Origin of the sequence: Rhodomicrobium sp. R_RK_3 (genome assembly GCF_002198715.1) — a bacterium.
Taxonomy (GTDB): domain Bacteria; phylum Pseudomonadota; class Alphaproteobacteria; order Rhizobiales; family Rhodomicrobiaceae; genus R-RK-3.
Map to the genome: position 1 here is coordinate 1 of NZ_MWLK01000029.1, position 111,395 is coordinate 111,395.

Annotated in this window: 102 protein-coding genes, 2 tRNA genes and 1 pseudogene; 49 read left to right on the forward strand and 56 right to left on the reverse strand. The window is 65.3% G+C overall.

Going from position 1 to position 111,395, the window contains the following annotated elements:
- Both BLEFHOIH_RS26710 and BLEFHOIH_RS15865 read left to right on the forward strand, forming a co-directional pair.
- On the forward strand, positions 1–295 hold a 295-nt coding region (locus BLEFHOIH_RS26710; RefSeq protein ID WP_245297037.1), incomplete at its 5' end, for a hypothetical protein.
- A complete protein-coding gene (locus BLEFHOIH_RS15865; protein ID WP_088347003.1) occupies positions 292–891 on the forward strand; it encodes a nucleotide exchange factor GrpE in 600 nt (199 codons plus the stop codon). The genes BLEFHOIH_RS26710 and BLEFHOIH_RS15865, both read left to right, overlap by 4 nt.
- 87 nt (positions 892–978) lie before the next feature.
- Here BLEFHOIH_RS15865 and BLEFHOIH_RS27545 read toward each other — a convergent pair whose 3' ends face one another.
- The 4 genes and pseudogenes from BLEFHOIH_RS27545 to BLEFHOIH_RS15875 form a co-directional block, all read right to left on the reverse strand.
- Positions 979–2,343, reverse strand: a complete 1,365-nt coding sequence (locus tag BLEFHOIH_RS27545) for a cation:proton antiporter (protein ID WP_348626055.1) — start codon at positions 2,341–2,343, stop codon at positions 979–981.
- A pseudogene (locus BLEFHOIH_RS27550) lies at positions 2,226–2,678 on the reverse strand (cation:proton antiporter); the annotation flags it as partial. The pseudogene BLEFHOIH_RS27550 and the gene BLEFHOIH_RS27545, both read right to left, overlap by 118 nt.
- Positions 2,678–2,869, reverse strand: a complete 192-nt coding sequence (locus BLEFHOIH_RS26725; RefSeq protein WP_088360732.1) for a hypothetical protein — start codon at positions 2,867–2,869, stop codon at positions 2,678–2,680. The gene BLEFHOIH_RS26725 and the pseudogene BLEFHOIH_RS27550, both read right to left, overlap by 1 nt.
- 35 nt (positions 2,870–2,904) lie before the next feature.
- Positions 2,905–3,852 carry a DnaJ C-terminal domain-containing protein gene (locus tag BLEFHOIH_RS15875; protein ID WP_088347005.1) on the reverse strand — a complete coding sequence of 316 codons (948 nt, stop codon included), beginning with the start codon at positions 3,850–3,852 and terminating at the stop codon, positions 2,905–2,907.
- Positions 3,853–4,010: 158 nt separating this feature from the next.
- On the opposite strand from BLEFHOIH_RS15875, the gene BLEFHOIH_RS15880 reads away from it, so the two are divergent.
- The 6 genes from BLEFHOIH_RS15880 to BLEFHOIH_RS15905 all read left to right on the forward strand — a co-directional run bounded on the left by BLEFHOIH_RS15880 (position 4,011) and on the right by BLEFHOIH_RS15905 (position 7,315).
- Positions 4,011–4,457 (forward strand): Hsp20/alpha crystallin family protein, encoded by a 447-nt coding sequence (locus tag BLEFHOIH_RS15880; RefSeq protein ID WP_088347006.1) that lies wholly within the window; start codon positions 4,011–4,013, stop codon positions 4,455–4,457.
- Positions 4,458–4,468: 11 nt separating this feature from the next.
- Positions 4,469–4,903 carry an Hsp20/alpha crystallin family protein gene (locus BLEFHOIH_RS15885; RefSeq protein WP_245297038.1) on the forward strand — a complete coding sequence of 145 codons (435 nt, stop codon included), beginning with the start codon at positions 4,469–4,471 and terminating at the stop codon, positions 4,901–4,903.
- A 10-nt stretch (positions 4,904–4,913) separates the two neighbouring features.
- Complete coding sequence (locus BLEFHOIH_RS15890) at positions 4,914–5,483, forward strand: Hsp20/alpha crystallin family protein (protein ID WP_170937192.1); 570 nt, start codon at positions 4,914–4,916, stop codon at positions 5,481–5,483.
- A gap of 67 nt (positions 5,484–5,550) precedes the next feature.
- Positions 5,551–6,204, forward strand: a complete 654-nt coding sequence (locus BLEFHOIH_RS15895; RefSeq protein ID WP_088347009.1) for a BON domain-containing protein — start codon at positions 5,551–5,553, stop codon at positions 6,202–6,204.
- 56 nt (positions 6,205–6,260) lie between these two features.
- Positions 6,261–6,767, forward strand: a complete 507-nt coding sequence (locus BLEFHOIH_RS15900; protein ID WP_088347010.1) for a redoxin domain-containing protein — start codon at positions 6,261–6,263, stop codon at positions 6,765–6,767.
- The gene (locus BLEFHOIH_RS15905; protein WP_088347011.1) at positions 6,764–7,315 is read left to right on the forward strand and encodes a DsbA family protein; all 552 of its coding nucleotides are present in this window, start codon (positions 6,764–6,766) and stop codon (positions 7,313–7,315) included. The genes BLEFHOIH_RS15900 and BLEFHOIH_RS15905 overlap by 4 nt, the downstream gene beginning before the upstream one ends.
- Here BLEFHOIH_RS15905 and BLEFHOIH_RS15910 read toward each other — a convergent pair.
- The 6 genes from BLEFHOIH_RS15910 to clpB all read right to left on the reverse strand — a co-directional run bounded on the left by BLEFHOIH_RS15910 (position 7,290) and on the right by clpB (position 14,080).
- Positions 7,290–7,781, reverse strand: a complete 492-nt coding sequence (locus BLEFHOIH_RS15910; protein ID WP_088347012.1) for a phosphate-starvation-inducible PsiE family protein — start codon at positions 7,779–7,781, stop codon at positions 7,290–7,292. The genes BLEFHOIH_RS15905 and BLEFHOIH_RS15910 overlap by 26 nt on opposite strands.
- 219 nt (positions 7,782–8,000) lie before the next feature.
- Positions 8,001–8,462, reverse strand: a complete 462-nt coding sequence (locus BLEFHOIH_RS15915; protein ID WP_245297039.1) for a PRC-barrel domain-containing protein — start codon at positions 8,460–8,462, stop codon at positions 8,001–8,003.
- A gap of 55 nt (positions 8,463–8,517) precedes the next feature.
- Positions 8,518–9,171, reverse strand: coding sequence for an HdeD family acid-resistance protein (locus BLEFHOIH_RS15920; RefSeq protein WP_088347087.1), 654 nt, complete (start codon positions 9,169–9,171; stop codon positions 8,518–8,520).
- 321 nt (positions 9,172–9,492) lie between these two features.
- On the reverse strand, positions 9,493–10,614 hold the full coding sequence (locus BLEFHOIH_RS15925; RefSeq protein ID WP_088347014.1) for an alkene reductase: 1,122 nt from the start codon (positions 10,612–10,614) through the stop codon (positions 9,493–9,495).
- 78 nt (positions 10,615–10,692) lie between these two features.
- Positions 10,693–11,406 carry a hypothetical protein gene (locus tag BLEFHOIH_RS15930; RefSeq protein WP_088347015.1) on the reverse strand — a complete coding sequence of 238 codons (714 nt, stop codon included), beginning with the start codon at positions 11,404–11,406 and terminating at the stop codon, positions 10,693–10,695.
- A gap of 88 nt (positions 11,407–11,494) precedes the next feature.
- Positions 11,495–14,080 (reverse strand): ATP-dependent chaperone ClpB, encoded by a 2,586-nt coding sequence (gene clpB, locus BLEFHOIH_RS15935; RefSeq protein ID WP_088347016.1) that lies wholly within the window; start codon positions 14,078–14,080, stop codon positions 11,495–11,497.
- 189 nt (positions 14,081–14,269) lie between these two features.
- Here clpB and BLEFHOIH_RS15940 point away from each other — a divergent pair, with 189 nt between their 5' ends.
- Positions 14,270–15,946 carry an FAD-dependent oxidoreductase gene (locus tag BLEFHOIH_RS15940; protein ID WP_125461745.1) on the forward strand — a complete coding sequence of 559 codons (1,677 nt, stop codon included), beginning with the start codon at positions 14,270–14,272 and terminating at the stop codon, positions 15,944–15,946.
- A 260-nt stretch (positions 15,947–16,206) separates the two neighbouring features.
- Here the strand turns inward: BLEFHOIH_RS15940 and BLEFHOIH_RS15945 are convergent, their stop codons facing one another.
- From BLEFHOIH_RS15945 to BLEFHOIH_RS15980, 8 genes are all read right to left on the reverse strand, one after another.
- A complete protein-coding gene (locus BLEFHOIH_RS15945; protein ID WP_088347017.1) occupies positions 16,207–17,382 on the reverse strand; it encodes a TAXI family TRAP transporter solute-binding subunit in 1,176 nt (391 codons plus the stop codon).
- Positions 17,383–17,723: 341 nt separating this feature from the next.
- Complete coding sequence (locus BLEFHOIH_RS15950) at positions 17,724–19,346, reverse strand: hypothetical protein (RefSeq protein ID WP_088347018.1); 1,623 nt, start codon at positions 19,344–19,346, stop codon at positions 17,724–17,726.
- A 69-nt stretch (positions 19,347–19,415) separates the two neighbouring features.
- Positions 19,416–20,834, reverse strand: coding sequence for an MBOAT family O-acyltransferase (locus BLEFHOIH_RS15955; RefSeq protein WP_088347019.1), 1,419 nt, complete (start codon positions 20,832–20,834; stop codon positions 19,416–19,418).
- Positions 20,835–21,075: 241 nt separating this feature from the next.
- Complete coding sequence (locus tag BLEFHOIH_RS15960) at positions 21,076–23,988, reverse strand: winged helix-turn-helix domain-containing protein (RefSeq protein WP_088347020.1); 2,913 nt, start codon at positions 23,986–23,988, stop codon at positions 21,076–21,078.
- A gap of 334 nt (positions 23,989–24,322) precedes the next feature.
- Entirely contained in the window at positions 24,323–24,832 is a 510-nt protein-coding gene (locus BLEFHOIH_RS15965; RefSeq protein ID WP_088347021.1) for a cytochrome P460 family protein, read from the reverse strand.
- 64 nt (positions 24,833–24,896) lie between these two features.
- Positions 24,897–25,949: an alpha/beta hydrolase gene (locus BLEFHOIH_RS15970; protein ID WP_088347022.1), complete on the reverse strand. Its 1,053-nt coding sequence runs from the start codon at positions 25,947–25,949 to the stop codon at positions 24,897–24,899.
- Positions 25,950–26,114: 165 nt separating this feature from the next.
- A complete protein-coding gene (locus BLEFHOIH_RS15975; RefSeq protein ID WP_088347023.1) occupies positions 26,115–26,894 on the reverse strand; it encodes an alpha/beta hydrolase in 780 nt (259 codons plus the stop codon).
- Between the two features lie 41 nt (positions 26,895–26,935).
- Positions 26,936–27,355 (reverse strand): organic hydroperoxide resistance protein, encoded by a 420-nt coding sequence (locus BLEFHOIH_RS15980; RefSeq protein WP_088347024.1) that lies wholly within the window; start codon positions 27,353–27,355, stop codon positions 26,936–26,938.
- A 358-nt stretch (positions 27,356–27,713) separates the two neighbouring features.
- Between BLEFHOIH_RS15980 and BLEFHOIH_RS15985 the strand changes: the two genes are divergently transcribed.
- Positions 27,714–28,187, forward strand: a complete 474-nt coding sequence (locus tag BLEFHOIH_RS15985; RefSeq protein WP_088347025.1) for a MarR family transcriptional regulator — start codon at positions 27,714–27,716, stop codon at positions 28,185–28,187.
- Between the two features lie 12 nt (positions 28,188–28,199).
- Here BLEFHOIH_RS15985 and BLEFHOIH_RS15990 read toward each other — a convergent pair whose 3' ends face one another.
- The gene (locus BLEFHOIH_RS15990) at positions 28,200–28,805 is read right to left on the reverse strand and encodes a hypothetical protein (RefSeq protein WP_125461746.1); all 606 of its coding nucleotides are present in this window, start codon (positions 28,803–28,805) and stop codon (positions 28,200–28,202) included.
- A 285-nt stretch (positions 28,806–29,090) separates the two neighbouring features.
- On the opposite strand from BLEFHOIH_RS15990, the gene BLEFHOIH_RS15995 reads away from it, so the two are divergent.
- The 5 genes from BLEFHOIH_RS15995 to BLEFHOIH_RS16015 all read left to right on the forward strand — a co-directional run bounded on the left by BLEFHOIH_RS15995 (position 29,091) and on the right by BLEFHOIH_RS16015 (position 35,268).
- Positions 29,091–30,284: a CaiB/BaiF CoA-transferase family protein gene (locus BLEFHOIH_RS15995; protein ID WP_088347027.1), complete on the forward strand. Its 1,194-nt coding sequence runs from the start codon at positions 29,091–29,093 to the stop codon at positions 30,282–30,284.
- A gap of 23 nt (positions 30,285–30,307) precedes the next feature.
- Complete coding sequence (locus BLEFHOIH_RS16000; protein WP_245297044.1) at positions 30,308–31,093, forward strand: enoyl-CoA hydratase; 786 nt, start codon at positions 30,308–30,310, stop codon at positions 31,091–31,093.
- Between the two features lie 7 nt (positions 31,094–31,100).
- The gene (locus BLEFHOIH_RS16005; protein WP_088347029.1) at positions 31,101–32,180 is read left to right on the forward strand and encodes an ABC transporter ATP-binding protein; all 1,080 of its coding nucleotides are present in this window, start codon (positions 31,101–31,103) and stop codon (positions 32,178–32,180) included.
- Between the two features lie 258 nt (positions 32,181–32,438).
- Complete coding sequence (locus tag BLEFHOIH_RS16010) at positions 32,439–33,482, forward strand: extracellular solute-binding protein (protein WP_088347089.1); 1,044 nt, start codon at positions 32,439–32,441, stop codon at positions 33,480–33,482.
- A gap of 58 nt (positions 33,483–33,540) precedes the next feature.
- Positions 33,541–35,268, forward strand: coding sequence for an iron ABC transporter permease (locus tag BLEFHOIH_RS16015; protein WP_245297040.1), 1,728 nt, complete (start codon positions 33,541–33,543; stop codon positions 35,266–35,268).
- 45 nt (positions 35,269–35,313) lie between these two features.
- Here the strand turns inward: BLEFHOIH_RS16015 and BLEFHOIH_RS16020 are convergent, their stop codons facing one another.
- From BLEFHOIH_RS16020 to BLEFHOIH_RS16030, 3 genes are all read right to left on the reverse strand, one after another.
- Positions 35,314–35,967, reverse strand: coding sequence for a class I SAM-dependent methyltransferase (locus BLEFHOIH_RS16020; RefSeq protein ID WP_088347030.1), 654 nt, complete (start codon positions 35,965–35,967; stop codon positions 35,314–35,316).
- Between the two features lie 4 nt (positions 35,968–35,971).
- Entirely contained in the window at positions 35,972–37,177 is a 1,206-nt protein-coding gene (locus tag BLEFHOIH_RS16025; RefSeq protein ID WP_088347031.1) for a DUF3419 family protein, read from the reverse strand.
- A gap of 75 nt (positions 37,178–37,252) precedes the next feature.
- Positions 37,253–38,179, reverse strand: a complete 927-nt coding sequence (locus tag BLEFHOIH_RS16030) for a UDP-2,3-diacylglucosamine diphosphatase (RefSeq protein WP_088347032.1) — start codon at positions 38,177–38,179, stop codon at positions 37,253–37,255.
- 298 nt (positions 38,180–38,477) lie between these two features.
- On the opposite strand from BLEFHOIH_RS16030, the gene BLEFHOIH_RS16035 reads away from it, so the two are divergent.
- The gene (locus BLEFHOIH_RS16035) at positions 38,478–39,242 is read left to right on the forward strand and encodes a hypothetical protein (RefSeq protein WP_125461747.1); all 765 of its coding nucleotides are present in this window, start codon (positions 38,478–38,480) and stop codon (positions 39,240–39,242) included.
- A 217-nt stretch (positions 39,243–39,459) separates the two neighbouring features.
- Here BLEFHOIH_RS16035 and BLEFHOIH_RS16040 read toward each other — a convergent pair whose 3' ends face one another.
- The 4 genes from BLEFHOIH_RS16040 to BLEFHOIH_RS16055 form a co-directional block, all read right to left on the reverse strand.
- Positions 39,460–40,095, reverse strand: a complete 636-nt coding sequence (locus BLEFHOIH_RS16040; protein ID WP_088347034.1) for an outer membrane beta-barrel protein — start codon at positions 40,093–40,095, stop codon at positions 39,460–39,462.
- Between the two features lie 334 nt (positions 40,096–40,429).
- Positions 40,430–41,095, reverse strand: coding sequence for an outer membrane beta-barrel protein (locus tag BLEFHOIH_RS16045; protein ID WP_176427221.1), 666 nt, complete (start codon positions 41,093–41,095; stop codon positions 40,430–40,432).
- A gap of 269 nt (positions 41,096–41,364) precedes the next feature.
- On the reverse strand, positions 41,365–42,036 hold the full coding sequence (locus BLEFHOIH_RS16050) for an outer membrane beta-barrel protein (RefSeq protein WP_170937194.1): 672 nt from the start codon (positions 42,034–42,036) through the stop codon (positions 41,365–41,367).
- Between the two features lie 285 nt (positions 42,037–42,321).
- A complete protein-coding gene (locus BLEFHOIH_RS16055; protein WP_088347037.1) occupies positions 42,322–42,930 on the reverse strand; it encodes an outer membrane beta-barrel protein in 609 nt (202 codons plus the stop codon).
- Positions 42,931–43,310: 380 nt separating this feature from the next.
- Here BLEFHOIH_RS16055 and BLEFHOIH_RS16060 point away from each other — a divergent pair, with 380 nt between their 5' ends.
- Together BLEFHOIH_RS16060 and BLEFHOIH_RS16065 are read left to right on the forward strand one after the other, a co-directional pair.
- The gene (locus BLEFHOIH_RS16060; RefSeq protein WP_088347038.1) at positions 43,311–44,222 is read left to right on the forward strand and encodes a PhzF family phenazine biosynthesis protein; all 912 of its coding nucleotides are present in this window, start codon (positions 43,311–43,313) and stop codon (positions 44,220–44,222) included.
- 91 nt (positions 44,223–44,313) lie between these two features.
- Positions 44,314–45,147 (forward strand): hypothetical protein, encoded by an 834-nt coding sequence (locus tag BLEFHOIH_RS16065; RefSeq protein ID WP_125461748.1) that lies wholly within the window; start codon positions 44,314–44,316, stop codon positions 45,145–45,147.
- Between the two features lie 287 nt (positions 45,148–45,434).
- Here BLEFHOIH_RS16065 and BLEFHOIH_RS16070 read toward each other — a convergent pair whose 3' ends face one another.
- Positions 45,435–46,775 (reverse strand): Nramp family divalent metal transporter, encoded by a 1,341-nt coding sequence (locus tag BLEFHOIH_RS16070; RefSeq protein ID WP_088347040.1) that lies wholly within the window; start codon positions 46,773–46,775, stop codon positions 45,435–45,437.
- 243 nt (positions 46,776–47,018) lie between these two features.
- Here BLEFHOIH_RS16070 and BLEFHOIH_RS16075 point away from each other — a divergent pair, with 243 nt between their 5' ends.
- The 3 genes from BLEFHOIH_RS16075 to BLEFHOIH_RS16085 are packed head-to-tail and all read left to right on the forward strand — an operon-like array spanning position 47,019 to position 52,021.
- The gene (locus BLEFHOIH_RS16075) at positions 47,019–47,657 is read left to right on the forward strand and encodes a TetR/AcrR family transcriptional regulator (protein ID WP_088347091.1); all 639 of its coding nucleotides are present in this window, start codon (positions 47,019–47,021) and stop codon (positions 47,655–47,657) included.
- Complete coding sequence (locus BLEFHOIH_RS16080) at positions 47,654–48,868, forward strand: efflux RND transporter periplasmic adaptor subunit (RefSeq protein WP_088347041.1); 1,215 nt, start codon at positions 47,654–47,656, stop codon at positions 48,866–48,868. Before BLEFHOIH_RS16075 ends, BLEFHOIH_RS16080 begins: the two co-directional genes overlap by 4 nt.
- Positions 48,869–52,021, forward strand: a complete 3,153-nt coding sequence (locus BLEFHOIH_RS16085; RefSeq protein WP_088347042.1) for an efflux RND transporter permease subunit — start codon at positions 48,869–48,871, stop codon at positions 52,019–52,021.
- Positions 52,022–52,034: 13 nt separating this feature from the next.
- Here the strand turns inward: BLEFHOIH_RS16085 and BLEFHOIH_RS16090 are convergent, their stop codons facing one another.
- Complete coding sequence (locus tag BLEFHOIH_RS16090; protein ID WP_088347043.1) at positions 52,035–52,937, reverse strand: LysR substrate-binding domain-containing protein; 903 nt, start codon at positions 52,935–52,937, stop codon at positions 52,035–52,037.
- Between the two features lie 102 nt (positions 52,938–53,039).
- Between BLEFHOIH_RS16090 and BLEFHOIH_RS16095 the strand changes: the two genes are divergently transcribed.
- Positions 53,040–53,438 (forward strand): tautomerase family protein, encoded by a 399-nt coding sequence (locus tag BLEFHOIH_RS16095; protein WP_088347044.1) that lies wholly within the window; start codon positions 53,040–53,042, stop codon positions 53,436–53,438.
- Here the strand turns inward: BLEFHOIH_RS16095 and BLEFHOIH_RS16100 are convergent.
- Positions 53,416–54,048: a hypothetical protein gene (locus tag BLEFHOIH_RS16100; protein WP_088347092.1), complete on the reverse strand. Its 633-nt coding sequence runs from the start codon at positions 54,046–54,048 to the stop codon at positions 53,416–53,418. The genes BLEFHOIH_RS16095 and BLEFHOIH_RS16100 overlap by 23 nt on opposite strands.
- A 176-nt stretch (positions 54,049–54,224) precedes the next feature.
- Between BLEFHOIH_RS16100 and BLEFHOIH_RS16105 the strand changes: the two genes are divergently transcribed.
- Positions 54,225–55,883 (forward strand): FAD-binding dehydrogenase, encoded by a 1,659-nt coding sequence (locus BLEFHOIH_RS16105; RefSeq protein ID WP_088347045.1) that lies wholly within the window; start codon positions 54,225–54,227, stop codon positions 55,881–55,883.
- A complete protein-coding gene (locus BLEFHOIH_RS16110) occupies positions 55,883–56,890 on the forward strand; it encodes a 2-dehydropantoate 2-reductase (protein WP_088347046.1) in 1,008 nt (335 codons plus the stop codon). Before BLEFHOIH_RS16105 ends, BLEFHOIH_RS16110 begins: the two co-directional genes overlap by 1 nt.
- A 61-nt stretch (positions 56,891–56,951) precedes the next feature.
- Here the strand turns inward: BLEFHOIH_RS16110 and BLEFHOIH_RS16115 are convergent, their stop codons facing one another.
- Positions 56,952–57,599, reverse strand: a complete 648-nt coding sequence (locus BLEFHOIH_RS16115) for a glutathione S-transferase (RefSeq protein ID WP_088347047.1) — start codon at positions 57,597–57,599, stop codon at positions 56,952–56,954.
- 180 nt (positions 57,600–57,779) lie between these two features.
- Here BLEFHOIH_RS16115 and BLEFHOIH_RS16120 point away from each other — a divergent pair, with 180 nt between their 5' ends.
- The 3 genes from BLEFHOIH_RS16120 (at position 57,780) to BLEFHOIH_RS16130 (ending at position 59,082) form a co-directional block, all read left to right on the forward strand.
- On the forward strand, positions 57,780–58,376 hold the full coding sequence (locus tag BLEFHOIH_RS16120) for a GNAT family N-acetyltransferase (RefSeq protein ID WP_088347048.1): 597 nt from the start codon (positions 57,780–57,782) through the stop codon (positions 58,374–58,376).
- A gap of 41 nt (positions 58,377–58,417) precedes the next feature.
- Positions 58,418–58,864: a PaaI family thioesterase gene (locus BLEFHOIH_RS16125; RefSeq protein WP_088347049.1), complete on the forward strand. Its 447-nt coding sequence runs from the start codon at positions 58,418–58,420 to the stop codon at positions 58,862–58,864.
- Between the two features lie 141 nt (positions 58,865–59,005).
- Positions 59,006–59,082: transfer RNA gene (locus BLEFHOIH_RS16130), tRNA-Pro, on the forward strand.
- 1,221 nt (positions 59,083–60,303) lie between these two features.
- Here BLEFHOIH_RS16130 and BLEFHOIH_RS16140 read toward each other — a convergent pair.
- The 3 genes from BLEFHOIH_RS16140 to BLEFHOIH_RS16150 all read right to left on the reverse strand — a co-directional run bounded on the left by BLEFHOIH_RS16140 (position 60,304) and on the right by BLEFHOIH_RS16150 (position 64,837).
- Positions 60,304–60,927, reverse strand: coding sequence for an NUDIX domain-containing protein (locus BLEFHOIH_RS16140; RefSeq protein WP_088347050.1), 624 nt, complete (start codon positions 60,925–60,927; stop codon positions 60,304–60,306).
- A gap of 284 nt (positions 60,928–61,211) precedes the next feature.
- Positions 61,212–63,440, reverse strand: coding sequence for a heavy metal translocating P-type ATPase (locus BLEFHOIH_RS16145; RefSeq protein WP_088347051.1), 2,229 nt, complete (start codon positions 63,438–63,440; stop codon positions 61,212–61,214).
- Positions 63,437–64,837 carry a sulfite exporter TauE/SafE family protein gene (locus BLEFHOIH_RS16150; protein ID WP_088347052.1) on the reverse strand — a complete coding sequence of 467 codons (1,401 nt, stop codon included), beginning with the start codon at positions 64,835–64,837 and terminating at the stop codon, positions 63,437–63,439. The genes BLEFHOIH_RS16145 and BLEFHOIH_RS16150 overlap by 4 nt, the downstream gene beginning before the upstream one ends.
- 113 nt (positions 64,838–64,950) lie before the next feature.
- Between BLEFHOIH_RS16150 and cueR the strand changes: the two genes are divergently transcribed.
- Positions 64,951–65,352, forward strand: a complete 402-nt coding sequence (cueR, locus tag BLEFHOIH_RS16155) for a Cu(I)-responsive transcriptional regulator (protein WP_088347053.1) — start codon at positions 64,951–64,953, stop codon at positions 65,350–65,352.
- Between the two features lie 67 nt (positions 65,353–65,419).
- Here cueR and BLEFHOIH_RS16160 read toward each other — a convergent pair whose 3' ends face one another.
- From BLEFHOIH_RS16160 to BLEFHOIH_RS16180, 5 genes are all read right to left on the reverse strand, one after another.
- Entirely contained in the window at positions 65,420–65,800 is a 381-nt protein-coding gene (locus BLEFHOIH_RS16160) for a DUF305 domain-containing protein (protein ID WP_088347054.1), read from the reverse strand.
- A gap of 27 nt (positions 65,801–65,827) precedes the next feature.
- Positions 65,828–66,205, reverse strand: a complete 378-nt coding sequence (locus BLEFHOIH_RS16165) for a hypothetical protein (protein WP_088347055.1) — start codon at positions 66,203–66,205, stop codon at positions 65,828–65,830.
- A 22-nt stretch (positions 66,206–66,227) separates the two neighbouring features.
- A complete protein-coding gene (locus BLEFHOIH_RS16170; protein WP_088347056.1) occupies positions 66,228–69,341 on the reverse strand; it encodes an efflux RND transporter permease subunit in 3,114 nt (1,037 codons plus the stop codon).
- A 9-nt stretch (positions 69,342–69,350) separates the two neighbouring features.
- Positions 69,351–71,042, reverse strand: a complete 1,692-nt coding sequence (locus tag BLEFHOIH_RS16175; protein ID WP_088347057.1) for an HlyD family efflux transporter periplasmic adaptor subunit — start codon at positions 71,040–71,042, stop codon at positions 69,351–69,353.
- A gap of 71 nt (positions 71,043–71,113) precedes the next feature.
- On the reverse strand, positions 71,114–71,521 hold the full coding sequence (locus BLEFHOIH_RS16180) for a hypothetical protein (protein ID WP_125461749.1): 408 nt from the start codon (positions 71,519–71,521) through the stop codon (positions 71,114–71,116).
- A 260-nt stretch (positions 71,522–71,781) separates the two neighbouring features.
- On the opposite strand from BLEFHOIH_RS16180, the gene BLEFHOIH_RS16185 reads away from it, so the two are divergent.
- Positions 71,782–72,315, forward strand: a complete 534-nt coding sequence (locus tag BLEFHOIH_RS16185; protein WP_170937195.1) for a Spy/CpxP family protein refolding chaperone — start codon at positions 71,782–71,784, stop codon at positions 72,313–72,315.
- Between the two features lie 13 nt (positions 72,316–72,328).
- Here BLEFHOIH_RS16185 and BLEFHOIH_RS16190 read toward each other — a convergent pair whose 3' ends face one another.
- The gene (locus tag BLEFHOIH_RS16190) at positions 72,329–72,943 is read right to left on the reverse strand and encodes a periplasmic heavy metal sensor (RefSeq protein ID WP_088347060.1); all 615 of its coding nucleotides are present in this window, start codon (positions 72,941–72,943) and stop codon (positions 72,329–72,331) included.
- On the opposite strand from BLEFHOIH_RS16190, the gene BLEFHOIH_RS16195 reads away from it, so the two are divergent.
- The 4 genes from BLEFHOIH_RS16195 (at position 72,930) to BLEFHOIH_RS16210 (ending at position 76,841) form a co-directional block, all read left to right on the forward strand.
- Positions 72,930–73,475, forward strand: a complete 546-nt coding sequence (locus tag BLEFHOIH_RS16195) for a Crp/Fnr family transcriptional regulator (RefSeq protein WP_170937196.1) — start codon at positions 72,930–72,932, stop codon at positions 73,473–73,475. The genes BLEFHOIH_RS16190 and BLEFHOIH_RS16195 overlap by 14 nt on opposite strands.
- A 574-nt stretch (positions 73,476–74,049) precedes the next feature.
- Positions 74,050–74,793 (forward strand): HupE/UreJ family protein, encoded by a 744-nt coding sequence (locus tag BLEFHOIH_RS16200; protein WP_088347061.1) that lies wholly within the window; start codon positions 74,050–74,052, stop codon positions 74,791–74,793.
- Between the two features lie 17 nt (positions 74,794–74,810).
- Entirely contained in the window at positions 74,811–75,458 is a 648-nt protein-coding gene (locus tag BLEFHOIH_RS16205) for a transmembrane anchor protein (RefSeq protein WP_088347062.1), read from the forward strand.
- A 57-nt stretch (positions 75,459–75,515) separates the two neighbouring features.
- Positions 75,516–76,841, forward strand: coding sequence for an MFS transporter (locus BLEFHOIH_RS16210; protein ID WP_088347063.1), 1,326 nt, complete (start codon positions 75,516–75,518; stop codon positions 76,839–76,841).
- Between the two features lie 2 nt (positions 76,842–76,843).
- On the opposite strand, the gene BLEFHOIH_RS16215 is transcribed toward BLEFHOIH_RS16210, so the two are convergent.
- From BLEFHOIH_RS16215 to BLEFHOIH_RS16230, 4 genes are all read right to left on the reverse strand, one after another.
- Positions 76,844–77,557, reverse strand: a complete 714-nt coding sequence (locus BLEFHOIH_RS16215) for an ABC transporter permease (RefSeq protein ID WP_088347064.1) — start codon at positions 77,555–77,557, stop codon at positions 76,844–76,846.
- 69 nt (positions 77,558–77,626) lie between these two features.
- Positions 77,627–79,033, reverse strand: coding sequence for a chromate efflux transporter (gene chrA / locus BLEFHOIH_RS16220; protein WP_088347094.1), 1,407 nt, complete (start codon positions 79,031–79,033; stop codon positions 77,627–77,629).
- 10 nt (positions 79,034–79,043) lie between these two features.
- The gene (locus BLEFHOIH_RS16225; protein WP_088347065.1) at positions 79,044–79,862 is read right to left on the reverse strand and encodes a sulfurtransferase/chromate resistance protein; all 819 of its coding nucleotides are present in this window, start codon (positions 79,860–79,862) and stop codon (positions 79,044–79,046) included.
- Between the two features lie 500 nt (positions 79,863–80,362).
- On the reverse strand, positions 80,363–81,409 hold the full coding sequence (locus BLEFHOIH_RS16230) for an LPD7 domain-containing protein (RefSeq protein ID WP_088347066.1): 1,047 nt from the start codon (positions 81,407–81,409) through the stop codon (positions 80,363–80,365).
- 59 nt (positions 81,410–81,468) lie between these two features.
- On the opposite strand from BLEFHOIH_RS16230, the gene BLEFHOIH_RS26735 reads away from it, so the two are divergent.
- From BLEFHOIH_RS26735 to BLEFHOIH_RS26740, 3 genes are all read left to right on the forward strand, one after another.
- Positions 81,469–81,630, forward strand: coding sequence for a hypothetical protein (locus tag BLEFHOIH_RS26735; protein ID WP_170937197.1), 162 nt, complete (start codon positions 81,469–81,471; stop codon positions 81,628–81,630).
- Between the two features lie 277 nt (positions 81,631–81,907).
- Complete coding sequence (locus tag BLEFHOIH_RS16235; protein WP_088347067.1) at positions 81,908–83,041, forward strand: site-specific integrase; 1,134 nt, start codon at positions 81,908–81,910, stop codon at positions 83,039–83,041.
- Positions 83,000–83,116: transfer RNA gene (locus tag BLEFHOIH_RS26740), tRNA-OTHER, on the forward strand. Before BLEFHOIH_RS16235 ends, BLEFHOIH_RS26740 begins: the two co-directional genes overlap by 42 nt.
- A gap of 29 nt (positions 83,117–83,145) precedes the next feature.
- On the opposite strand, the gene BLEFHOIH_RS16240 is transcribed toward BLEFHOIH_RS26740, so the two are convergent.
- On the reverse strand, positions 83,146–83,994 hold the full coding sequence (locus tag BLEFHOIH_RS16240) for a galactosyltransferase Lgt5 (RefSeq protein WP_088347068.1): 849 nt from the start codon (positions 83,992–83,994) through the stop codon (positions 83,146–83,148).
- A gap of 292 nt (positions 83,995–84,286) precedes the next feature.
- Between BLEFHOIH_RS16240 and BLEFHOIH_RS16245 the strand changes: the two genes are divergently transcribed.
- Positions 84,287–84,622: a hypothetical protein gene (locus BLEFHOIH_RS16245; protein WP_088347069.1), complete on the forward strand. Its 336-nt coding sequence runs from the start codon at positions 84,287–84,289 to the stop codon at positions 84,620–84,622.
- 76 nt (positions 84,623–84,698) lie between these two features.
- On the opposite strand, the gene BLEFHOIH_RS16250 is transcribed toward BLEFHOIH_RS16245, so the two are convergent.
- Complete coding sequence (locus BLEFHOIH_RS16250; protein ID WP_088347070.1) at positions 84,699–85,337, reverse strand: LysE family transporter; 639 nt, start codon at positions 85,335–85,337, stop codon at positions 84,699–84,701.
- A 112-nt stretch (positions 85,338–85,449) separates the two neighbouring features.
- Positions 85,450–86,088: a TetR/AcrR family transcriptional regulator gene (locus BLEFHOIH_RS16255; protein WP_245297042.1), complete on the reverse strand. Its 639-nt coding sequence runs from the start codon at positions 86,086–86,088 to the stop codon at positions 85,450–85,452.
- A gap of 104 nt (positions 86,089–86,192) precedes the next feature.
- Between BLEFHOIH_RS16255 and BLEFHOIH_RS16260 the strand changes: the two genes are divergently transcribed.
- On the forward strand, positions 86,193–86,465 hold the full coding sequence (locus BLEFHOIH_RS16260) for a hypothetical protein (RefSeq protein ID WP_088347071.1): 273 nt from the start codon (positions 86,193–86,195) through the stop codon (positions 86,463–86,465).
- Positions 86,466–86,473: 8 nt separating this feature from the next.
- A complete protein-coding gene (locus tag BLEFHOIH_RS16265) occupies positions 86,474–87,499 on the forward strand; it encodes an NAD-dependent epimerase/dehydratase family protein (protein ID WP_088347072.1) in 1,026 nt (341 codons plus the stop codon).
- A 50-nt stretch (positions 87,500–87,549) separates the two neighbouring features.
- Here BLEFHOIH_RS16265 and BLEFHOIH_RS16270 read toward each other — a convergent pair whose 3' ends face one another.
- Positions 87,550–87,948, reverse strand: coding sequence for a gamma-glutamylcyclotransferase family protein (locus BLEFHOIH_RS16270; protein WP_088347096.1), 399 nt, complete (start codon positions 87,946–87,948; stop codon positions 87,550–87,552).
- A 158-nt stretch (positions 87,949–88,106) separates the two neighbouring features.
- The gene (locus tag BLEFHOIH_RS16275) at positions 88,107–89,054 is read right to left on the reverse strand and encodes a LysR family transcriptional regulator (protein ID WP_088347097.1); all 948 of its coding nucleotides are present in this window, start codon (positions 89,052–89,054) and stop codon (positions 88,107–88,109) included.
- Positions 89,055–89,219: 165 nt separating this feature from the next.
- Between BLEFHOIH_RS16275 and BLEFHOIH_RS16280 the strand changes: the two genes are divergently transcribed.
- The 3 genes from BLEFHOIH_RS16280 to BLEFHOIH_RS16290 are packed head-to-tail and all read left to right on the forward strand — an operon-like array spanning position 89,220 to position 94,602.
- A complete protein-coding gene (locus BLEFHOIH_RS16280; protein WP_088347073.1) occupies positions 89,220–90,083 on the forward strand; it encodes an alpha/beta hydrolase in 864 nt (287 codons plus the stop codon).
- A gap of 20 nt (positions 90,084–90,103) precedes the next feature.
- Positions 90,104–91,330: an efflux RND transporter periplasmic adaptor subunit gene (locus tag BLEFHOIH_RS16285; protein ID WP_088347074.1), complete on the forward strand. Its 1,227-nt coding sequence runs from the start codon at positions 90,104–90,106 to the stop codon at positions 91,328–91,330.
- A 29-nt stretch (positions 91,331–91,359) separates the two neighbouring features.
- Positions 91,360–94,602 (forward strand): efflux RND transporter permease subunit, encoded by a 3,243-nt coding sequence (locus tag BLEFHOIH_RS16290; protein WP_088347075.1) that lies wholly within the window; start codon positions 91,360–91,362, stop codon positions 94,600–94,602.
- Positions 94,603–94,694: 92 nt separating this feature from the next.
- Here BLEFHOIH_RS16290 and BLEFHOIH_RS16295 read toward each other — a convergent pair whose 3' ends face one another.
- The 8 genes from BLEFHOIH_RS16295 to BLEFHOIH_RS16330 form a co-directional block, all read right to left on the reverse strand.
- Positions 94,695–95,252, reverse strand: coding sequence for a DUF2493 domain-containing protein (locus BLEFHOIH_RS16295; protein WP_088347076.1), 558 nt, complete (start codon positions 95,250–95,252; stop codon positions 94,695–94,697).
- A gap of 90 nt (positions 95,253–95,342) precedes the next feature.
- Positions 95,343–95,630: a UBP-type zinc finger domain-containing protein gene (locus BLEFHOIH_RS16300; RefSeq protein ID WP_170937199.1), complete on the reverse strand. Its 288-nt coding sequence runs from the start codon at positions 95,628–95,630 to the stop codon at positions 95,343–95,345.
- Positions 95,631–95,674: 44 nt separating this feature from the next.
- A complete protein-coding gene (gene trxC, locus BLEFHOIH_RS16305) occupies positions 95,675–96,109 on the reverse strand; it encodes a thioredoxin TrxC (protein ID WP_125461750.1) in 435 nt (144 codons plus the stop codon).
- Between the two features lie 273 nt (positions 96,110–96,382).
- Positions 96,383–98,602 carry a xanthine dehydrogenase family protein molybdopterin-binding subunit gene (locus BLEFHOIH_RS16310; protein ID WP_088347077.1) on the reverse strand — a complete coding sequence of 740 codons (2,220 nt, stop codon included), beginning with the start codon at positions 98,600–98,602 and terminating at the stop codon, positions 96,383–96,385.
- A complete protein-coding gene (locus tag BLEFHOIH_RS16315; protein ID WP_088347078.1) occupies positions 98,599–99,588 on the reverse strand; it encodes a xanthine dehydrogenase family protein subunit M in 990 nt (329 codons plus the stop codon). Before BLEFHOIH_RS16315 ends, BLEFHOIH_RS16310 begins: the two co-directional genes overlap by 4 nt.
- Entirely contained in the window at positions 99,585–100,094 is a 510-nt protein-coding gene (locus BLEFHOIH_RS16320; protein WP_245297045.1) for a 2Fe-2S iron-sulfur cluster-binding protein, read from the reverse strand. The genes BLEFHOIH_RS16315 and BLEFHOIH_RS16320 overlap by 4 nt, the downstream gene beginning before the upstream one ends.
- A gap of 171 nt (positions 100,095–100,265) precedes the next feature.
- Positions 100,266–101,483: a patatin-like phospholipase family protein gene (locus BLEFHOIH_RS16325; RefSeq protein ID WP_088347100.1), complete on the reverse strand. Its 1,218-nt coding sequence runs from the start codon at positions 101,481–101,483 to the stop codon at positions 100,266–100,268.
- Positions 101,484–101,884: 401 nt separating this feature from the next.
- Positions 101,885–103,183 (reverse strand): serine hydrolase domain-containing protein, encoded by a 1,299-nt coding sequence (locus BLEFHOIH_RS16330; RefSeq protein WP_088347080.1) that lies wholly within the window; start codon positions 103,181–103,183, stop codon positions 101,885–101,887.
- 145 nt (positions 103,184–103,328) lie between these two features.
- Between BLEFHOIH_RS16330 and BLEFHOIH_RS16335 the strand changes: the two genes are divergently transcribed.
- From BLEFHOIH_RS16335 to BLEFHOIH_RS16365, 7 genes are all read left to right on the forward strand, one after another.
- Entirely contained in the window at positions 103,329–104,030 is a 702-nt protein-coding gene (locus tag BLEFHOIH_RS16335) for a VIT family protein (RefSeq protein WP_088347081.1), read from the forward strand.
- Positions 104,031–104,141: 111 nt separating this feature from the next.
- Positions 104,142–105,239, forward strand: a complete 1,098-nt coding sequence (locus BLEFHOIH_RS16340; RefSeq protein WP_088347082.1) for a 3-oxoacyl-[acyl-carrier-protein] synthase III C-terminal domain-containing protein — start codon at positions 104,142–104,144, stop codon at positions 105,237–105,239.
- Between the two features lie 11 nt (positions 105,240–105,250).
- The gene (locus BLEFHOIH_RS16345; protein WP_088347083.1) at positions 105,251–105,757 is read left to right on the forward strand and encodes an isoprenylcysteine carboxylmethyltransferase family protein; all 507 of its coding nucleotides are present in this window, start codon (positions 105,251–105,253) and stop codon (positions 105,755–105,757) included.
- Between the two features lie 24 nt (positions 105,758–105,781).
- Positions 105,782–107,398, forward strand: a complete 1,617-nt coding sequence (locus BLEFHOIH_RS16350; protein WP_088347084.1) for a DHA2 family efflux MFS transporter permease subunit — start codon at positions 105,782–105,784, stop codon at positions 107,396–107,398.
- A 152-nt stretch (positions 107,399–107,550) separates the two neighbouring features.
- Positions 107,551–108,756 carry a glycerophosphodiester phosphodiesterase family protein gene (locus BLEFHOIH_RS16355; protein WP_245297046.1) on the forward strand — a complete coding sequence of 402 codons (1,206 nt, stop codon included), beginning with the start codon at positions 107,551–107,553 and terminating at the stop codon, positions 108,754–108,756.
- A 152-nt stretch (positions 108,757–108,908) separates the two neighbouring features.
- Positions 108,909–109,904, forward strand: a complete 996-nt coding sequence (locus tag BLEFHOIH_RS16360) for an MBL fold metallo-hydrolase (RefSeq protein WP_088347085.1) — start codon at positions 108,909–108,911, stop codon at positions 109,902–109,904.
- A 47-nt stretch (positions 109,905–109,951) separates the two neighbouring features.
- Positions 109,952–111,073 (forward strand): J domain-containing protein, encoded by a 1,122-nt coding sequence (locus BLEFHOIH_RS16365; RefSeq protein WP_088347086.1) that lies wholly within the window; start codon positions 109,952–109,954, stop codon positions 111,071–111,073.
- Positions 111,074–111,395: the final 322 nt, after the last annotated feature.

Consider the following 111,395-nt stretch of genomic DNA (forward strand, 5'->3'; position numbering starts at 1 on the left):
GGTCTACGAGGCCGAGAAACAGGCGCAGATGCCGGGCGCAGGGCAGGCCGAAAGGGCCACGGTGGAAGAAGCCGTAAGGCGCGTGCGGGACGCGATGCAAAGCGAGGATTCCGCCCGCATCCTGCAGGCTGTCGAAGCCTTAAGCGCGGCGGTCGCCGCGCTCAGCGCCGCCTCCATGCAGAATGCAGCTTCTGGCCAGTCCGCCAATGGCGCCTCCGGCGACCAGCAGAGTCGCGAGCAGGAGGAGAACGTGGTCGATGCGGAATTCAGCGACGTGGATGAGGGCCGGCCATGAAAAACCGCCTCAAAACCGAGATGAATGGCCTGCGGACGGGCGAGGAGCCGCAATCCACGGCAGACGGGCCCGATGACCGCTCCATCCCGCCCGAGGCGGCCGATGCGGGCGAGGCGAGCCCACCCGACGCCGCGCCGGAGGCCGAAGAGCAGCCCGATGTCGGGGATCTTGAGGATCGCCTCATGCGCGCCCTCGCGGAGCAGGAAAACATTCGCGCGCGCGGCCGGCGAGAGATGGAACGCGCCGTCCAGTTCGCCGGCTCGCAACTGAGCGCGGATCTGCTGGACACCGCCGACAATCTCCAGCGCGCCATCGGCAGCATCCCTGAATCGGCATTGGCCGATACCACGATCCGACAGCTTTTCGAAGGACTTCTGGCCACCGAACGGGCCCTCCTTGCGGCATTCGCAAGGCATGGCATCGTGTCAATAGACGCTTTAGGGAAGCCTTACGATCCGGCGCTCCATGAGGCGGTGCAAATCGTTCCCGACGAAGGCCAGGGGCCCGGGGTGGTTTCCGCCGTCTTGAAACCGGGATACATGCATCATGACAGGCTGCTCCGGCCGGCCGCCGTCCATGTGACGACGGGCGTTTGACGGCGCGGGAAGCCCCTGTGACCGCCGCAATTGCCTGAGCCCTTCTCCGCCCGGGTACCCTTCCTTTTTCAGCGCCTCCGAAGCGTCCTATATGCCGACAACGGCTTCCAGCTTCGGGTTGAGCTCGGCGCGCAACCTGCGAATGACGTCCGCAGCCTCGTCCTGGGTGAACCCGGCCAGCAGCAGCGTCTGATCCGCGAGCGCCAGACCTGCGGCAAGATCCTCCTGGAACACAGCCGTCGCGCCGGCCTTTGCCAGCTCCTCCGTGCCACGCGCGTCATCCGCGCTGACAAGGATCGCGGCTGCGGGGTTTTGCTGCCGGATAGAGGCGAGGAGCCCGCCGACATGCGGGCGGCGGTCGAAGGTCACGACGGCCAACCTCGCTCGCTCGATGCTCGCGGCACGAAGGATTTCCGGGCGGCTGGCATCCCCGAACAAGACGCAATATCCGGCGTCCTTGGCCTCGGCAAAGCGCCGCCCATTATTTTCGATACAGAGATAGGGGAGGTTGGCGGCATCGGCGGCCAGCACCACGAGACGGCCGACCCGCCCGTAACCACAGATCACCACATGATCTTTCAGCGTCGGCGGAGGTTCGGCGCGGGTGGCTTCGCCGGGTCGCAGCACCCAGCTTGGCAGCATCTGCAACAGGTGCGTCTTGTTTCGGATCAGGACCGGCGCCAGAGCCATGCTGATGATGAGGGCCAACAGCGCAGGCTGCCCGATCTGCCGGTCGATCAGCCCCGACAATGTTGCCGTGCTGAGCAGCAGGAGCCCGAACTCGCCGCCATGCGCGAGCACGATCGCGACCCGCAGGCTGATCTCCCGCGACCATCCCATCATGCGCCCGACGAGCATCGTGATGGCCGCTTTGCCGAGCGTGAACACCAGGAGCCAGGCGAACACCGCGAGGGGGTGCTCGATCAGCACGGAGGGGTTCACCTGCATACCGATGGTGATGAAGAACAGTCCCAGCAGCACATCGCGCAGCGAGCGCAGCTCGGCCTCGACCTGATGGCGGAAGTCGCTTTCGCCGATCGCCATTCCGGCGAGGAACGCTCCGATGGGAGCGGACAGGCCGGCGAGGCTTGCGGCGGCGGCGGTGCCGAGGGCGATGAGGAGGACACAGAGCAGGAACAGCTCCTCCGAGCCCACGCGCGAGATGCGTGCGAGGATGATGCGGAAGGCTGGCCGGCCGATGAAGGAGATGCCGGCGAGGACATGGCCGCTATGATGACCCCGCGCAGGATCTCCGCGCCGGGGTCGCCGGCGGACTGACTGGTGCCGAGGAGCACCAGGAAGGCGATTGCGGCCAGGTCCTGGAACAACAGGACGCTGATCGCCCGCCGCCCATGCGGCGAGGCGAGGTCGCCCTGGTCGGCGAGCTGCTTGGCGCTCAATGCCGTCGAAGACATCGCGACCGCGCCGGCGAGGATCAGCGCGCCCTGCCAGCTCATGCCGAACGCCATGCCGAAGGCGCCGACGACAACGGTCGTGATGCCGACCTGAAGTCCGCCGCCGCCGAGAACATCGCGGAGCGCGTCCTTCACCGCCGAGAATGAAATATCGAGGCCCGTCATCAGCATGAGCAGGACGATCCCCAGTTCGGCCAGGAACAGGATCTCCCCGTCGGCCGAGAGCAGCCCCAGGCCGTAAGGCCCGATGAGAATGCCCGCGACGATGTAGCCGATCGCCCCCGGCAAGCGCAGTGCGCTGACGAGCCCGACGAGGCCGGTCGCGGCAGCGAGCACGAGGACGCTTTGCGTGAGATGCTCGCCGACCATCATCAGCCTCCCTGCTTTCGCAGCCGCCAGCGTGTCTCTTCGTTCTTATGCACGCCGTCGGCCACCACCTCGCCAGGAGGCGGCGCCACCGGAGGCCGAGCCAGGATTCCCGTCCAGCCCGGCGGATCGCTGGCGGGAAACGACTCGTTGCTCGCGCGTTCGACGCAATCGTCCTTGTCTTCATCTTCGGGCATGGTCGCTCCCTGTTCCTGTGCCGGCGCTATCCGGATCACCCGGTCATTGTTCGCCAGGGATGATGGGACTTCCCCGCGGGCCAGGCGGCGACGAAGGCCTCGAGATCGGGATCAGGTCTTTCCGGGAGCATGATCCGCAGCTTCACATATTCGTCGCCGCGGCTGCCGTCAGCGCGGCGTACGCCCTTGCCTTTGAGACGCAGGGTCGATCCGGTATTCGACCATTTCGGCACCCGCACAGTCGCCGAGCCGGTCGGCGTCGGCACCTTGATGCGCCCGCCGAGCACGGCCTCGGACAGCGAGATTGCCACCTCGACATGAATATTCTCGCCGCGCCGGGTGAGAGAGGGATGCGGCCGGACTTCGATCTCGATCAGCATATCGCCACGGCGCCCGTCCGGACCTGGGTCGCCCCTGCCGCGCAGGCGCAGGATCTGGCCGTCGCGCGTGCCGGGCGGGATGTTGACCTCGATCGTATCGCCACCCGGCAGAGACAGGCGCTGCGCCGCCCCGTTCACGGCGTCGAGAAAATCGACATCGAGGCGGTAGCGGACATCCCGGCCGCGGGACGGGAAAGGCGCGCTGCCGGTGCGTCCGAAGAAATCCGAGAAAAAGTCTTCGGCGTCGAAATTGGCAAATCCGGAGCCTGATCCGTCGTCGGCAAAACCTCGATTGTGGCCAGCAAAGCCGTTGGCATTTCGCCTCGCCCCGGCCCCGGCACGCTGATGGCGCTGGCGCGGCCGCTCGGCGCCGGATGCGTCGATCTCGCCCCTGTCGAAGCGGGCCCGCCGCTCTTCGTCGCTCAGGAGCTGGTAGGCCGACGAGACATCCTTGAAGCGCTGCTCGGCCGCCGCATCGCCTGGGTTGACGTCCGGGTGCACCTCCTTGGCGAGGCGGCGATACGCCTTGCGCAGGTCCTCGGCCGAGGCACCGCGCTGCACGCCTAGCGTCCTATAGGGGTCCGCGCCGCTCACCTCGGTCATCGCTCCTTGAAACTGCTGCCCGTTGACTGTCCCACACAGCATGACGGCGCGCATCCTCAGTGGCGCTGACGCGCGTCAGTGGCCCTCGCCAGGTGTCCTGGCATGCTGCTGCAATCGGTGGCTTCCCAGTGAGGCCACCCCGCAACAAGGAGTGCAACATGCTGTCCGAATATGCAGCCCCCGCCGCCCGGTGGCCGGACCTGTTCCGCGATCTCAGGCGCAGACAGGACGACTTTGGCAGGCCTTTCGGGGGCTTGAGGCTCACCCAGGCGGTGGACTTCCCACCGGTCAACATCTGGACCTCTCCCGATGGAGCGCTGGTCACTGCGCAACTGCCGGGGGTGAGCATGGATCAGATCGACGTCACTGTTCACAAGAACACTTGTTCGATCCGCGGCAGACGCCCGCTGGAAGTCGTCGAGGAGGGCACGGTGGTTCATCGCCAGGAGCGGCCGCATGGCGAGTTCGGGCGCGTGATCGTGCTGCCGTTCCGTGTTGATGCCGACAAGGTCTCGGCAAGGTTCGACCGTGGCGTGCTTCGGCTGGAGCTGCCGCGGCCCGACGAGGATCGGCCGCGCAAAGTCCGCATCGCCCACGACTCATAGGAGGTCATCCGATGACTGTTCAACAGCAGACAGCCTCCAGAAACGGCGCGGCGGCCGATCAAGGCAGTGACGCGGCGAGTGGAAACGGGCGCAGCGTCGAGCAGACCGTCCCGATGCCCAGCTTCGCGCCTCCCTCGGACATTTACGAGACGAAGGAGGACGTACAGCTCTATCTCGACATGCCCGGCGCCGATCCCTCCTCGCTCGATGTCACCCTCGACCGGCGCATCCTGGCGGTATCGGCGCGGTGCCAGCCCTGGCGGCCGCAGGGATATACGCTCATCGCCGCCGAATATCAGGACGGGAACTATGAACGGTCCTTCGTTCTGTCCGATCAGCTCGATGGCGAGAAGATCGAGGCAAACTTCAAGGATGGCGTGCTGTGCATCCGCGTGCCGAAAGCCCCGCCCTCGCAAGCCAAGAAGATCCCCGTCAATGCAGCTTAAGGAGAGAGACATGGCACAGACACAATCGCAGACGCCAGCCACCCAACAATCGCGCAACGGCGGCAGCAACGCGCCGGCGACGACCGCCGGACAGAGCGGCAGTGGCGGCCGCGGCATGCAGACCAGGAGCGGCGGCCGCGACCCGGTCACGATGCTCAGGTCCGACATCGACCGTGTATTGGACAGCTTCTGGCGCGGCTTCGACCTGCCCATGATGGGCCTGGTCAACTCCGCGCTGTTGAGCGGCGACACGATGCCCATCAACATGCGCGAGACCGACAAAGAGGTCGAAATCACCGCCGAGCTGCCCGGCTTCGAGCCGGACGAAATCGACGTCATGGTAACGGATGGGGCCGTAACCATCCGCGCCGAAGGTGAAACCTCTCAGGATGTGAGCGACAACGGCTACATTATCCATGAGCGGCGAGTGGCGCGCTTCGAGCGCACGCTACCCCTTCCCGACAATGTCGACCCCGAAGCCATACAGGCAAGCTATCGCAACGGGGTGCTGACTCTCAGCATTCCCAAGACGAGCGATAGCGACAACGGATCGCGGCGCATTGCCGTGCAGTCGAGCTGATTCACGCGGGCGAAAGGGCGCCTGGGAACCGCAGTCACTCCCAGGCGCCGAATTTTTGAGGTCGACCATGCGATCCGACGAGGAAATCAGGCGCGATGTCGAGGATGAGTTGAAGTGGACCCCGACCGTCGGCGACGCCGATATCGCCGTCTCGGTGAAGAACGGCATTGTGATGCTGACCGGCTTCGTGCCGGACTTTACCAGCCGCTTCGAGGCCGAGGCCGCCGCAAAGCGGGTCGCCGGGGTGATCGGCATCGCCAACGACATCGAGGTCCGACTGCCTGCCATCGACGAGCGCCCTGATCCGGCCATAGCCCGCGACGCGGTCGCGGCGCTGGCGTTGCAACTGCCTTCCTCCTGGGAACAGATCAAAGTGGTCGTGAAGAGCGGGGTGGTCACGCTCGACGGCGAGGTGGAGTGGGATTTCCAGCGCAAGATCGCTGAAGAGACGGTCGGACGCATTCGCGGGGTGCGCGAAATCCGCAATCTGATCCGGGTCAATCCACGCGTCAGCCCCGAAGCGATCAAGCAGAAAATCAAGCAAGCCTTCCTGCGCAGCGCCGAACTCGACGCCGAAAATATCAGGGTCGAAGTGGAAGGCCATCGCGTCGTTCTCGAAGGCACGGTGCGGTCCTGGGCAGAGCGCGAGGCGGCCGAGCGAACCGCATGGGCCGGTCCCGGCATCGCCCTTGTCGAGAACCACATCGCCGTCAAGGTCTGACGTCAGGCCGCGGACACCCGCTCTGCCAAGGGCGCAAAATCGCCAACGAGTCAAAGATGAAACATAACACATCGTCTGCGCCGAACTCGCCTCTGCCGGAGGGACAGCCGGCGCCTGACTTTACCCTGCATACGACGCCCGACCAGACGGTCGCGTTGCGGGACTTCCGCGGCCAGCCGGTCATTCTCGCATTCTATCCGGCCGATTGGAGCCCGGTCTGCGGCGACCAGATGGTGCTCTATAACGAGATCTTGCCGGAGTTTCGCAGACACAATGCGGCGCTGATCGGCATCTCGGTCGATGGCGTCTGGTGCCACCTGGCCTTCGCCCGCGACCGCAAGCTGCAATTCCCACTGGTGTCCGATTTCGAGCCCAAGGGCCGGATCGCCAAGACCTACGGCGTCTACCGCCATGGCGATGGCGTTTGCGAGCGCGCCCTGTTCGTCCTCAATTCCGAGGGGGTCATTCACTGGCGGCACGTCTCCCCGATCGGGGTCAATCCCGGTGCGGACGGCATCCTCACCGCGCTCGAAAGTCTTGAGATGGAAGGAGCTACCTCATGAAGAATGCACCTACGGTACTGACGCTGCCCGTCGGGCCGCGTGATCATATTATCGGGAACCCGGATCCGCTGGTCACCCTGGTCGAGTATGGGGACTATCAATGCCCCTTCTGCGGCCAGGCCCACGTCGTGGTCTCCGAGCTGATCCGGCAGTTCGGCCCCGAACTGCGCTATGTCTTTCGGCATTTCCCGATCACGACCATCCATCCCCATGCCGGGCTTGCTGCCGAGGCCGCCGAAGCCGCCGGCGCGCAAGGCAAGTTCTGGGAGATGCACAATATGCTCTACACCCATCAAGAAGCGCTCGACCCGCCAAGCCTCACGCGCTATGCGGGCCTGCTCGGGCTGGATCTGCCCCGGTTCACGAGTGAGCTGGCTCAGCACGTGCATGCTCCGCGCGTGCGAGAGGATTTTATCAGCGGTGTTCGCAGCGGCGTGAACGGCACGCCGTGTTTCTTCATCAACGGTGTTCGCCACGACGGGGCCTGGGATTTCGAGACTCTGGCTGTTGCGATCGCGGCGGCTAGCGCGCCGGTTCCCGCCGCCTGACGGCGGCGACCCGGCGATCCTGGTCACGCACCAGCCAGTAGACGACGCCAAGCGACAGCATGGCCGCGCTCAGGGCAAAGATCTTGCCCGCCTCCGCGCTGCTCAAGTCCAGAATGATCAGTTTCCTGAGGATCGCCAGCATGGCGAGCAGCACCACCGTACGCACCTGCACAATGCTGTCCCGGCGTTCGGCGATCACCAGGAGCGAACGCTTGAACTCCAGGCCGATGATCACGGTGAAGATCATCCCGAACAGCGCCTGGAACACGCTGTTGTCGCCGGGATCGCGCGGCCCACTGAAGATCAGGACAAAGAGGATATTCAGCGCCAAATTCCAGACGGCGGCCACCACGATGATCGCGATGAGGGCGGTCAAGATCAGGACGACCGCCTGCTCGAACTTCTCGTAGAAGGTCAGCGCCTGCCACTGCTCCTTGGCGGCCCTGATTTCGCTTCGAACCGTCATGTGCCCCTCCAGACCTGCGCCTGTCGGCAGGCCGTTGATCGCTAAAGCTTGGGGGACATGCGAGCCGGACCGCCCCCAATGCACGTCATCATCCTGTTTGCCCCGGCCGAGATCGTGCGGGCCGGGGGGCGTTACCACTGCCGCGCTATCGTGTGCGCGCGGGCAACGAGAAGGCGCGAGGATAGGATCCTCGCCCCGCGGCCGCGTTCAGCCCAATAATCAACTGGTCTGGTATCTGAACTCGTCGAGTTTCTCGAGCTGCTCCTTAGAGGCTCCGGGCAGGGTGATCTTGTTACCCAGATCGTCGATCTGAAGCTGGTCGTAGCCGACGGCGACGAGCCGGCCGCCGACGCCGAGGAAGCCGCCGACCTGGATAATGGCGAAGAGCACCTGCTTTTTATCGATGATAATCTCGTCGAGCGAGCCGATCTTCTCATTCTTATCGTTCCTGACCTCCTTGCCGATCAGGCTGCTGGCGCGATAGCCCTTGGCTATGACCTTCACGTCCAACTGCAGGAGTTGCACGCCCTGGGCACTCGCCGGGTGGGGCTGTGTGGTCAGCACGCCGCTGCACATCGCCGCGACGATCAGCGCCGCACCGACACGAAGCCTTGCGCCGGCGAATGGGCGGAAGCTACCGAGAGCGGTGGCGGCAGCCTGCGAATTGCTAAGTCTGGTCACAATAATCTCCTTCTGTGAGTGAGGTTGAGGGGTTACGGTCGTCACGCATCGTGCTTCATGCGCTCTGTGCGGCGGCCGCCACGTCTTGCGGGGTCTCATGGCGCCGCGAGCGCAGGCGGAAGGCCAGGATGAGCATGGCGACGTTAAAGGCCGCGACATAGATGCCCAGCCACCAGGTGAGCACGATGGCTCCGACGGGCGGTGCCGCCATGAGAAGAATGCCGAACACGACGGAAAGGAAGCCGCTAAGCCCCATCCATCCCCGGCCATAGCGCCGGTTCAGCCGCAATGCCGTCGCAATCATCAGCGCGCCCGAAACGATCGACCAGACAGCGATGATCAGTACGAAGGCGAGGATCGTGATGCCGGGCCACAAGAGAGCGAGAGCGGCGACGCCGATCCGCAACAACCCTTCGACGACGAGCAGCGCCCAGCGCTGTCCTTGTCTGGCCTCCCGCACCGCCGAGATGATAGCCAGCACACCATCGACCAGCATGTACGCGGCAAACAGCATCACGAGCGCGAGCAGCGTGATCTGCGGCATGACGATAGCGATGACGCCGAAGAGGATGCCAAGCACACCGCGTAGGGCGATGAGCCACCAATTCTGCGCCAGCACCGTGCTTTTGACATCGTTTAGCCAGTCGTCCGAGACGCTGGCTTGGCGTTTGCGGCGAACATTCACTTCCGCCGTTCCGGTGTCACTCATGATCAAACTCCTTGAGGGCATCGCAGGGCCAGCATGACGGAGCGATCCCTCAAATGCATAAGAACCTGGAGCGGTGCGGAGCACGATGACGGCTGTCAGCTTGGCCGCTCCGCGCATCAACCGAGGCGGGGTTTCGGTCTCCCAGGTGAAGCGGCAGGGCGGGGTTCGAGCTTGATGGGGGCCGGCCCCTGCTCGGCGGCATGGTGGGTCGGCGCGGCCATTTGTGCGAGGAGCGCACAAGCGCCGCCGGGCTCAGCGGAACGTCACGAGGGGCGCCGCTTGCATCCGGGATGAGGAAGGCGGGTTCGCGATGAGCGGACTTCAGCCCCAGGACGCATCTTCATGATCGTGGCCGGCGCGCTGCCGAAGCGTGTAAAGGATCGGATAGTCGGTATAGCCCTCTTCGGCGCCGCCATACATGGTCGACGGATCGACTTCGAGGAGCGGCGCGTCAAGCAGGAACCGTACGACCAAATCCGGATTGGCAATGAAGGGTTTGCCAAACGCCACCATATCGACGCGTCCCTCCGCGATCGCCGCGTTGGCCCGCTCCTTGTCGAAATGGTAGTTTGCGATGTACAGGCCGCCAAATGCTCGTCTGAGCGTTGCATAATCAAACTCCGCCACCGGCTTGCCCGTGGTGTCTCCCTCGATGACATGCATATAGACGAGGCCGCGCCGGCCCAGCTCGCCGGCCACGTAATTGAACAAAGCTTGCGGATTGCTGTCGCGGATGTCGTTGGCGGTCACCTGGGGAGAGATGCGCACGCCCGTGCGCTCCGGCTGCGCGACGCGCGCCACGGCGTCCACGATCTCCAGGAGGAAGCGGGCGCGGTTCTCGATACTTCCGCCATAGTCGTCGGTGCGCTCGTTGGTGCCATCGCGCAGGAACTGGTCGATCAGATAGCCGTTGGCGCCGTGGATCTCGACGCCGTCGAAGTCCGCTGCAAGTGCATTCCGTGCCGCCGTCGCGTATGCCTCAACGATGCTTGGGATTTCATCCCGGCTGAGCGCCCGAGGCGTGGGATGCGGCTGAAATCCGTCCTTCGTAAAGGCCTGCCCTTCGGCGCGGATCGCGGAGGGCGCAACAGGGGCCACCCCGCCGGGTTGAAAGCTCGAATGGGAGATCCGGCCCACGTGCCAGAGCTGCAGGAAAATGCGGCCGCCCGCAACGTGCACGGCCCGCGTCACCATCCGCCATGCCTCGATCTGCTCGGCCGAGTGGATGCCCGGCGTCGAAATATAGCCTTGCCCCTCTGGCACGATCTGCGTCGCTTCGGCAATAATCAAACCCGCGCTTGCCCGCTGGGCATAGTAAAGCGCGTTCAGCTTGCTGGGGACATTGCTTTCTTGCGCCCGGCTGCGCGTGAGCGGCGCCATGACAGCGCGGTTCTGACGTTCGTAGGGACCGATGACGATCGGCGTGAAGAGGTCGACGCTCATAACTATCCCGCCTTGTTGCTGGGTGAAGATCGCTGCCGAAAGACAATCAGAGACGGCGGCGCACCGCCGTGACGGGCGTCAATTTTTGCTTAAGCTGGCCGCCTTCAAATGCCGCTCGGCGATCTCGCGAAGGGCGGCTTCGGTCAGCGCCCGGAGCTCGGTGTCGACGAACGCGGTGATCCGGCCCAGCAATGAGGGCTGATGCCGCTCGATGAAGGCGCGCAGCACACTCATGGCACTGCTACTGCCTTTGGCGTCACCGACGACAAGCACCTCGGGCTCATCCTGCAGCGCCTTGATGATGGATTTATAATAGCCGGGGTCTTCCGGCGCGCGCTGGCCCCGATAGTCGTCGGAGTGCTTCAGGCGCAGATTGTCCCGGTGATGTTGCGGATCATGCGGATGGAAGCGTTTCACGCGGGCAAGCGGCCCGCCGGGGTGCTCCTGTCTCCAAAGCGCTGCCTCGTGGTGGTCGATGGTCAGGACAACGCCGGGCAGCGGCTCGGGGGGCGGTGCCGGAGCTGGCTCGGGGTGGTCGGGGGTTATGCCGGCGGCCCGGAAGAATTTGCGGACCTTGACCACCTCGTCCTTGTCCAGCGTCTGCTCGCGCGGCAGCAGGAATTTGAGCTGCCGATCCCCGATCGAGAACACGATGTGGCCGTTCTTCAGCTCCTCGACCTCGCCATAATGGCGCACAAGCGCGAACACCTCCCGCCATTCCAGATTGGCCGGCTCCGGATGGCCGAAAAGCTCGTCCAAGGTCTTGCGCAATTTCCCGCTGAGATGCGGCATCTGACGGCTCCTGCTTTAGAGGATCGCTCACGGCGACATGGAATGACGAGCGTTGGACTAAGTGCCGCCGTGGCACTGACGGCGTCGCCTACGCTGCTTGGGAGAGTTGCTGCCCGTTGATGGCGAGGCGGCCGTTCACGACCGACACCCTAATCGTGTCGCCGTCTTTGGCCGTGCCGGAGAGCAGCATCATCGCCAGCGGGTTCTGCAACTCGCGCTGAATCACGCGCTTGAGCGGCCGGGCTCCATAGACCGGATCATAGCCCGCAGCCGCGAGCCATGCCTTGGCCGCCTCGTCGATTTCGAGAGTCAGCTTGCGCTCGAGCAGCAGCTTCTGCAGGTTCCTCAGTTGGATGTCGACAATGCGCGTCATCTCCTTCCGCCCGAGCCGGTTGAAGAGGATGATCTCGTCCAGCCGGTTGAGGAACTCCGGACGGAAGGCGCGCTGCACCACTTCCATGACCTGCCCGCGGGCGGCCTCGGCGGGCTGATCTTCGAGCAGCGCCGCGAGATATTCGGCGCCCAGGTTCGACGTCAGCACGATGATGGTGTTGCGGAAATCGACGGTGCGGCCCTGTCCGTCGGTCAGCCTGCCATCGTCGAGGACCTGGAGGAGGATGTTGAAGACGTCGCTATGCGCCTTCTCCACCTCGTCGAACAGGATGACCTGGTAGGGACGCCGGCGCACGGCTTCGGTCAGCGATCCGCCTTCCTCATAGCCGACATAGCCCGGCGGCGCGCCGATCAGCCGGGCAACGGAGTGCTTCTCCATATACTCGGACATGTCGATGCGCTGCATGGCGCGCTCGTCGTCGAACAGGAACTCGGCGAGCGCCTTGCACAGTTCGGTCTTGCCGACACCGGTCGGCCCCAGGAAGAGGAAGGAGCCGATCGGCCGGTTCGGGTCGTGCAAACCGGCGCGGGCACGGCGGACGGCGTCGGAGACGGCGCGGATGGCGGCCTCCTGCCCGACGACCCGCTCGGTCAGCTTTTCCTCCATGTGGATGAGCTTCTCGCGCTCCCCTTCGAGCATCCGGTCGACGGGGATGCCGGTCCAGCGCGACACGACCTCCGCGATCTCGACGTCGGTCACCTCCGGCTTGAGGAGCTGCCCCTTGATGCTGGAGGCTTCCTCCAGCTTGCGCTCCAACTCCGGGATGATGGCGTACCGCAGCTCCCCTGCGCGGGTCAGATCGCCGCGGAGCTGGGCGGCCTCCAGCTCGTTCCTCGCGCGGTCGAGCTGCTCCTGGAGCTGCTTGACGGCGGCGAGATTTTCCTTTTCCGCCCGCCACTGAGCGGTGAGCTCGGCCGCCTGGCGTTCCAGCTCGGCGATCTCCTGTTCCACCTTCTCGAGCCGTTCCCTCGAGGCCTGGTCCTTCTCCTTCTTCAGTGCCTCGCGCTCGATCTTGAGCTGGATGATCCGGCGGTCCAGCTCGTCGAGTTTTTCCGGCTTGGATTCCGCCTCGATGTGCAATCGGCTCGCCGCCTCGTCGATCAGGTCGATTGCCTTGTCGGGAAGGAAGCGGTCGGCGATGTAGCGGTGCGAGAGCGTCGCCGACGCGATGATGGCGCTGTCCGCAATGCGCACGCCGTGGTGGATCTCGTATTTCTCCTTGAGCCCCCGAAGGATGGAGATGGTCTCCTCCACCGACGGCTCGCCGACGAAGACCGGCTGGAACCGCCTGGCAAGCGCGGCATCCTTTTCGATGTTCTTGCGATACTCCTCGAGCGTGGTGGCGCCGATGCAATGCAGCTCTCCGCGCGCCAGCGCCGGCTTGAGCATGTTCGACGCGTCCATCGCCCCTTCCGTCTTGCCGGCGCCGACGAGCGTATGCAGCTCGTCGATGAAGAGGATGACGTCGCCGGCTGAGGTCACCTCCTGCAGCACGGCTTTGAGCCGCTCCTCGAACTCGCCCCGATATTTGGCGCCGGCGAGCAGCAGGCCGAGATCGAGCGAAAGCAGCCGCCGGTCCCTTAGCGTGTCGGGGATGTCGCCCTTGACGATGCGCTGGGCCAGCCCTTCGACGATGGCGGTCTTGCCGACGCCGGCTTCGCCGATCAGCACGGGGTTGTTCTTCGTCCGGCGCGCCAGCACCTGGATCGTGCGCCGGATTTCCTCGTCGCGCCCGATCACCGGATCGAGCTTATTCCGGCGCGCCTCCTCGGTGAGGTCGCGCGTGTATTTGCGCAGGGCGTCATAGGCCTGCTCGGCGGAGGCGCTATCCGCGGTGCGCCCCTTGCGCAGCTCGGCGATTGCGGCATTGAGGGCCTGCGGCGTGACGCCCGCCCGCTTGAGAATATCGGCGATCGCGGAGCCGGCGGCCATGGCCAGCGCCAGCAGCGCATATTCGCTCGTGACGAAGCTGTCACCCGCCTTGAGGGCCATCTGCTCGGCTTGATCGAACAGCCGCGCGGCTTCCGGGCTCATATAGATCTGACCGCTGCCGCCCTCCACTTTCGGCAGTTTTGCCAGCTCGCGCTCGATCTCCTGCTTCACCTGTTCGGGGCGGCCGCCGGCCGCGGCGATGAGATTGGCGGCAAGGCCATTCGGGTCGTCGAGCAGCGCCTTGGCAACATGGAGCGGCGTGAACTGCTGGTGTGAACTGCGTAGGGCGAGGCTCTCTGCGGCCTGCACAATGGCTTTGAGGCTGTCGGTGTATTTCTCAATCTGCATGGCGTTCCCTCATCGCTGTCGGAGCATTGGGCGTGCCTTCGGTCGAAGGCTGCCGATCCACAGCATCGTCCGAGAGCGCTGACCGCGGCCCTTTTATTCCGGGGAAACGCCGAGGAGGGCGCGATGACGCCTGTCAGCGACGAATGCGAATCTTTGCTGCACGCAGAAAACCAACCGAGGAGCCCATCCATGTCGACGACCGATAGCCGCCACGATGAAATGTTCCCTAAGCTCGACCTCGGTGAGATCGACCGGCTCCGCCGGTTCGGCACCGTTCGGCGCTACCGGCCCGGCGAGGCGCTCTTCATTACGGGAGAGGTCGCTCCAGGCATGGCCGTACTGATCCGCGGCTCGGTGCGGGTCGTACGGCGCGATCCGCTCGGGCATAGCGCTCCCATCGTCGAGCAGGGGCAGGGCGAGTTCGTCGCCGAGGTCGGGCAATTGTCGGGCCAGCCGGCCCTGATCGACGTCGACGCCATCGAGGAGGTGGAAGCCCTTGTAATCCCGCCTAAGAACCTGCAGGCGCTGATGATCGAGGAGGCCGAACTCGGAGAGCGGATCATACGGGCCTTGATTTTGCGGCGCGTCGCGCTGATCGAGGCTGGAGCCGGCGGCCCCGTGCTGATCGGCCCTGAATCCAGTCCGGACGTCATCCGGCTGCAGGGGTTTCTCGCCCGCAATGGCTATCCGCATCAACTGCTCGATCCGGCGCAGGACCGCGATGCGGCGGAACTGGTGAGACGTTATTCCCCTGATTCTTCGGATCTGCCGCTTGCGGTGTGCCCCAAGGGAACGATTTTGAAAAATCCAAGTGAGGCGGAGCTGGCGAAGGCCCTCGGAATGGTGCCGATCGAGGAATGCGATCGCACCTACGACGTCGCGGTCGTCGGCGCCGGACCCGCCGGTCTCTCGGCCGCCGTCTACGCTGCCTCCGAGGGGCTCTCGGTGATCGTGCTCGATGCGCGGGCCTTTGGCGGCCAGGCGGGAGCGAGCACGCGGATCGAGAACTTTCTGGGCTTTCCGGCCGGAATTTCCGGACAGGCACTCATGGCGCGCGCTCATGTTCAGGCGCAGAAATTCGGTGCCGTCATGGCGATCCCTAGCGAAGTCACTCGCCTCGATCTGGCCGAAACACCGAAAACGCTGCACTTAGGGGACGACCGCTCTGTCGAGGCATCGATGGTGGTGATCGCGACCGGCGCACGCTACCGGCGTCTCGACGTGCCGAATTTCGACGACTTTGAGGGGCGTGGCATCTGGTACTGGACGTCCCCCGTCGAAGCTCGCCTGTGCCGCAACGAGGAGATCGTACTCGTGGGCGGCGGTAATTCCGCGGGCCAGGCCGCCGTTTTCCTGCGGAGCTTCGCCAAGAAAATTTGGATGCTGGTGCGCGGCCCTAGCCTTGCCGAAAGCATGTCGCGCTACCTCATCGACCGGATCCGGGCGACCGAGAATATCGAGGTCCTTACCAACACGGAAATCGTAGGGCTTTACGGGAGCGCGGAGAGACAATTGGAGCGCGTGCGCTGGCGCAACAACGTCACCGGCGAGGAAACGGAGAAACCGATCCGCCATGTGTTCCTGTTCATCGGCGCCGAACCGGCGACGGCCTGGCTGAAGGACAGCCGCATAGCGCTCGATTCAAGAAACTTCATTCTGACGGGCTCGGACGTCTGGCCATCAAAGGACGGTTCGTCCGAGGGGAGCGATGGCCGCCCCCTGCCGCTGGAGACGAGTGTGAAACGCGTCTTCGCCATCGGCGACGTACGCTCTGGATCGGTAAAGCGGGTCGGCGCCGCCATGGGTGAGGGCGCCACTGGCGTAGCCGAACTGCATGCCAGTATGGCCAAAGGCACCCACCGATAAGCTCGGAGAGGCGCAGACTCGCGGCCGCCGCGCTTTCACTCACACGCATCAAGGCTTGCGCGCATATATGACGTCGACCGTCGTGGTTTCCTTGACGTCACCCGTGATTTTCGTCGGTGACTTCGTAAGTCCAGCGATCGCCGGGCAGAACGCCCGCGACATCGGCCGTCTGCGCTGTCGCCGACGGCCGGGTGGCCCGTAGAGCGGGACGATGGGCGACATCCGCCGCCTATCATCGTCCCGCTCCGAGTCTCACGCGTTCAGTTCCGCTGTGTCTGCCACCATTTTGAGAAGTCTTTGAACATTTTTTCGCGCTCGGTTTCGGTGCGGGGCCCGAGCGAGGTCTTGACCGCGTAGTCGCGCATGAAGGCTTCGAAGGCGACGCGCAGGTCCGTCGTGTCATTGGACGTGGCTTGAACATTTTGATCGAGCCATTCCTGGGCGGGCTTGAAGCGCTGCCAGCCGATGACCTTCGCCGCCAGATTCACGCTGGTCCATTTCGGATGCCTCGCCGGATTGCGGAATTCCGCGATATTGGAGAAGAATCGCTGGACGAATTTCTCGAGCTTCAAATAGCGCTCGGATTTCTCCGGCCAGTTATACACCGCGAGAACGATGATCGTCGCCAGGGTCGGCACGGTCTTTCCGGCCGGAATCAATTGCGGATATTGTTTGCTGGTCAATTCGGACGGCAAATAGATCGAGGTCAGCTTCGCATGCTGCGCATCGGTCAGCGTCGCGGTGTCGAGCGGCAACAGGTGGAAGCCATCTTCGGGCTTCACCGTGCTGTAATCATTGTGAGGCGCACCGCTCATCCGCGCGACGGCATCGATCTCGCCGCTGCGCATTTTTTCGATCGCGGCGGCATCGTCCAGATAGACCGGCACCACTTCGACGCCCAGCACCTTGAAGATGTTTTCGGCGGCCAACGATGTGATGCTCTCCTGCTTCCAGAAGCTCACCTTCTTGCCCCGCAAATCCGCGTAGGATTTTATGCCCTGGTGCGTCAGCAGGTGAAACTCGGCGTTCATGAGGTTGCAGATGTAATTGATTCGGCTCTCTAAATTCCCGTAGAGAATCGGGTCTTGCTCTTTGTAATATTGCAGATAGGCGGCATCGGTGATGCCCATGTCGATGCCTTTCAGGAAAAGCATGTCATGGATGTTCTGACCGCCGCCGCTGCCCAGCAGCGGCAGCACGCGCAAGCCGCCCAGGCTGCGGTCGTCCAGCACGTCCTGCATGTCCTGGGCAAAGCGGGTATAGGTACTGGATGCAGATGAGGCGATGATGGTCACGCTTGAAGCGTTCGCCTGCTCTTTCGCGGCTTGGTATTTCGACTGAGGCGTGTTGGCGTTTTGAGCGGCGGCGCCGCCGCAAATCGACAATTGGCATAGACACAGGCTAGCGCCCAATAGGGCGGCACGAACAAGACCCATTCCCGTTGCTCCCTCACATTTTTATTTGCCACGACCCGGCTTCCTATTGGATATTCGTGGGACGTGGAATTTCCCCCTATTATGAGTAGCTTGCGGGATAAGCATTCGTCAAGTTATTGAATGCAGTTTGCGGTCGATTCATCTGCTGAACCGTCGTCGCCCAAGATTTTGAGCAATCGAGCGAAGTTGCGGTGCGATCGTGCCGTCGGCGTTGTTGCCGTGTGCTTGAGCGATATTTCACGTTGACTGAATCAACTTTGGCCGCCACGTGGATTTTGGGCACGCCGCCAGCGTGATTGGCGAGGCAAGGCACCGCGCCACGCTGCCGCCGGCCGAGGGCATCACTGATATGGAAGCGCGGAGGTGAAGGCCGCTGCCGGATATTCGAGCTGTTCGACGCCGCTGTCATAGCCGAACGCGATGTCATCGATGACGAAGCGGCGGATACCTATGACCGGATCGATGCGAATCTTTCGCACCACGAGATCGTCCGGCAACACGAGCTTGATGTGGTTTTCCCCCGCTGCCAGCGGGATGGGCAGGACGCGCCCCGCCTCGAACATGTCCGCCGCTATCCGCCCTTTTCGCGGGGGGAGAAAGATTTCAAGCCGAGTCGGTGCTTTGACGGTCACCGAGAGGCGCAGGCAGGGCGAACCGCTGCCCCCTTCGGGCAGGTCCAGAACGACCCATGGGTCGACGCCGCTGGAGACGAATTTGCGGCCGCTGCGGCTCAACTCATGCATCTGCTCATCGGCGAGCGCATCGGCCATGTTCTCCTTGCCGAAGATGCAGCGATTGGCGGCCTTGCGGTTGTTGGCGATGATCGCTTGTCCCAGCGCCCCGTTCACGCCGTAGGGCCCATCTCCGAAGCGGAGGGGAAGGCTGCGCTCGACCGATTCGACGATCAGCAGGCTGGGATTGCGGAGCACGACATTGTCCAAGCCCTCCACCTTGCGCATGTGGAAGCGGTTGGTGCCCTTGAACACCGCTTCGATCAACGGCGCGACGTAGAAATAGAAGGAATCGTGGATGATGGCGGTGGTGCGCGCGTCGATGGCGGCCCGCGCCACGAAGCGCGTGTCATCGGCATTGTTGGGCAATGGGCTGAGATCGGTGCCGGCGAGCTTCAGCATGCGCCGCATGTCGCTGGGATGACGGTAGGCTTCCGGCAGGGGGACCGCTTCGGGGAGTTCCCGTGACGGGATTTCCAGTGTCGCGGCGGCGAGTTGGCGGATGGCGACGGCGCCGCCATAGAGGTTCCAATGGGTATCCGTCTGGAAGTACAGCGGCACGCCTGCCGCCTTCACCGCGTCCAGCGCGGTTTTGTGATCGATGAGGCCGGGCGCCCGTTCCGCCGCGAGCGCGCGCCACCTGGCGCTGTTCTGCGCCTTGCACTTCCAATAGATCGCCGAGCGCGGGTCAAGCTGCTCGGGGTAGAGGGCGGATTTGTCCGGCGCGACGGTGAAGAACAGCCGCATCCCGGTCGGCTTGGCGATGCCGGTCAGGAGGTCCATTTCATTGAGCAGCGTCGTCCAGACCCGGTCCTCCAGGCACCGCCCGCCCCAGAATTCCTCCTTGTAGAAAAGCCAGCCGTCGCGGCCGGAGACGACCAGCGGCGTGTCGACATAGCCGGCCACATTATAGGCCAGCCAGCTTCGAACGCCGATCAGCGTTTCGCGGAGTTGCGAGCGCTCCAGAATTTCGGCCGCGAGGCCCTTTTGCGGGTCCGTTGCGCTCCGCGGCGCCAGGCGCGGCTTCAGCAAATCCATCATGAGCGGGTTGCCCTGGCTGGACGGGGCCACCCCGAAGGCGTAGATCGCCAGGACCGGCGCGAAGATCAGGCTTAGGAAAACCGCGCAGGTTGCCAGATGCAGCGCGCCCGGCGTGACTCGGCGGGGCAGGGCCGCCCTGCCTGCCGCCAGCAGGGCGAAAATGCGAGCGGCGGGGGCAAGGGAAGCGGACACTGCAAAATCCTCAGCTTTCTTGAATGTGAATGGTTCGGCCTGGGGGAAGATCTCGGCGGGCGAAGGGGGTTAAAACCTCCAATACAGAAACGGGCTGTAGGATTGGGAGAATGCGATCGTCGCCGCGACCGTGAAGCAGGCCGACATATAGGCCATGCGCGTCGCCGCCATCAGCGGGCGGTCGGTCGACCGGAACAGCCAGGCGGCATGCGAGGGCGCGCGCGGCATGACGAAGATCGCCATGGCCCCGAGAAAAATCACCAGAACCTGCGGTGACATCGCGGCCCGGACGGCGGGGAGGACATCGAAGCTGTTGGCGGCGAAGGGAGAGGCCATGGCGGCGAGAAAGGCGCCGGCCTGCCCAAGATCGGCGGCGCGGAACAGGATCCAGCCCACCAGGACCACCGGCAGCGCGTAGACATAGCGCAGCCAGCCTTGCGGCATCGCCTTTGCCTTCTCGCCGAGCGCGAGCCGTTCGAGAATGAGGAACAGCCCGTGATAGAGGCCCCAGAGCAGGAAGGTCCAGGCCGCGCCGTGCCAGAGGCCCGTCAGCAGGAACACGATCAGCAGATTGCAATAGGTGAGGACCGGGCCGCGCCGGTTGCCGCCCAGCGGCTTGTAGACATAGTCGCGAAACCAGCTCGACAGCGAGATGTGCCAGCGCCGCCAGAATTCGGTGATGGTGGCGCTGGAGTATGGTCGCGCGAAATTCTCCGGGAAGCGCACGCCGAGCATCATGGCGAGGCCGATCGCCATGTCGGAATAGCCCGAGAAGTCGAAATAGATCTGGAGGGCGAACGCCACCGAACCAACCACCGCCGTCAGGCAGTTGAGCTCGGCGTTGGGGACCGAGAAGGCGGCGTCCGCGAGCCCCGCGACGCCGTCCGCGATCAGCAGCTTCTTGATCAGGCCGTGGGAGAAGCGCGCCGCGCCGGCGCTGAAAAGGTCGAGTGACCGTTGCGGGGACAGCAGGTCCGCCGCGACGTCCGTGTACCGGACGATCGGCCCGGCGATCAGTTGCGGAAAGAAGCTCTTATAGGCGCCGTAGCGCACGAAATCATGCTCCGCCGGAACCGAGCCCCGGTAGACGTCGATCAGATAGGAAATGCCCTGGAAGCAGAAAAAGGAGATGCCGAGCGGCAGGACCAGATCGTGGAACCAGCCGCCGAGGCCGCCGGCCACCGGGACGCCGAGCTGCGTCAGCAGAAAACCGATATATTTGTAGAAGACCAAGAGGCCGACATTGCCGGCAATCAGAAGGGTGAGCTTGGCCCGCGATGGCTCTCGCTCGAGGCTGAGCGCGCCCGCATAGTTGAAACCGATGCTGAGCAGCAAGACCAGGACATGGTAGCCGGACGACCAGAAATAGAAGAACAGGCTGCTGGCAAAGAGAAATCCGAGAAAATGGCGCGTCCCGGCAAGCGGCAATCCCAACAGCAGAACGACGGGCAAAAAGACAAACAGAAACGATTGGTCCGAAAACGGCATGGTCGGCGCGTCCGTCCGTGAGGAAGTCGAAGCGGGCTCGAGAGGGCGCGTTCCCAAGAAAAACGGGAACAGTGAATCTGAAACAAGCGGATTTTAACGAAGCAACTGATGAAGAACCGAAATGGCTGCGCCACCTTAAGTTGCGCAGCCATTGTGTTCAGTCAAGCTGGTATCGCGGTCCGTTCACAGATATTCTGCATGCGATAAAAGCGGAGCGGCGGCCCAACGGCCAAATTGCCGATCAGCGAGGATGCAGCTCAGGACGCCGCGCCGCGCCATGGCGGATATCGTCCAGCAGCAGGCGGGCGGTCCGCAGGTCGAGCGTGCCGAAACCCTCCTCAAACTGGTCATAGACCGACGAGAGCGCCATGAACGCCTCCTCGGTCCTGCCGGCTCTGTGCCAGAGGCCGGCAAGGCTGGTGGCGGCGCGCAGCTCCCAGGATAAGGCGCGTTGCTGGCGCGCCGCCTCGCGTGCTTGCAGAAAATGCGACTCGGCGGCGGCGAGCGCCGCGGGCGTCGCCAGCAAGCGGTACACCTTGCCTTTGATGCGCAGCAATTCCGGCAGGACCCAGAGTTCTTCGGTGCGTTCGGCCCAGTTCAGGGCTTCGTCGATGGCGGCACGCGCCTCGGTGGTCTGACCGTTCGCCGCCAGACCATAGGCCAGCACGCCGAGAAAGGCCGGGTAGCGCAGGCCGTATTTGGCGTCCCGGATTTCGTCGATCGCGATTCGCAGATGCGGCAGGCCGGAGAAATCGCCGCGCTTGATATCCAGCAGGCCGCGAAGGCACACGCCCACCTGTCTGCTCACCGGCAAAGCGTGTTTCGCCAATTGCTCCGAGAGCATCGTCAGCGCGCGCTCCGCCCGGGGCAAGTCGCCGACATAGAGCGCGATCGGGCAAGCCGCGTGGACCAGCACGCTGCAAAGGCTGAGCACATGATCCGAGGCGAGGGCAGCCTCCAGGGAGCGATCCGCCGCGCGCAGGGCCTGATCCGGAAAGCCCTGCAGCCAGAGGATGTTGGCCATCGTGCTCTGGGTCACCGCGCGCTGATCGAGCTGGAAGCGGGTGATCTGCGGGCGCTGCGCCGGTGCGGCGCTGCGGCTCAGCATCGCATCGAGGCGGAGGCGCGCATTGGGCTGGTCGCCCAGATAATGCAGCGCAGTGGCGATCAGCCGGCCGGCACTGAGCAGGGCGGCGCGGTCGTCGTTCTCCTCGGCGATGCCATGGAAGCGCTCGGCCAGAGTAAGCGCCGCCCGGTAGTCGCCGATATAGATGCGGTAGATGGTCAGGCCGCAAAGCACGCGGAGCTGATATTCGACATCGCCGATGTCCTCGGCCATCCGGAGGGCGGCGGTCCAGGCGGCGTCGGTCTCGGGCAGCGGACCGTGCGCATAGAGCAGCGCCGCGCCAAGGGCGGCGTAAAGCTTCATCCTGTCGCGGTCGCCGGAGGGCTTGGCCACGGCCTCGCTCGCAAGCGCCCGCTCGACGCAGATCCGGCATTCGTCGAGCAGCGATAAATGCATCCATAAGGGGATCGCCGCGACCGTCAGCGCGACGCCGATGGCGGGGTCGCCGCCTTCGGAAAACGCCCAGCTCAGCGCATTGCGGACATCGTCGATCCGGCGGCCGTAATCCGCCAGCCAGTCCGCCGCGGGACGCGCCTCCCAATCGGCGGCGGCCCGCGCGAACAGATCGCGGTGGTGCTCGGCATGGCGGCGCATCGAGGCGTCGAGCTCGCCGTCCTCGGCAAGCTTTTGCAGGGCATAGGCGCGCGTGGTGCCGAGCAGCCGGTATTGCACCACCGCGTCGCTGATATCGGCGGAGATCAGCGATTTGGCGACCAGATTGGCCACGCAGTCGATGACCTCGGGAACGGAAAGTTCGGCCCCGGCGGCGACGGCGCCCGCCGATTGCAGCGAAAACGCGCCCGCGAAGACGGACAGCCGGCGCAGGGTCGTGCGCTCGTCCGCCGAGAGCAGGTCGTAGCTCCAGTCGAGCGCGGCGGCGAGGCTGCGATGGCGCGGGCAGAGCGCGCCGCGGCGATGCTGGCTCAGCAGGCGGAAGCGGTCGTCCAGCAACGCCGAGAGCTCGCGCACCCCGAAGGCGTCGATGCGGGTGGCGGCCAGTTCGATGGCAAGGGCGATGCCCTCGAGCTTGCGGCAGATATCGGCGACGGCGGGCGCGTCGGCGTCGCCGAATTCGAAGCCGTCGAGGCACTCCGCGGCGCGTGCGACGAAAAGCTGGACCGCGGGATAGGTGAGGGCTTCGGCGGCGGTCAGCCCGGATGACAGCGGAGGGCTTTCCAGCGGCGACAGCCGGTGCACGCGCTCGCCCTTGGCCCGCAGCGGCTCGCGGCTGGTGGCGAGCACATGCACGCCGGGCGCGCCGCTGATGATCTGCTCGGCAGTCGATGCCGCGGCCTCGATGACATGCTCGCAGCTATTCAGCACGAGCAGCATCTGCTTGTCACGGAGATAGGCCGTCAGGGCGGTGGCGGCATTGTCGGATGGGATGGTCAGGCCGAGCGCCGAGGCGAGCGCGCTGGCGACGAATTGCGGATCGCGCAGCGGAGCGAAATCGACGAGCCAGACGCCATGCGCGTAGGCGCCGATGGAGGCTTCGGCGACGGCGTGCGCCACCGTCGTCTTGCCGATGCCGCTGGCGCCGACAATGGTGACGAACTGGCCCTGCGGCAATTGCTTGCGCAGAGCATCGATCGTCTGGGCGCGGCCGATGGCGCGCGTCCAGGACGCCGGCAGATTATGGCTGTGCTCGGCGCTGCGTGGCTTGGGGGTGGGGACGCCCGGTCCTGAATATTCCACGTGGGCGACGAAGCGGTAGCCTCGCCCGGGCACGGTGGCGACATAGCGGCGGCCCGGCTTGCTCTCGCCGAGGGCGCGCCGCAGCGCGGCGACATTGACCTTGAGATTGCTGTCTTCGACGACCGTGTCCGGCCAGACGCGGGCCATCAGCTCGTCCTTGGTGACCAGCGTGCCCGGGCGCTCGACCAGACCGGCGAGAATCTCCAACGCGCGGCTGCCGACCCGGACGGGCGCCTCCCCGTCCAGCAAAAGCTGTTGTGCCGGAATGAAACGGAAAGGGCCGAACGAGAATACACGCTCAGCCAAGCCAGTCGACCAGACGGCCACGCCCATATTTACCTCTCGTTTAACTTCTTCGAAAAGTAAGCGTTCATCGATTCTATTAAAGTTGTGTCAAAAGAAAATGCCTCTAACTGATTGTTTATGCCGAATAATACTATGGAAGCGATTTGGTTTTGTCCAGCCCCGGCGTCTCTCGCGAGGGAACAGGCATGGTGATCGCCGATGTGGCGGAGCGGCGCCGGTCGGAGCGGCGTCGGCCGGAAACGGCTTGGTGGCTTAGTGTTTTGGGGAAGGTTGGTTGCGGGCGCATGGCGCCGCGACGCCGGCTCGAGGCTTCGGAGAGCGAAGCCCAGGTTGGGGCAAGCGGAGCCGGCGGCTTTCCGCGTCAGCGGGCCAAGCGCGTGAATACGAAATCGTGGTCTTTCACCAGAGACTGATGGCAGGCCCAGCAGGTCTGGTGCTGCGCCTCATCGACGGGCTTGCCATCGATGAAGCGGCCGAAACCCCAGCCGCCGCTATCGGGATATTTCCGGGCGTCCTTGACCATGACCTGAACCGTCGTCGCGGCGCCGGGGACCGAGGCTGCCTCGAACTCCGGAGAGGGCACGTGCTTCCAGGCCAGCTTGACGAGAATGGTGCCGTCCGGGAAGGGCAGGGTGCCCTCGCGATAGGCTTTGAGCGCGATGGGGTTGCCCAGGATGCCGCGCAATTCGTTCAGCGGCTCGGCTTCCTGCGCGACGCCGACCAGCTCCCATTGCCGGTAGCCTTCCGGGATGGTCACGCCGTAGACCGGCGAGGCTTCGCCCGCCGCGCCGGGGGCGCCAAGTGACATGGCGGCAAAGCCGGACGCCGCCGCCATGGCCGCCGCGAACATTCCGAGATGGGTCAATTTCATGAGCGTGTTCCTGTAGCGCCAGTCGTAACGGGCGGCCGGGGTCGTTCCGGCCGCCCCGGCGCGATCAATAGCCGTCGACCTCGACGACCGCTTCGGCGAAGGCTTGCGGCGCTTCCTGCGGCAGATTGTGGCCGATGCCGCCATCCAGCGTGCGGTGCGAATATTTGCCGGAGAATTTCGCGCGGTAGGCTGCGGGCTCCGGGTGCGGCGCCCCGTTGGCGTCGCCTTCGAGCGTGATGGCGGGCACGGTGATGACCGGGGCCTTGGCGAGCCGCGCTTCCAGCGCGTCATATTTCGCCTCGCCCTCGGCGAGGCCGAGCCGCCAGCGGTAATTGTGGATGACGATCTCGACTTGATCCGGGTTGACGAGCGACGCGGCGCTGCGGTCGAACGTGGCGTCGTCGAACGCCCATTTCGGCGACGCGAGCTGCCAGATCAGCTTGGCGAAATCGTGCCGGTTCTTGTCGTAGCCGAGCCGGCCGCGTTCGGTGGCGAAATAGAATTGATACCACCATTGCAGCTCGGCCTTGGGCGGCAGCGGCATCTTGCCCGCCTCCTGATTGCCGATCAGGTAGCCGCTCACCGAAACCAGCCCCTTGCAGCGTTCGGGCCAGAGCGCCGCGATGATGCAGGCCGTGCGCGCGCCCCAGTCGAAACCGGCGATCAGCGGCTTCTCGATCTTCAGCGCATCCATCAGCGCGACGATATCGACGGCGACCACCGATTGCTGGCCGTTCCTCGGCGTGTCGGCTGCGAGGAAGCGGGTCGTGCCGTAGCCGCGCAGATGGGGGACGATCACCCGGTAGCCCGCCGACGCCAGGGCAGGCGCGACATCGGCGAAGGCATGAATGTCATAGGGCCAGCCGTGTAGCAGAATGACCGGAGGGCCGCCGGCGGGACCGGCTTCCGCATAGCCGATATTGAGCACGCCGGCGTCGATCTGCTTCAGCGGCCCGAAACTGGTATGAGCGCCCGGCTCGATCGCGGGCAGGGCGGCGGGTTTTGGCGTGCCGCCTTGCGCATTGGCGGCGCCGATCAAGCCGAGCTGGGCGGCTGCGATGGTCAGGGCCGTATTGCCGAAAAACCGGCGGCGGCTGAGGTCGGTAAGGTCGGACATTCGTTTTCCTTGCAAGGGTTTCCGAAATTGTGAGAGCGCGCCGCCGCGCCGGAAAGCATCGGCCGTTTGTCCTAGCCGAAGGTGAACAGATCGCGGGCGCCGCCGCTATAGAGGCGCCCGCGCCGAGGTCGGCGTTTCAGCCCGTTTCCTTTGCGGGACCGGCGGCTATTTCGCTGCCGCCGCCGCCGCGCTCTCGATCAGCTTCGCGACCGGCTCCGGGTGCGAGATCATCACCACATGCGAGGCGCCCTTCACCGCGACGGTCTGCTTGGACTGCGCCCGCTCGGCCATGAAAGCGAGGGCCTGGGGCGGGATGTTCAGGTCTTTGTCGCCATAGACGAACCATGAGGGGATGGCCTTCCATGCGGGGGCGTTCGAGGGCTCGTTCAGCGCCGCTTCGGTGATCGGCCGCTGCCCGGCCGCCATCAGCACCGCTTCGGCCTTCGGCACATCGGCCGCGAACTGCGCGCCGAACTTGTCCTGCTGGATGTAGAGATCCTTGCCGCCGCCCGTCAGCGCGACGGGAGGAGCAAGCGTCGGCCCGAGCGTGCTGCCGGGGAACTTGCCCGACAGGCCGGCGGCGGTTTCGCCCGCGTCCGGCGCGAAGGCCGCGACATAGACCAGCGCCTTGACATTGGCATTGCCGTTGGCGGCTTCGCTGATCACCGACCCGCCATAGGAATGGCCGACCAGCACGACCGGGCTTTTGATCCCGGCCAGCAGGCTGGCGACGTAATCGGCATCGCCCTTGACGCTGCGCAGCGGATTGGCGGCGGCGACGACCGGATAGCCGTCCTTCGCCAGGATTTTGATGACGCCGTTCCAGCTCGATGCATCGGCGAATGCGCCATGCACCAGGACGATGGTGGGCTTTTCGGACTGCGCCAATGCCGGGCTTGCGAATAAGGCTCCGGCGAGGGCCAGTCCTGCGGCGAGCTTTTTCATCCGAGGTTTCCTTCGTGCGTTTCGTTCAAGACGGCTTCGGCTCAGACCAGTGTGATGGTCACGTCGATATTGCCGCGGGTGGCCTTGGAATAGGGGCAGATCTGATCCGCAGCATCGATGATCGCCTGGGCGACGTCGCGCTCCACCCCGGGCACGCTGATATTGAGGCGCGCCCGGAGCTGGAAGCCGCCCTCCTCGGTCGCGCCGAGATCGACTTCGGCGTCGATGGCCACATCGGCGGGAAGTGAAACGTTGAGCTTGCGGGCGGCGACGCCCATAGCGCCTTCGAAGCAGGCCGACCAGCCGGCGGCGAAAAGCTGCTCCGGATTGGTGCCGTCGCCAGGGGCGCCCGGGCGGGACAGCTTGATGTCGAGATGCCCGTCGGAGCTGCGCGAGGCGCCTTCGCGGCCGCCGGTGGTGTGGGTCTTGGCGGTGTAGAGAACTTTTTCGATCTTGGTCATGGCCTTGCTTCCTTGTGATGAATTGAACTGCTTATGACACGATTAAATGGGATGCGATGTTAATGAAGTCTTTCGAATATCAAACCGCTTCGAAAGGCCCGAGATGCGCCGCGTAGGTTTCCGCCCCACATGACAGCGCGATGGCGGCGCCCAGCGCCACGATTATAAGAAACCTCGTATATTCGAGCATTTCTGCCTCCTCTTTGGTGCTGCGTCGCCTGTCGATAGCGCGATTAAATCGCTCGCAAACTATTCGCTCGATATGTGGCGCGGGTCAAGCGCTTGCTATTCCATCGCGCATCAACTATTTGTGGGGACGGCGTTATCGATGGTTCGGATGCCGTGAGGAGCGTTCTCTATGGCCAAGGAAAAGCTTCACGCCGTTGCGGACGGGGTCCCACAGCTCGACGACTTCCTGTGTTTCGCTGTCTACTCGGCCAATCTTGCCTTCAACCGGCTCTACAAGCCGCTGCTGGAAGACCTCAACCTGACCTATCCGCAATATCTCGTGCTGGTGGCGCTGGCGGATGAGGACAATCAGACCGTGGGCGGGCTGGGCAGCAAGCTGTTCCTGGATTCCAGCACGCTGACGCCGCTGCTGAAGCGCATGGAGGGCGTCGGCTATCTGACGCGGCAGCGTGATCCCGAGGACGAGCGGCAGGTCAGAATCCGGCTGACGCCCGAGGGGCGGCGCATCCGCGAGGCCGCGCTCTGCTTTCGCGGCGGTCTGCTGATGGCCACCGGGCTCACGCCGGCCGCCTTCGCCAAGCTGCGAGAGGATCTGGTGACGCTGCGGGACAATCTGACCGATGCCGCCCGCGTAAAGCCTTAGGCGCCATAGCCGCTAGAAATGATATTTATAGCCGAGTTCCAGCCCGGTATAGCTCGGCCTGCCGTCCGAATAATCCCGCTCCAGCTTGATCGAGACGGTATTGCCCTCATCGATCTTGTAGGTGAAGCCGGTGCCGATTTCCGGCGTGTTGTAGTCGTTCTTGCCGTCGAAGGCGTCGCGATAGCGCAGGGTGAACATGTTCCAGGTGGTGCGGTCGGTCAGCGGGATGTCGCCGGCCAGCCTGAAGACATAATACGGGAAGTCGTCGCTATCGCCTTCGATGAAGACGCGCTCTCCGACTCCGCCGGTGCCGCTCAGATTGAAGCGCTTGTTGAAGAAGGAATGGGTGTAGCCGACGACGCCTTCGGTATTGAGCGTCTGCTGGTCGATACTGGTGGTGTCGTAATATTTCATATAGCCGCCGACGATGATGCCATTGTCGAAGACATGCGCGCCGTTCAGCTCGACATCGGTGCCCCGATTGTCGCTGAAATCATCCGGCTGGCGCTCCAAGGTCACCGCGATGCCGACCGTGCTGCTCTCCGCATGGGCGGCAGGGACCGCCGTCACGGCAAGGCAGCCGGCCAATGCGCGCAAAACCAACTGTTGCGAAATCATCTTCAGTTCCCCGGTAAGTCGATGTCGTCACCCTCAGGAACGCAAAACCGCGATCGGTAATCGATTACGCAACGTTTGCCGCTGCCCTTTGCCAGCCGAAGCCGGCTAAGGGTTGTGGAGCGAATCAAGTTCTACTTTTGCGATCATAGCGGCTCGGATTGCGCGGCGCTGGACGTTCTTCCGCTCGTCCTCAACATGTCCCGCGCCGTCTGGAGGTGGACAAAGCCCGCCCGTCTTTTATGATGTTGGTCAGCAGATATTCGGCGCGTCAGGGGAGGACCGCCAATGGCCCCAAATGGAGCCGGAGCGCTTGGCCGCTTCACCCTGATCGATCTGACTCGTGTCCGGTCGGGACCGGCCTGCGTCCGCCAGCTCGCCGATTTCGGCGCCAATGTCATCAAGGTCGAGATGCCGCCCGCAGCGGATGCCGGCAGCGAGCCGCTGGGCGGTCCGCGCGAGGGCTCCGATTTCCAGAACCTGCAGCGCAACAAGCGCAGTCTCACTCTCGATCTGAAGCAGCCCGATGGCCGCGCCATCCTCGACCGCATCGTCTCCGAATCCGATGTGCTGGTCGAGAATTTCCGGCCCGACGTGAAGGACCGGCTCGGCATCGGCTATGAGCATATGCGCCGGGTCAATCCGCGCCTCGTCTATGCCAGCATTTCCGGCTTCGGCCAGGACGGCCCCTATCGCGACCGGCCTGGCTTCGACCAGATCGCGCAGGGCATGGGCGGGCTGATGTCGATCACCGGCATACCCGGCCAGGGGCCGGTGCGCGCGGGGCTCCCGGTCGCCGATCTCAGCGCCGGCCTGTTCGCCGCGCTCGGCATCCTCACCGCGCTGCTCGAGCGCGAGGTCTCCGGCGAGGGGCAATGGGTGACGACCTCGCTGCTGGAATCGCAGATCTTCATGCTGGATTTCCAGGCCGCGCGCTTCCTCGCCGATGGCGTCGTGCCCAAGCAGGCCGGCAACGACCACCCGACCAGCATCCCGACCGGCGTCTTCGAGACCTCGGACGGGCTCATCAATATCGCGACGACCGGCTCGGCGATCTGGAAGCGCTTTTGCGAGGCCGTCGAGGCGACCGAATTGCTGGGCCGCGCCGAATACCGCACCGCCCGCGACCGCTCCGCCAACCGCGCCGCCCTCAATGCCGAGATCGCCGCGATCCTGCGCCAGCGGCCGACCGATGACTGGCTCGGCCGGCTGAACGCGGCGGGCGTGCCCTGCGGTCCCATCTATGCCATCGACGAAGTCTTCGCCGACCCGCAAGTGCGCCATCTCGGCATCGCCCAGAGCGTACAGAGGCCGGACGGCACCAGTGCGACCATGCTCGGCCAGCCGGTGACGCTCGCCCGCACGCCCGCTATGCTGCACCATTCGGCGCCCGGGATCGGCGAGCATACCGACGAAATCCTGGCCGAATTCGGCTACGACGCCGACGAGATCGCGGCGTTCCGCGCGCGCAAACTGATCTGACATCCGGAGGACGGGCCTTGACCATGACAGACAAGATGCTGGCCGCGAGACAAGGCCGCGTCGGCATCATGACCTTCAACAATCCGGAGAAGCGCAACGCCGTCTCCTATGAGATGTGGGAAGCCGCCGAGGTCATTTTGGAGGATTTCGCGGCCGACCCGGAGGTGCGCGTCATCGTGCTGACCGGCGCGGGCGGCAAGGCTTTCGTCTCCGGCGCCGACATCTCCAAATTCGAGAGCGAGCGCGCGACGCTGGAGGCCCAGCAGCGCTACAACACTCTCATCGAGCGGCTTTACGACCGTATCTACACCATCGACAAGCCGACCATCGCCATGATCCGCGGCTATTGCATCGGCGGCGGCCTCAACCTCGCCGTCTGCTGCGACATGCGCTATGCGACGCCGGACTCGCGCTTCGCCTTGCCCGCCGCCAAGCTTGGCCTCGGCTACGGCTATGCGGGTCTGCGCCGCTATATCGAGACGCTGGGACCGGCGGTGACCAAGGAGATTTTCTTCACCGCGAAGCAGGTCGGCGCCGAGGAAGCGTTTCGCTGGGGCCTCATCAACCAGATCGTCGCCGACGAGGCGCTGGAGCAGGTGGTCATGGAGACCGCCAACACCATCGCCGACAACGCGCCGCTGACCATCAGGGGCATCAAGCTCTCGATCGTTGAGGCGCTGCGCGATCCGGAGGCGCGCGACCTCGACCGGGCCGCCGAAGCGGTCGCAGCCTGCTTCTCTTCGCAGGATTACATCGAGGGGCGGCAGGCTTTCATGGAGAAGCGCAAACCGAACTTCACCGGGCGCTGAGGGCGGCATGGCGGAGGTCGCGCTCGTCCGGCTGTCGAAGCTTTATGCGGGCCGCCCCGTCGTCGATGCCGTCGACATTTCGGTGCGCGACGGCGAATTGCTCTGCGTCATCGGCCCGTCCGGCTGCGGCAAGAGCACGACCTTGCGGCTGGTCGCGGGCTTCATCACGCCGAGCGCGGGTGAAATTCTGGTCGGCGGCAGGAAACTATCCTGGCCGGATGGCTGCCTGCCGCCCGAGCGCCGCAACATGTCGATGATCTTCCAGAGCTATGCGCTGTGGCCGCATATGACGATTGCGGAGAATGTCGGCTACGGCCTGACGCTGCGCCGCCTGCCGCGCGCCGAGATCGCCGCGCGGACCCGGACGATGCTGGATGTGGTGAAGCTCGGCAGCCTCGCCGACCGCTATCCCTCGGAACTCTCCGGCGGCCAGCAGCAGCGGGCGGCATTGGCGCGGGCGCTCGTCATCGAACCGGAGACGCTGCTGCTCGACGAACCGCTCTCCAATCTCGACGCCTCGCTGCGCGAGGAGATGCGCTTCGAGCTGCGCCGCTTGCATGACGAGTATCGCTACACCACCATCTACGTTACCCACGACCAGTCCGAGGCGATGACCGCCGCCGACCGCATCGTCGTCATGAATGAAGGCCGCGTCGAGCAGATCGGCCGCCCGCAGGAGATTTACGAGAAGCCGCGCACCGAATTCGTCGCGCGCTTCTTCGGGGGCGCGAATATTCTCAGCGGCACCGCCGTGGACCCGTCCGCGCTGTCAGTGGATGGGGTGACGATCAATGCCGCCGAAAAGCTGTTCGAGGCGGGACGGCCCGGCGCGCTATCGATCCGCTTCCATGATGTGAGAGTGCATGCCGCGCGCCCATCAGGTGCGAGCGGCATGCAGGGTCTGCCGATGCGTGTCGCGCGCCGGACATTTCTGGGGCCGACCGTCGATCTGGCGCTCGAACATGCCGGCGGGACGGCATTCCGAGCCTCCACTTCGCCCGATCTCGCCATCCCCGCCGATGGAGAGGTTTTCGTCGAACTGCCCGCCGAGAAATGCCGCCCCTTGCAGGTGCGGGCGGAGGGTTAAAGGCATGATCCCCAAACCACACGCCCCTTTTTGTCATCCCCGCCAAGGCGGGGATCCAGTAACCCCGGTGCTTGTGGCGGCACTCTGCCTGGAAATTCGGCGCTGCGGAGTACTGGATCCCCGCTTTCGCGGGGATGACAATTGTGGATGCGGCTGCCTCGCGAGAAAATCCGCCGCAAGCTGCAGATGAACGACAAACAGAGGCCGAACGGCCCGTCTTGCGCAGAAGAGGAAACGCAGACATCCAGGGAGGAAACCATGCGGATTCCATTAGGACTGGCGGGCGTCATCAGCGCTTTCGCCATCAGTGGCGCGCTCGCCGCGCCGCCCGAGCCGGTGTCGATCACACCGGCCCTGATCGAGGCAGCGAAGAAGGAAGGCGTCGTCGCCTATTACACCGCCGTCGACGTGAAGGTGGCCGAAAAGGTCGCCCAGGCTTTCAAGGAAAAATTCCCCGGCATCGAGGTCCAGGTCGAGCGCACCGGCGCGGAACGTCTCTTCCAGCGCATCGGCCAGGAACTCGAAAGCGGCATCAACAATGCCGACGTCATCAACACCTCGGACGCCTCCCACGCGCTCTATTGGAAGCGCAAGGGCTGGCTCGCGCCGGTGCTGCCCGATGAGGTCGCCAAGAAATTCGATAAGGCCTATTACGATGCCGAGGACGGCACCTATGCGGTCTGGCGCGCCACGCTCAGCCCTATCGGCTACAACACCACGCTGGTGAAACCCGAGGCCGCGCCGAAAAGCTTCGCCGATCTGCTCGACCCGAGATGGAAGGGCAAGATCGTCAAGGCGCATCCCGGCTATAGCGGCACCGTCCTGACCGCCACGCACCAGATCGCCCGCGACCTCGGCTGGGACTATCTCGACAAGCTCGGCAAGCAGGAGGTGATGCAGGTGCAATCCGCCACCGACCCGTCGAAGAAGATCGTTAGCGGCGAGCGCGCCATTGCCGCCGATGGCACCGAGTACAATCTCATCCTCGCCAAGCGCTCCGGCGCGCCGATCGAGATCGTCTACGCCGCGGAAGGGACGCCCTTCGTGCCGGGACCGTCCGCCGTGCTGGCCAAGGCCCCGCACCCAAATGCGGCGCGGCTGTTCTATATCTGGTCGTTCAGCCTCGAAGGCCAGCAGCTCATGCATGATGTCGGCGGCCTGCGCTCGGTGCATCCGGATGTGAAGGAGCTGGAAGGCGTCAAATCGCTCAGCGAAATCAAGCTGATGAAGGACGACGCCGACGATGCCGAGAAGCACGCCGAAGACCTGAAGGCGCGCTACGCCAAAGCCTTCGGCACCTGAGAGCCGACCGGGCAGCGGGCCCTCGGCCGGCTGCCCAAAATCCTTTGAGGTGCAGGGCATGGTCTCGACAGGGACACTCGAGGGCGTCGGCGGCCGCGCGGAGGGCTGGCGTTTGCGCGTGGATGGCGGCGCGGCGCTGATGGCGGCGGCATCGGGGCTGCTGGCGCTCTTGGTCATCCTGCCTTTCGGCTGGCTGGCTTATTTCGCCTTCACCTCGCCGGACGGCGCGTTAACGCTGGCCAATTTCACCGCGCTCGTCACCGACCCTTCGCTCGCCGCCCCGATCCGCACGACGGCGATCCTGGCCACCTCCGTCGCGCTGGCAAGCATGGCCGTCGCCATGCCGCTCGCCTGGCTCGTCGCGCGCACCGACATCCCAGCCCGCCGCACCATCCGCATCCTGATGACGGCCTCTTTCGTGACGCCGCCCTTTCTCGGCGCCATCGCCTGGGAAATCCTCGCCGCGCCGAATAGCGGCATCCTCAACCGCCTCTGGCGCGATCTCTCCGGTGCGGAAGTGCCGCTGTTCAACATCTATTCGCTCTCCGGCCTGATCTTCGTCATCGCCTGCTACACGACGCCTTTCGTCTTCGTGCTGCTCGCCAATGCGCTCGACCGCATCCCCGCCGAACTCGAAGACGCCGCCGGCATCCTCGGCGCGCGGCCCTTGCGTATTCTGCGCGACGTGACGCTGCCGCTGGTGCTGCCGGCGATCCTCGCCGGCGCGCTGATCGCCTTCCTGCAGGCCATGGTGCTGTTCGGCTCGCCCGCGATCCTGGCGCTGCCCGCCGGCTTCCACACGATCACCACCAAGATCTTCATGCTGTTCCAATTCCCGCCCAAACCGCATGTCGCGGCGGCGGCGGCTCTGCCCTTGCTGGCGGTGACGGTGCTGCTGCTCTGGGGACAGCGGCGGCTGATGGGGCGGCGGCAATTCACCGTCATCGGCGGCAAGGGCGGCACCACGCGCCGCGTCGCGCTGGGACGCTGGCGCTATGCGGCGCTTGCCTTCGCGCTCGGCGTGCTGGCCTTCCCGGTGTTCCTGCCTTACGCCGCGCTGCTCAAGGCCGCCGCCACCCGCGTCGCCTCCGATCCGCTCTCCTGGTCGACGCTGACATGGTTCAACGTCCATTTCGTCTTCTACGAATTCTCCCAGACCATCCCCGCGATCTGGAACACGCTGATCCTCGCCGCCTCCGCCGCGACGCTCGGCGCGCTGCTTGCCTTCGCCATCGCCTGGCTGGTGAGCCGCAGCACCCATCCGGGACGGCATGTCGTCGAATTCCTGGTGACGGCGCCGGTCGCCATCCCCGGCATCGTGCTCGGCGTCGGGCTGTTCCTCGCCTATGCGCGGCCGCCGCTGATGCTCTACGGAACGCTCTGGATCCTGTTCCTCGCCTATCTCACCATCGAATTGCCGCCCGCCTTCCAGCAGATGCGCAGCGCCTTTCGCGCCGTCCATCCGGAACTCGAAGAGGCGAGCCGCATCCTCGGCGGCACAAGGCTGACGACGCTCTGGCGCATTTCGGAGCCGCTGGTGCGCCCGGCCCTGGTGAGCGCCTGGTGCTTCATCTTCATCGGCGTGGTGCGGGAATTATCGGCCGCGATCATGCTGTTCACCGCGCGCACGAAAGTCTTGTCGGTGGTGATCTATGACCTCAATGAGAGCGGCGATCTCGGCGCGATCGCCGTGCTCGGCATCACCATGCTGGTCGGCACACTCGCAATCGTCGCCTTCGCGAGCCGGCTGGCCGCCGCGCCCAATCTGGTGCAGCGGGCAGGCTAGGGCAGAGCCCGGCGAGCCCGCGCATCACGCGCGCGCCAGACGCTGCTACCGCCGCTCCAGCTTGGCCTGGATCGCGTAGCCGCCGAACAGGCGCGCCGTCGTCGCGCGCAGGCCGAGTTGCGCGGCGTGGGCGGTGATCTTGCTCTCGAAGGCGGCGATCGGGCGGACGGAGAAGCGGCCGAGCCAGGCGTGCTGGGCGCGGCGCATCAGCGCCGGATATTGGGCGAAATCGCCGAAATCGACGATCTGGATGGCGCCGCCCGGCGCCACATGGCTGGCGGCGGCGCGGACCACCTCCCGCCAGGACGGCACCATCGACAGCACATAGGAGATGAAGATGCGGTCGAAGCGCTCGGCGCCGAACAAAGCCGTAGCGTCGAAATCGGTGGCGTCGCCGGCGGTCATCGTGATGCGCCGCTCAAGCCCCGCCCGCTCCACCGAGCCGCGGGCCGTCCGCAGCATTTCCTCCGACACGTCCAGCCCGTAGAGCCGCGCGGAGGGATAGCGCCGCGCCGCCAGCACCAGATTGCGCGCCGTGCCGCAGCCGATCTCCAGCACCGTGCCGCCCTCGGGCACGTCGAGATCGGCGATCACCCGGTTGCGGCCGAGCAGGTAATAGCGCCGCGTGGCGTCGTAGATGAAGCGCTGGCGGCGGTAGATGCCGTCCATATGGTCGGCGGCGGAAGCGATGTGCGACATGGGCTCAAGCCTTCAAGAGATAGAGGTGGAAGCCGCCATAGATCGCCGAGCGGTCCCTGGCCGTCAGCGCGCGGGAGAGGTCGGCCGCATAGTCCCAGCGGCCGAGAATGTCGGCCGGCACGCGGCCCGGCAGGATGCTCGCCTCGCCGGCGGTGCGGAAGATGACGCGGGCGCCGGGGCGGGCGGTGCGGGTGATCTCGCGCCAGAGCCGGGTGAGATCGGCGTCGCCCATCCAGTCCTGCGCGTCGAGCAGCACATAGCGGTCCATGCTCTGTGCGGGCGCGGCGGCCAGATGCTCGGTCAGCGAGACGTGATGCACCGAGACGCGCGAGGCGTTCTTGCGCAGCGCGTCGAAATTGGCGCGGTCGAGATAGGGCGGCAGGGTGCCGCGTCCCGAACTGGCATAGCGGCGGCCAAAGGCCTGCCAGGCAAAGTAATTTTCCTCGAGCGGGAAGCCGCAGGCCAGCCGTTCGAGGCGCTGGCGCAGCACCTCCGCCATGCCGCCCTCCACCTCGCCGACCAGCGCGCGATATTGCGCCGGCGGAATGCCGAGGCCGTAGAGCGAGGCCGGGCGGTTGACCAGCCAGCGCACGGTGCGGCGGCGGAAGAGCGGCGCCAGTTCGCGGTCGAAGATCCGGCGCTGCTCTTCCAGCGTCCCCGCTTTCAGCAGCGTGCGCGGATTGACGCCGTGCAGCCGCGCGACCAGATGGCTCGCGCCGATGAAATTGCCCAGGATGCCGGCGCGGTAGAAATTGCTGGCGAAGCGTCCGATCCGCCGGCCGCGGCGGACGCCGTGGCGGCCATACCAATAGGCGGCGGTACGGGCGTCCAGGTGCGGCAGGATATACCGCTTGAAGGCGGCGATATTGTCCCGCGTGTCGGCCGCGCCGAAGAAGCGGTAGAAGGCGTCGTAATCCGGCAGATGGCTGGCGGCGGCCAGTTTCAGCCGGTTCAGCGCGATATGGGCGGCATTGATGTCGACGGCGGTGACATGGGCCGGGCCGGCGGTGAGGTAGCTCAGCACGTTGCAGCCGCCCGAGGCGATGGTGATGATGCGGCTGTTTTCATCGAGCGCCAGCGCTTCCAGATCGACGGCCGGGTCTTCCCAGATCTGCGGATAGACAAGGTTGGAGAACACCATCGCGAACAGCCGCTCGCGCAGGCCCTCGGCCGAGAACAGCCGGTTCCGCGCCACCGCCGCGCCGATCATCGCGCCGCTTCTGGGTCTCGTCGCTTCTGTCCTGTCCAGCAATCCTGCCTCCTGGTTTGCGTTTCGATTCGGGGATTAGACGCGGGTCTCGACCGCATGCTCCGCCTCGAGCGGGGGGAGCGGCAGGGCGCCGTCGGCCTCGAGCGGCGCCGCCTCGGCCTCGATCAACGCGATCGGCGCCGCCGCCGCGATCATCGCCGGAGCCGCATATTTCGCGGCCTCCTCGTGCCAGCGGATCAGCCGGATCTGGCCGTCATGATCTTCGGCGAGCGCCGTGCAGCTTTCGACCCAGTCGCCGCAATTGATGTAGCGGATGCCGTGGATCATGCGGTCGGCGGCATGATGGATATGGCCGCAGATCACGCCATCGGCCTCGCGGCGCTTGGCCTCGTCGGCGATGGCGGTCTCGAACTCGCCGATGAAATTCACCGCGCTCTTGACCCGCTGCTTCAGATAGGCCGAGAGCGACCAATAGCCGAAGCCCAGCCGCCGCCGCACCCAGTTCAGCGGATTGTTGCACCAGAGCGCGATCTCATAGGAGCGGTCGCCGAGGAAGGCCAGCCATTTGGCGTAGCGCACGACGATGTCGAACTCATCGCCATGCATGACGAGGATACGGCGGCCATCGGCGGTCTGATGCACGAAATCATGGTGGATCTCGATGCCGCCGAAGCTCATGCCACAATAGTCGCGCAGTGCTTCGTCATGATTGCCGGGGATGAAGATGATGCGGGCGCCCTTGCGGACTTTGCGTAGCAATTTCTGCAGCACGTCATTATGCGATTGCGGCCAGACCGGCCCGCGCTTGACGCGCCAGAAATCGATGATGTCGCCGACGAGATAGATGGTTTCGGCGTCGTTGAGCCGTAGAAATTCCAAGATGGCATCCGCCTGACAGGATCTCGTGCCGAGATGAGTGTCGGAGATGAAGAGAGTCCGGAAGCTCCGACCGTCCCGATCGCGGTCTTCCTGGTGGCCGTGGGGGTCGTATACGCTCAGCATCAAAGCGTCCTGTTTCTCTCATGCAAAGGAAACCGATTTACATATCAAGCGTGTGACAAGGGACCGATTGGGGCGGCGCGGTGTTAGACTGATGATCGCAAAGCGTCCGGATGTCGCGGGGTGGAACGAAAATCTTGCAATCTCGGCGTGCTTTGGCAAAGGTTGCGCCGCAAACGGAGTATCGGGAGCCGCATTCGGCGGCCATATCGGGAGATTTGTGATCGTAAGCGTTCATCTTTGTACGCACCGATTCGCGCGGCTTGGCCTCGCGGCGGTGTTCCTCCTGGCGGTGCCGTCTTTGGCATTGGCCACAAACGAAGACGAGGCCATCAAGCCGGCGGCGATCGAAGCCGGAGCAACCAAGCCTGCCGAGACTGAAACCGGCGCCGCCAAGCCGGCGGAGGGCGATGCCGAAGCCGCCAAGCCCGAGCCTGTCGTGGGCGAAGCGCTGAAGCCGGTGGAGAATGAGCAGCTCTTTCTCGACCGCCTGTCGCAAGCCGAATCGGGCGGGCGGCAATATGCCAAAAACCCCCGCTCGAGCGCGCTCGGGCCGTTCCAGTTCATCCACGCCACCTTCTTCGACGTGGTGACGCGAAACTTCCCCGAGATCGCCGAAGGCAAATCGCGGGCGGAGATTTCCAAGCTGCGGGTCGACCCGCATGTCGCCCGCAACGCCGCGCGCGCCTATACCCGCGAAAATGCCGCTTTTCTCGAAGCCAACGGCCTGACGCCGGACGCAGGCGCCCTGCGGCTGGCCTTTCTGGTCGGTCCGAACGCGGCCGTCGATCTGCTGTCCGCCGAACCGTCGGCCTCCGTCGCCAGCGTGCTCGGCAAGGCCGCCGTCGGCGCCAACCCGTTCATGGCGCGCATGACCGCCGAGCAGCTCATCGAGCGCGCCAAGCGCGAGGCCGAAGGCATCCGCCCCCTGCGGGGACGCGGTGCGCGCAAAGGCGCCGCGGCGCTCCCCGCCGTCAAATATCGTTGTGCGATCAGCCGGCCGAGCTGCCAGAAATGGGTGGCCCTGGCCAAGCAGCGCGCGACAAGGAAAGTCGCCGGCGACTGAGGCGGCAACGGCTCGCCCAGAATTCATGCATTCGGAATCATCCCCCCGCGACGGCACGGGGCATCTTGCGCATCGGCGGAAGAGGTCAGGCGGAAGCCAAAGATCCGAGTTTGTGAATCCTGGCGCCCTCGCGTTTCTCGCGGCGGGGGCCACAAAAAAAACGCGGTGCAGGGCTGCACCGCGTTTTCGAGACAGAGATTAGGGAGAGTTCGTCTTCTTATTTCAGGGCGTCCTGATAGGCATCGCCGCCCAGATGATAGGTCAGGCGGGCGCGCACGGACCAGAAATCCTGGTCTTCGTCGCTGAAATCCTGCTCGCCGAAATTGTAGTAGAGGCCTTCGAGACCGACGCTGACATTCTGCGCGATCTTGTGGTCGACGCCGAGGCCGACGACGAAGCCGTCCAGCGTGTCGTCATCGCCGAAATTGTCGTCCTGGCCGAGGAAGGCCCAGCCGCCGGTGGCATAGAACAGCGTTGCGCCTTCGGCATAGCCGAGGCGGGCGCGGACGCTGCCGAGATAGTCGATGTCGTCACCGAAGCTGACATCGCCCTCGACGCCGAGCACGAGGCCATTCGAACGCTGCCAGTTGTAGCCGAGATGGACGCCGCCGAGGAAGATGGTGTCGTCGCCATCATTGTCGCCGAAGTCGCGCACATCCGAGAAGCGGCGATCATTGTCGTCGTCGTCATTGAAGGCTGCGCCGGCATTCACGCCGAAATAGAGGCCGCTCCAGGTGATCGCCGGCAGATATTCGCCCGGCGCATCCTTGTAGCTGCCACGGCCGAGATCGGCCGCGCTGGCCGAAGCCGCCGCGCCGACGAGCAAGGCCGCCCCGAGTAATGCTGTCTTCATGGTCAAGTTGTGTCCCCCAATTCAGGATGGTTGTGCTTAGCGCATGGGCTGAAGGTAGGAAGCGAGCCGGGGGAGAAAACCAACCCAAGATGGATTTTGCCTTTATCGAACAACTTTGAGTTGTGGTGCATTTTGCGATTGGAAAAAATCGTTTAAAATCAACCGCTTGATAACAAATTTGGCTGTGTCCCAAGGGCAACAGGCTGGAGCATTCGGGCCAGATGCGTAAAGTCCGTGCAGGCGGCGGTAAAGGCTTGCAGGTGTTATGAAAAAGAAAACGGCGCGTGAATCACCACGCGCCGTGCAGTCTGTCGTTGAAATGAAGCCGAAAGGCTTACTTCAGCGGGCTTTCGTAGCCGGAATTGAAGTGGTAGTTCAGGCGGGCCTGGACCGTGAAGAAGTCGCGGTCAATGTCAACGCCCTCTTCGACGGAATCGGACGAGAAGTTGTAATAGAGGCCTTCGACGCCGAAGCTCACATTGTCGGTGAGCTTGTAATCCCAGCCGCCGCCTACAACGAAGCCGACTGCCAGATCGTCATCGAACGCTGCCGAGACATCGTCAGCGTACTGCAGGAAGGCAACGCCGGCGGTGCCGTAAACCAGCGACTTGTCAAAGGCATAGCCCAGACGGCCGCGGATGCTTGCCAGATAGTCGGTCTGATCGAAGCCAGCTTCGGTTTCGTCGTTCACCAAGCCGATCGAGCCTTCGAGGCCATACACGACGTTGCCCTGCTGCCAGTTGTAGCCGAGCTGAACGCCGCCGACAAAAGCATTGTCGATGTCGAAGTCGCCTTCGCCGTCGATTTCAACGGTGTCACCGAAGGTCGAGCCGGCATGGACGCCAGCATAGAAGCCGGTCCAGGTGATGGCCGGGAGGTAAGCGGACCCCTCGTCCTTGTAGCTGCCGCCATGGCCGCGGCCCAGATCGGCTGCGGAGGCTGCTGCGGTGGCTGCGATCAGAAAGCTTGCGCCAAGAAGCGCGGTCTTAAATGCGTTCACGTTGTCCCTCATTTTATGGGTCCTGATGTTCCCGTGGCGGGACAATAAGTGCGACTCAGGGGAGGGTGAACCAACCGGAAGGTGAGCGCATTCCGAACCAATCGCTCTGCGTGTTGGTGAAAATGCGTATATAATGCATTTTTGAAAAAGCATTCTAAAACAATGATTTAGGCGACTTTCGGCTCTGTTGCATTGCAGCAACGCCCGTTGCTGATTTCACCTGAATGCATAATTCGCGGGCGAAGTGGTTACTCCGCCCGCGAAATTGCTTATTTCAGCGGATTTTCGAAGCTGTTGCCGAACTGGAAGTTCAGGCGAGCCTGCACCGTGAAGAAGTCACGGTCGATATCAACGCCGTTCTCAGCCGAATCGGACGAGAAGTTGTAGTAGAGGCTTTCGACGCCGAAGCTGAGATTCTCGGTGATCTTGCGCTCGATGCCGCCACCGACCACGAAGCCGATGGAGGTGTCATCATCGAGAAGGTCAGCGGCTTCGTCAGAAGCGCCGAGGAAGGCAACGCCAGCCGTGCCATAGACGAGGTTCTTGTCGATAGCGTAGCCGAGACGGCCGCGAACGCTGGCCAGGTAATCCGAAAGGTCCTCACCGTTCAGCTCGTCATCGATCAGGCCGATCTGACCTTCGATACCGTAGACGACGTTGCCCTGCTGCCAGTTGTAACCGATCTGGCCGCCGCCGGTGAAGGACTCGTCGATGTCGACACCTGAATGGAAGTCGCCTTCCGACGCGTCGAATCGGTCGCCAAGAGTCGCGCCGGCATAGACGCCGGCATAGAAGCCGGCCCAGGTGATGGCGGGGTAGTAGGACTGATCGTCCTTATAGCCGCCTTCACCATGGCCGCGGCCCAGATCGGCTGCGGAGGCTGCGGCAGAAGCGGAGATCAGAAGGCTTGCGCCAAGAAGCGCGGTCTTGAATGCGTTCACTGTATCCCTCATGTGGTGGATCCCGATGTTCCCGGATGACGGGACCATATGTGAGCCGCCGAGGGCCGGTGAACCGACCGGAGGTTGAGTGAGGCTGGAGCTAGCCGCACTGCGTGTAGGCGAAACTGCGTATATTGTGCAATCGCGAAAAATGCTTGCAGATCAAAGGCTTAATGTGTTTTTGCGGTAGTGGCTTGCGGGCAACAGCGCCTAACCAATTGATTTGAATACGTAATTCGCCGGCAGAATCCGCGGGCGGAACGGCTGTCCCGCCCGCGAATCAGCTTACTTCAGGCCGTAGCCGCCACCGAGATGGTAGGTCAGGCGGGCGCGGGCGACGAAGAAATTGGCATCTTCATCATTGTCTTCGCCTTCGAAGCCGTAATAGAGGCCTTCGACGCCGACGCTGACATTGTCGCGCAGCTTGTGCTCGAGACCGAGGCCGGCGACCCAGCCCGTATCCGAATCATCGCCGAAATTGTTCTCGTCGAAGCCGATGAAGGCCGCGCCGCCCGTGGCGTAAGCCAGGGTCGGGCCGAACGCGTAGCCGAGACGGCCACGGATCGTTGCCAGATAGTCGATATTGTCGGCAAAGGTCACGTCGCCTTCAATACCGTAGACGACATTGGTCGGCCCCTGCCAATTGTAGCCGACATGACCGCCGCCGACGAAATTGTCGTCGACGATTTCGACGTCGTCCGTATCATCGAAGCCGACGCCGGCATTGAGACCGATATAGAAGCCTGTCCAGCCGATCGGCGGCGAATAGTCCACCGGTCCGGCGTCCTTGTAGCTTCTCTCGCGGCCGATATCGGCAGCTTGTGCGCTCCCCGCGATGGCGGTGAGAGCCAGGGCGCCGAGCACCCCGAAGCCAACGGATTTCAACGATGTCATAGTAGTCCCCCGTCTGATTTGGAACGCTTCACGATCGCGGCGCACGATTGCACCAGCGGATGCTAAAGTGTTAAGCCCTGCATTGGGCGGGGGTATGGCGAGGAGGAGGTACAATCGTGGCGTGTGCTATATGTCACGGTCGAAATGCAACTCATTAAAATTGAAAAAGATTTTTTTGCATTATGTACAAGGCGCGCCATAAGCAAAAATCCGGCCTGTGAATCCCGGTCGCCTTTTGGTTGAATTAAGGCAGAACGACACTCGGTTCGTGGCCAAGCGCGCATCCGCCTTTGCTGTTTGAGTCGCTGCGTTCCCGCGTGCCGCGCCGTCCGCTTTCGGCTATGGTTCGGCAATTTCGCATGTCAGCCGCAAGGGGTCGAATGGAACGCCGCTATACGCTATTGCACGTGTTCACCAAGCAGCCCGACGGCGGCAACCCGCTGGCGGTAATGTCCGAAGTAGACGGTCTCGACGATGCCGCGATGCAGGCGATCGCGCATCGCATCGGCCTTTCGGAGACGGTGTTCGTGTTTCCGCCGAAGAACCCGGCGCATCTGGCCTCGATCCGCATCTTCACCCCGGCGAGCGAATTGCCCTTTGCCGGCCATCCGACCGTCGGCACGGCGATCTGCCTCACCCAGGAGCGGATCTGGCGCGACAAGGGCACCGAATTCGACGCGCTCGCGGTGCTCGAATGCAAGGGCGGCATTCTGCGCGTCGCCGTGCGGCCCGGTAGCGGCACCGCCTTCGCCGAGTTCGACGCGCCGACCCTGCCGTATGAGAGCGGCGAGGCCGCCCCGAGCGACCGGCTGGCCGCCGCGCTGGGGCTCGCCCCGTCCGAGATCGGCTTCGAAAATTTCCGGCCGCGCCGCTTCACCGCCGGCAACGCCTTCACCTTCGTGCCGGTCGCGGGGCTGACCGCCATGGGCCGCGCCCATGTCGTCCCCGCCTTCTGGGACCAGGCATTCGGCGGCGACAGCCATCCGGCCGCCTATCTCTATTGCCGCGAGACCTTGCAGCACAAAGCCGGCTTCCATGCCCGCGCCTTCGTGCCCGGCATGGGCGTGCCGGAGGACCCCGCGACCGGCTCGGCGGCGGCGGCTTTCGCCGGCATCATCAACCTCTTCGACGGCCCGCCCGAAGGCGTCTACCGCACCGTCATCGAGCAGGGCATCGAGATGGGCCGTCCGAGCGAGATCTTTCTGGAATTCGAAGTCAAGGGCAGGGCCATTCGCGGCGTCCGCATCGGCGGCTATGCCATGATCGTCGGACAGGAGACGGTGGCGGTTTAAGCGGCAGGAGTCTGTGGAGCGTATCCGCGGCGGCTTGCGACTCAGGGTTGCGAATGGGATGCCTGTCCGGCGGCCGGAGGGCGCCCAGACCATGACCCTGCTATTGCGAGCAACGCTTCTTGTCGCCGTGCTGCTGCTGGCCGCTTGGCCGCCGCGACCGGCCTACGCTCAACTGAACGTCCAGTCGCCCGGGGTCACGAAGGGCGAGTGGGAGGTCGAAACGCACAGCACGTTTCAGACCGGCCTTCCGCGAACGGACGCGGATGATGGGCCTCCGGTGCGGCAGGGGCACGAACTAGAGATCGGTTACGGCGTCACCGATTTCTGGCAGTTCGAACTCGGCATGACCGCGCAGAGGCCGGTGGATGGGAGCTTCGAGGCCTCCGGCATCGAATTCGAGAACACTTTCGAACTCGGCACCATTCCGCGCTGGAGCGCCACCTTCGCCCTGTTCGCCACGCTCGCGCTCGGCGTCGGCGGCGCGGACGATCCGGACGCGGCCGAACTCGGCCCCATCGTCCAGTTCGGCGACGACAAGAGCGGCAGCCTGATCCTCAACGGCTTCTTCGAAAAAACTTTCGGCGAGAATCGCGACAAGGGTTTGGGCTTCGAATATGCCGCCCAGCTCCGCCTGCCGCTGGCCGGCAAATTCGCCCTCGGCGCCGAGCTGTTCGGCGAGATCGAGGATATCGACAACGCCCCATCCTTCGAGGATACCGAGCTGCGCGCCGGTCCCATGCTCTACCTCTCCTTCGGCGATGATGACGACAAGGCGAAGGGCAAGCCCGGCGACGACGACAAGGACAAGAGCCTCAAGTCCGGCGGCAAGGATCCTGAGATCGAGATCGGCGCTGGCGTCCTCCTAGGCGCGACCGATGCCACGCCCGACTACACCTTCAAATGCGATTTTGAGATTACGTTCTAGGCGCGCGGCCGAGTCGCCGCGCCGGGATGCGGCGCATTCCCGGCTGGCGCGTCCTCCCGGCTGGCGCGTCCTCCCGGCTGGCGCGTCCTCCCGGCTGGCGCGTCCGTCGTCCCGGACACCGCGTAGCGGTGAGCCGGGACCCAATCCCGCATCCGCGAGCCCTGCGGCAAGAGGAGAGGCGAGTAGGCCCCGGCTCTGACGGCCGGGGCGACGGGAGTGAACGTTGCGCAGTTTTGCAGGGGTTCCCAAGGGGCCGACTCCGCAGCCGCGCGCCGAAGCGCGCCCGCCTATCCGCCGAAGAAGTCGAACAGCAATTTGACATTCAGTACGGCGATGACGAGGGCGATGACGGCGGCGAAGACGATCAGCCAGCGCGGCGCGACCAGCTCGCCCATCTTCATCTTGTCGGCCGTGAACATCACCAGCGGGAAGACCGCGAAGGACAATTGAAGGCTCAGCACGACCTGCGTCAGGATCAGAAGCTGTGCCGTCCCCGCGTCGCCATACCAGATCGTCACGATCGAGGCCGGAATGATGGCGATGCCGCGCGTGATCATGCGGCGCAGCCAGGGCGCCAGCCGGATGTTGAGAAAACCCTCCATCACGATCTGGCCGGCAAGCGTCGCCGTCACCGTCGAGTTGATGCCGCAGCAGAGCAGTGCGATGCCGAACAGCGTCGGCGCGATGGCGAGGCCGAGCAGCGGGGCGAGCAGCGTGTGCGCCTCGCCGAGTTCGGCGACGTCGAGCCGTCCGGTCTTGTGGAAGGTCGCCGCCGCCAGGATCAGGATCGAGGCGTTGATCAGCAGCGCAAACATCAGTGCGACGGTCGAGTCGATGGTGGCGTATTTCAGCGCCTGCCGCTTTTCCGGGATGGTCTCGCCATAGGCCCGTGTCTGCACGATGCCGGAATGCAGATAGAGATTATGCGGCATCACCGTCGCGCCAAGAATGCCGAGCGCCAAATAGAGCATTTCAGGGTTGGTGACGATGTCGGTGGTCGGCGCGAAGCCTTTGATGACCGCGCCCCAATCCGGATCGGCCAGCGCGATCTGGATGGCGAAGCAGACGGCGATGACGCCGAGCAGCGTAATGATCAGCGCTTCGATCCAGCGGAAGCCGAGCCGCTGCAGATAGAGAATGAGGAACACGTCGAGCGCGGTGATGACGACGCCGATTTCGAGCGGAATGCCGAAGATCAGGTTGAGGCCGATGGCCGTGCCGATCACCTCGGCGATGTCGGTGGCGATGATGGCGATCTCGGCGAGCGCCCACAGGCCGAGGGCGACGGGTTTTGGAAAGGCGTCGCGGCAGGCCTGGGCGAGGTCGCGGCCGGAGGCGATGGCAAGGCGCGCGCACAGCGATTGCAGCACGATCGCCATAATGTTGGAGACGAGCGCGACGACCAGCAGCGTGTAGCCGAATTTGGAGCCGCCCGCGAGCGAGGTCGCCCAGTTGCCGGGGTCCATATAGCCGACCGCGACGAGATAGCCGGGGCCGATGAACGCCGCCGCCCGCCGCCAGGACGGCCCGGTGCTGCGAACTGCGATGCTGCGATGAACGTCTGAAAGCGAAGCCTCGCCACGATCCCGGCGCCAACCCTTTGCGTAGCCATAAGCAGGCGCGTCCATCCGAAACCCCTAATCGCAATTGCAAATCATTTGCAATAAAACATCGATGGCGCGTTTTGGCAAGTGATTTGGCTACGGATGGCGGCGCTTGGTCGCATATAGGGGCACCATCCGTCAGTGCTCCCGCTGCCAGCGACGGAGGTCGTCGACCCAATCTGAAACAATCCTGATTGACTCTCGACTCCGCACCTGCAACATGGCTATCGTGAATGAACGTTCGTTTTTATGCAAACCGCGATCCCGATGCCCAAGCTCGACGCCACCACTCAGCGCGCCAGGCGCGAAAACATTCTCGACGCGGCCGAGCGCTGCTTCGCGCGCCAGGGTTTTCACCACACCTCCATGCAGGATATTTGCCGTGAGGCCGGCGTAAGCCCCGGGGCGCTTTATCTGTATTTCAACTCCAAGGAAGATCTCATTGCCGGGATCTGCGAGCGGGAGAAGACCGTGCTCGCCACGGCGCTGGCCTCGATCGCCGAGGCGCCGGATTTCATGGCGGCGCTCGGGCAGCTCGCCCAGACTTATTGCGTCGAGGAGCCGCCGGAAAAGCTCCGGCTGCACGTAGAAATCAATGCCGAGGCGCTGCGCAATCCGGCGGTCGGAGACTTCATCCGGTCGATCGATGCGTTCGTCATCGCAAGTTTCGAGCGGCTGATCGCAGGCGCCCGGGACAGGGGGCGGATCGACCCGGCTTATGAGCCGGGGCAGATCGCCGCCATGATTTCGATCATCGGGGATGGGATTTATCTGCGCAGGGCGATGGATCCCGACTTTAACGTCAAAGCCATAATGCCGGTCATTCTTTCGCTCGTGTCTTCGCTGATAAGGCCGGTGGATGAAGCCAAGATTGAAGCGCGCGACAGGAGCGAAATTGCACGATGATACGGTCGAAGCAGCATTCGGCACGGCGCGGACCGGTCTGCGCCCTCATGGCTCTTCTGTCGCTGACTGTGCCGGCGGCGCCGCTTTACGCGGCCGACGCGGCGACGGGTGGCAAGGAGGATGGCGGCCCCACCGTCAGCGCCGCGCGCGCCGAGCGGACCGCCTTCACCGAGACCATTCTGGTCACCGGCTCGCTGGTCGCGCGCACGGAGATCATGGTCGCGCCGCAGATCGACGGGTTTCGCCTCAGTGAAATCCTCGCCGAGGAGGGCGACCGGGTGAAATCCGGGCAGGTGCTCGCCCGGCTCGCCGATGAGATGCTGAAGGTTCAGCTCGCGCAGCTCGAGGCGAGCCTCGTCAAGGCCGAGGCCTCCATCGCCCAGGCGCGCAGCCGCATCGCCGAGGCCGAGGCCAATCAGAAGCAGGCCGATGCCGCCTTCGGGCGGGCGCAGGATCTCGTGAAATCCGGCTCGACCAGCCGCTCCGTCTATGACGAGCGCGAAGCCGCCTCGCGCACCTCCGCCGCGGCCGTCGCCCTGTCGCGCGACGGGCTGCTGGTCGCGCAGGCCGAGAAGACACAGATCGAGGCGCAGATCCGCGAATCCCGGCTCCGGCTCGGCTATACCGAGATCAAGGCGACCGAGGACGGGCTGATCAGCCGGCGCAAGGCGCGGGTTGGGGCGCTCGTCTCCAATTCGTCGGAGCCGTTGTTCCGCATGGTCGCCAAGGGCGAGATCGAACTCGACGCCGAAGTGCCCGAAATCTACCTGCCGCGCATCACCGTCGGCCTGCCCGCGCGCATCGATGCCGCCGGGCTGAAGCCGCGCGAGGGCAAGGTGCGGCTGATCTCGCCGGAAATCGATCCCGCCACGCGGCTCGGCCGGGTGCGCATCCTGATCGGCGACGATCCGGCCCTGCGCGTCGGCAGCTTTGCCCGCGGCACCATCGACACCGCCAAGAGCAGCGGCCTCGGCGTGCCGTCGACGGCAGTGCTCAACCGCGATAGCGGCGCCATGGTGCAGGTGGTGAAGGATGGCCGCGTCGAGAGCCGCCGGGTGGCGACCGGCATGGTCAGCAACGGCATGGTGGAAATTCTCGACGGCCTGCGCGACGGCGAAATCGTCGTGCTCCGCTCGGGCACGCTTTTGCGCGATGGCGACGCGGTGCGCGCGGTCATCGCCGGCACGACCACAGTGAGCGAGGCCAAGTAAATGCGGCTGAATATATCGGCGTGGTCGATCCGCACCCCGATTCCGTCGGTGGTGATGTTCATCGTCCTCATCATTTTGGGCATTCTCTCGTTCCGCGCGCTGCCGATCGAGCGCTTCCCCAATATCGACATCCCGCTGGTGTCGATCGCCATCACCCAGGCCGGCGCCTCGCCCTCGGAGCTGGAAAACCAGGTCACGCGGCGCGTGGAGAACGCGGTCTCGGCGCTGACCGGCGTCAAGCACGTCACCTCGGCGATCACCGACGGCTCGTCGGTGACGACCATCGAATTCGTGCTCGGCACCAATACCGACCGCGCCCTGAACGATGCCAAGGACGCCATCGCCCGCATCCGCGCCGAGCTGCCGCGCACCATCGACGAACCGATCTCCCAGCGCATCGACGTGGCCGGGCTGCCGATCCTGACCTACGCCGCTTCCGCGCATGGCATGGACATCAAGGAACTCTCCTGGTTCATCGACGACACGCTGGCCCGCGAATTGCAGACCGTGCGCGGCGTCGCCGAAGTCCGGCGCGTCGGCGGCGTCGACCGCGAGATCCGCGTCTCGCTCGATCCGGACCGGCTGCTGGCGCTCGGCATCACCGCCGGCGATGTCAGCAACCAGCTCCGCGCGACCAATGTCGACGTGGCCGGCGGCAAGAGCGAGATCGGCGGCAGCGAGCAGACCATCCGGGCGCTTGCCAGCGCCGACACCGTCGAGCGCCTCGGCTCGACCACAGTCAAGCTGCCGGGCGGGCGCAAGGTCCGGCTCGATGAGCTCGGCACGGTGCGCGACAGTTTCGAAGAGCCCAAATTCTTCGCCCGGTTCAACGGCGAGGAGGTGGTCGGCTTCAATATTTCGCGCTCCAAGGGCGAGAGCGATGTCGGCGTCGCCGAGCGCGTGGACGCCAAGATCGCCGAGCTTTTGAAGCGTTACCAGGGCGTCGAATTGCGCAAGGTCGACAGCACCGTCACCTATACCGAGGGCAATTACGACTCGACCATGCACACGCTGCTGGAAGGCGCGCTGCTCGCCGTGCTCGTGGTGCTGATCTTCCTGCGCGACCTGCGCGCGACCGTCATCGCCGCCGTGGCGCTGCCGCTCTCGATCATGCCGACCTTCTGGGCGATGGAGGCGATGGGCTTTTCGCTCAACCTCGTCACGCTGCTCGCCTTGACCCTGGTGACCGGCATCCTGGTCGACGACGCCATCGTCGAGATCGAGAACATCGTCCGGCATATGCGGATGGGCAAATCGCCCTATCGCGCCGCGCTGGAGGCGGCCGATGAAATCGGCCTCGCCGTCATCGCCATCACCTTCACCATCGTCGCCGTCTTTATTCCCGTCAGCTTCATGAGCGGCATTGCCGGGCAATATTTCCGCCAGTTCGGCATCACCGTCGCGGCGGCGGTCTTATTCTCCTTGCTGGTCGCGCGATTGATAACGCCGATGATGGCGGCCTATTTCATGCGCGACCATGGTGAGCCGGAGGCCAAGGACGGCTGGCTGCTGCGCCAATATACGCGGCTGATCGGCTGGTCGGTGCGGCACCGTCTGGCGACCGTCGCGCTCGGCTTCCTGATCTTCCTCGGCTCGATCTTCTCCATGATGCTGCTGCCGCAAGGTTTCGTGCCGGCGGAGGACGCCGCCCGCATCCTGATCGCCGCCGAGCTGCCGCCCGGCTCACGGCTGCAGGACATGAAGGCAGAAAGCGACCGCATCACCAAGCTCATTCGCGAGCGGCCGGAAGTGCAGGACGTGTTCGTCGATGGCGGCCGGATTCTGGGCTTCGCCGGTGGCGGCCAGGAGGTGCGCAAGGCGACCTTCACGATCAATCTCGTCAATAAGGATGACCGTGAGTTGGACCAGCGCACGCTGGAGCAGATCTTTACCGACGAGCTGAGCAAGCTGCCCGACGTGCGCGCCTGGGTCATCAACGAGAACGGCCAGCGGGCTTTGTCGCTGATCGTCTCCGGCTCGGACGGACCGGCGGTGGCGGAAACCGCCCCGCGGATCGTCAGCGCCATGCGGCGCGTGCCCGAGCTGAGCAATGTCGTCTCCAATTCGGCGCTCGACCGGCCGGAAGTGCGCTTCCGCCCGCGTCCGGAAGTGGCGGCGGAGCTTGGCGTTTCGACGGAAGCGCTGTCCGAGGTCATCCGCATCGCCACCATCGGCGACATCGACGCCAATCTGGCCAAGTTCAACGCCGGCGACCGGCAGATCCCGATCCGGGTGCAGCTCGACGAGGACGCCCGTTCGAACAGCCAGATCCTGGAATCGCTGAAAATCCGTACCGGCGCGGGCGCGGCGGTGCCGCTGGTCTCGGTCGCCTCCATCGAGAGCGGGCAGGGGCCGTCTTCCATCGACCGCTATGACCGCCAACGCCGCGTCGTCATCGGCGCCGATCTGGTCGGCACGGACGCGCTCGGCGCCGCGCTGGAAAAAGTCTACCAGCTCCCCGAGGTGAAGGCGCTCGAGAACAATCCCGGCGTCCAGCTCAAGCAGACCGGCGATGCCGAGATCATGGGCGAGGTGTTCTCCAGCTTCGGCTATGCCATCGGCGCCGGCATCATGATGGTCTATAGCGTGCTGATCCTGCTATTCGGCAGTTTCCTGCAGCCGATCACCATCCTGTTCTCGCTGCCTCTGTCCATCGGCGGCGCGATTTTCGCGCTGCTGCTCACCGACCGGCCCTTCAGCTTCCCGGTGGTCATCGGCATCCTGATGCTGATGGGCATCGTGACTAAGAATGCCATCATGCTCGTCGATTTCGCCATCGAGGAGATCGCGCGGGGCGTGAAGCGCTACGACGCCATCGTCGATGCCGGCCGCAAGCGCGCCCGCCCGATCGTCATGACCACCATCGCCATGGCCGGCGGCATGTTGCCGAGCGCGCTGGCGCTGGGCGCGGGCGGCGAATTCCGCTCGCCGATGGCGATTGCGGTGATCGGCGGCCTGTTGCTGTCGACGCTCTTGTCGCTGATCTTCGTGCCGGCGGTGTTCATCCTGATGGACGATATCGGCAGCCTGATCTGGCGCCTGTTCGGCCGCTTCGTCGGCCCGGTCGATGAGCCGGGCGCCGAGCCGCTGCGGATCGAGGCCAAGCCCGCAGGGGAACAAGCCGCGCTTGCAAGGCCGAGAGCGGCGGAATAGGGCGGGTGAGGATTCAGGCTGCGGCGCGCGTTGCGCTGGTGTGAGCTTGGATTCTCTCCAGCAGAATTTCGCTCAGCCGGGCGACGGCCAGGCTCGGCCTGTCCTCGGCGCGATGCAAAGCCAGCGGGATCGATGGCAGCGGCGGCAGCCCCATTTCGGCGGCGTCGAAGGCGGAGAGTGTCGCCGGCATTCCGGCCGTCGTGCGCAGCGTGATGCCGAGCCCGGCTTCGGCGGCGGCCCACAGGCCGGAGAGGCTGGGGCTGCTGAATGTCAGCCGCCAGGGAATGCCCGCAAGATCCAGCGCCGCGATGCCCGCCGCGCGAAAGCGGCATGGCAGCGGAAAGGCGAGGAGCGGCATCGGCTCGGCCCCGAGGCTCTTCGCGCCCGGCCAGCCGGGACGGCCGATCCAGCGGATTGGGAATTCCGCGACCTGCGAGGCGTGGCCGCCATCGCTGCCATCCCCCCAGCACAACGCCATGTCGAGTTCGCCCGTCACGGTCTTCTCGATCAGATGCGCGCTGACATCGACCTGCACTTCGACCCGCACCTTCGGATGCGCCCTGGCGAAACGCCCGAGCACCGCCGGCAGCCAGCTTTCGGCGAAATCCTGCGGCAAGCCGAGCCGGACCCAGCCTTCGACGCCGGCGCCCCGGACGATGTCCACCGCCTCGTCGTTCAATTCGAGGATGCGCCTAGCATAGGAGAACAGGCTCTCACCCGCGACGGTCAAGGCGAGGCCGCGCCCGGATTTCTGTACCAGCGGCTGGCCGACCTGCTCCTCCAATTTGCGAAGCTGCGTGCTGATCGCGGATTGCGAGCGGCCGAGCCGGTCGGCGGCGCGCGCGAAACTACCCAGCTCGAAGCCGGTGACGAAGCTGCGCAGCACGTCCATGTCGAGATTGGTTCGATGGGTCATCGTTCGATTCTGCCGAAGTGTGGCATCTAAAGTTTCAAATTTTCCAAAGCATCATCCGCCTCTATTCTGCACTGGTCAAGCCTCTCGCTCAGGAGACCAACCATGCCACTCGTTCGAATCTCGCTGCTCAAGGGCAAGTCCAAGGCGCATATTCGCGCCATCGCCGACGGCGTTCACAAGGCGCTGGTCGAAGCCTATGACGTGCCGGCGGACGACCGCTTCCAGCTCATCCAGCAGCATGAGCCGGAAGAGTTCATCTATGATGCCGACTATCTCGGCATCCACCGCACCGACGATCTGGTCATCATCCAGGTGACGGCCGGGAATTGGCGCGAGACCGCGACGAAACAGGCCTTCTACAAGGCCGTCGCCGACAATCTGTCCGAGAATCCCGGCCTGCGGACCGAGGACGTCTTCATCAGCCTCCTGTCGGTCCAGCGCGACGATTGGTCCTTCGGCAAGGGCGTGGCGTCTTACGTCAAGGAACCCGCGCCGGTTTGAGCGCGGGGGAAGCGGCGGGCTGCTTGTCCGACTCGCGCAAATGAGCCAGCACCACCTCGCCGCGCGGCGAGAGCCGGTAGCCGATATCGAGGCTCTCGGTCAGGCCAAGCTCCTTCAGGCGGCGAATATCGCGTTTGAAGCTCGGCTTGTCGCGGCCCATCTGGGCGCCGAGTTTTTCGGCGAGCTTTGCCGGATGCGCGGCGATCAGTTCGAGCGAGCGGCGCGTCCATGGCCCAAAACCGCTGCGCTCGTCCATTTTCGCCAGCCTCTCGGCAATGGCGGCGATTTCGGCGGGCGCGAGATCGGCGTCCTGCCGGAGCGCCGCGCGCCGGTCCGGCCCCGCATAGTGGAAGTCGATGCGGTAGACCTCGCCCTCGGAGCGCGAGGTCAGCCATCCCCGCAAATCCTCAAGGCTCGGCGAACCGGCCGCCCGCGCATCGTCCTCGGTGATCGCGCCGACCTCGATCGCCTCGACCCGGTCGATACCGATCTCCCCTGCCGGCGTGCGCAGCCGTCCGCCCGTCTTGACGGTTGGACGCCGCCAGCGGCGATAGGCGCGCGTGACCTCGCCGCTTGGGATGCGCTTCAGGATGTCGTCGCGAAACAGCATGGGCCTCACCTCCGGCCGGTACACTACGCCTGCTGCCTGATGCAACGCCGGGCCCCCACCGCTTGATCCCCAGGGACATGGAACCGTCCCGCACTTGCGCGTTCCCCGGCACCCTATAGACTTGGCGCGGGAGAAAAATCGGCCGCCGCTCGAACGGGGGCCGCGCGGGGGGACGGATGGCCGAGGACAGTGCGGATGCGATCGTGGTAGGCGCGGGGCTGTCCGGCCTCGTCGCGGCGACGGAACTGGCGGATGCGGGCAAGCGCGTACTTGTCATCGATCAGGAACCGGAGCAATCACTCGGGGGGCAGGCTTTCTGGTCCCTCGGCGGCCTGCTTTTCGTCAACTCGCCCGAGCAGCGCCGCATGGGCATCCGGGATTCGCGCGATCTCGCCATGCAGGATTGGCTGGGCTCGGCGGGTTTCGACCGCCCGGAGGACGCCTGGCCGCGCAAATGGGCGGAGGCCTATATCGATTTCGCGGCGGGCGAGAAGCGCCAATGGCTGCACGGCCAGGGCATGCGGTTCTTCCCGCTGGTCGGCTGGGCTGAACGCGGCGGCTACACCGCGACCGAGCACGGCAATTCCGTGCCGCGCTTCCACCTCACCTGGGGCACCGGGCCGGGCGTGCTCGAACCCTTCATCCGCCGCGCCCGCGAAGCCGAGCGCCGGGGCCTCATCAGCTTCCGCTTCCGCCACCGCGTCAACGAGCTGACGAAAAGCGGCGGCGCGGTCGATGGCGTCTCGGGCGAGATATTGGAGCCGAGCGATGTCGAGCGCGGCGCGCCTTCCTCGCGCTTGGCGGAACGGGACTTCGCGCTGAAGGCGCAGGCGGTGCTGATCACCTCGGGGGGCATCGGCGGCAATCACGAGATGGTCCGCCGCAACTGGCCGGAACGGCTCGGCCGGGCGCCCAGCTTCATGCTGTCCGGCGTCCCCGATTACGTCGACGGCCGCATGCTGCCGATCGCCGAGGACGCCGGCGCCAGCATCATCAACCGCGACCGCATGTGGCATTACACCGAAGGCGTCAAGAACCACGCGCCGATCTGGACCCGCCACGGCATCCGCATCATTCCCGGTCCGACCTCGCTCTGGTTCGACGCCGCCGGCAACCGCCTGCCCGCGCCGCTCTTCCCCGGTTTCGACACGCTCGGCACCCTGAAGCACCTGATGGAAACCGGCCATGATTATTCCTGGTTCATCCTCAACCAGCGCATCATCGGCAAGGAGTTCGGCCTCTCCGGCTCGGAGCAGAACCCGGATCTGACCGGCAAAAGCATCCGGCAGGTCTTGCAGCGCGGCCGCAAGGCCGCCGTGACGCCCGTCGCCGCCTTCCAGCGGAATGGCGAGGATTTCGTCACCGCGCCCGATCTCGGCGAACTGGTGAAGCGCATGAACGCGCTGACCGGCAATGCGCTGATCGACGAGGAGAAGCTGCGCTACCAGATCGAGGCGCGCGACCGGGAAGTCGCCAACACCTATACCAAGGACGCCCAGCTCACCGCCATTCGCGGCGCGCGCCACTATCTCGGCGACCGGCTGCTGCGGGTGGCGAAGCCGCACAAGATCCTCGACCCGGCGGCGGGACCGCTGATCGCGGTGCGGCTGTGGATCCTGACCCGCAAGTCGCTCGGCGGATTGCAGACGGACCTGTCCGGCCGCGTGTTGCAGCCCAATGGCGAGCCGCTGGCCAATGTCTACGCCGCGGGTGAGGCGTCCGGCTTCGGCGGCGGCGGCGTGCATGGCTACCGGGCGCTGGAGGGCACGTTTCTCGGCGGTTGCCTGTTCTCGGGCCGGATCGCCGGACGGGCCGCCGCCAAGGCCGTCGGGTGATGCCCGGCCCGGACGCACGGATCACGGTGGCCGGGGCCGGCAGCATCGGCTGCTTCATCGGCGGCGCGCTGGCGCGGGCGGGCCGCAAGGTGACGCTGCTGGCGCGGCCGCGCATGGTCGAGGAATTGCAGTCCTGCGGGCTTCACCTCACGGACCTGTCCGGGTTCGACGAACGGATTCCCGCCGCGCGCCTCAGCGTCACCGCCGATCCGGCCGCGCTGAAAGCAGCCAGCCTCGTGCTGGTGACGGTGAAGAGCGCGGCGACAAAGGGCATGGCCGGTGAGATCGCGGCCCAGCGCACGCCGGGCGCGGTCGTGCTGAGCCTGCAGAACGGCGTCGACAATCTGCCCGCGCTGCGGAGCCTGCTCGGCGAGACCAATGTGCTCGGCGGTGTGGTCGGCTTCAATGTCGTGCATATGGGCGAGGGCCGGTTTCATCGCGGCACCTCGGGTCAGGTGGTGATCGAGGCGGGGCGGGCGGAGCTGCGCGCGCTGCTCGCGGTGCCGGGGCTCGACCTCGCGGTGACGGCCGATATTGCCGGCGTGCAATGGGGCAAGCTGCTGCTCAACCTCAACAATGCGCTGAACGCCCTTTCCGGCCTGCCATTGCGCGAGCAATTGCAGGACCGCGCCTGGCGCCGCCTGATGGCCGCCCAGATCGAGGAGGCGCTGGCCGTCTACGCGGCGGCGGGCATCGTGCCGGTTCCGGGGACGCCGATCGCCGCGCGTTTCCTGCCGCGCATCCTGCGGCTCCCGACCGCCATCTTCCGCGCCGTGGCCGCGCCGATGCTGCAGATCGACCCGGAAGCGCGTTCCTCGATGTGGGAGGACCTCGTCCGCCGCCGCCCGACCGAGATCGATTTCCTGCAAGGCGCGATCCTGCGTCTGGCTAGGCGCCATGGCGTTGCGGCGCCGCTCTGCGAGCGGGTGGCCGCCCTCGTCAAACGGGCGGAAGCCGCCGCGGCCGGCCCGCCCGGGCTGACGCCGGACGCGGTGTCAGCCCCGTAGTTGCTGTCACCCCAAACGGCACTCCGGGGTTCAGGCGGACTATTGGCTTCCGCCTCCTGACCTAGCGCTGCGCCATAAATCTTTCGCCCGGCATCAGCTCGTAAGGTCCGACCCAGCCGGGCAGCGCCTTGATGCGCTCGCTCCAGGCAAAAATATTCGGGTGGGTTTCCTTGAAATCATATCCCAGCTCCTCCGGCGGGTAGAACACATAGCCGGAAAGCGAAATGTCGGCGATGGTCGGTCGCGCGCCCGCGATGAAAGGCTGCGTCCCCAAATGCGCCTCGACCACCGCAAAGGCCGGGTCGATGCGGCCGCGCAGGAATTTCAGCACGTCCGGGTTGGGCGTCTGCGGCATCAGCGCGATCTGGAAGCGGTAGGTGGCGAGATAGCTCGTGAACTTGTGGTTGTCGAACAGGATCCAGCGCAGGATCTCCAGTTCCTCCTCCTCGCTCTCCGGTCCGAACTTGCCTGTGCGCCGGGCCAGATAGCTGAGGATGACGCCCGATTGTGACAGCCGCCTGCCGCCATGTTCCAGCACCGGCGCCTCGCCCATGGCGTTTACCGCCTGCCGCCAGTCCGGCTGGCGCGTCTCGCCGTTGAAATAATCGATCGGCACCGCCTGCCAGTCCGCGCCCGACAACGCCAGCATCAGCGCCGCCTTATAGGCATTCCCCGATTGCGCGAAGCAATGCAGCTTGTACTCGGCCATCCCAACCTCCCCATGGCTTTTCGACCGGCAAAGGCTAACATCAAGGCGGAACGAGGACCAAGCCGCGCTTGCGGCGGACAGGAATTTTGCGCGGGCAAAGGATGGGGCGCGTGCCGTAGACTATCGTGGGCGCAGTCGGGCGGGGGCGCCGCCCTCCGCCATTCAGGAAGGGAGAATGTGATGATTGCATTGCAGCCGCCATTCCGACGCGCGGAGCTGAAGGACGCCGGGGCGCTCGCCGAGCTGGTGAATTTCGCCGGCGAGGGCCTGCCGCTCTATCTGTGGGACAAGATGAGGGAGCCGGGCGAAACCGCCTGGGCGCTCGGCCGCCGCCGGGCCGCGCGCGAAGAGGGCAGTTTCTCCTACCGCAATGCCGTGGTCGCCGAGATCGGCGGCGCCTGCGCCGCCTGCCTGATCGGCTATCCCCAGCCCAGCGAGCCCGAGCCGATCGATTACGCCGCCATGCCGCCGATGTTCGTGCCGCTGCAGGAGCTGGAGAATCTGGCGCCCGCCACCTGGTATGTGAATGTCCTTGCCGCTTTCCCGGACTATCGCGGCCAGGGCCTGGGGACGCGGCTGCTTGCCCTCGCCGAGCAGCTCGCCCGCGCCGCCCGCAGGCGCGGCCTCAGCGTCATCGTCTCCGACGCCAATGACGGCGCCCGCCGGCTCTATCTGCGCTGCGACTATGTCGAGGCGGGCGAGCGGCCGATGGTCAAGGAGGGCTGGCGGAACGAGGGGCGCAATTGGGTACTGCTGACCAAGCGGCTTCCGGCCTGAGCATCGCCCGGACGCCTTAATGCGTGCTGGAGGGAGAGAGCATGACCGACGCCGATTTCGCCCCTATCGACGCGGCCATCCGCAAGGCGCTGGCCGCCCAGGGCTTCATGCAACTGGTCGGGGCGCGGCTCGACCTGCTGGCGCCCGGCCGCGCCGTGATGAGCCTCGAGCGCCGCAGCGATCTGCTGCAGCAGCACGGCCTGATCCATGGCGGCGCCATCGCCTTCCTGATCGACAATACCGCGACCGTCGCCGCCGCCACGCTGATCGACCGCGCCAGCCAAAGCTGCCTGACCGCCGAGTACAAGCTGAACTTCGTCTCGCCCGCCAATGGCGCCCGCCTCGTCTGCGAGGCGAGCGTGCTCAAGCCGGGTCGGCGGCTTTCCGTCGTCGAGGCGAAGGTGACGAGCCATGCGGATGGCGGCGCGAAACTCTGCGCGGTCGCGCTGGCGACCATCGCCGTGATCGAGCCGGTGGCCGCCGCCTAAGGGTGCGGCACGCACATGGTTTTGACTTGCGTTCGGCCGGGAAAAGGGTGAGAACGGTAGCATTATCGGGGCGAAGTCGCCGGATCATCCTCCGGCGCCGGCCCGCCGCGTTCTCCCTCGGGGAGCGCACATCTCACGGATCGGGGCGTAGCGCAGTCTGGTAGCGCATCTGGTTTGGGACCAGAGGGTCGCAAGTTCGAATCTTGCCGCCCCGACCAATGAAATCAATAAGTTAGTCGTCTGCCCAGGAAACGCCGCCCAGGAAACGTGATTTTGGCCGGCCATCTGCGTGATTGTCCTTGACGGGGGGAGCATCCAGATGGCCTCGCTTTCGTCGGCGAACAGGAGAACGATATCGCCGGCCTTAGCCTGGGCTTTGCGCAGCTTGGGCCGCAGCCCCACATGATTGATCTCGTTCGCGATCTGGCGCCCCTTAAAGGTGTGTCGCGGTCGCCGGAAGCGAAATCCCCTTTTGCGCAGGACCTTGGAGAGCCGCGAGCGCGAAATATTTATGCCCTCTTTGGCCGCGATCTCGTCGGAGAGGCTAGCCAGCGTCCAGTTGGTCCGGTCTGCGACCGGTTGCAACAGGAGAGGCCCGGCGATCCTGAGCGCCGCCGCGGCCTTCGGTGGCGCTGGTCCAGGAGCAACGCTCGCCCTCTGCGCATCAATCCCATCGCGCATAAACTCGCTGCGCCAGAACCGAACCGTATCCTCGCGAACCCCGAATGCCTCTGCAATCCGTGCGCTGGTCCAGCCATCCAGCGTTAACAGGACAGCTCGCGCCCGATCCGCCTCAGCGCGATCCACACCGCTCGCCAAAGTCTTCAGCGACGTTTTTTGCTATCCGTCGCCGCTTCCGGAGATCTGCTAGCCATGCCTTGCCCTCGCGGTCCACAGCAGCGGCGACATCGGGTCGCCTCGCGTGGAGGCTTCGGGCAGAGATTGGAGATCATCCAGAAGTGCGGAGCTTCCTGGGTCTTGGCCGGCGGCCGTGAGCACCGATCGATTTGACCATAAGATTGACCGAAATATCTAAACCAGCGCGGCTGCAGCGCCTCGAGGTGATCACCGATGTTGAACGCCGTCGGGCATGGACGCGAGAGGAGACGCGCGCCATTCCTAGCAGAGTTTCCAGGACGGTGTTGTAAGCTCAGACACCCGGCGGACGTCAGGCCCACGCATCGCCGAGGACGTCGACAATGCGCTCAAACACGTTGATGCGGCGACTGGCGCGGGCGGAAAAAGCAGTAATTTTCTTAATACTTACGACGCAACTGCGAATCTGATCGCGACAAGGTCACAAGCAGCAGGCGCGACTGCCCGTCCTTCCTGCGCCGAAGGCGACTGATCGGTGCTGAAGGCCGGCGACCTCGTCATCATGGGTAATCTGCGCAGGCATAAGAGCAGAGGCACGCCTTCCCTCCATAGAGTGCCTCCGCTCACATAGACAGACGCGCATGCCGGATGTCGAGCCATTCTTGTTGCCCGGTTACGAGGCCTGGCGGGGGGGTTAGCGGAACCCACTCGACCTGAAACAGGTGCCCATCCGCCACTCTTGTCCAGGATTGACGGTGATCGGCAGCGGCAACAAGGTGATAATGATAGCGCTCCAGGATCTGCGCGACCTGCGTTTGCGGCACCCAACCAGAAACCTCGTGAAGGACTACCTCTGGCTTAACGTTGAAGTCGTAGATGCGATGGCTGATATTTACCCAAGCACCGCGGCGGTCTCTCAAGCAGACTTTGTAGCCGCGGGGCAGGAGCCCCGAGACGGGTGCGCTATCGTCAGGGTCGGATCGCACGCCCAGCGGCGTGGACAAGTAGCCTGATCCATATGTATGCACTGTCTCGACATCGATCAGGGCGATCTCCTCGATATCGCTCACGCCGGTCTCTTCCCAGACTTCGCGCTTGGCGCTTTCTATTGGCTCCTCGCCTTCTTCGACAGAGCCCGCAGGCAGTTGGCGTCCGCCAAGCGGATGAACAAAGGTCAAAAGCTGCCGATGCGGTTCGACGCCGCGTGTGACGAAGGCAGTCACTTTCCGAAAGGTGGTATCGGTCATTCAAAATAAGCTCATTCAATAGGGCCGGTCTGCATGGAAGTCAGAACATACCTCCTTTAATGGCTGGAATGTCTCCAAGCGTTAGCGGCAATGTTCATGCTCAGAGTCTTTCTTTTGCCAGGCGGCGCAGCTTGGCGACCCGTGTTTCAAACGGCTCGTGCATGTCGAGCGTGCCGCGAAACTGTCCGTCCGCACCCATGAGGTACCCATGGCAATGTCTCCGACGGAGTTTGAGTTCATACTGGGCGCAGATGACTATGCAGGCGCGTGACCGCACCAGAGGCCTACGCCAAATGCTTTGTCTTGATCATGAGGCTATTCCCAACCACGCACACGCTGGATAACGCCATGGCGCCGGCCGCAATCACCGGGTCGAGCAGTCCGAGCGCTGCCAGCGGTATGGCGCCCACGTTGTAGAAGAAGGCCCAGAACAGATTTTGCTTGATGGTCCGGAAGGTCAGCCGCGAGAGCGCGAGCGCTTCCACGACTTTCAGCGGATGGCCTTTTACCAGCACGATGTTGCCGGCCTCGATCGCGATGTCGGTGCCGGTGCCGATGGCAATGCCGAGGTCTGCCTGGGCCAACGCGGGCGCATCATTGATGCCGTCACCGACGAAGGCCACTCGCAGGCCGTCTCGTTGCAACGCCTTCACCTGGTCGGCCTTATCCTGCGGCAGGACCTCTGAAAGCACCCGGTCGATCCCGGCCTGGCTGGCGATGGCCTCCGCGGCCCTGCGATTGTCGCCGGTGATCATTACCGTTTGCATGCCGTTCGCCTGGAGACGTTCGACCGCAATCCTCGCGCCGCCCTTCAGCGTGTCGGAAATGGCGACGATGCCGATCAGCTCATGGTTGCGGGCGACGGCGACGACCGTTTGCGCGGCGGCTTCGCGCTCTTCGATCGCGGCGGCGAGGCCGGCAATCGAAACACCCGACTCGCGCAACAGGCGTGGACTGCCCACCAGCACCACGTCGCCCCGGATCGTGCCACGCACGCCCTTGCCGGCGACGTTCTGGAAGTCTTGTGCTTGGTCGAGCGGCAGGTCTTTGGCCCGGGCAGCGGCGACGATGGCCCGAGCCAGGGGGTGCTCCGAGAGTTGTTCGATGCTCGCCGCGAGGCGCAGGATCTGAGCGTCGCCGATGGCGTCCCCGGCTGAAACGATGTCCGTCACCTTGGGACGGCCTTCGGTAAGCGTGCCAGTCTTGTCGAACATGACGAAGTCGATCTTTTCGCCACGCTCGAGTGCGTCGCCGCTCTTGATCAAAATTCCGCGCCGCGCGCCAAGACCGGTCCCGACCATGATGGCGGTCGGGGTTGCCAACCCCAGCGAGCAGGGGCAGGCGATAACCAGCACCGCCACCGCCGTGATGATGCTCTGCTGAAGGTCGCCGGTGGCGAGGAACCATCCGCCGGCCGTCAGCATCGCGATGCCGAGCACAATGGGTACGAAGATGCCGGAAATCCTGTCGGCCAGCTTCTGGATCGGCGCCTTATTGCCCTGCGCATCGGCCACCAGCTTGACGATCTGGGCGAGGGTGGTGTCCTGCCCGACCTTCGTCGCCCGCATCTGAAACGCGCCGCTTAGATTTATGGTGGCGCCGAACACCTCCTCGCCTACGGCCTTGGTCACCGGCATGCTTTCGCCTGTAAGCATCGCCTCGTCGACGCTGGAGCCGCCCTGCAGGATTGTGCCGTCCACCGGCACCTTTTCGCCGGGTCTGACCAGCAGGATGTCGCCGACCTGGACCTCATCGATGGAGATTTCCCGCTCGCCATCCTCGCGCACCAGATGCGCGGTCTTCGCCCCGAGATCGACCAGCTTCTCAATAGCCGCGCTGGCCTGGCCGCGGCTTGCAGCCTCGAAATAGCGCCCGAGCAGGATGAAGGCCGCGATGACCGCGCCGGTCTCGAAATAGAGATGCTGGCCTCCGGCGTAGAGCGCCCATGCGCTGGCGAAGAGCGCGGCCAGCGTGCCGATCGAAATCAGCGTGTCCATGTTGGCGGCGCCGCGCAGCGCTTGGCGCAGCATGCCGCGATGGAAGTCCCTGCCAAGCCCGAGAATGACCATGGTGGCGAGGGCCGCCTGCAGCACGAGGCTGGCGTTGCGACCGAACAGCGTCCAGGGCAGCTCGACCTCCAGCATGGCCAGCAGGACGACCGGCACGGCCAGGATCAGCGCCAGAGCGGCACGCCATCTGGCCCGCGAAAGCTCCTCCCGAGCGTGCTGTCGGTTGTCCCGCGCGAATTCGCTGGTCAGCACCTGGAAGCCGTTGCCGATCACGGCCTGATGCAAATCTCGCTCGGAGACCGCGCTTGCGTCGAATTCGACGCGCGCATTGCGCATGCCGAAATTGACGGCTGCTTCCCTCACGCCGTGCAGTTTTTTGAGCGCGCGTTCATTGCGGTTCGCGCATGCGGCGCAATGCATGCCGCCGATGCTGAAGCTGGCGACTCTGAGGGCAGGCGCCTGGGCACGATTGCTGGTGCCTTGCTCCGCTAGGGGCAGCGTCATCCCTTGTCCCTCGGCAGCACGGTGATTTTGGAGCCGGGCGTCATCATCCCCATCCCGCAGTTGAAGGCATAGTCCCCGGGCTGCGGCGGAATGAACGTGATCAGCGTTGTGCCGTTGGCGGAGAGGAGTTTCTCAATGCCAAGCTGTGGCGCCAGCAAGACGCGGCCGCAGCCATCGGCCTCGCTGCCGTCGATCCACCAATGCACTGGCACGCCCTGTTTGACCGTGAACTGGTTCGGCTGATAGTCGAGCCCGACCACCTTCATGCTAATTCGCTGCAGTTCGCCGGTTGCTGTTTGCTGGAGCGCCGCTGAAGCCTGCGGACGCTGCGCCGGATTGCCGCCGATGCCGGTCAGGACGAGTCCCGACTGGATGTTGATCACGCCGAGCAGGATAACGGCCGCACCGGCAAATTTGAGAAAATGGCTCTGCAAAGCGCCTTTGGCAAAACTCGATACCGCTGATAGCGACAGCAGCGCCGGCAGCGTGCCGATGGCGAATGCAAGCATCGTCAACGCGCCGGTCAGCACCTCGCCCTTCGCAAGCACGTAGAGCTGGAGCGCCTGGGTGAAACCGCAGGGCAGGAAGAAGGTGAGGCCGCCCAGCAGGAAGGCGGCCCCCTTCGTATCACTTGCGGTCAGACGGCGGATGCGATGCGCGATTGGTTGAGGCACGGCAGGTATCAGACGCGCCAGCGAGGGGAAGAGTCCGAGCATCTGCAGCCCGAGCATGATCATGATTGCGCTGGCCATGAGCGTGAGCGCCCCGGTGCTCTGCGGCGAAAGCATCAGCGCCGATCCGAGCCCGCCCACTAAGCCGCCGAGCAGCGCATAGGAAATGACGCGTCCGGCGTTGAAATAGAGATGGGGACGCATGCGCTCCAGACCGGACAGGTGGGTATTGGCGGCGTTGAACCTGGCCGCGACGGCGACAAGCAGGCCGCCGGTTACGGCGATGCAGCTCGATACAGACGCGACGAGCCCGATGACCAAAGCCAGCCCGAGACTGACGCGATCGGAAACCGCGATGCCGCGCGGGATGAGATCGAAGGACTGCGCGGCCAGGGCAAGCCCGGCCAGAATGGCGAACGCCGCGGCGATTTCGAGATAATCGCGCGTCGCGTGACTTGGCCGTGCGGCGCCGTCCGCGATGGACAGGGTGAAGCCGTCGTCAGCGACGGCCCTCTGCAGATCGGCGAAATCGAGGCTGGCGACGTGATCTACCTCAGCGCGGCGAGTCCGGTAATCGACGTTTGCGCGCCGCACCTGCGGAAGTTGCTTCAGTCGTTGCGCGACCAGAGCCGCGCAATTCGTGCAGTGCATCCCCCGCACGTCGAGATGCAGCACCTGACGCCGTGCTTGGTCCAATTCGGAAGCCCGTTCTTGATCGTCGACCATTAAACTCCCTCGGCGCTGCCTTCCCGCAAGGAGGCGACTATAACCGGCGATACTCTGAACCTTCCCAACATGGTAAGGTCAAGCGACTAGCCGAGCAGGGAGATGACATCGCCGTGAATATAGGACAGGTCGCGCAGGCGTCAGGCATTTCAGCCAAAATGATCCGCTATTATGAATCGATCGGGCTGTTTCCGCAGGCTGGACGGACCCTGGCCGGCTATCGTAATTACGGCGCGGCCGATGTGAATCGGCTGTGCTTCATCCGCCGGGCGCGGGACCTTGGATTTTCCCTCGACAGTATCCGGGAGCTGCTCAAACTCTGGAGTGACCAGGATCGCCATAGCGCCGATGTCAGATCGCTGGCGCTTGCCCATATGGCGGAACTGGAGGCGCGGGCGGCGGCGTTGGGAGACATGATCAAGACGCTACGTTCGCTGCTGCGCGCCTGCGACGGAGATCAACGGCCGGATTGTCCGATCATGGATGTGCTAGGTGCTGCTCCCTCTCCTGCTTAAAAGCTTGGGTCGCCACTAGGCGAAGGCGCCGGGAGTCCCGGCACACTTCCTAGCGGTCCCGTCGTCTCTATTTGGCGTTCTTTGCGAGCCACGCCTGCATCCAGGCGATTTCGCCCTCCTGCGCCTTGATGATCTCCTGCGCCAGCTTGCGGATCTCGGCATCCTTGCCGTAGGCGAGCACGACCTTGGCCATGTCGATCGCGCCCTGATGATGCGGGATCATGCCGCGCACGAAATCCACCTCGGGATTGCCGGAAAGGGTGATGGCCATGTCCTTATGCATCTTGGCATTGGCGGCTTCGTAAGCCTCGTTGGCATTGCTAGGCGCCGGCTGCGCGGCGGCGCCGTGATGCGCGCCGTGGTCCGCGTTTTGTGCGAGGACCGGCGGAGCCGAGGCCGCGCACAGCGCGAATGCCGAGGCGAGGATCAAGTGATTGCGGGATTTCATGGGAACTCCAAATGTTTGATTTATGGATCAATCGACGGTGAAGCGGGCCTGCGTGGTGTGGCCGTCACTGAAGGTCGTGGACACCACCACGATCGCGCCGCTCGCCAGCGGCGCGTCGAGTTTGGCGACCAGCTTGTTCGGCTCGGCGGGCGCGAGCTGGAGTTGCGCGGTCTTGCCGCCGCTCTGGATGACGGCGCGGCCCTTGCCGCCCGCCGTCGCGAGCGGCTTGTCGGCCTCGTCGGTGGTGTAGATGGTCAGCTCGGCGGGCGTGTGGGTGAACTCCAGGTGATGGCCGGCGATGTCGACCACCTTGCCGCCATTGGGGCCTTTGGCGACCTCATGGGCGTTGGCCGCGACGGTCGCGGTTGCGATGGCGAACGCGACGAGAATGGCTTTGAGCGTCATGGGTTTGCTCCTGTGGTTGGGGTTAAAACGCTTCCGCCGTCTGGGCGGATTGCTGGCCTTCGAGCAGATGTTGCAGCGGGCGCCGGCCGAGTTTCAGAAACAGCACCGGCGTCAGGATGGTGTCGAGCAGGGTCGATGAGATCAGGCCGCCCAGGATCGTCACCGCGACCGGATGCAGGATTTCGGTGCCCGGCTCGCCCGCGCCCATCACCAGCGGAATGAGCGCGAGGCCCGCGCAGAGCGCCGTCATCATGACAGGCGTCAGCCGTTCCAGGCTGCCGCGCAGGATCAGCGCGCGCCCGAAGGTTTCGCCTTCGTGCAGGGCCAGATTGATGTAGTGGCTGATCTTCAGGATGCCGTTGCGGGCGCTGATGCCGGCGAGCGTGATGAAACCCACCATGCTGGCGACCGACAGCGGCTGCCCCGCCAGCCAGAGCGCGGCGACGCTGCCGATCAGCGCCAGCGGGATGTTGGCCATGATGATGCCGGCCAGAACCGCGGAGCGGTAGCGGCTGTAGAGCACAAGGAAGATCAGCGCCAGCGAGATGGCGGAGAGGCCGGCGATCAGGGTTGCCGCGTCCTCCTGCGCCTGGAAGGTGCCTTCGAGCCGCGCGGTGTAGCCCGGCGGCAGGTCGGTCTCGGCGATCAGCTGGCGGATGGTGGCGACGATGGCGGCCATGTCCGAGCCGTCGCTGTTGCCGAAGACGACGATGCGGCGCTGGCCGTTCTCGCGCAAAATCTGGTTCGGACCGTCGGTCTCCTCGATGTCGGCGATCAGGCTGAGCGGGATCGCGCCCGCCGGGGTCGAGACCAGCAGCCCGGCGAGCCCGCCCGCCGAGCGGTCGGTTTCGGCGAGCCGCATGACCACGTCGAAGCGTTTTATGCCGTCGATGACCTCCGAGACCTTGCGCCCGTTCGACAGCGTCTCCAGCGTCTCCGTCAGCGCGGCGGGCGAGACGCCGTGAAGCGCGGCGCGTTCATGATCGACGCGCACCTGAAGCTGCGGAATGCGCACCTGCTTTTCGACCTGAAGATCGACGAGGCCGGGGACACCGGCCAATTGCTGGCGGAAGCGCTCGGCCAGGACGCGCAGCGTATCGCCGTCCTCGCCGAAGATTTTTAGCGCGATCTCGGCGCGGATGCCGGAGAGCAGATGGTCGAGCCGGTGCGAGATCGGCTGGCCGACATTCACCGACGCGGGCAGCAGCGCCAGCCGGGCGCGAATATCGGCGAGCAGCGCGTCCTTGCTGCGCGCGGAGGCGTGCAGATCGACGTCGATCTCGCTGGAATGCACGCCCTCGGCATGTTCGTCGAGCTCGGCGCGGCCGGTGCGGCGGCCGACCGATTTCACGTCGGGCACGCCCAGCAGCAGGCGCTCGGCGGCGAGGCCCAGCCGGTTCGACTCGGCCAGCGAGATGCCGGGGTTGTAGATGACGTTGATGGTCAGCGTGCCCTCGTTGAAGGGCGGCAGGAAGGCGCGCGGCAGCATCGCCGCCGCAACAGCAGCGCCCGACACGCCGATCACGGCGAGCGAGACCAGCAGGCGCGGACGCTCGAAGGCCCAGCCCAGCAGATGGCAGTTGCCCGCCTTCAGGCCGCGGACGACGAGGCCGTCGCGCTCATCGTGGTCGGCGGCGCGGCGGCCCAGGAAATAATAGGCCAGCACTGGCGTCAGCGTGACCGCCGTCACGAGGCTCGCCAGGATCGAGACGATGTAGGCGATGCCGAGCGGCGCGAACAGCCGCCCCTCGATGCCCGACAGCGCGAACAGCGGCACGAACACCAAGACGATGATCATGGTCGCGTAGACGATGCCGGAGCGCACCTCCTGGCTGGCCTTGGCGATCACCTCGAGCACGGGACGCGGCTGCGGCAGATGCCGGTTCTGCTTCAGGCGGCGGATGATGTTTTCGACGTCCACCACCGCGTCATCGACAAGCTCGCCAATGGCGATGGCGAGGCCGCCCAGCGTCATGGTGTTGATGGTCAGCCCCATCGCCTGGAAGACGATGATGGTGACGAGGATAGAGATCGGGATGGCGGTCAGCGAGATGGCGGTCGCCCGCCAGTTCAGCAGGAACAGGAACAGGATGATGGCGACGACGATCCCCGCCTCGACCAGAACGCGCTGCAGATTGGCGAGCGAGGTCTCGATGAAGGTCGCCTGCCGGAACTGCACATTGGTGACGCTGATTCCGGCCGACAGCGTACGCTGCACATCCTCCAGCGTCTTCTCGATGGCGGCGGTCAGCGCGATGGTGTCGGCGCCGGGCTGCTTCTGCACCGAGACGATGACGGCGGGCTTGCCCTGGAAGCCGGCATCGCCGCGCTTCACCCGGGGCGCGAAGGCGACGCTCGCCACCTGCCGCAGCAGCAGCGGCTGCTCGTTGCGGTAGGCGACGACGAGGTTTTGCAGATCGTCGAGCCGGGTCGAAAGGCCGATATTGCGGATCAGAAATTCACGGTTGGACTGGTCGACGAAGCCGCCGCCGGTATTGGCGCCGAACTTGCCGATCGCCGCCTCGATGTCGGCGGGCGTGACGTCCAGCGCCTGCATCAGCGCCGGGTTCGGCGTCACCCGGTATTGCCGCACCTCGCCGCCGATCGGGATGACCTGCGAGACGCCCGGAATGGTCAGCAATTGCGGGCGCAGCACGAAATCGGCGATCTCGCGCAGCGCCATGGGGCTGGCTGTATCGCCCGCGATGCCGATCAGCAGGATTTCGCCCATGATCGAGGTGACCGGCCCCATCTGCGGCATGATGCCGGCCGGCAGTTGGCTTTGCAGCGTCGCGAGGCGTTCGGCGACGAGCTGGCGGTTGCGGTAGATGTCGGTGCCCCAGTCGAACTCGACATAGACGATGGAGAGGCCGACGCCCGACACCGAGCGCACGCGCGTCACCCCCGGCATGCCGTTCATGGTGGTCTCGACCGGGTAGGTGACGAGTTGCTCCACTTCCGGCGGCGCGAGGCCCTCGGCTTCCGTCATCAGCGTGATGGTCGGCTTGTTGAGGTCGGGGAAAACATCGACGGGGATGCGCGGCAGGATGAAGCTGCCATAGGCGATGAGCATCACGGCGGCCGCGATCACGAACAGCCGGTTGCGCAGGCTGGCGCTGACGAGGAAATTGAACATGGACCGCTCCTACCGCACCTGATTGAGGATTTCGGCGGAGCGCACCACGATGCGCGCGCCCGCCTCGATGCCGGCCAGGATCAGCACCCGCTCGCCATCGACCGGCTCGGTCCGCACCAGCCGGGGGATGAACCGCTCCGGTTCCAGATGCTCGAAGACCAGCGTTTCGCCATTGGCGCCGCGCACGACGGCATCCCTAGGCACGACCTTGCCGGTGATGGTCCGGTCGCGCTGGGCGAGCACCGTCAGCGGCATGCCCAGACTCAGGTTGGCCGGGCCTTCGACGGAGAATTGCAGCTGGATCGCGTGCTGCTGGAGCGCGCGGCCCTTGCCCTCGAGCGCCAGCTTCAGGATTTTGCCATCTTCCAGGACGGCATGGCCGCCGGTGATCGCCTCCGCATTGCGCGGATCGAAGGCCAGCGCTTCCACCCAGAAGCCGGCTGGGTCGATGATCTGGAAGAGCACGTCGCGCGCTTCGACGACCTGGCCGGCGACCATGCGCGTCGAGGCGATGATGCCGGCGACGGGCGCGCGCAGCACCTCGCGCTCGCGCTGCGTCGATGTCAGCGACGCGCGGCGGCGCTGGAGACCGTCGAGCTCCGTCCGCGCATCGTCGAGCTGGGCTTGCGCGACGGCGTTGGTGGCGATGAGCTGCTCGTAGCGCTTGAGCTTGGCTTCGGCGAGGGCGATCTGCTGGTCGATCTCGCCGGAGCGCTCGGCGAGGTCGGAATAATCGCCCCGCGCCAGTGGCGGCTCCACCTCGGCCAGGATCTGGCCTTTTGCGACGGCCGCGCCGAGCTTGGACAGCCCGCCTTCAGGGGCAAAGATCCGACCGCCATTGATGCTTTGCACGAGGCCGGAGCGGTTCGGGTCGGCGATGACGCGGCCGATGAAGCGGACGCCGGGTTGCACGCTGGCGGATGTCACGATGGCGGTGCGCACCTCCAGCAGCCGCTGCGTCGGCTTCGGCACGAAGAGCGAGCCGTCTTCGAGGCGGCGCGGCACATCGCCGGCGAGCGCGGCTGGGGCGGCCGAGCCCGCGCTGTGGTCGTGGCCTTCATGGGCGGATGTGGGAGGCGGGGCAAGCGATGCGCCGAGGATCAGTACGACGGCAATGCCGGTCGCCTGTCCGCGCCCGCCGCGCAGCAGCAGGCCGAGGAGCAGGCCGCCGAGGAACAGGCCGAGCCCGTAGCTCCATGCCAGGAGCCCGGCGCGCTGAAACCCATCGCCGCCGCCATTTTCGGCAGAGCCCTCAATCCGCGAGTCGGGAATCGTGAGCGTGCCGATCAGCAGATCGTCGCCCGCCCCGCCCGTGATGCTGGCGATGACTTCATATTGGCCGGGCGTGCGCAGCGGTCCCCCTTCGACGACATAAGTGCCGCCGGGACCCGGCCTGGCGTCGAGTTGAGCATCGCCGACGCCGAGCGAGATCGTCGCATCGGCGACCGGCGCGTTGTCGGCCGTGCGGTCAAGAAAGATGGTCAGATCGCCGTCCTTCAGCAGGGCGACGAATTGATAGGTCTCCGATTGCAACACCAGCTTGGGCGAAGCGGCCTGTGGAAGCGCGGCCGGCGTTTCGGCGTGGTCGTGCCCCTCATGGGCAGCGACCGGGGCCAAAAGGCTGGCGGCAAGCGCAATGGCAGCGAATGCCACGCGCCCGGCCCGCGCGAAAGCGCGCGAATAACGGCGAAATGTCGTCATGCTGATCCGTAATATTCCTGAGTCCAACGCGCGATAGCGAACGCGGCGCGGCTCAAGCGACCCGCGCGCGTCTAGGCGGCGTGCTCGGGCATCCGGGGAGGGCGGAACAATCCGGCCAGCCGCGCGCCGTCATGCAGACCGGTCAGCGGCAGGGGAGCGACCATGATCGCCGTCAAGAGGGGCTTGCAGCTCATGGCTAGCGGCAGAGTGGCTGCCGAGCAGAACCAGCCGCAGCATCCGCTGCCATGCGATGCGGCAGCAGGGTCGGCGCTGGGCGTTGAGGAGCCATGGTCATGCGGCGCTGACGCCTGGGCGTCATGATCGTGATCGTCGGCATGGTCGTGGCCGGCGCCACCAAGCGCTTGCGGCGCGGCGGAGTGATCGCAATCGGCATGGTCGTGCGGCGGCTCCGCGTGGACGCTCACCGATTGCGCGGCGACCAAAATGCCGAGCAGCAGAACGGCGGCTCTGGCCGTCAATCCACAGATCCTCAGCATCCTCATCACGCGCATGATCACCAGCTGCACTGCGGAGGCGCACTCAGCCTATCCAACCGCTTTCATACCGGAAGGGGGTATCGTCGCGCAAGACCCTATCGCCTTCGCGGCGGGAAAGCACTGCCGCCGATTGATGCAGCGCAATGCTCCCCAATCTATTGGATATACGATTTTCCTTAACGCGCAGGGCGAGAGCATCGTCGATTCAGGCGGCTCGCCCTGCCGCGATCAAGGAGGCGACGATGACAAGAAAAGCGATGCTCGCAGCGGCAATCCTGGCGATGGGCCTGGCCGCGGGCGCCGGTTCCGCGCTCACGCAGCAGCGCGGCCCCGGCTTCATGATGGGCGAGGGCTGGGGACGCGGCATGATGGGCCGCGAGGGACATATGGGCCCGCGCGGCATGATGGGGATGGGCGGCTGCCCGATGATGGCCTTTGACGACGATGGCGAGACGGCAACCTTCGCCGCAGGCCGCATCGCCTTCCTGAAAGCCGAACTCGGCATCACCGACGCGCAGAAAGACGTATGGGACGCTTACGCCTTGGCACTCCAGGCCAACCTCGACAGCATGCGCGGCATGCATCTGACCATGCAGTCGGTGTTCGAGGCGAAAACGCCCGTCGAGCGTCTCGACGCCCAGCTTGCGGCGATGGACGGCCGGGTGAACGCGCTGAAGCAGATCAGATCGCCTCTGGCCAAGCTGTACGAGGCGCTGGGCGGCGAGCAGCGCAAGAAGGCCGACGATGTGCTGACCGGCATGGGCTGCATGATGTAGCGGCGGGGTGGCGTCACCTCACATACCCTCTCAGCCGATTGTAGGCCGCGGCCTGCTGCTGGCTCAGAAGGTCCCTGGTATGGAGGTGAGCGACGAGGTGCGTCTGGCGAAGTGCCGATTGCGCGGCACCAATCTGGCCCAGCGCCACACCGAGCGACTGCGGATCGATCTTGCCGGTCGCGAACAGCGCGTTGAGTCTCGTCTCCGCCTCTATCAGTGCGGTGCCTGCCGAAATCGCGCTGTCTTGCATGGACTTGAATAGGCTTGCCACCTTCGCGCGCTGGTCCGGCGTGAGGTGCAAAGCGTCCGCGTGTTCGAGCACATGCATCGGACCGGGATAGCCATTCAACTCGGCCGCCAAAGCGAGCCCCATGCCCCGGCCCGCCCTCAGCTCGGCCAATTGCTGATCCGACAGCGCTTTGATGGGCCGGTTTTCGAGGCCTGCGTATGGCTGGTGATGCCCATGCTGGCCTGCTCCGTGCTGTTGGGCCTGGAGCGGGCCGAGCGTCAGGGCGAAAGCCGCAGCGCAAATGATGAGCATCCGTATCACGGTCGAAGCCCTTCCTGTCAGCAGTTGGAGAGCCAGGACTTGCCAGATTTCGCGCTTTGCCGACATGATAGCGATCATGTCCCGATGTCTCGCTGAACGGTTCGCTCAACTGTCACCGCGTCCGATCGCCTTAGCCGCGGGCGAGACGCTGTTTCGCTGCGGCGACCGTGTGGCGAGGGTCTTCCTCGTGACGGACGGAGCGGTTCGGCTCGAGCGGGCCACCCACGCTGGCGTGCGCCTGATCCTGCAGCGGGCCGTTGCGGGCGAGATCGTCGCCGAGGCCTCATGCTTCGCCGCCCGCTACCACTGCGATGCCGTTGCCGCGTCGTCGAGCCGGTTGGCATACGTGCCGCTGAAACGGTTCAGGCAGGCCTGCGCGCTCGATCCGGCGCTGTTGTCGGCGTTCGCGCAGCATCTGGCCGCGCAGGTTCAGGAGGCCAGGGCGCGGGCTGAAATCCTGGCACTGAAAACCGTCGCGTCACGCCTGGACGCGTGGCTGTCCCTGCGCGATGGCGCCTTGCCGCAGAAGGGTCAGTGGCGCGACCTTGCCGACGCGCTGGCGGTGACGCCGGAGGCGCTCTATCGCGAACTCGCAAGCAGGCGGCGTTGAAAACATTGCCCGCTCAATGCCTGCGTGGTGCATGTCTGGCACGTGCGGATGCTTGTAGCGCAAGGGCGCGTGGCGATCGCCCCCATATCAGAAGTTTCACGGACTTGACCTCGCCCCAATCGAACGCTAGCTAACGATTATGGTCCCTGCTGGGTGCAATGCACTTCTCCGGCTATTTATCGCTGTTGCGCTTATCCTCAGCACGATCCCGCATTCCCATTCGGCGGCCGCGGCAAATCACGCTGCCGCTCATGTCGAGAGCGCGGCTGGCTCACACAGCCACGATGAAGACGCCGAAAGCGGTCACGATCATGACGACGAGACCGATGACCAGCACGACCCGGACCATGCCCGGCACCACAAGTTCGTAGATCACATCCACGATAAGCCGTTCCCCCCAAGCGTCACCGCAATGCCCCGCCCGCAGGCCCAGACGCGCTGGTCGCTACTCGTCCAGAAACGCGCCGCTGACGCAGGCATCTGCCGGCTCGATCGACCGCCGCGCAAAGACCTCCTCATCTGATTCTCGCGCCGCTCATCGCGGCCGGCTGCCATTTCGAATTTAGGATGCTTCATGCTGCCCGACGCTCATCCGCGCCAGGGAGACCCGCCGTCGCAGAACGCGCGACGGTTGGTCATCCCCTTGGCCGCCACACTGCTTTGTCTGGCTCTCACAGGCTTTATCTCGGAAGCGTTCGCCCATGGCGTCGCCACCGGCGATAAGGGCTATATCCAGGAAATCACCGGCGTCCATCTCGTCGCCTTCATGTATCTCGGCGCCAAGCACATGGTGACCGGCTACGATCACCTGCTGTTTCTGTTCGGCGTGATCTTCTTCCTCTACCGGATGAAGGATATCGGGATTTACGTCACGCTGTTCGCCATCGGGCATTCGACGACGATGCTGGCCGGCGTCTATTTCGGAACCAGCGTCAGCTCCTATCTGATCGACGCGATCATCGGGTTTTCGGTGGTCTACAAGGCGCTCGACAATATGGGCGCCTATCAGCGCTGGTTCGGCTTCCAGCCCAACACCAAGGCGGCGACGCTGATCTTCGGCTTCTTCCACGGCTTCGGCCTGGCGACGAAGATCCAGGAGTTTGACCTGTCGCGCGACGGGCTAATTCCAAACCTGCTCGCCTTCAATGTCGGGGTCGAACTCGGCCAGTTGCTCGCCCTCGGCGCCATCCTCATTCTGATGGGCTATTGGCGCGGAACGATCAGCTTCTTCCGGCATGCTTACACCGCCAATGTCGTCATGATGACCGCTGGTTTCGTCCTTATCGGAACGCAGCTCACCGGCTATTTCGTCGCTTAAATCAGAGGATCTCCTGAATGTACAATTCCGACCTTCCCACCCGCGCCGAGCTGCCGACATCGCGTCAGCTTCTGCGCTCGACCTTCATAGCTCTCGCGACAGCGTGCCTGCTGCTCGTCACCATCGTGTTGCCTGCCGAGTACGGCATCGATCCGACCGGCGCCGGGCAGGCTCTCGGCCTGAAGCAGATGGGAGACATCAAGACGCAGCTTTATCAGGAAGCCATCGACGACGCGGCGACCGACGCCAAGAAAGCCAAGCCGGATCAGCGCTCCAGCCTTTGGGACGCGATCATCTCTGAAATGATTATCGGCACGGCTCATGCGCAGGCTGCACCCGCTGTCCGCACGGACGAGACATCCGTGACGCTGCAGCCAGGTGAAGGCGTAGAAGTGAAAGCCGCGCTGACCAAGGGCCAGAAGATCACCTATTCCTGGAAAACCGACGGCGGCAAGGTGAACCACGATACCCATGGCGAGCCGCACAACAATCCCAATGCCACCACGAGCTACAAGAAGGATCGCGGCGTCACCGGCGATGAGGGCGTGCTGACGGCGGCGTTTGACGGCAATCACGGCTGGTTCTGGCGCAATCGCGGCTCGGCGCCGGTCACGGTGACGCTCAAGACAAGCGGCGATTACACCGAGATCAAGCGCCTTAAATAGGCCAGGCAGGCAGCCGCCACGAAACCGGCGGCTGCTGCTCAGCCCCAGGAAAAAGCCGTGCTCGAACCGCTCCGCAACCGCACCTACCGCCAGCTCTTCGCCGCGCAGGTCATCGCCCTGGTCGGGACAGGATTGCTCACGGTTGCGCTCGGCCTGCTCGCCTATGAGTTGGCCGGTGGCGATGGGGGTGCGGTGCTCGGCACGGCGCTCGCGATCAAGATGATCGCCTATGTCGGGGTGTCGCCGATCGCCGGTGCGGTCGCGGGACTGCTGCCGCGCCGTGCCATGCTGGTCGCTCTCGATCTGGCCCGCGCGGCCGTTGCCTTGTGCCTGCCCTTCGTCGATCAGGTCTGGCAGATTTATGCGTTGATTTTCATCCTGCAATCGGCGTCGGCGGCCTTCACGCCGACCTTCCAGGCGACCATCCCGGACATCCTGCCCGACGAGAACGATTACACCAAAGCGCTGTCGCTCTCACGGCTTGCCTATGATCTGGAAACGCTGCTCAGCCCGGCGCTCGCCGCCGCGCTGTTGACGATGATGAGCTTCCACAACCTGTTTGCGGGCACGGCGCTCGGATTCCTGGTGTCGGCGGCGTTCGTGCTCTCGGTTGCTCTGCCACAGCCGAAGCCGACGCAGGCGATGAGTTTTGCCCAGCGGCTGACGCGAGGCGCGCGGATCTATCTCGCGACGCCGCGGCTGCAAGGATTGCTGGCACTCAATCTCGCGGCGGCGGCGGGGGTGGCGATCGTGTTCGTGAACACTGTGGTGATCGTTCGCGACCGGCTGGCGCTCGGCGACGGTGAAGTCGCCATCACCCTCGCGGCCTTCGGCTTTGGCTCGATGGCGGCCGCCTTTGCCCTGCCGCGGCTGCTGGAAAGACTCCCTGACCGAGCAGTGATGCTCAGTGGTGCGGGGTTGCTGATCCCGCCGCTGCTGGGTGCGGCCTTCGCGCTACGGCAGATTGAAGGCGCCGATGCCTGGTCCGCGATCCTGATCGCTTGGCCCATCCTGGGCGCCGCCTATGCCATGGTGGTGACGCCGGCCGGGCGCCTGCTGCGGCGCTCGGCGCGGGACGCAGACAGGCCCGCCCTCTTTGCCGCCCAATTCGCGCTCAGCCATGCGTGCTGGCTTGTGACCTATCCGATGGCGGGATGGCTTGGCGCGATCGTCGGCTTGCCCCTCACCCTCATTGCCCACGCGGGCGTTGTCCTATTTGCATCGGCGCTCGCCCTTCGGCTATGGCCTGCCAACGACCCAGACATCGTGGAGCACGTCCACGCCGATCTGCCGCCGTCCCACCCGCATGTTCGCGAGCAGGGCGGACCGCGCCACGCCCATATCTTCGTCATCGACGAATTGCATCGCCGCTGGCCAGCCTGATTTCATCCCCTCGATATCATCAGCCAGACGCCCGACCCAACGATGGCCGCGCCGCTTAAGGCTTCGGCGATCCGTCCCAAGCGCTGACGCCACGCAGCGCTGTGCACGAGAAGTGCAAAGAACCGTTCGCGGAGCAGAATCGCGGCGAGGGCAAAGGCCGCGACCGTTGCAATCATTCCGGCGGCCATCGCGGCCGTGACGATCAAGCCGGCCAGCACAATCCCATTCCCTACCGCGTACACCATGATGAAGGTCGTGAGCGGACAGGGCACGAACCCGGCCGCGATCGCAACGGCACGGCTGTCGTGCGCATGCGCGTGATCGTGGCCCCGCAGCGCGCGATAGAGCACCCACAGGCCGATGGCGACGATCAGCACCGAACTGGCGGCGTTGAATGCAGGCGCCCGCCCCGCGGCGGCAAAGCTGCGCTCGATCACAATGTAGCCCGCGAGCACGAAGACGACGGCCATGCCGACATGGGTCAGCACCAGGAGAGCGCTTGTCGCGACGCCGCCAAGCATCCGCCCCGGACGGCCGAGATAGTAGGATACGATCACGCTCTTGCCGTGGCCGGGCATCAGCGCATGGATCAGCCCGAACAAAGCGGCGAATCCCATCGCAAGGGCGAGCTTTTCCGGATCGGCCCCGGCGGCGACGGTTTTCAGGCCGCCAATGGCTCCGCCGTAAAGCCAGCGCTGCATTTCGGAAAGAAACATGATGCGGATTATGGAATTGGCGGTGTCTTAATTGAGGCGGTCGGCCCGACTGCTTTGCTCCGCCGCATCTCATCCTGCTCCCAGCTGCGCAATGGCAATGCCGACAATTGCGCAGACCGCCAGCGTCGGCAGCATACCCGTCTTGAAGCGCAACATTGCGATCATCGCTCCGGCGGCGAGAAGCGCCGTGCGCCAGTCGAGCGAGGCAAAAACCGGCAGGTCGAGCGTGATCCCGAACAGATCGAGCCCTCGCATCTCACGAAACAGCACATGCAGCGCGAACCACAAGGTCAAGTTCATGATGACGCCCACGACGGCGGCCGTGATGGCGGCGAGCGCTGCCGAGATCGCCTTATTGCTGCGGAGCGCTTCAACATAGGGCGCGCCCAGGAAGATCCAGAGAAAGCACGGTGCGAAGGTCACCCAGACCGTCAGCAGCGCACCAAGACATCCGGCGAGCAGCGGATCGAGGCCCCATGGAGCGCGATAGCCCGCCAGAAAGCCGACGAACTGCAGGACAAGGATTAGGGGCCCCGGCGTTGTCTCCGCCAGCCCCAGGCCGTCGACCATCTCGCCGGGAGCAAGCCAGCCAAAGCCCTCGACGGCGGCTTGGGCGACATAGGCGAGCACGGCATAGGCACCGCCGAACGTGACGACCGCCATCGTGCTGAAAAAGGCGCCCATCTGAGTCCACACGCTCGACGAGCCGGTCAGCAGCCAAACCAGCAGGACGGGGCCGAGCCAGATCGGCAACCACACGGCAAGGACCCGGACGGCGCGTCGCCAGGACGGGTCGGAATGGGCAAGGGCGCCGCGCTCGAACATGAGATCGATCACGCCCTTCGCCTCTGGGGCCGGCTTATTGGTGCCATGCCCTCCCGTCGTGAAAAGCCCAGGCGCTCGGCGGCTGCCGATCCAGCCGGCAAGACCGGCGAGCAGGATGATCAGCGGAAACGGCAGATGCAAAAGGTAAATGCCGGCGAATGCCGCAATGGCAGTCGCCACCATCGCAGCATTCTTCAGGGCACGCCGTCCGATCCGCAAGAGCGCCTCGACGACCACCGCGAGGACCGCTGCCTTCACCCCAAGGAAGACCGCGGCGAGCAGCGGCAAGTCGTGATAAAGCGCGTATAGGATGCTGAGTGCCAGCATGACCAAAGCGCCCGGCAGGACGAACAATATGCCAGCGACAAGACCGCCCGCCGTGCGATGCATCAGCCAGCCGATGTAGATCGCAAGCTGTTGCGCCTCCGGCCCCGGCAGCAGCATGCAATAGTTCAGGGCATGGAGGAAACGCTGCTCGCCGATCCAGCGCCGCTCTTCGACCAGTTCCTTATGCATCAGCGCGATCTGGCCCGCCGGGCCGCCGAAACTGAGAAGCCCGATCCTGGCCCACACCTTCGTCGCCTCGGCGAAGCGCGGCGCTGACGGCGTTGCAGCAGCGGGCGCCTCCGCGGTCGTTGCGATCGTTGACATCATTGCCGCCTCACGCCTGCTTCTGCGGAGAGGGCCAATTATGCGTCTCCTCTACCGCGTCACGGCACCACCGGTAGAAGGCATCGTAGAGCAGCATCCCGGCTTCGAGCTGCTGGAGGTCGTCACGGAACATCCGCGAGAGGCCGAGCGATGCCGCAAGGAAACCGGCAGCTTGCGGTGCGAGATCGAGCCGCGCCGTGTCTGCGGCCCGTACGATTGTCGCCAGGCGATCGAGCGGTTCCGATGCCAGGCCAAACTCCTCGATCATCACGTCGAAGGTGCAGCGTTCGCCGCGATGACTCCAGAAAGCACCTTCAATGTCGAAGGCCGTTGCGCCGAAGCGCTCAGCCACCGCGAACACCTCACTTGCGGCAACGAATAGGAAGACGGCGTGCGGGTCGATGAAGCGACGGATCAGCCAGGGACAGGCGATGCGGTCCACCTTTGGACGGGCGCGCGTGACCCAAACCGTTCGCCCCGCCTCGTCCTTGTGAGGAAGTTTGTCGGTTTTCGCGAGGAGTCCGCCTGCCGCCTTCCACGCTTCGAAACCGCCTTCGAGTGTCTCCGCCGGAACGCCTGCGTGGCGCAGCCAAGCAGCCACACCCTCGCTCAGTTTCAATCCTTTTTGGCAGACAATAACGGCATGCTGGCCGGAGAGCGCGCTGGCCCATGCTCCCACATTCTGGAAATCGCGGCGCTGCGCAGCCGGCAGCAACCGAGGGTCATTATCAAAATCTTCCGCGACGCGAACGTCAATGATGACAGGCGCGTTCGGTTGACCGATAAGGCGAGAAAGTTGAGACGTGGATATCTGGTTGTTCGACGGCATGAGCGTCCATCCCTTTTGGCCGGGAGATTGGACGCGATCTTTGGGCTGCCGCCTCACGGGGTAATCGCGGATAAACCCCTAGCCGGAATAGTATCCGGAAGCTGGGATGGCTGCAATCTCGTATGCATTTTTGCTGCGCGGCGAAGTTTGCTCGCTTCCAAAGCGTGCGTTGGAGGCGTGCTGCGCGAGGCACTTGACCACAACGGTTCAGGGCGATTCCGCGCAACTCTGGCCGGCGACTTTAGCAAGGCGTCAGAGGAAAGCGTCCCTACCGTCCCGTCCGTTCCGCGATCTCGAATATCCTTTGAACAAAAGGGATTAGGGTGGGACGAATTGGCGGACACAAGTGTTGCAATTTCCTGTCCCAGATTGCCCGGCTGCGCCTTAAGCCTTGCGATCTCGCCAGGAAACGATAACGGAATACCGCCTGGACTGGCCGGTCGCCCGCGACCACGGAATGCTCCAGGTGGAGGCGACCTTCGGCGGCGCATTCCTCGGCTTTACCACCATCCCCAACGCCGCTTACGCTGTTCTGGTGCGGCGGAGCGATCGACAAACACAGCGGCAGCCGCGCGGATAGCAGCAATTTCTGCTTCGTCGGCAACGACCTTCAGCGCTGTGTGGAATTCATACTGGAGCAGTGCCGCCCGCGAACCGTTCCTAAGGGTCACCACCCCGCGGAAAACAGCCTCTCCCAGATTGTAGCCGTCAAAGAATTTAAACACCCGCCCTTCGTCTTTTGGATTAAAGGTAGCGTTCCGCTCGGCAATGAAGCCGAGGATCGCCACATTTACCCCACCTCGGTCACGGATAGCCCGCAGGTCCTTGCGGAGGACTTCGTGTCGCGGATCAGCAAAGTGAATATTGACACCATACGCAACGGCCATCTGGACCATAGCCTCATTCAAGGCTTCTGCACCAGACACGCGCATCGGATGGCCCGGATAGGTAGCCTTATAGAGGGCGAGCTGGAGCAAGACGGCGAATGGAGATTGTCGGTCAGCGTCAATCGAACCACCTCGATTTGCAACCTTGCCACCATCCAGCAGGCTATAGATCACATCCCCGTTGGCGCCGATGCTCGGCTGGAATTCTTCGACAATGGCCATCCGCGCTTCAGCGGCCGGATCATGATAGGCAACTGCCTTCACTGCCTTGCTAAAACGCCCCTCGCGCTCGCGCAGAATCGACAATGCCTCTCGGTCTCCGTGAGCCGCTTTTTCCCTCAAAAATTTGATCCAGTTCGGCAGCTCATGCGTGCGGTTCGCATTCTCGCACGCCGCATGTGCTTCGTCCCTCCAGCTATTCAGTTTGATCTGGAGCGCGAGTTCGAGCTTCGCTAGCTCCGAACGCTTTCCGGCCCCAGTTAAGGCGTGGGTGCCTACCGTGTCGTCCCGGCAGACCCTGTAACTATGATTGGCGGCCTTCTGTTTGGCTTGGTGTCGCTCCTCGATGTCCGCGATCGCGCGCTCTCTCGCAGCAGATGCGTCCGCGCGACGCCGCTGGTATTCAGTCCACAGCCGGTCAACGTCCTTCCCGCTATGCAACGCTAGCCACCATGAGGCCCGTTGCAGACGCCACCTGACGGGACCGGGAAGGTGCGCGCATGATCGACAAGGGGCAAAAGCAAGCGGTGATTTACTGCCATGTTTCCGGCATCAAGCACACGACGGTCGGCGACGGTCTGAAGTCGCAGGGCATCCTCGATCTGCTGCTGACTGAGCCGCCGGCCTGCTCGCTCTTCAACCACTATCTGGGGGAGCGGTAGGGGAACGACCTGATCATCAAGGCAAGCATTGGCGAGGAGCGTAAGACGCCATGAGTGATGTTGCCGCCGCGTCCGAGATGCAGCGCTACGCAGGACAATCCGCTCCGAAGAGGCTGTTCCGCCTGGCCGAGGCTGTTCGCCGTTACTTCCCTGATGGGGGCATCACGGTTCGCTCATTGCGGACGGAGGCCAAATCGGGGCGCTTGCAGCTAATCAGAATTGCCAATAAGGACTTCGTAACCGCCGAGGCCATCGAGGCCATGCTGGAGCGTTGCACATGCCGCGTAAGCGAAAGCCCCCCCGTCTCTATCTCCGGGAACGCGCAGGCCGCGAGTCACAATGGGTCATCCTTGATGGAGCGCGAGAGGTCGGCACAGGCCGCGTTGCAGGTGATCTTGCAGGCGCAGAAAAGGCGTTAGAGCGCCACATCGCTGGCAAATACACCCCGCCTGTCACAAGTCAGGTCCGCGACCTTCTCGTCACCGAGGTGCTGACCTATTACGCCAAGGAGCGCATGCCCAAGACTGCGCGCCCCGATGCCATCCGTGTCAGCCTCGCCCCGCTGATCGGCTTTTGGGCCGGCAAGACGATCTCCGAGATCAAGGGCCAGACGTGCCGCGACTATGTCGGCTGGCGGCAAAAATGGTCAGAGGTCGCCGAGTCGACCGCGCGCCATGACCTCGTCAATCTGCGCGCCGCGCTGGGCTTCTATCACGCCGAACATACTCTCGACGCCATGCCGGTCGTCACGCTCCCAGACAAGTCTCCGCCGCGCGAGCGCTGGCTGGACCGCGGCGAGATCGCCCGGCTGCTTTGGGCGGCATGGCGAGAACCCCGGTTCCGGCATGTCGCACGTTTCGTGCTGATCGGCTTCTACACCGGCACCCGCTCCACAGCGGTCCTTCAGCTCCGCTGGATGCCCTCGACAGAGGGGGGCTGGTTCGATCTTGAAGCGGGGCGGCTCTACCGCAAGGGGCTCGCCAAGAAAGCAACGAAGAAGCGGCAGACGCCGGCCAAAATCCATTCACGCCTGCTGCCACATTTGTACCGATGGCGAGAAGCCGATGCGGCGCGCGGCTTGACCCATGTCATCACCTACAATGGCAAGCCGGTTGAAAAGCTGCGACGCTCATGGGCCGCGGTCCGCAAGCGCGCCGGATTGGATGATGACGAGGTCGTGCAGCACACACTCCGGCACTCAGCCGCGACATGGTTGATGCAGGCTGGTGTTTCGATCTTTGAGGCCGCTGGCTACCTGGGCATGTCGCCCGAAACGCTGGAGCGCGTCTACGGCCACCAGCACTCGGATTTCCAGGGCGCAGCCGCCTCAGCCCTCCCGCCCAAGAAACGCCCAAGAAACGAGCCGTTTCAGGTGATCGAAGGGGGAACGAACCGGGTTAAAAAGCGTTGAAAATCAAGATATTTAGGGGCCGCAACCCTTATTTGGGACCAGAGGGTCGCAAGTTCGAATCTTGCCGCCCGACCAATCTTGTGTCTGTTCGGCAGCCCTGACCATCACGAAGCCCCAGCGTGTCCCGCGCGGGACTTCAACGGCTGCGCCGCCTGCTCGCCCTCGGCGTTCAGGCCGAGCCGCTTGCAGTGCCGGTCGATGAAGCAACCGGCGCGCACCGGCTCGTCCTTTGCCGCCCGGATCTCCGTATTCCACAGATGCACGGCGATGGTCTGGTCGGTGAGCCGCGATTCGATATTGGCGGCCGGGTCGAAAACGTCGAGGCCAAGCGTCGCCGGGTTCGGGTAGAAGACCGGGATGGGGGAGGCCAGGGTGTGGATCCATTGCGCTTTCAGGAAATGCGTCACCGCGCGCGGGCCGATCGTTCCCCATGGCATTTGCTCCAGGGGGCGACCGAAGCCAAGCCAGGCCTTCAGGCGCTCGCGCCGGCGGCGGCGTCTTTTCCACCAGGGCAGGATCACCGGCGTGCTGTCCGCGAGCGCGAGGATGTTTTCCAGGACGGGCGAATCCGGGGGCAGCTTCAGCACGGCGCTGTTGATGCTGTCGGGCCGCTCCCAGCCGAACACGTAGTCGGCGACCGGCAGCGGCTTGATGAACAGCATGTCGCAATCCGCCCAGCAGGTGCCCCAGCCCTTCTGCAACAGGCGGTAGCGGAACAGATTGGACCCCAGCGCGAGGCTGCCGGTGCGCTTCTCGCGGATCATCTTGCTTTCGGGCATGACCTCGCGGGCATCCCGGAGATCGACACCGGCGGGGGCATCCGGCACGCCGCCATAGGTATAGAGCGCGACCGGGTGGCCGCAATCCACCATCGAGGCGAGGCAAAGCCGCTCGATGCGACTGAGCGGGCCCCCAACCCAGAGCGTGCTGAGGTGCTGCTTTTTCGTCGGCATGCGGTATCCCCCAATCTTTCCTTCGGTCGTGCATGGGCTTACCGGGGGAACTAATATGAGACCGCCGGAAGCTCAAGGCTGTCGGAGAGCGGCGCCTGACCCCCTCACCTAAAACCCCGCCGGCAGCGATTGGTTCTGGTCTCCGCGCAACGCGGCGTGTTTGCCGCAGGGCGCCCAACCGGCATTAGCGCCGGAGGTCACAGCATGGCGACCGAATGCAGGACCGAAGCCCGGCCACTTTCCGGCGGCTCGCGGAATGATGTAAGGTCCGGCATCTTTCAGGGGGACGGCGATGGAATTCGGGGCGACCGCGATTTATCTGATTTGCGGCACGGTGCTGATTGCGATCGGCTATGGGTGCCGCGAAATCGCCTCCCGCTACGACTTCAAGGAAATCCTGCTCTGCTCCGCGTGGCAGCTCCTGCGCGGCAAGCGCACCGCCGCGACGCCGACCGACATCGAGCAGCGGTTCGGCGAAATCGCCTCGGCGCCGACGCATTTCGGCAAGGCCCGCCAGCTCGGCACCAATGTCGCCGGGCATTTCATCGCGCCGGTGCTCGGGCTGGCCGGGCTGCTGTTCATCGCCGGCGGGCTTCTGCTGTACTGGCTCGCCTATTACCTGCGCTGAGGCGTCGGGCCGTCAGAGCGGGATGAGGGAAAGTGGGTACCGGTTTACCGCTCGTCATCCCGCTCTAATGTAAGAACTAGAGCCCGGTGTCGGCGCTTTTCAGCACCAGCCGCAGGCCCAGCGCGCCGATCGCCGCCGCCGCGACCCGGTCGATGGCGGTTTTCGAGCGCAGGTAGAATTCGCGCGGCAGCGTGCTCGAAAATCCCAGCGCGACGACGGCGAACCATCCGGCTTCGACGAAAAACACCAGAACCGGGATCACCAGATAGCACCAGACGGGCGGCTGGCTCGGCAGCAGGGCGGAGAATATGCCGCCATAGAAGATGATGACCTTGGGATTGCTGACATGGGTGATGAACCCGGCCCCCAGCGCCTCGATGATCGTCCGGCTCGCCCGGCCGTCCGCGGCGGCGACCGACAAGGGTTCGGGCGCATGCCGCCAGATCATGATCGCGACATAGACGAGATAAGCGCCGCCCGCGCATTTCAGCACCACGTACAGCCAGGAGGCGGCTGCGAATATCGTGTACAGGCCCATCAGGGCCACGCAGCTATAGAGCACGCCGCCGATGCCGATCCCGAGCGCGGAAACGAAACCCGCATAGCGCGAGATGCCGACGGCGTTGCGGGCAACAACCACGAAGCTCGGTCCGGGAATCATCGCGCCGATCAGGAGCGTGCCGGCAATGGCTGCAAGTTGGGCGATCAGACTCATTCGTCCCCCATGACGCAAGAAGCGACCGCGCCGAGGCGCGGCCCGCGCCGGATCCTTCCGGCCGCGCGTGTCATTCGTATTTCGGCGGCGGGAAATCCGGTGACGGCTGTAATCAATCCGGGCTTGACACGGGGCTGCCCGGCTCGCCGTCGACGAGCTGCTGGAACAGCGGCGCGAGGATTTTGACCAGATCGGCCGGATCCGCCTCGGCGAGGGCGGAGAGACCGATCATCTGGCGCATCACCTGGAAACCGGCGACGAGGGAGAGCACCAGCGCGGCGCGCTGGGGAGCCAGTTCGCCGCTCAGCGCGCTGGACAGCAGCTTCTGATGCCCCTCTTCGATCTGCTCCCGGCCGATCTCCGCGGCGCGCTTGCTGGAGGCCGAATTCATCATGATGAGAAAGCCCTCCAGCGGCGTGTCCGCCGTCTTGGTGATGTCGACGAGCATCGCCGCGATGGTCTCGCCGAGCCTGGGCGATTTGAGATTCTCCCTAGTGAGGATCGTCGGCGAGGCGGCGGTGGCGGCAAGGACCTCCGCGAATAATTGTTCCTTCGAGCCGAAATAGCGATTGACCAGCATCGCCGTCACGCCCGCCCCGGCCGCGATTTCCCTCACCCCGGCGCCGTCATATCCGGCCTGCGCGAAGGCGCGCCGCGCCGAGGCGAGAATGGCCTCGCGGGTGGCGGCGGCGTTACGGCGGCGGGGTGGCGGATTGGTCTGCATGGCGATGGCGTCCTTCTTATCATACACATGTAGACTTGTGGCCCATGATAAAGTATACAGTTGCAGACATAAGGGGGCAATGACCGACGCAAAAGGCCCCACACCGTTTCCGCGAACGATAGGAGCGCTCTGTGACAGCCGAATTCGCCTATTCCGACTCTGTCGGCTTTTTCCGGTCCCGGGTGTCCGACCCGCTCCGGGTCGCGGCGGTCGCGCCCTCGGGCGACCAGCTCGCCGGTCTGATGACGAACGAGATTTCCCCGTCGAAGGCGCCGATCCTGAAATTGGGCGCGGGAAACGGGGCGTTCGACCGCGACATCCCGCCGGCCGCGGTCTACCGCATCACCCGGCGCCAGCCTGTTGGAAGGCCGCGCCGGCCTTCGCCCGCGCACGATCGGCGATAGGAGCTTTCATGGGCCAGACTGTCCTTGTGACCGGCGGGACGGGGTTCGTCGCCGGGTGGTGCATCGCCGGGCTTTTGCGGCGCGGCTACCAGGTGCGCACGACAGTGCGGAGCCTATCGCAGGCGCAGGCGGTGCGCGATGCCGTTGCCCGGGCCGGCGCTCCCGGCGATCGTCTCGGCGTCCTTGCCGCCGACCTGACGTCGGATGAGGGCTGGGATGCCGCCATGGCGGGCTGCGATTACGTGCTGCACGTCGCCTCGCCCCTCGGCCGCGACGCGCCTCGCGACGCCGGCACCCTCATCACCCCCGCGCGCGGCGGCACGCTGCGGGTGCTGAGGGCCGCGACGCGGGCCGGCGTCAAGCGCGTCGTCATGACGTCGGCCGCCGCCGCCGCGCGCCCGCCGCGCGGCTCGGGGCGCGTCAGCGACGAAACCGTCTGGGCCGATCCCGCCGCTCCCAAGCTCGACGCCTACCGTCAGTCGAAGATCCTCGCCGAACGCGCCGCCTGGGATTTCATCGGCGGCACGGACGGCCGGACCGCGCTGACGGCGATCCTGCCGGGGGCGGTCTTCGGCCCGGTGCTGACCAGGGACAATCTGGGCTCGGTCCAGATCGTCGAGCGGCTGCTCACCGGGCGCGCGGCCGGCCTTCCCCGCATCGGATTTTGGGTGGTGGATGTGCGAGACCTGGCCGAGCTGCATATCCGCGCCATGACATCGCCCGAGGCTGCCGGCGAGCGCTTCCTGGCGGTCGGCGACTTCATGTGGATGGAAGACATCGCCCGGGCGCTGCGGGCAGATCTGGGCGGGCGCGCGAGCAAGGTGCCGACCCGCCGCCTGCCGGATTTCGCCGTCAGGCTCGCATCGCTGTTCATCCCACAATTGCGGATGTTTACGCCGGACCTCGGACGCCGGATCGCTATCAGCTCGGAGAAGGCCCGGCGCATGCTGGGCTTTCTTCCGCGACCAGCGACCGCGACGATCACCGATTGCGCGCGAAGCCTGATTGACGACGTGGGGCCAAACAAGGTTTGAGCTGAGACCGAAGGTCTGAAGCAGGGCGGCGGGGCGGAAGCGCGGGCAGCTCACCCTTTGCGGCGATGCGCAACCCAGTCGCCGGACGCGATCTCCGCCATGCCGGCCACGGCGCGGGAGGAAACCGGATAAATCCGGCATGTCACATCGACGCCGCCGACCTCCACCGGCACGTCGCGGCTGCCGAAGAGCGCATCATCACCGGGATAGTCCCGCTCGATCTGGTCGAGCACGGCAATGAGCATGTCGTCGATCTCGTAGACCTCGCCGATGACGGGAACGCCCTCACTGTCGAGCACGAGGCCCGGATACGCGCCGAAATCGTAGAGCCGGCCCATGACCTTGGCCGTCCCGATCAGTGTCGGCGCCGCCATGCGATATTTGACCGCCGCCGCGCTGATGTCATTGACCTCCCCGGCGCGCAGCGTGCCGTAGACGAAGACGTGCATGAATGCTCCATTTCGGTCGCTCATGCGCAACTATCGCAGCAAAAATTGGCCCGGCGATCATACAAAGGTTTAGCCGGTGGCGGGACCGCCGGCGAGGCTCGGCGTTACCGCGGCGCAAGGGCGGCTTAAGTCAGGCCGCCGGATTCAACCGGCCGATTTCACGGGCTGTTTGCCAAATCACCGGCCCGCGCCGAGCGCCGGTCGAGCAGCGCTTCCGTCGCGAAGACGTCGGCGACCCAGTCGACGAAGACGCGGAGGCGGTTGCTGAGATGGGTGTTGGGCGGATAGACCACATAGAGCGGCAGCGCCTCGGTGGTCCAGCCCGTCAGCACCGGGCGCAGCGTGCCGGCGGCCAGTTCCTGCTTCACCATGAAACGCGGCGTTTGCAGCACGCCGAGCCCGGCAAGCCCCGCCGCCACATAGGCATTGCCGTCATTCACCGCGACCACCGAGCGGCCGGCGACGTCGAGCCGTTCGCTGCCCCGGTTGAAGTTCAGCGGCATGGAGCGGCCGGTGCGGGTGCTGAAATAGCCGACCACATAATGGCCTTCATCGAGCTCGCGCGGGTGGGCAGGCTCGCCCTGGCGCTCGATATAGGCGGGCGAGGCGCAGGTGACGAAATCCAGCTCGGCGATGCGGCGGGCGATCAGCGACTGGTCGCTCAGCTCGCCGGCGCGGATGACGCAATCGACATTTTCGCGGATGAGGTCGACCTGCCGGTCGGTGACGCCGAGATCGATGCGGATGTCGGGATAGCGCTTGTGGAAGCCGCACAGCGCCGGGACGATGACGAGGCGCGCGGTTCCGGCGCTGACATCGACGCGCAGGCGCCCGGACGGCGAGGCCTGCGAGCGCATCATCGACCGGTCGAGCTCGTCCAGGTCGGCGATCAGGCGGATGGCGCGTTCGTAATAGGCGGCACCGTCGGCGGTGACGCTGACGCGGCGCGTCGTGCGGTGCAGGAGCTGGGTGTGCAGATGCGCTTCCAAACTTTGGATGAGCTTGGTGAGGGTCGCCTTGGGCATGTCGATAAGCTCGGCGGCGCGGGTGAAAGTGCCGATTTCCACCACCCGGGCAAAAGCGCGCATTGCGGTGAGCTGATCCATAACCGATATTCCCGTGACGAAGCGCTCAGCCTTCATGAACCGACTGAGCCATTGTTTACTCTCAGAAACAATGTAGCCGCAAAGCGGCTATTTATTTCCCCCGCTGTACAGACTACCTTATTGCAACGCAGCAAAGAGCTGCAACTGAATCTTTGCGGGGACGCTATGTCCCACGTTCGGACGCTGACGATGACGGTCACCGAAGACACGCTGCAACTCGATACGCCGCTTGCCGTGCGCATCTACGCGGCTGCGCCGGTGCGGTTCGACACGCCGCTGGTGCTGCATCTGCATGGCGGCTCCTTCGTCTATGGCTCGCTCGATGCCGGGCACACCGTCTCGACGCTGCTCGCCGAGGCCGGCGCGGTCGTCGTCTCGGCGGACTATCCGCTGGCGCCTGGGACCGCCTTTCCCAAGACGCTGCAAATTCTGACCAAGGCGCTCAACATGCTGGCGCAGAAGCGCGGCAAATGGGCGGGCAAGAAATCGCCGCTCTTCGTGGCCGGCGAGGAAGCCGGCGGCAATCTCGCCGCCGCCCTCGCGCTGATCGCCCGCGACCAGCGCACCCCTGTCCTGGCGGGCCAGATCCTTCTGTCGCCGATGGTCGATCCGAGCCTTGCCACCCGTTCGATCCGCGAGGCCGAAGCCGGTCCGGTCGGCTGCCAATGGGCGGACGGCTGGCATCAGTATCTCGGCACGGCCGATCAGGCCTGCCACCCCTATGCGGCGCCGCTCGGTTCGTCGCGCCTTGGCGGTCTCGCCCCGGCGCTGATCGTGACGGCGGAGGACGATCCCATGCGCGATGAGTCCGTCGCCTATGCGGAGCGGCTTCGCGCTTCGGGCGTTTCGGTGCGGCATCAGGTGCTTCCGGCGCCGACCGGCTGGCCGTGCGCCCTTGTGGACCCAGACTATTCAGACGGCCCCGTAGAGGGCTGGACGACGAAATTGCGGGAGGCTTTCGCTCAATTTCTTGCCGGAACGGCATCGTTTTTGTGTCCTCCACCCGCAACCCATCCAATTAGGGCCTGACCGGCCGAGGAGTCATCCAAATGACATTGCAAAGAATTCAAAACTCCCTTCGGGGGGGACGCCTTCCCATTGCCGCCACCGCGCTGGGACTGGCCCTCGTTTTCGCATCGCCCGCGCCGTCCGCCTCGGCGGCGGAAGCCGCGGCACCGCCCGCCGCCCCGGTCTCCGTGGCGAGGGTCGAGCAGCGTGACGCCATGATCTGGAACGAATTTTCCGGCCGTCTCGAAGCCATCGAGCGGGTGGAGATCCGCTCGCGCGTCGCCGGCGCCATCCAGCAGGTGCATTTCCGTGAGGGTGCGCTGGTGAAGGCCAATGACCTGCTCATCACCATCGATCCCGCTCCCTTCCAGGCGGAAGTCGACCGGCTGAAGGCGCAGGTGACGGCGGCCGAAGCGCGCGTCGCGCTGACCAAGACCGATCTGGAGCGCGCCCGCCAGCTCGCCAATTCGCCGGCTCTGTCGCAGCGCGACACCGATCAGCGGTTGAACGCGGCTCGCGAGGCCGACGCCAATCTGCTCTCGGCCCGCGCCGCGCTTCAGGCCGCCCAGCTCAATCTGGACTACACCCAGGTCCGCGCGCCGGTCGCCGGCCGGGTCGGCAAGCTGGAAATCACGGTCGGCAATCTGATCGCCGCCGGACCCGGCACGCCGCTCCTGGTGACGCTGATGTCGGTCAACCCGGTCTATGCCAGCTTCAACGCCGACGAAGGCATCGTCACGCGTGCGCTGAAGGAATTGCCGAGCACGGCGGTCGCCCAGATGCAGGTCGAGGCGATCCCGGTCCGGCTCGCCACCGACGAGGGCGCCGAATTGCAGGGCAAGCTTCAGCTCATCGACAATCACGTCGACGCGGCGAGCGGCACGGTGCGGATGCGGGCGGTGTTCGACAATCAGGACGGCCGCCTCATTCCGGGTCAGTTCGTGCGGATCAGCATGGGCGAGGCCAAGGCCAAGCCGGCGCTGCTGGTCAATGAACGCGCGGTCGGCACCGACCAGGACAAGAAATACGTCCTCGTCGTCGATCAAGCCAACAAGACCGCCTACCGCAAGGTGACGCTCGGCCCGGTTTCGAACGGCTTGCGCGTCGTCACGGACGGCCTCCAGGCGGGCGAGCGCATCGTCGTCAACGGCTTGCAGCGCATCCGGCCCGGCGCGGTGGTCGAGCCGCAAATGGTCTCGATGGACGGCAGTCCGCTGGCCCAGGCATCGGCTGAAAACAAGGCAGCATCGTCGGTGGCGCAGCGCTAGCGCTGCCGCATGACGTCGAGGGAAACGCAATGAATTTGTCGAAATTTTTCATCGACCGCCCGATCTTTGCTGGCGTTTTGTCGGTGCTCATCTTTGTGGCAGGCTTGCTTGCCCTCCGCGTCATGCCGATCTCGGAATATCCTGAAGTTGCCCCGCCCCAGGTGCTGGTGCGGGCCAACTATCCCGGCGCCAATCCGAAGGTGATCGCGGCGACCGTCGCCACGCCCATCGAGGAGCAGATCAACGGCGTCGAGGGCATGATCTATATGAGCAGCCAGGCCACCACCGACGGCCTGATGACGCTCACCGTCACCTTCGCGCTCGGCACCGATCCCGACAAGGCGACGCAGCTCGTGCAGAACCGCGTCGGGCAGGCCGAACCGCGCCTGCCCGAAGCGGTGCGCGCGCTCGGCATCACCACGGTGAAAAGCTCGCCAAACTTCATCATGGTGGTGCATCTGGTCTCGCCCAATGACCGCTATGACATCACCTATCTGCGCAATTACGGCGTCTTGAACGTCAAGGACCGCCTCGCCCGCGTGCCGGGGGTCGGCGACGTGCAGATCTTCGGCGCCGGCGACTATTCCATGCGCGTCTGGCTCGATCCGCAAAAGGTCGCCGAGCATGGCCTGTCGGCGGCCGACGTGGTGGCGCAGATCCGGGCGCAGAACGTGCAGGCGGCGGCGGGCGTCGTCGGCGGCTCGCCGACCTCGGCCGACGTCAATCTTCAGCTCTCGGTCAACGCGCAAGGGCGGCTCGAGAACGAAGAGGAATTCGGCGACATCATCGTCAAATCCGGCGGTGACGGCCGGGTGACCCGCCTGCGCGACGTCGCGCGGATCGAGCTCGGCGCCTCCGACTATTCGCTGCGCTCGCTGCTCGACAACAAACAGGCCGTCGGCTTCGGCGTCTTCCAGGCGCCCGGCTCGAACGCGCTCGAGATCGCCGACAATGTGCGCAAGGCGATGAGCGAGCTCAAGGCCAACATGCCCGAAGGCGTCGATTACGACATCGTCTACGACACCACGCAATTCGTGCGCGCCTCGATCGATGCGGTGATCCACACGCTGCTCGAGGCGATCCTGCTGGTGGTTCTCGTCGTCATCCTGTTCCTGCAGACCTGGCGCGCCTCGATCATCCCGCTGCTCGCGGTGCCGGTATCGATCATCGGCACCTTCGCGGTGATGCATATTCTGGGCTTCTCCATCAACGCGCTGACGCTGTTCGGCCTTGTGCTGGCCATCGGCATCGTCGTCGACGACGCGATCGTGGTGGTGGAGAATGTCGAGCGCAATATCGAGGAAGGGCTGTCGCCCCGCGAGGCGTCCTACCGCGCCATGAGCGAGGTGTCGGGGCCGATCATCGCCATCGCCCTGGTGCTGATCGCGGTGTTCGTGCCGCTCGCCTTCATCAGCGGCCTCAGCGGCCAGTTCTACAAGCAGTTCGCGCTGACCATCGCCATCTCGACGGTGATCTCGGCCATCAACTCGCTGACCCTCTCCCCGGCCTTGTCGGCGCTCTTGCTGAAGCCCCACGGCGCGGAGCCGGACCGGCTGACCCGGATCATCAACAGCATCTTCGGCTGGCTGTTCCGCGGCTTCAACGCCGTCTTCAGGCATGGCTCGGAACGCTATAGCGGCGGCGTCCGGCGCATCATCTCGCACCGGGTGATGGTGATGGCGGTCTACGCGCTGATGCTGGCCTCGACGGTCGTTTTGTTCCGCACCGTGCCTCCGGGCTTCGTGCCGGGGCAGGACAAGCAATATCTCGTCGGCTTCGCCCAGCTTCCCGACGGCGCCACGCTCGACCGGACGGAAGAGGTGATCCGGCGCATGGGCGATATCGCGCTGAAGCAGCCGGGCGTCACCCATGCGGTCGCCTTCCCGGGCCTGTCGATCAACGGCTTCACCAATTCCTCCAATTCCGGCATCGTCTTCGCGGTGCTGGCCCCGTTCGAGGAGCGCAAGACGCCGGAGCTGAGCGGCGGTGCCATCGCCATGCAGCTCAACCAGAAATATGCCGCCATCCAGGATGCCTTCATCGCCATGTTCCCGCCGCCGCCCGTGCAGGGCCTCGGCCAGATCGGCGGCTTCAAGTTCAATATCGAGGACCGGGCCGGCCAGGGCTATGAGGCGCTGAACGAGGTCACCAAGGCGTTCCTCGCCAAGGCCGCGACGGCGCCGGAGATCACCGGCCTGTTCTCCTCCTTCCAGGTGAACGTGCCGCAGCTCTTCGCCGATGTCGACCGCACCAGGGCGCGCCAGCTCGGGGTGCCGCTGACGGAGATCTTCGACGCGCTGCAGATCTATCTCGGCTCGCTCTATGTGAACGACTTCAATAAGTTCGGCCGCACCTATTCGGTGCGCGTGCAGGCCGATTCGAAGTTCCGGGCGCGGGCGGAGGATATCGGCCAGCTCAAGGTGCGCTCCAATACCGGCGAGATGATCCCGCTCTCGGCGGTGCTGAACGTCAAGCCGGCGGCGGGGCCGGAACGCGCCATGCGCTATAACGGCTTCCTGTCGTCCGACGTCAATGCGGGCGCCGCGCCCGGCTTCTCCTCGGGGCAAGCGCAGGCGGCGGCGACGCGCATCGCCTCGGAGACGCTGACGCCGGGCTTCGAACTGGACTGGACCGACCTCACCTATCAGGAAATTTTGGCGGGCAATTCCGGCGTCTGGGTCTATCCGATCGCCATCCTGCTCGTCTTCCTGGTGCTGGCCGCCCAGTATGAGAGCCTGACGCTGCCGCTCTCGATCATCATGATCGTGCCGATGGGCCTGCTCGCCGCCATGTTCGGCGTCTGGGTGACGGGAGGCGACAACAACGTCTTCACCCAGATCGGCCTCATCGTGTTGGTGGGGCTGTCGGCCAAGAACGCCATCCTGATCGTGGAGTTCGCGCGCGAGCTCGAATTTACCGGGCGAACACCGGTGCAGGCGGCGATCGAGGCGAGCCGCCTCCGGCTGCGGCCGATCCTGATGACCTCGCTCGCCTTCATCATGGGCGTGCTGCCGCTGGCCTTGTCGACAGGCGCGGGTGCCGAGATGCGGCAGGCCATGGGAATCGCGGTGCTCTGGGGCATGCTGGGCGTGACCGCCTTCGGCATCTTCTTCACGCCGGTGTTCTACGTGCTGCTGCGCCTGCTCGCCGGTAACCGTCCGCTGACCCAGCATGGCGGCGCGGCGACCGCCGAGCACGGGGCACGTCCTGCCGCCGCCTTCGCCGCCCCAGCCATGCGCGGCGACCATGACAGGGGGCCGGCGGAACATTAAGCAGCCGGGCCAAAGCCCAAGTCCGGATGCGAAAAAGCGCCTGATCCGAGAGGATCGGGCGCTTTTTTTGTCTGGCAGGGGCCGGGAGCGCCCTATGCCGGAGCCAGCCGCTCGGGCGCGACATCCTTGGCGGCGTGAATCCAGATCACCGGGATCGGCTTGGCGCGGGCGGCGGCAATGACCTCGACCGTGCCGCCGCGCCCCTGGGCGGGCTCGCCGTCCCAGATCGCGATCAAGGCGTCGGCATCGGCGATCAGGCGGCTGCCGAGCTCGGCATAGGCGCGCGGCGTCTCGGCATAGGTGTCGGCGTCCGGCGCTTCATGCCGGGCCGTGGCCCGGGCGAGCAGGGCGGCGAACTGGGCCTGGGCGGCGGCGTCCGGGAAATCCTCCAGATAGCGCGCGCGGGAAAACGGGAGCATTGCCACGAGGCGCCAGCCGCGCGAAAGCGCCGCCTCCGCCGCGAGCCGGTCGGCCCCTTCCGCGAGACCGGACAGCAGCGTGAAACTCCGGCCCGGATGCTCGGCTTCGAACGCCGCCATCACCGCGCCGAGCTGCGTACGCAGGCGCGGACACGCCGCTTGCGGCAGGCGGTTCGGACGGTGGCCGGTGACGGCGACACGAAAAACCGGCTCGGCATCGGCGCTTATCATGAGGCGGCCTCCCGTCTGGTGGACCGTGATAGCCCGCCTGGACGGCCATCACAATCAAGCGCGGGGCCGATGTCAACACACCGGCGCGCCTCAGACGAAGCGCGGGATGGGGCCGGGATGCGGGGTCATGCGGTCGCGCAGGTCGAAGGCGATCTGGTCGAAATAGCACCAGCCCCAGCCTTCGGGCGGGTCCCAGCCTTCGACGATCGGGTGGTGGGTGGCGTGAAAATGCTTGGTCGCGTGCCGGTTCGGCGAGCTGTCGCAGCAGCCGACATGGCCGCAGGTCCGGCAGAGCCGCAAATGCACCCAGGGCGAGCCGATGCGCAGGCATTCCTCGCAGCCCAGGGCGCTCGGCACCACGTCCTGGATGTCGGCCATGTGGGAACAGGTGATCGTCACGGTAAACCTCCGTCGACCCCGGCTTAGCTGACCGTCGCCAGGGCCTTCTCCACCCATTGCACGATGGCGGGGGTCGGCATCGCGCCGGCGGTGCGAGCGATCTCGCGGCCATGGTGAATCATGATCATACTCGGAATGCTGCGGATGCCATAGCGGCCGGCGATGGCTTGCTCGGCTTCCACATCGAGCTTGGCCAGCCTGACGCGCGGCTCCAGCAGCGGCGCCGCGGCCTCGAAAGCGGGCGACATCGCCCGGCACGGCCCGCACCACGCCGCCCAGAAGACGATGACGACGGGCAAGTCGCTTTTGACCGCGTGCTTCTCGAAATTGGCCGAGGTGAGGACTAAAGCCTTCCGCTGGAACAGCGGATTGTGGCAGGTCCCGCATTTGGGATCCTCCCCCAGCTTCGCGACCGGCACGCGGTTCAATACGCCGTCGGTCGGGCAGGCGATGACCAGGGAGCCTGATGCGGCCTGGTTTTCGGTCGTGCTGGAGGTGTCGGACAAAGGATGTTCCTTCCGGCGCTTAAACGCCCCGCATGGTTTTGGGTTCCCTCGGAGCGTGGCCCGCTCCGACACCGGTGACCTCTGCAAACCTATGCAATTAAAATGCGTCGCCCCGGCCGTCAGAGCCGGGGCCCACTCGCCTCTCCGCTTGCCGCAGCATTTGCCGAGATATGATTGGGTCCCGGCTCACCGCTGCGCGGTGTCCGGGACGACGAGCGGGTTGCCTCAGACCGGCGGCAGGCCCTGCAGCAGCCGGTCCAAGGTCAGCGGGAATTCGCGCGCGCGGACGCCGCAGGCGTTGTAGATGGCGTTGGCGATGGCCGCGCCGGTGCCGCCGACGGTCAGCTCGCCGATGCCCTTGACGCCCAGCGGATTGGCGTAAGGGTCGGTCGCGTCGAGGAAATAAGCCTCGATCTGCGGCACGTCGGCATTGGCCGCGACGTGATATTCGGCGAGGTCGCGGGTGACGAAGGCGCCGCTGCGCGTGTCGACCACGGCTTCCTCATGCAGCGCATAGCTGAGGCCCCAGATCATGCCGCCGACGGCCTGGCTGCGCGCGGTCTTGGCATTGAGGATGCGGCCACAATCGAAGACGCCGAGCAGGCGGCGCACCCGCGTCTCGCCGGTGACGCCGTTCACCGCGACCTCGGCGAATTGGGCCCCGTATGAGGCCTGGCTGAAAGCCTGTCCGTTCTTGCCCTGCTGGATGGTGCCGAGCGCTTCCATGGCCTTGCCGTCCAGAAGCTCGGCGAGAGGTTTGCGCCGGTTGCGCGCCGTGGCGATGCCGTCCTGCAGCGTCAACTGCTCGGGCGTCGCATCCATCAAGGCGGCGAGGCGGCCGATGATCTCCTCGCAGGCGAGCGCCACGGACGAACCGCTGGCCGCCGCGCCGAACGAGCCGCCCGAGCCGGCGGCGTGCGGGAAATCGGTGTCGCCCAGCCGGATCTCGACGCGGTCGAGCGGCAGGCCGAGCATTTCGCCCGCGATTTGCGCCAGGATCGTATAGGTGCCGGTGCCGATATCGGTCATGTCGGTCTCGACGATGGCGCGGCCTTCGGGCGTCAGCCGCACCCGCGCCTGGGATTCGACCAGGAGATTGTTGCGCACGGCGGCGGCCATGCCCATGCCAACCAGCCATTCGCCGTCGCGCGTCTCGCCGGGCACCGGATTGCGCTGGTCCCAGCCGAAGCGCCGCGCGCCCTCGTCATAGCATTCGATCAGGCGGCGGGTGGAGAAGGGCACGCCGCGCAGCGGGTTCTGCGCCGGCTCGTTGCGCTTGCGGAATTCAATCGGATCGAGGCCGAGCTGTTCGGCCAGCTCGTCCATCGCCGTCTCCAGCGTCAGCATGCCGACCGCTTCGCCCGGCGCGCGCACCGCGCTTGCCTGCGGCAGATCGAGGCGCACCACGCTTTGGGTGAAACGGCGCGCATCGCCCGCATAGAGGCCGAAGGAACCGATCGAGACAGGCTCGATGAAAATTCGGTCTTTCTTCTGCGTGACAATGCTCTCATGGCCGATGGCCAGGATATTGCCGTCCGCGGTGCAGCCGATTCGGATGCGTTGGCGCGTGTCGCAGCGGTGATGCACGAGATGGGCAGTCTGGCGGCGCGTCACCGCGACTTTGACCGGCCTGCCGATTTCGCGCGCCGCGATGGCGGCGAGGACCGTCTCGGGGCCGACGCCCGTCTTGCCGCCGAAACCGCCGCCAATATAGGGCGAGAGAATGCGGACATTGGCCGGGTCCAATTGCAGCGAGGCGGAAATTGCCGCGAGCGAGCCTTTCAGCAATTGCAGGCTAGAATGGATCTCGACCTTGTCGCCTGTCCAGATCGCAATGGCGGCGTGCGGCTCCAGCGCGACGGGCAGATGGAACGGGGTCGTGTAGGTGGCATCGAAGACGATAGCGGATTCGGCGAGCGCCGCGTCGAGGTCGCCCTTGTGCTGGTCGGGGACGAGGCGGGTCGGCGGCTCGTGCTCGAGCTCGTCGATGTGCGCCATCATGTCGAAACGGCCGGGCTCGGGCCTGTATTCGACGCGCACGAGATGGGCGGCCGACCGCGCCGCTTCCAAGGTCTCGGCGACGAGGATGCCGATGGCCTGACCATAATTCTCGATCTGCGGCAGGGTGCGCGGCAGTGCCGTCCCGCTGGCGCCGTCCGAAGGCAACAGCGGGTGATCGACGATCACCGCGATCACGCCGGGCGCGGCGCGGGCCGTCTCGGCATCGATCCCGGCGATGCGGCCATGGCCGATTTCCGAGGTCAGCACGATGCCGTAAGCGACATTCTCGACCGGCTCTTCATAGCTGTAACGCGCCCGTCCGGTGACCTTGAGCGGTCCGTCGACGCGGTCGAGCCCCTTGCCCACCACGCCCTGCTTGCCGCGGTCGAGCAGATTGCGTTCGACCGGCTGGTCCATGACGAGGCGGTTGTCGACTTCGCTCATGCGCTTTCTCCGGCGGTCAGCTCGCGCAGGCACGCGATCAGCGTGCGGCGGGTGAGCGGAATTTTGAAATCATTGGCGCCAAAGCCCTTGGCGTCCGCGAGCAGCGCGTCAGCCGCCGCTTCGAACGCCGCCGTCGATGGCGCCTCGCCGATCAGCGCCGCCTCGGCGCGCGCATCGCGCCAGGGCAGGGGAGCAACCCCGCCGAAGGCCAGCGCGGCGGAGGCGATCTTGCCGTTCTCGATGGATATCACGCCTGCCACCGAGACCAGCGCGAAGGCGTAGGAGGCGCGGTCGCGGACCTTGCGGTAGAGTTGCAGGCCCTTGGGCGGCGGCGGCAGCTCGACATGGGTGATCAGCTCGCCCGGCTCCAGCACCGTTTCCAGATGCGGGAAGCGGCCGGGCAGCCGGTAGAAATCGGCGATGGCGATGCGGCGCGCCTCTCCATCGGCCTTCAGCGTGACGATGGTCGCGTCGAGCGCCCGCATGGCGACGGCCATGTCGGACGGGTGCGTCGCGATGCAATGGTCGCTGGTGCCGAGGATGGCGTGGTTGCGGGTGAAGCCGCCGAGCGCCGAGCAGCCCGCGCCGGGCTGGCGCTTGTTGCACGGGGCGACCGTGTCGTAGAAATAATTGCAGCGCGTGCGCTGGAGCAGATTGCCGCCGGTCGTCGCCTTGTTGCGGAGCTGCGCCGAAGCGCCCGCCAGCAGCGCCCGCGCCAGCACGGGATAATGCGCGCGGACTCGGTGGTCTTCGGCCAGATCGCTGTTCAGCACCAGCGCGCCGATCGACAGCCCGCCTGCGTCCGTGTCCTCGATGCCCTTCAGATCGAGGCGGCTGATATCGACGAGCTTTTCCGGCGTCTCGATTTCCAGCTTCATCAGGTCGAGCAGATTGGTGCCGCCGGCGATGAACTTCGTCGCCCGGCCGTGGCCTTGCGCGACGGCCGCCTGCGCCGTGTCGGCGCGCGCGTAATCGAAGCTTCTCATGAGCGGTCTCCGGCGACTTCGCGGAGGGCGTCGACGATATTGGGATAGCCCGAGCAGCGGCAGATATTGCCACTCATGCGCTCGGAAATCTCGGCGTCACTGAGCACGACATCGCCGCCCAGCGTCTCGCTGACATGGCTGTGCCGCCCCTGCTTTACCTCTGCCAGCATCCCGACCGCCGAGCAGATCTGGCCGGGCGTGCAGTAGCCGCATTGGAAGGCGTCATGGCGCAGGAAGGCCGATTGCAGCGGATGCAGATCGTCCGGCGTGCCGAGCCCCTCGATGGTGACGATGTCGTCGCCCTGATGCATGACGGCGAGCGTCAGGCAGCTATTGATGCGACGGCCGTTGACCAGCACCGTGCAGGCCCCGCACTGGCCGTGGTCGCAGCCCTTTTTCGATCCGGTCAAATGCAGGTGCTCGCGAAACAGGTCCAGGAGCGAGGTGCGCACGTCGGCGTTTACGCTATATGCCTCGCCATTGATGGTGAGATCGACCGCCGCCATGCGCGGCTCGTGCCGCCGGGCCGCTGCCGCCCCGCCGCCGGTGTCGGGTGCCTTCGAGCTCATGATGTCACCTTTGCTTGAGCGAGAGGTTTTGCAAGACGTAGGGTTCGCAGGCGTCATGCGCAACATTCGCTGTTTGAAGTCCGGAGCCGGGAGGCCCGCGGCGGGATGTCAGTGGCGCCGGCCCATGCCGCGCTGGCGGGCGGCCGCGACCGGTAATTCGCGGGGCGGCTCGCGCGCGCCCAGGAACGCGGCGATTTCCTCGCGCCGCGCCAGCGCGTCGCGATAGCCGAGTTCGATCAGGGCGCGATTGTAGCCAGGCCCGAACAGCAGATAGCTCGGCAGCAGCCAGTCCCGCCCCCACACACCAAGCTGACGCAGCAGGATGCGGATTGTCCAGGGCATTTCTGCCGCATGGACGCGGGCGATGTCGCGGATGTCCTTCGACGGCTTCAGCGTCAGCACCGAAATGGGCCGCAAGCCGAGCGTGGCCTGCCGGTCGGGCGGGACGGCGGCGATGGTGCGGTTGATGCGCTGCGAGCGCTCGATGTCGCTGTCGAGGCTGTCCATGAAGATGACGTCGAGCATGTAGCCGCTGATGAGGCCGAGGCTGGGATAGGCGCCGTCCCGCGCCGGGGGCTCGCGCGGCGGCTCGTCGCGCACGCCGATGACGAGGATGCGGTCGGCGCCGGCATGCACCGCCGGGCTGAGCGGCGCGGTCAGGCGGAGCGAGCCGTCGCCGTAGAATTCGTTGCCGATGCGCTGGGCGGGGAAGACGAAAGGCAGCGCCGAGGAACCGACGAGGTGATCGACGCCGATTGTCGTCGGCACCCCGATTTGGCGCGCGCGCGTCCATCCGGCGAGCGATTCATGGCCTTCGAAAAAGGTCACCGCTCGGGCCTGGCTGTAGGAGGATGCGGTGATGGCGAGCGCCCGCAGCGCGCCGGTGGCGATGGCGCGCTCGATGCCGTGGAAATCGATGTTCCGCTGCAAAAGCTCGCGCAGCGGTTCGTTGTCGAGCAGCGCGCGCGGCGGCTTGATGCCGAGTCCGGCGAGCGGCGTGATGGCGGCGACCCAATGCAGGCCGCGCAAGGCGACCGAGGCGAGGTCGGTGCGGTAGATGTCGCTGACGCGCAAGCCCTGCCAGAATTCGGCGAGGCGGATCACGCCCTGGCGGAAATCATTGGCGTGGCTGGCGAGCGCGGCGGCGTTGATCGCGCCGACCGAGGCGCCGGCGATCACCGGGAACGGATTGCGCTTGCCGCCGACGATCTCGGCGATGGCCTTCAGCGCGCCGGCCTGATAGGCGCCCCGCGCGCCGCCGCCCGGCAGGATCAATCCCGCCCTCGAAGCGCGCCGCGCCGAACCCGATTCCGCCTTGTCTGCCATGCGCTTCAAAATGCGAGCGCCGATGCCGTGGTGCAAGCATTTTCCGGTTGCGGCCGGCGATCCGCGCGGGCTGAACCGGCCCCATCCTCGGCGACCCGCCAAAGCCACAAGGACATGGCGGGGCGTCATCACGAATTGTTGCGCTCGCCGCCGGGATACCTCCCGGCGCGGCCACTTAGGAGCGCCCGCGTCGTTCAAGAGCGGGATTGGTTGGAACACCGCGCCGCCCCTCGCCGCAGCCCAACCCTCTCCGAGGGGAGAGGGTGGCGTGCGTCAGCACGCCGGGTGAGGGGTTGCGGACTCAACGGCTGATTCACGAACCCCTCACCCCACCCCTCTCCCAAGGGAGAGGGAGTCCGGCGGCTGCGGATCTCATCCCTGTCTATCGAAATACAGCCAGCCTAGTTCCGCAGCTCGGTGATCGACTGATAGACCAGTTGCTTCAGCAGCTTGCGGTAGTAGGAGCGGGACGGGCTCGGCGCCTGGGTCATGTAGACGGCGGTGATGCCTTCGCGGGGATCGACCCAGAAATAGGTGCCCGCATAACCCGCCCACATGAATTCGCCGGCGGAGCCAGGGACGCCGGCGATGCCGTCCGCCAGACGAACCGCGAAACCGAGCCCGAACGTATAGCCCTTCGAGCCGAGCAGCAGCTCGCCCGGCGCCTGCGGATTGCTGACGAGGGTCGCCAGATGATCCGAGGTCATCAGCTTGATGGTCGAGGGGCTCAGGATGCGGGCGCCGTCGAGCGTTCCGCCATTCAGCAGCATCTGGCAGAAGCGCAGATAATCGATGGCCGTCGAAACGCCGCCCGCGCCCCCGGAATCATTGCCCGGCTCCTTGGAGATGTCGATGACGGGGAAGGATTTGCCGCTGGCGGGATCGGTCTCGAAAGGGGCCGCGACGCGGGCGAGATTGGCCTGCGGCACGGAGAATCCGGTGTCGTGCATTTTGAGCGGCTGGAAGATGCGCTCGGCCAGGAACGCGCCGGCGCGCTTGCCGGTCACCGCCTCGATGACGCGGCCCTGGACATCGACGGCGAGGCTGTATTCCCAGAGCGATCCGGGCTGATTGACCAGCGGGATTTTGGCGAGCCGCTCCACCTCTTCCGGCCCGGTCAGGTCGCGCGCGTCATATTCGACATTGGCCTTGGCGAGCCCGGCGGCGATGAAGGCGTCCTTCACCTTCTGGTTCTTGGTCAACTCGCCATAGGCCAGACCGGCCGTATGCCGGAGCAGATCCTGGATGGTCATCGGCCGCACCGGCGCGACATCGCCCTCGGGCGTGGAGACCTGCACATCCTTGAAGGCGGGCAGGAATTTCGACACCGGGTCGGTCAGCTCGACGAGACCGTCCTCGACCAGCAGCATCAGGCCGACGGACATCAGCGGCTTGGTCATCGAATAGATGCGGAAGATGGCGTCTTTCGGCATCGGCGTATTGCCGTTCGGCGCCAGCGTGCCGAAGCTGTTCTCATAGACGATCTTGCCGTCCCTCGCGATCAGGATGACCGCGCCGGGCAGCCGCTTTTCGGCGATCTCCCTGGAGAAGGCCTGGGTGATTTTCTCCAGCCGCTGCGAGGACATGCCGACATCTTCGGCCGTGCCCTTGCTGAGCGTGACGTCGCGGGCCGAGGCTGGACTGAAGCTTAGGGCAAGAAGCACGAAAAACGCGAACACGGCAGGTGACCGCAAACGCATGACTGATCTCCCTAGATTTGAATATTGTTGCTATTGCCGCTCATCATAGCATCGTCCGCCCCGGGCCGACAGGTTCGCTCCGCCATGGCCGAGAGGCGCAAAGCACCGCTGGCGGGAGCGTCGCCGCTGGCGTAAAAGGAGCGGCATGATCCGGCCGCGCAACCATCCCGAAGCCCATCTCGTCACCCGCACCGGCTGGCTGCGCGCCGCCGTGCTCGGGGCCAATGACGGCATCGTATCGACCGCCAGCCTGATCGTCGGCGTCGCTTCGGCCTCGCCAGGGCCGGGCGCCATCCTGATCGCGGGGATCGCGGGGCTGGTCGCCGGGGCGATGTCGATGGCGGCGGGCGAATATGTCTCGGTCAGCTCGCAATCCGACACCGAGCGCGCCGACCTTGCCCGCGAGCGCCGGGAGCTTGCCGACAGCCCCGAATTGGAGCGCGACGAACTGGCGCAGATCTACGTCACGCGCGGCCTCGATCCCGAACTGGCTTTCAAGGTCGCCGACCAGCTCATGGCCAAGGACGCGCTCGGCGCCCATGCCCGCGACGAACTCGGCATCTCGGACGCCACCGCGCCGCGCCCGGTGCAGGCGGCGCTCGCCTCCGCCGCGAGCTTTGCGGTCGGCGCGGCGATGCCGCTGGCGATGGTGCTTATCGTCCCGGCCCAGTACCTCGTCGTGATCGTCTCTATCGCATCATTGCTGTTTCTTGCCCTGCTGGGAGCGGCGGGCGCAAAAGCCGGCGGTGCCGACATAATTAGGGCGACAGCGCGTGTCACATTCTGGGGAGCGCTGGCCATGGGATTGACGGCTGCAATCGGTGCCCTGTTCGGGACAGTCGTCTAGCTGAACGGCGCCTTGCTTGGGGACGAAGGCGAATACTCTCTCAAATCTGTGTGACAGGGATTGCGCCCTGTCGATGTGCGCCGTAATTGCGGAGTAAAGCGAGGTACACGCATGCCTGTTGAACTGCGTCGTGAGCCCCGATCGGCCTCGGCTGGGCTTGATGTCGGAATTGTGTCCCTTGCCACGGCGGTGCCGACGCACGCCGCCGATCAGCGCCAGGTCGTGGACGCCGCCAGAGACGTGTTTCGCGATCAGTTCGAGGAATTCGACCGCATCGCCGCCGTGTTCTTCACCGCCGGCATCGAGAACAGATTCACCGTCAAGCCCTTCCCCTGGTATCTCGAAGAGCAGGACTGGCCGAGCCGCACCGCCGCCTATGTCGACGGCGCGACGGCGCTGTTCATCCAGTCCGCCGCCAAGGCGCTCGATGCGGCCGGCATGGGCGCCTCGCAGGTCGATACCATCGTCACCGTGTCCTCAACCGGCATCGCCGCGCCGAGCCTCGAAGCGCGCGCCATGGCCGAGCTCGGCTTCCGCGCCGACGTGCTGCGGGTGCCGGTCTTCGGCCTCGGCTGCGCGGGGGGCGCCGCCGGGCTGGCGCTCGGCGCGGAGCTAGCCGCCGCGCGTCCCGGCTCGGTGGTGCTGGTGGTGGCGGTCGAGCTGTGTTCGCTCGCCGTGCGGCGCGATCTGGCGACCAAGGCCAATCTCGTCGCGCTCGCTTTGTTCGGCGACGGCGCGGCGGCCGTCGTGCTGAAATCGGGCGCCCAGGGCCGCGCCCGCATCACCGGCGCCCGCGCCCATACCTGGCCGGACACGCTCGACATCATGGGCTGGCGCGTCGATCCCACCGGCTTCGGCGTCATCTTCGACCAGTCGATCCCGCGCTTTGCCTATGACAATCTGGCCGGCGCGGTCGACGGAATTCTTGCGGCGCAGGGGCTCGCCCGCCCGGATATTGCCCGTTTCATCTGCCATCCAGGCGGACGCAAGGTGGTCGAGGCGATCGAGGCTTCACTCACCTTGCGCCATCAGTCGCTCGACCACGAGCGCGAGGTTCTGAAACGATACGGAAATATGTCAGCGCCGACGGTGCTGTTCGTGCTGGAGCAAGCCCTGGCGGCTGGGCCTCTGCCTGAGCGCGCGCTGCTGATGGCGCTCGGCCCCGGCTTTACGCTTTCGACGGTGACGCTCGCCGCGCCGTCCGCCTAGAGGAAGACATCATGGCCAGCCCGGCCGATTGGAACCTGATCTCCGTCGCCGTCCTGCTCTTCGTGACCTTGCAGCGCGGGGCGGAACTGCTCATCGCCCGCCGCAACACCGAGCGGATGCTGGCCAGGGGCGCGGTGGAGGCCTCGCCCGAACATTATCCGGCGATCGTCGCCGTCCACGCGGCATGGCTGATCGGTTTGTGGCTGCTGGCTCCCGCCCGCGAGCCGAGCCTGTTCCTGATCGCCGTCTACGCCCTTTTGCAGATCGCCCGCTTCTGGGTGCTGGCGACGCTCGGCGAGCGCTGGACGACGCGCATCATCGTGCTGCCCGGCGCGCCGCTCACCCGCACCGGACCCTACCGCTTCGTCTCCCACCCCAATTATTGCGTCGTGGCGGCGGAGATTTTGATTCTGCCTTGCGCATTCGGCCTTTACGGCTTTGCGCTAGTGTTCACGGCATTGAACGCCGCCGTGCTCTTCATCCGCATCCGGGCCGAGGACCGGGCGCTCAGCTCGTAGCCACCCAAGGGAATCCCGCCGCCTATGTCCATGCGCACAGCGACCTTCGGCCCGGAGCCTTCGCTCGCGACCTGGGCGGGTTTTGCCGCGATGTGCACCGGCATGTTCATGGCGGTGCTCGACATCCAGGTCGTCGCCTCCTCGCTGCCGACCATCCAGGAAGAGCTCGGCATCCGCCCGGACCAGATGAGCTGGGTGCAGACCAGTTATCTGATCGCCGAAATCGTCGCCATTCCGCTCACCGGGCTGCTGACCCGCGCCCTCACCATGCGCCGGCTCTCGGTCATCACCATCGCCGCCTTTACGGTGGCCTCGATCGGTTGCGCCTTGAGCGGGTCGTTCGAGACGCTCATCATGTGGCGGGTGATCCAGGGGCTCGCAGGCGGTTTGCTGATCCCGCAGGTCTTCGCCGCCGGCTTCGCCCTCTTCCCCGGACGCGGGCAGTCCACCGCGACGGCGGTCGCCGGGGTGCTCGCGGTGCTGGCGCCGACGCTCGGCCCCATCATCGGCGGCTGGATCACCGGCACCTATAGCTGGCCATGGCTGTTCCTGATCAATGTCCTGCCGGGCATTGCCGCCGCCATCACGGCCTATCTGCTGCTGCCGCGCGAAAGAGGCGAGGTCGTGCTGTTGCGCGGCCTCGACGTCTGGGGCCTGCTCGCCATGGTCACGGCGCTCGCCTGTCTCGAAATCGGGCTGAAGCAGGCGCCGCATTCCGGCTGGGTCTCCTTCGACGTGCTGTCGCTGTTCACGGCGGCGATCTGGTTCGGCTGGCTGTTCGTGCAGCACTCGCTCAGCATCGAAGCCCCGCTCGTCGATCTGCGCACCTTTGCCGACCGGCGTTTCGCGCTCGGCGCGCTTTTGAGTTTCCTGCTCGGCATGAGCCTTTACGGCATGGTCTATCTGATGCCGGTGTTCCTCGCCTTCGTGCGCGGCCATGACGCCTGGGACATCGGCCAGGTGATGATCGTGACGGGCGTCGCGCAATTGCTGATGGCGCCGCTCGTCGTCTCGGCCGAGCGCAAGGTCGATGCCCGGCTCTTGACGGTCGCCGGCTTCACGCTGCTCGCCGTCGGCCTCGCCATGAGCATGTCGCAGAGCCGCGCCACCGATTATGACGAGATGTTCGTGCCGCAACTGGTGCGCGGCGCGGCGATCATGCTGTGCCTGCTGCCGCCGATCCGCGTGGCGCTCGCCCATCTGCCGCCGGATGAGGTCGCCAATGCCAGCGGGCTGTTCAACCTGATGCGCAATCTCGGCGGCGCCATCGGCCTCGCTTTGATCGACACGGTGATCTATGGCCGCGCGCCGATGATCGGCGAACAGCTCCGGCAAGCGCTGGAGCGCGGCGATGTCGCGGCGGCCAAGGCGGTCGGACTGCCGATGGAGAGGTTCCTGGCGCATGTGCCCGGGACGCCGCTCGATCCGAGCGTTGCCGGCTATGTCCGCGCGGCGGTGGAGCGGCAGGCGATGGTCCAGGCCATCAACGAGGCCTGGGCGATCATGGCCACGCTGACGCTGATCGGCGTGCTGCTCGTGCTGGCAAGCCTGCTGCGGGCGCCAAGGCGCGCCGCCCTCGACCGACGCCCGATGGCACGCAGGCTGGTCCAGGAGCCGCCCCGGCAGAGGCTGCGCCGCTGATCGTCCGCGGGGCGGATTTCCACGCATGCCTTCTTCCCCATGTCATCTTGCGATGGCAGGCTGGCGCGCGCGGCGGCATGCCGTGGCTTTAAGGGGAGATTCTTATGCGCATGTCTGGTGGTTTCCTGATCCTCGGCGCGCTCGCCGCCGGGATGCATCTGCTGGCGCCGCCGGCCTTTGCCCAGCAGCCGGACAATATCCAGCTCGGGCCGCGCCCGTTCTTTCTGGTCGACCGGCTCGATGACGGCCCACTCAAGGAGAAGCTGAAATCCTGCGCCAACGGCCCGTTCCGGCGCACCGCTTTCTCCATCGGCCATCGCGGCGCGGCCATGCAATTCCCCGAGCATACCGAGGAATCCTATCGCGCCGGCGCGCGGATGGGGGCCGGCATCGTCGAATGCGACGTGACCTTCACCAAGGATAAGCAGCTCGTCTGCCGCCATTCGCAATGCGACCTGCACACGACCACCAATATTCTCGGCATTCCCGATCTGGCGGCGAAATGCACGCAGCCCTTCACGCCGGCCGATCCGTCGGCGAAGAAGGAGGCCAGCGCCAAATGCTGCACCAGCGACCTGACGCTCGCCGAATTCCGCCGGCTGAAGGGCAAGATGGACGCTTTCGACAAGAACGCGACGACGCCCGAAGCCTATATGGGCGGCACCGCGAGCTGGCGCACCGACCTCTATGCCGCGTCCGGCGGCAAGCTGATGACGCACGCCGAAAGCATAAAATTGTTCCAGTCTCTCGGCGTCAAATTCACGCCCGAGCTGAAGGCGGCGAGCGTGCCGATGCCTTTCGACGGCGATTTCACCCAGGCCGCCTACGCGCAGAAGATGATCGATGAGTACAAGGCGGCGGGCATCGATCCGAAAGACGTCTTCCCGCAATCCTTCAATCTGGAGGATGTCCGCTACTGGATCGCCAATGCGCCGGAATTCGGCAAGCAGGGCGTCTATCTCGACGAGCGCGACGAGACGCTGCCCGGCTTCGATCCGCTCAAGCCCGAGAGCTGGAAGCCCGGCATGAAGGACCTCGCCGCCTCGGGCGTAAAAATCATCGCCCCGCCGCTCTGGATGCTGGTAACGCTCGACGAGGCCAAGAAGATCGTGCCCTCGCCCTATGCCAAGGCAGCAAAGGAGGCGGGGCTGGAGATCATCGCCTGGACGCTCGAGCGGTCGGGTCCGCTGAAGGATGGCGGCGGCTGGTACTACCAGTCCATCAAGCCCGCCGTCAGCAGCGACGGCGACATGCTGAAGCTGCTCGACGTGCTGGCCAAGGATGTCGGCATTCGCGGAATTTTCTCCGATTGGCCGGCAACTGTCACCTATTACGCGAATTGCATGGGGCTCGAGTAACCATTCGGTTCGCCAGGCGCGAATTCCGATAGGTGAAATTGCGTAGTTCGAAATTGCGGCCGGCGGCATTTCTGGATATTTTGTACAAATGCCGTCGGCTGAACTATAGATTTTTATGCGTTTTTTTATGGATGTTGAGGGAGGGCGCCGGTATGGGCGGGATGACGCGGCGGGAATGGGTATTGAGCGCGGCGGCAACGGCGGCGGCGTTCGGCTTGACCGGGCGCATGGCGGTCAGCGCGCCGGTCCAGCCGCCCGAACGGCGCCAGCAGACCCCCGAACCCAAGCCCGGCATCCACCGCTATAAGGTCGGCGCGGCGGAGTGCATCGCGCTCTATGACGGCGTCTGGGAAAAGGTGCATGACCCGGCGTTCTTCCAGAATGCCAGCGTCGAGGAGACCAAGCAGGCGCTGGCGGCGGCGGGCCTGCGGAGCGATTTCGTGCCGATCCCGATCGTGGCGCTGGTGGTCAAGATCAACGGCAAGCTGGTGCTCTGCGATGCCGGCGGCGGCGGCCAGGTGCAGGCTTTCAATCCCAATTCGGTGTTCGTCTCGGGCAAGCTGTTCGCCAATCTCAGGGCGGCGGAGATCGACCCGGCCAAGATCGAGACCATTTTGATCTCGCATTTCCACCCCGACCACATCTTTGGCCTGCTCGGCCGCAAGACCAACAAGCCGGTCTTCCCAAATGCCGAGATCATCGTTCCCGCCGCCGAATATAAATGGTGGACCGATCCCTCGCTGATCGGCCGCCTGCCGAAAGCGCGCCAGCCGCTCGCCCGACGCATCCAGTCGGTAATCCCGAAATGGAAGAACGTGCTGCCCGTCGACGGCGAGGACGAGGTCGTGCCCGGCATCCGCTTCGTCAAGGCGCCGGGGCATACGGCCGGCCATACGGTGTTCCACCTGACCTCGGGCAAGGACCAGTTGCTGATCTCGAACGATACCGCCTATGTGCCCGCTTTGGTCGCCGAGCATCCCGGCTGGCATGGCGCCTATGACCAGGACGCGGCCATGGCGGAACAGACGCGGCGAAAGCTGCTGGAATGGACCGTCGGCAGCGATATGATGATCTGCGGCACGCATTTTCCCTGGCCCGGGGTCGGCAGGATTTCCAGGGACGGTGCCGGCTACGCTTTCAACCTGTGACGGCTTGAGGGCGCGGCCGCAATAAACAGTCCACCGGAGAAACGGTGATGAAGACGCATTACGATGTGCTCGGCATTTCGCGGGACGCGGATGACGCCGCCATCAAGGCGGCCTATCGCCGTGTGGTCAAGGCGCACCATCCGGACCTGCATGAAGGCGCCGCCGAAGCGGAGCGGGCCAGCAAGCGGATCATCGCGGCTTACGCCGTGCTGAAGGACCCGGAACAGCGCGCACGTTATGACACGCTGCTGCAAAAGCGGCAGCGGCGCTCCCGGCGATTCGCCGCGACGGCGCTCGGCAGCACGGCGGTCGTCAGCGTGACGGCGCTGCTGTTGCTGAACATGCTGCTGAAGCCGGATGACGCCTCGCATCGCGCGGGAGCCGTTGCGCCGCCTCCGCAGGATCTCGCCGCCGCGCCCGCCGAGGCCGTTCCGCAGGCGGCGCCGGACCGCGACATCGTCACCGGCTCCTTGCCGGATGCCCAGGCCGATGCCGGCCCGGTCGAGGCCGCCGTGATGATGGTGCTGCCGCATCCCGCCGACGCCGAGGACGGCATCGCGCCCGTCTCGGTCGAGCCCGGCCGCGAGTTGCCGCAGCTTCTGCTCGCGCTGGCGAGCGGCGGCCGCGCCATGGGTAGCTCAGCCGCCGCCGATGCCGCCGCGCCGGTCGAATACGCCACCGCGCAAAGCTACCTAAACAGCGCCGCCGCCTGGATCGGCCGGGGCGATCTCGACCGGGCGCTCGCCGATTACGACGCCGCCCTCCGGCTCGACGCCGGCAACGTCGCCGCCTTTCACGGGCGGGGCGTGCTGCTCTGGCGGCGCGGCGAGGTCGAACGCGCGCTGGTCGATCTCGACAAGGCGATCCGCTCCAGCTTTTCCGATCCCAAGATCTACGTGCATCGCGGCCTGATCTGGCGGGCGCGCGGCAATTACGACCGGGCGATCGCCGATTTCAACCAGGCGGTGAAGCTCGACCCGGACTTCGCCAGCGCCTATGCCCATCGCGGCGAGGCGCTGCGCCGCAAGGGCGATTTCAAGAACGCCATCGCCGATTTCAACGAGGCGCTGCGGCTCAACCCCAATATTGACGGCGCCGACCGCAAGCGCGAACTCGCCGAGGAAGGCCGCCGCGACGCTGCGGACGAGATCACCGACGCCTCGCGCTGAGCCGCCCCGGGTGCTGCGATTTCCGGGCGCGCGCGGCTCTCTCTCTCTATCCCTCTGCCTCTCAAGCGGCCGCAGCTTTCTTCCCCTCTCCCATGGGGAGAGGGTGGCGCCACGAAGCGTGCCGGGTGAGGGGGTAATGCCTATCCGTGTGGCAATGCCCGTCATACCGATAGGTATTACCCCCTCACCCCAGCCCTCTCCCCATGAAGACCTTTGCAAAACTTCGATTCCTTCGCCCCGGCCGTTAGAGCCGGGGCCCACTCGCTTCTCCACTTGCCGCAGCAATAGCGGAAATATGATTGGGTCCCGGCTCGGCCTGACG

Coding starts and splice junctions, on each gene's coding strand:
- BLEFHOIH_RS15865 (WP_088347003.1), top strand. CDS start 292: ATGAAAAACCGCCTCAAAACCGAGATGAATGGCCTGCGGACGGGCGAG.
- BLEFHOIH_RS26725 (WP_088360732.1), bottom strand. CDS start 2,869: ATGCCCGAAGATGAAGACAAGGACGATTGCGTCGAACGCGCGAGCAAC.
- BLEFHOIH_RS15875 (WP_088347005.1), bottom strand. CDS start 3,852: ATGACCGAGGTGAGCGGCGCGGACCCCTATAGGACGCTAGGCGTGCAG.
- BLEFHOIH_RS15880 (WP_088347006.1), top strand. CDS start 4,011: ATGCTGTCCGAATATGCAGCCCCCGCCGCCCGGTGGCCGGACCTGTTC.
- BLEFHOIH_RS15885 (WP_245297038.1), top strand. CDS start 4,469: ATGACTGTTCAACAGCAGACAGCCTCCAGAAACGGCGCGGCGGCCGAT.
- BLEFHOIH_RS15890 (WP_170937192.1), top strand. CDS start 4,914: ATGGCACAGACACAATCGCAGACGCCAGCCACCCAACAATCGCGCAAC.
- BLEFHOIH_RS15895 (WP_088347009.1), top strand. CDS start 5,551: ATGCGATCCGACGAGGAAATCAGGCGCGATGTCGAGGATGAGTTGAAG.
- BLEFHOIH_RS15900 (WP_088347010.1), top strand. CDS start 6,261: ATGAAACATAACACATCGTCTGCGCCGAACTCGCCTCTGCCGGAGGGA.
- BLEFHOIH_RS15905 (WP_088347011.1), top strand. CDS start 6,764: ATGAAGAATGCACCTACGGTACTGACGCTGCCCGTCGGGCCGCGTGAT.
- BLEFHOIH_RS15910 (WP_088347012.1), bottom strand. CDS start 7,781: ATGACGGTTCGAAGCGAAATCAGGGCCGCCAAGGAGCAGTGGCAGGCG.
- BLEFHOIH_RS15920 (WP_088347087.1), bottom strand. CDS start 9,171: ATGAGTGACACCGGAACGGCGGAAGTGAATGTTCGCCGCAAACGCCAA.
- BLEFHOIH_RS15925 (WP_088347014.1), bottom strand. CDS start 10,614: ATGAGCGTCGACCTCTTCACGCCGATCGTCATCGGTCCCTACGAACGT.
- BLEFHOIH_RS15930 (WP_088347015.1), bottom strand. CDS start 11,406: ATGCCGCATCTCAGCGGGAAATTGCGCAAGACCTTGGACGAGCTTTTC.
- clpB (WP_088347016.1), bottom strand. CDS start 14,080: ATGCAGATTGAGAAATACACCGACAGCCTCAAAGCCATTGTGCAGGCC.
- BLEFHOIH_RS15940 (WP_125461745.1), top strand. CDS start 14,270: ATGTCGACGACCGATAGCCGCCACGATGAAATGTTCCCTAAGCTCGAC.
- BLEFHOIH_RS15945 (WP_088347017.1), bottom strand. CDS start 17,382: ATGGGTCTTGTTCGTGCCGCCCTATTGGGCGCTAGCCTGTGTCTATGC.
- BLEFHOIH_RS15955 (WP_088347019.1), bottom strand. CDS start 20,834: ATGCCGTTTTCGGACCAATCGTTTCTGTTTGTCTTTTTGCCCGTCGTT.
- BLEFHOIH_RS15960 (WP_088347020.1), bottom strand. CDS start 23,988: ATGGGCGTGGCCGTCTGGTCGACTGGCTTGGCTGAGCGTGTATTCTCG.
- BLEFHOIH_RS15965 (WP_088347021.1), bottom strand. CDS start 24,832: ATGAAATTGACCCATCTCGGAATGTTCGCGGCGGCCATGGCGGCGGCG.
- BLEFHOIH_RS15970 (WP_088347022.1), bottom strand. CDS start 25,949: ATGTCCGACCTTACCGACCTCAGCCGCCGCCGGTTTTTCGGCAATACG.
- BLEFHOIH_RS15975 (WP_088347023.1), bottom strand. CDS start 26,894: ATGAAAAAGCTCGCCGCAGGACTGGCCCTCGCCGGAGCCTTATTCGCA.
- BLEFHOIH_RS15980 (WP_088347024.1), bottom strand. CDS start 27,355: ATGACCAAGATCGAAAAAGTTCTCTACACCGCCAAGACCCACACCACC.
- BLEFHOIH_RS15985 (WP_088347025.1), top strand. CDS start 27,714: ATGGCCAAGGAAAAGCTTCACGCCGTTGCGGACGGGGTCCCACAGCTC.
- BLEFHOIH_RS15990 (WP_125461746.1), bottom strand. CDS start 28,805: ATGATTTCGCAACAGTTGGTTTTGCGCGCATTGGCCGGCTGCCTTGCC.
- BLEFHOIH_RS15995 (WP_088347027.1), top strand. CDS start 29,091: ATGGCCCCAAATGGAGCCGGAGCGCTTGGCCGCTTCACCCTGATCGAT.
- BLEFHOIH_RS16000 (WP_245297044.1), top strand. CDS start 30,308: ATGACAGACAAGATGCTGGCCGCGAGACAAGGCCGCGTCGGCATCATG.
- BLEFHOIH_RS16005 (WP_088347029.1), top strand. CDS start 31,101: ATGGCGGAGGTCGCGCTCGTCCGGCTGTCGAAGCTTTATGCGGGCCGC.
- BLEFHOIH_RS16010 (WP_088347089.1), top strand. CDS start 32,439: ATGCGGATTCCATTAGGACTGGCGGGCGTCATCAGCGCTTTCGCCATC.
- BLEFHOIH_RS16015 (WP_245297040.1), top strand. CDS start 33,541: ATGGTCTCGACAGGGACACTCGAGGGCGTCGGCGGCCGCGCGGAGGGC.
- BLEFHOIH_RS16020 (WP_088347030.1), bottom strand. CDS start 35,967: ATGTCGCACATCGCTTCCGCCGCCGACCATATGGACGGCATCTACCGC.
- BLEFHOIH_RS16025 (WP_088347031.1), bottom strand. CDS start 37,177: ATGATCGGCGCGGCGGTGGCGCGGAACCGGCTGTTCTCGGCCGAGGGC.
- BLEFHOIH_RS16030 (WP_088347032.1), bottom strand. CDS start 38,179: ATGCTGAGCGTATACGACCCCCACGGCCACCAGGAAGACCGCGATCGG.
- BLEFHOIH_RS16040 (WP_088347034.1), bottom strand. CDS start 40,095: ATGAAGACAGCATTACTCGGGGCGGCCTTGCTCGTCGGCGCGGCGGCT.
- BLEFHOIH_RS16055 (WP_088347037.1), bottom strand. CDS start 42,930: ATGACATCGTTGAAATCCGTTGGCTTCGGGGTGCTCGGCGCCCTGGCT.
- BLEFHOIH_RS16060 (WP_088347038.1), top strand. CDS start 43,311: ATGGAACGCCGCTATACGCTATTGCACGTGTTCACCAAGCAGCCCGAC.
- BLEFHOIH_RS16065 (WP_125461748.1), top strand. CDS start 44,314: ATGACCCTGCTATTGCGAGCAACGCTTCTTGTCGCCGTGCTGCTGCTG.
- BLEFHOIH_RS16070 (WP_088347040.1), bottom strand. CDS start 46,775: ATGGACGCGCCTGCTTATGGCTACGCAAAGGGTTGGCGCCGGGATCGT.
- BLEFHOIH_RS16075 (WP_088347091.1), top strand. CDS start 47,019: ATGCCCAAGCTCGACGCCACCACTCAGCGCGCCAGGCGCGAAAACATT.
- BLEFHOIH_RS16080 (WP_088347041.1), top strand. CDS start 47,654: ATGATACGGTCGAAGCAGCATTCGGCACGGCGCGGACCGGTCTGCGCC.
- BLEFHOIH_RS16085 (WP_088347042.1), top strand. CDS start 48,869: ATGCGGCTGAATATATCGGCGTGGTCGATCCGCACCCCGATTCCGTCG.
- BLEFHOIH_RS16090 (WP_088347043.1), bottom strand. CDS start 52,937: ATGACCCATCGAACCAATCTCGACATGGACGTGCTGCGCAGCTTCGTC.
- BLEFHOIH_RS16095 (WP_088347044.1), top strand. CDS start 53,040: ATGCCACTCGTTCGAATCTCGCTGCTCAAGGGCAAGTCCAAGGCGCAT.
- BLEFHOIH_RS16100 (WP_088347092.1), bottom strand. CDS start 54,048: ATGCTGTTTCGCGACGACATCCTGAAGCGCATCCCAAGCGGCGAGGTC.
- BLEFHOIH_RS16105 (WP_088347045.1), top strand. CDS start 54,225: ATGGCCGAGGACAGTGCGGATGCGATCGTGGTAGGCGCGGGGCTGTCC.
- BLEFHOIH_RS16110 (WP_088347046.1), top strand. CDS start 55,883: ATGCCCGGCCCGGACGCACGGATCACGGTGGCCGGGGCCGGCAGCATC.
- BLEFHOIH_RS16115 (WP_088347047.1), bottom strand. CDS start 57,599: ATGGCCGAGTACAAGCTGCATTGCTTCGCGCAATCGGGGAATGCCTAT.
- BLEFHOIH_RS16120 (WP_088347048.1), top strand. CDS start 57,780: ATGATTGCATTGCAGCCGCCATTCCGACGCGCGGAGCTGAAGGACGCC.
- BLEFHOIH_RS16125 (WP_088347049.1), top strand. CDS start 58,418: ATGACCGACGCCGATTTCGCCCCTATCGACGCGGCCATCCGCAAGGCG.
- BLEFHOIH_RS16140 (WP_088347050.1), bottom strand. CDS start 60,927: ATGACCGATACCACCTTTCGGAAAGTGACTGCCTTCGTCACACGCGGC.
- BLEFHOIH_RS16145 (WP_088347051.1), bottom strand. CDS start 63,440: ATGACGCTGCCCCTAGCGGAGCAAGGCACCAGCAATCGTGCCCAGGCG.
- BLEFHOIH_RS16150 (WP_088347052.1), bottom strand. CDS start 64,837: ATGGTCGACGATCAAGAACGGGCTTCCGAATTGGACCAAGCACGGCGT.
- BLEFHOIH_RS16160 (WP_088347054.1), bottom strand. CDS start 65,800: ATGAAATCCCGCAATCACTTGATCCTCGCCTCGGCATTCGCGCTGTGC.
- BLEFHOIH_RS16165 (WP_088347055.1), bottom strand. CDS start 66,205: ATGACGCTCAAAGCCATTCTCGTCGCGTTCGCCATCGCAACCGCGACC.
- BLEFHOIH_RS16170 (WP_088347056.1), bottom strand. CDS start 69,341: ATGTTCAATTTCCTCGTCAGCGCCAGCCTGCGCAACCGGCTGTTCGTG.
- BLEFHOIH_RS16175 (WP_088347057.1), bottom strand. CDS start 71,042: ATGACGACATTTCGCCGTTATTCGCGCGCTTTCGCGCGGGCCGGGCGC.
- BLEFHOIH_RS16185 (WP_170937195.1), top strand. CDS start 71,782: ATGACAAGAAAAGCGATGCTCGCAGCGGCAATCCTGGCGATGGGCCTG.
- BLEFHOIH_RS16195 (WP_170937196.1), top strand. CDS start 72,930: ATGATAGCGATCATGTCCCGATGTCTCGCTGAACGGTTCGCTCAACTG.
- BLEFHOIH_RS16190 (WP_088347060.1), bottom strand. CDS start 72,943: ATGATCGCTATCATGTCGGCAAAGCGCGAAATCTGGCAAGTCCTGGCT.
- BLEFHOIH_RS16200 (WP_088347061.1), top strand. CDS start 74,050: ATGCTGCCCGACGCTCATCCGCGCCAGGGAGACCCGCCGTCGCAGAAC.
- BLEFHOIH_RS16205 (WP_088347062.1), top strand. CDS start 74,811: ATGTACAATTCCGACCTTCCCACCCGCGCCGAGCTGCCGACATCGCGT.
- BLEFHOIH_RS16215 (WP_088347064.1), bottom strand. CDS start 77,557: ATGTTTCTTTCCGAAATGCAGCGCTGGCTTTACGGCGGAGCCATTGGC.
- chrA (WP_088347094.1), bottom strand. CDS start 79,033: ATGTCAACGATCGCAACGACCGCGGAGGCGCCCGCTGCTGCAACGCCG.
- BLEFHOIH_RS16225 (WP_088347065.1), bottom strand. CDS start 79,862: ATGCCGTCGAACAACCAGATATCCACGTCTCAACTTTCTCGCCTTATC.
- BLEFHOIH_RS26735 (WP_170937197.1), top strand. CDS start 81,469: ATGATCGACAAGGGGCAAAAGCAAGCGGTGATTTACTGCCATGTTTCC.
- BLEFHOIH_RS16235 (WP_088347067.1), top strand. CDS start 81,908: ATGCCGCGTAAGCGAAAGCCCCCCCGTCTCTATCTCCGGGAACGCGCA.
- BLEFHOIH_RS16240 (WP_088347068.1), bottom strand. CDS start 83,994: ATGCCGACGAAAAAGCAGCACCTCAGCACGCTCTGGGTTGGGGGCCCG.
- BLEFHOIH_RS16245 (WP_088347069.1), top strand. CDS start 84,287: ATGGAATTCGGGGCGACCGCGATTTATCTGATTTGCGGCACGGTGCTG.
- BLEFHOIH_RS16250 (WP_088347070.1), bottom strand. CDS start 85,337: ATGAGTCTGATCGCCCAACTTGCAGCCATTGCCGGCACGCTCCTGATC.
- BLEFHOIH_RS16265 (WP_088347072.1), top strand. CDS start 86,474: ATGGGCCAGACTGTCCTTGTGACCGGCGGGACGGGGTTCGTCGCCGGG.
- BLEFHOIH_RS16270 (WP_088347096.1), bottom strand. CDS start 87,948: ATGCACGTCTTCGTCTACGGCACGCTGCGCGCCGGGGAGGTCAATGAC.
- BLEFHOIH_RS16275 (WP_088347097.1), bottom strand. CDS start 89,054: ATGGATCAGCTCACCGCAATGCGCGCTTTTGCCCGGGTGGTGGAAATC.
- BLEFHOIH_RS16280 (WP_088347073.1), top strand. CDS start 89,220: ATGTCCCACGTTCGGACGCTGACGATGACGGTCACCGAAGACACGCTG.
- BLEFHOIH_RS16285 (WP_088347074.1), top strand. CDS start 90,104: ATGACATTGCAAAGAATTCAAAACTCCCTTCGGGGGGGACGCCTTCCC.
- BLEFHOIH_RS16290 (WP_088347075.1), top strand. CDS start 91,360: ATGAATTTGTCGAAATTTTTCATCGACCGCCCGATCTTTGCTGGCGTT.
- BLEFHOIH_RS16295 (WP_088347076.1), bottom strand. CDS start 95,252: ATGATAAGCGCCGATGCCGAGCCGGTTTTTCGTGTCGCCGTCACCGGC.
- BLEFHOIH_RS16300 (WP_170937199.1), bottom strand. CDS start 95,630: ATGGCCGACATCCAGGACGTGGTGCCGAGCGCCCTGGGCTGCGAGGAA.
- BLEFHOIH_RS16310 (WP_088347077.1), bottom strand. CDS start 98,602: ATGAGCGAAGTCGACAACCGCCTCGTCATGGACCAGCCGGTCGAACGC.
- BLEFHOIH_RS16315 (WP_088347078.1), bottom strand. CDS start 99,588: ATGAGAAGCTTCGATTACGCGCGCGCCGACACGGCGCAGGCGGCCGTC.
- BLEFHOIH_RS16320 (WP_245297045.1), bottom strand. CDS start 100,094: ATGGCGGCGGTCGATCTCACCATCAATGGCGAGGCATATAGCGTAAAC.
- BLEFHOIH_RS16325 (WP_088347100.1), bottom strand. CDS start 101,483: ATGGCAGACAAGGCGGAATCGGGTTCGGCGCGGCGCGCTTCGAGGGCG.
- BLEFHOIH_RS16330 (WP_088347080.1), bottom strand. CDS start 103,183: ATGCGTTTGCGGTCACCTGCCGTGTTCGCGTTTTTCGTGCTTCTTGCC.
- BLEFHOIH_RS16335 (WP_088347081.1), top strand. CDS start 103,329: ATGATCCGGCCGCGCAACCATCCCGAAGCCCATCTCGTCACCCGCACC.
- BLEFHOIH_RS16340 (WP_088347082.1), top strand. CDS start 104,142: ATGCCTGTTGAACTGCGTCGTGAGCCCCGATCGGCCTCGGCTGGGCTT.
- BLEFHOIH_RS16345 (WP_088347083.1), top strand. CDS start 105,251: ATGGCCAGCCCGGCCGATTGGAACCTGATCTCCGTCGCCGTCCTGCTC.
- BLEFHOIH_RS16350 (WP_088347084.1), top strand. CDS start 105,782: ATGTCCATGCGCACAGCGACCTTCGGCCCGGAGCCTTCGCTCGCGACC.
- BLEFHOIH_RS16355 (WP_245297046.1), top strand. CDS start 107,551: ATGCATCTGCTGGCGCCGCCGGCCTTTGCCCAGCAGCCGGACAATATC.
- BLEFHOIH_RS16360 (WP_088347085.1), top strand. CDS start 108,909: ATGGGCGGGATGACGCGGCGGGAATGGGTATTGAGCGCGGCGGCAACG.
- BLEFHOIH_RS16365 (WP_088347086.1), top strand. CDS start 109,952: ATGAAGACGCATTACGATGTGCTCGGCATTTCGCGGGACGCGGATGAC.